Genomic DNA, 113786 nt, shown 5'->3' with positions numbered 1-113786 from the left:
GCCCACCACCACCACCACGGCCAGGCCGACCAGCCAGCCGGCCGGGCCGGACGAACGCTCCGTCATCGACGGAAAGCGCGACTCCGAGAACGAGGCCGACAAATCCTTGCGCGGCACCACCACTTCAGGGGCGGGTGGTGCCAGCGCGTCGATCATCGCGACCAGCGGGGCCGCGTCCATCTTCAGTACCTTGGCGTAGGCGCGCACAAAGCCGCGCGTGACCGCCATGTTGGGCAGCGCGGCGTAATCGCCCGCTTCCAATGCCTTCACCTGGCGCACCGCCAGCTTCAGTTGATCGGCGATCTGCTCGACCGTCAAACCCATCGCTTCGCGCTGGGCCGCCAGCAAAGCGCCTGGCGTCGCCTTGCCGGTACTGGTGCTGCCCTGCTCTTGTGGCGGCTCTGCCCACTCAGAATTCATTGGTACCCCTGTTTCACTCATCAAACGCCCCACGTTGATAAGCAGCATACTCGGTCGAGCCGGAGTGGTGACGGCGCAATTGCGTCGCCCAGCCAGCTTCCGCATCCGTATCGCCCAGCTTATGCTGCACCTTAATCGCGAGCCACAGCACATCGGCCGTCAGGCTCTCCATCTTTGCCACCTTGTTCAAGCGGGAGATAAAGAAATTGGCGCGCACATAATCGCCTTTCTCAAAATAGACCCGCGCCAGATTGGCGTTGGTGGCCGGCAGGTCGGGCGTCAACTGCAAGGCTTGCAGCAGATAACGCTCCGCGCTGGCGTAATCCTTGATCTTCAATGCGCACGACCCGGCGTTGTTCGCGGCGCTGGCCGGCGAACGGTAGGCACGGTTGGCCAGGGCCGCGTCAAACAGCGGCAGCGCTTCCTTCACGCGGCCCTCCTGGCACAGGAAGGAACCGTAGTTGTTGGCCAGCTCCGGGCTGGCGGGCGCCAGCCTGCGGGCGCGGACAAAATTGTCCTCGGCCAGCGCGCGCTCGCCCATCTGCTGGTAAATCAGGCCGCGCATGCCGTAGCCGTCGGCGTAGTTCGGATCGGCCGCCAGCGCCAGCTTGACCTCGTCCAGCGCCACCGCGTACTGGCCCTGCTCGAAGTAGCCGATGGCCAGCTGCATGCGGATATCCACCTTGCGCTGCGCCGCCGTCTGGTCCGACGCCGTGGTCAGCTCGGCCTTGCCGCTGGCGCCGGGGCCCGGCGAGGCGCAACCGGCCAGCGTCCCTGCCGCGCACAGGGCGACGAGACTGAGCCGGCTCCGCTGCGCCAGGAAGGTCATCAGGAATGGATCTCCACGATCTTGCCGAAGTTGGCGCCGAATTTTTGCTGGTACTCGGCCATTTTTTCCATGCGCTGCTGGACCCGGGTGCGGTCCTGCACTTCGCCGGCCAACTGGCCGCAGGCGGCGTCGATGTCGTCGCCGCGCGTCTTGCGGATGGTGGTGACGATGCCGGCGTCCAGCAGGATCTGCGAGAAGGCCTTGATGCGCGGGTTCTTCGAGCGCAGCAGGCCCGATTCCGGGAAGGGGTTGAACGGAATCAGGTTGAACTTGCAGTTGACGCCGTATTCAGGATGCTGCACCAGCGCCACCAGCTCGCGCGCGTGCTCGTCGCTGTCGTTGACGCCATCCAGCATGCAGTATTCGAAGGTGATGAAGTCGCGCGGCGCGAATGCCAGGTAGCGCTTGCAGGCGGCCATCAGTTCCTTCAGCGGGTACTTCTTGTTGAGCGGGATCAGGCCGTTGCGCAGCTCGTCGTTGGAGGCGTGCAGCGAGACCGCCAGCGCCACCGGCACTTCCTGCGACAGCTTGTCGATCATCGGCACCACGCCCGAGGTGGACAGCGTGACGCGGCGGCGCGACAGGCCGTAGGCGTTATCGTCCAACATCATCTTCAGCGCGGTGGCGGTCGGCTCGAAGTTCAGCAGCGGCTCGCCCATGCCCATCATCACCACGTTGGTGATCTGGCGTTCGCCCTTCGGGCCCGGCTCGATGCCCTTGGTGCGGCGCAGTTCGAATTCCGCCATCCACAGCTGGCCGATGATCTCGCCCACCGTCAGGTTGCGGCTGAAGCCCTGTTTGCCGGTCGAGCAGAAACGGCAGTTGACGGCGCAGCCGGCCTGGGTCGAGATGCACAGCGTGCCGCGCGTCTCTTCAGGGATGTACACGGTTTCGACGGCGTTGCCGTTGCCGACGTCCACCAGCCATTTGCGGGTGCCGTCGGCCGAGGTGTGGTCGCTGATGATCTGCGGCGCCACGATCTGGGCGCGGGTTTTCAGTTTGTCGCGCAGCGACTTGGCCAGGTCCGTCATGGCGTCGAAATCCGACGCGCCGAATTGATGGATCCAGCGCTGCAGTTGCTTGGCGCGGAACGGCTTCTCCCCCAACTCGGCGCAATACGCGGTAAGTTGCGCGGGATCGAAGTCCAGCAAGTTGGTCAGAGGTGCGTTCATAGTGTGGTTCAAATCAGTACGAATCATTTATCCCGTTTCCGCACCGCGGCGCGGAAACGGAATCCTTACAAATTACTTACCGAAGAAGTAAGCGATTTCAACTTGAGCGGCTTCAACAGCGTCCGAGCCGTGAACAGCGTTGGCGTCGATCGAGTCGGCGAAGTCAGCACGGATGGTGCCTTTGTCGGCCTTCTTCGGATCGGTGGCGCCCATCAGTTCACGGTTTTTCAGAACGGCGTTTTCGCCTTCCAGAACCTGGATCATGACTGGGCCCGAGACCATGAAGTCGACCAGGTCTTTGAAGAAACCGCGCTCTTTGTGAGCAGCGTAGAAACCTTCAGCATCTTCACGCGACAGTTGCTTCATCTGAGCGGCAACGATCTTCAGGCCAGCGTTCTCGAAGCGGCTGTAGATTTGGCCGATCACGTTTTTTGCAACTGCGTCTGGTTTGATGATCGACAGGGTGCGTTCGATTGCCATTTGAAAAACTCCAATAAAAAGAAAGGTTTAAAACAAGAATTGATAATCCAATCAACCTTTGATTTTACCATAGAACACCCCATATTCCGAAAGATGGCAGTAGATAAGCTTGCAATAGAGCTATAAATTGCCCGTTTTTGGTGCCGGGAAACGCTCATGAAGGCAGATTAAGCCCTATTTAAGTGCAATTAAGGCATCTTTTAAGGCAATCCCGGAATCGGCGTGCTATGCTTTTATCAAAGCAGTAAACTTTCATCCTTTAATGGAGGCACTATGAACAACATGCAAAACACCTACGACCTGGCGGGTAGCCGCCGGTTGGTGCAGCACAACGTGCTGCGCAACACCTACTGGCTGCTGGCCCTGTCGATGGTTCCGACCGTACTCGGCGCGGTGATCGGCGTGTCCCTGCACCTGCCACTGGGCGGTGGGCTGATGGCGCTGCTGTTCCTGGCCATCGCCTTCGGCTTCATCTGGGGCATCGAGAAGAACAAGGATTCCGGCGTCGGCGTGGCGCTGCTGCTGGGCTTCACCTTCTTCATGGGCCTGTGGCTGACGCCGCTGCTGTCGCGCATCCTCGGCTACTCGAATGGCGGCTTCCTGATCGCCACCGCGTTCGGCGGCACGGCGGCGGTATTCGCCACGCTGGCGTCGATCGCCACCGTGTCCAAGCGTGACTTCTCGGGCATGGGCTCGTGGCTGTTCGCGGGCGTCGTGATCCTGCTGCTGGCGTCGATCGCCAACATCTTCCTGGGCATCCCGGCACTGGCGATCGTGATCTCGGTAGTGGCCATCGCCATCTTCTCGGCCTACATCCTGTATGACGTGCAGCAGATCGTCAACGGCGGCGAGACCAACTACATCCGCGCCACGCTGAGCATCTACCTGGATGTGTACAACATCTTCGCCAACCTGCTGTCGCTGCTGGGTATCTTCGGCGGCAACCGCGACTAAGCTTCCCCACTTCCTCGAAAGCCGGCTCCTGCCGGCTTTTTTATCGTCTGGAGTTCCATGCGCTACCTTGCCCTGCCCCTGCTGTTGCTGCTCACCCCATTCGCCTTCGCCCAGGTCGATTTCAACGTCGCCACCTACAACCTGCGCTACGACAACCCCAACGACGGCAAAAACGTCTGGCCGGCGCGCCGCGACGCCATGCGCGCGCTGGTGCGCTATCACGGTTTCGACCTGTGGGGCACGCAGGAGGGACTGGAAAACCAGCTGGCCGACCTGGACGCGCTGAGCGACTACGGCCGCGTGGGCGCGGGCCGCGACGACGGCAAGCAGGCCGGCGAGCACTCGGCCATCTTCTACCGGCGCGAGCGCTTTGCGCTGGAAGACCATGGCGATTTCTGGTTCAGCGCCACGCCGGAACAGCCGAGCATGGGCTGGGACGCGCGCTGCTGCAAGCGCATCGCCACCTGGGCGCGGCTGCGCGACAAGGCCAGCGGCGAGCGGTTTGTGGTGCTGAACGCGCACTTCGACCACGAGGGCGTGGTGGCGCGGCGCGAATCGGCGCGGCTGCTGGTGGAGCGCGGCCACGCGCTGGCCGGCGCGCTGCCGCTGATCGTGCTGGGTGATCTGAACAGCACGCCGGACAGCGAGGCCTATGCCACCATCAGCGCCGCGTTGCGCGACGCGCGCGCCATCAGCCAGACGCCGGCCTACGGTCCGCTGGAGACGTTCAACGGCTTCAATATCGGCAAGCCGGCCGAGGAGCGCATTGACTACATCTTCGTCAGCCCGCAGTGGCAGGTGCTGCGCTACGCGGTGCTCACCGACTCCATCGACGCCCGCTATCCGTCCGACCATTTCCCGGTGGTGGCGCGGGTGCGCCTGCCGGCGCGTTGATGTATCAACACCTCAATGCCACTTGCGTGCGTAGCGGTCGTGGACGTGCTGCGCGATGAAGGTACTCAGGCCGCGTCCACTTTGCGCCAGGCGCTGCATGGCGGCGACGTTGTCGGCACCGGCGCTGTTGTCGCTGTAGAGGTATTTCTCGCCGCTGCGGAACTGCACCGTGATCGCGCCGGCGGCGATATCGTAGGCCACCACGCCTGAGTCGCCGTTGAGGTTTTTGTATTTCTTCATTGGCCGCGCACCATGAACTGGCTGGTGGCGACCGGCTTGTCGTCGGCGTCGACCAGCGCCAACTGGTGCTTGCCGGGCGTCGGGCGCCAGCTGTAGCTGGAGGCGGCCTGCCCGAGCGCTTCGCCATCCAGCTTCCATTGCAGCCCCTGACCGCCCTGCGCGCGGAAGAATACGCGCTGGATGGCGTCCGGGATGTCCGGGTCGAGGGCGATGATGGCGGCGTCGCCGGGGTACAGGATCTTCGGCGCGCGGTGCTGGTCCTGCACCAGGGCGATAACCGGGCTTTCGGTGCCGGCGATGAACCATTCACCTCGTGCCGTCTCCAGTGCAGGCTGATAGGCGATCTGCTGCCGCACCACGCCCGCCGGTGGCGTGGGCGCGCGGCTCGCCTGGCCGCGGTGCAGATAATCCACCACGTCGCGCCACACCGGTGCGGCGCCGCTGACGCCGGAGACGTCCCACATCGACTGGCCGTCGAAATTGCCGACCCAGACGCCAACCGTGTAGCGGTCCGTGTAGCCGACGCACCAGTTGTCGCGCATGTCCTTGCTGGTGCCGGTTTTGACGGCGGCCCAAAAGGTCGTCGCCAGCTCGTTCTTCAAGCCGAACGTGATGCTGCGCGCCGCGCGGTCGGCCAGGATATCGCCGATAATGAAGCTGGCGCGGGCGTCCAGCACGCGGCGTGGCTCCGCGCCGGCGGCGGCCGCGCTTGGAGCGGTGGCGATGGCCGCCAAGGTGCGAGGCGCCAGTGTCACGGGGTCGTAGATGCCGCCGTTGGCAAGTGTGCGGTACGCGTTGGTCAGCTCCAGCAGCGACACCTCGGCCGAGCCAAGGGCCAGCGAGTAACCGTAGTATTCTGCCGGCTGCGTCAGGCTGCTCAGGCCCACCGCGCGCAGGCGCTCATGGAAGCGCTCCATGCCCGTCATGACCAGCGTACGCACCGCCGGCACGTTCAGCGAACTGGCCAGACTGGTGCGCACGCTGACATAGCCCTTGAAGTTCTTGTCATAATTCTGCGGGATGTACATGCCGGAAGGCGTGGAGATGTCGATCGCCGTATCGTCCATCAGCGACGCCGCCGTCAACTGCCGGCGCTCCAGCGCCAGCTCGTACAGAAACGGCTTGAGCGTCGACCCAGCCTGCCGCAGCGCCGCCACACCATCCACCTCGCCACCGCCGGCATTGCCGACATACGCCAGCACTTCGCCAGACGCGTTATCCAGCACAATCACCGCGCCATCATTCACATTACGGCCCTGCAGCGCGGCCAACTGCTGGCGCAGCACGTTCTGCGCGTAACGCTGCAAGCCCGCATCCAGCGTACTGCGCACCGACTGGCCGCCGCGCGTCAGCAACTGCTGCGCCACCTGCGGCGCCGGCGGCAGGCCGGCAGCCAATTGCGGACGGCCCATCGCCACCACTATCCGCAGCTGGATCTCATTACAGGTCGACGGCAGCCGCAACTCCTGCGCTAGCGCGCAAGCCCGCTGCGACACCACCTTCTGCCCCGCCGCCGGCCCACGCAACAAGCTGGCCAAAATCACCGACTCGCTCAGATCCAGCCCGGACGGCACCTTGCCGAACATGCCGCGCGCCGCCGCGCCCACACCTTGCAGCTCGCCGCGATACGTCACCAGGTTCAGGTACGCCTCCATGATCTGCTGCTTGCTCCACTGCGCATCCAGCTCGCGCGCCGCCCTCACCTGATCCCACTTCTGGCCCCAACTGCGGCCCTTGGCGACCGGCTGCAAGGCTGGATCGAGCAACGCCGCCAACTGCATGGTGATGGTCGAGGCGCCGCGCGGCCGCGTGCGGAACAGATTATCCCACGCCGCCTTGACCGCCGCGTTCCAGTCCACGCCATCGTGCTGATAGAAGCGCTGATCCTCCGCCTGCAACACCGCCGCCGGCAAGGCCGGCGAAATGTCCTGCAGCGCCACCCATGGCAGACGCCGCGCCGCCATATCGATGCGCAGCGACTGAATCGGCTCACCGTGCCGGTCCAGCAGCTGCGCGTCCGACGAGCGATAGGCCGCCCGCACCTCCTCGAACGTCGGTGCCGCGTGCACCGCGCCGGCCAGCGCCAGGGCGGCGATGATGAAAACGGATCGCTTCATTTCACGGTCATGCTCGCATTCGGCGCGGCACCAAACATCTCGGGGCTGTACATGGCCTCGACACGGGTTGGCGGCAGGTTGAACTGGCCCGGATTATTCAGGCGCACAGTGTACTCCACACTCCACTTGCCTTTCGGGACGAACTGGTAAAACGCGCGGTAGCCCTCAAAGGTGCGCTCCTGGAAGGCCGGATACGTCCAGCCGGTGGCAGCCTCGCCGCCGGTCATCAGCGTCGAATCGCCGCCCAGACCGGAGCCCAGCACCGTGGCGCTGGCTGGAATCGGGTCGTCCACCACCACCCACGTCATGTCCGACTGCGCTTCCAGATCAAGGTGAACACGATACACATCGCCGCGCGACCAGGCGCCCTTCACCTTCTGCTCCACCGGCGTGATGGTCTTGGTGATGCGGTAGCCGCTCGACAGCGGCGTCTTGAGGGGCACCGCCGACAAGGTCTGTACCGTGGTCCACGGCTTGCCAGCGCCGGCATGATCCAGCGCCAGCTGGCCGCTGCCGCCGCGCGGCCATGGCAGCATCACCGCGCCGCCAGCCGGCTCACCGCCAAAAGCAGTGCTCTTGCTGGCGTTGCCCAGCGTGGCGGCGGCGGTGCCGGTCACCTTGTCCTTCTCAAACAGGCGCGAGAACTTGTCGATCGCCAGCACGCCCCACGCATTCGCCACCGTCGTGCCCCAGCGGCCTTTCTTCTGGCGGCCCAGCGCACCGCGCGCCAGACGGCCAATGTCATCCTTCCACGCCGGATTGTCGGCCATGACCAGCAGCAGGCGGTTGGCGTTGGCATCGGCGGACGACATCAACCACCACCAATCGTCGGTGCGCTCGGTCGAGAAAGTCATCGTCGTCCCCTGCAGGTTGAGGCGCGCGCGCAGGATCTGCTCCGCCTCCTTCAGCCGCTGCGCGCGCTGCGGCAGCTTGCCCGAACGCTGCAGGATCTGATACCAGTCGATGACGGCCGACGTCGGCCACAAATTCGGCTGCACCGTGAACGACTGCAGATCCTCGGCCAGCGCCGGCCGCGTGCGCGACAAGGCCTCCAGCGCGGCGATCTTGCGCACCGCCAGATCCGCCGTCGGCAACGCCGAGTAGCGCGTGACCTTGCCCTGCACGAAAGCCAGCAGGCCGGACTCCATGCGGCCGCGCAGATCGTCCGGAATCGGATAGCCCGCCTCCTCCGCCGCCGACAGCACATAGGCCGTCAGCGTATCGCTGCCCTGCTCCATGGTCGCGAAGTACTTGACCAGGCCATCGGCATCCAGATGGGCCGGCAGCGTGGCAAGCGCCGACTGCCACAGCGTTTTGTCATGCAGCGCAATCGAGCGCGAAGTCACCTGCTCGAAGCAGCGGTACGGATACTTCTCCATGTAAGCCCGCACCCCCGGCAGATCGCCGCCCAGCGATGGGCTGAATTGCACCTGCACACCGCCACGCCCCGGCACCGCGTCATCCGGAATGGCCACCTGCATCGACTGCTTGCGGTCCAGTTGCAGCAAGGTCGCCTGCATCACCGTTACCGGCACCGCCGGCACCACCTTCTGCTTGATCTTGATGCGGTCCGACGAAGACGACGACGCGCCGCCGCCCGCCACCGCCGCGCTGACGTCCCAGTCCAGCGTCGCCACGCCAACCGGCACCTGCACCTCCCAGCCGATCTCGCGCGCCTGCCCTGGCTCCAGCGACACGGACTGCGGCGCCAGCGTCTTGCCGCCCGCGCTGGCGTTCAGCGTGGCTTGCACCGCCGCCTCCGTGGTATTGCGCAGCGTGAAGCCGGCGCGCAGGCGGTCGCCCTCGCGCACCAGCGCTGGCAGGCCGGAAAGCAGGATCAGATCCTGCGAACTGCGCACCTCCGTGCGGCCGGTGCCGAACAAATCCGCCTGCGCGTTGGCGATGGCGACGATGCGGAACGCCGTCAGCGAATCGTTGATCGGCACCTGCACCGTGGCCTGGCCTTGCGCGTCGAGCGTCACGCGCGCCTTCCAGAACAGCAGCGTATCGAACAGCTCGCGCCCCGCGCCCTTGCCGCCGCCCCCGCCGGCCGGCACAGCCTTGCGGCCGAAGTGGCGCTTGCCGACCACCTGCATCTGCGCGGTGGCTGTGGTCACCTGCAGGCTGCGCTGACCCATCATCGCCTCCAGCAGATCCCAGCTGGTGTTGGGCATCAGCTCCAGCAGGCCGACATCGACCGCCGCCAGCGCCACCTCGGCGCCGGGCGGCGGCGCCGAGCCATCCGGCAGCGTGACCTTGACCGCCACCGTGGCCTTGTCGCGCACCTTGTACACCGGCTTGTCCGCCGTGACCTGCACCTTCAATTCATTGGCCGACCAGCCAACGCGCAGCGGTGCGATGCCCAGCTTGTAGGCCGGCTTGCCCAGGTCGACCAGCGCGGTCGGCTGCACGCTATTCACGCGCCCGCGCACCACCAGCGCGGACACATAGACATTCGGCGCATACTGCTTCTTGACCGGGATGGTGAACACCGGCTCCTTGCCGCTCAGCGGACGGATATAGGTATCGATCACGCCCTCGCGCTCCACCGTCACCAGCGCGGTCGCCTCGCGGAACGGCATGCGCACCTGGAAGCTGGCCGTCTCGCCCGGCTCGTAGCGCTTCTTCTCCGGCAGCAGATCGATGCGGTCGTTGTCGGTGGCCGAGAACCACCAGTCCTCGCCATCGGCCACCCAGGTTTCGCGATGGGCGATGGCGGCGCGCTGCTGCGCGTCCTGCGTTGTCGCGCGCAGGATCAGGTTGCCGGAGGCCGGCGCCTTCACCTGGCAGATCAACAGGCCCTTGGCGTCGGTCTTGCCCTCGCAGGCCGCGCCCAGCGGCTTCACTTCGCTGCTGTTCTCGTAAGCGTAGAAGCCGCCGATCAGACGGCGGCGGTGCGAGTACGACAGCCGCTGGAAAAAGTCCACCGCCACCGGCGCGTCCGCCACCGGCTTGCCTTGCAGGTCCAGCACCGCCACCGTGAATTTGAGCGCGTCCTTGCTGGCCACCCAGCCGTCCGGCTGGATGCCGATGACATAGGCGGACGGCCACAATGGAATGCGCGTGGCGGCGGACAGCGTTTCGCCGTTGGCGTCCTGGAAGGTCATCTCGGCCATCACCTCCTTCGGCGTTTGCACCGCGGGCAACTGGTCCAGCGTCACGCGCGCGCCGCCGGCTTTGTCCAGCGTCAGACTGCGGGTCCTGATGTTGGCCGGGCCGGCGACTTCGCCCGCCGCGCCCTCGCCCTCGAACATGCCCTCGTCGTCATCGAAAGTGCCGGCGCTTTTCTCCGGCCCCACCTTCACGTCGCCATTGCTGAAACTGAAGTCGCCGTAATCGGCAAAGCTGACGCTCTTGTCCTGCACCACGGTGCGCAGCTGCACCGGCGCGTCGCCCGCACCGCCGCCGGACAGGTAGCTGAGCTGCAGGTCCAGATCCACCGACGCGGCCTGGATGGCCGGCGCCTTCGGTCCTTGCAGCACGGCCTTCATGGTCGGCACGCGGAATTGCTCGACGCGGAAGCGGCCAGCCGCGCGGCCGCTCACCATCAACTGATACCAGCCTTGCTTCGCGTCCGCCGGAATGGTCCACGTGCTTTCCGCCGCGCCATTGACGCCCCACTTGATCGGCACCTCGTATTTCTGCTCGCTGCCCTCGTGGACGATGTGCAGCGTGCCGTCCTGCTCTTTCGGCGCCAGCACGATGCCCTGCTCCACGTGGCGGCGCAGGAAATGCTTCATGTGCACCGTCTCGCCGGCGCGCAGCAGCGTGCGGTCGAACACCGTGGTGGCGATGACGTTGTCGGCGCCGCCATAGCCGCCTGGCAGATTGAAGCGCCAGGTCTCGATGCCGCGATCCCAGTCGGACAGCGTGAAGGTCATGTCCGCGCCCAGGCGCGCGCTGACGAAGTAGCGGCCGTCGTTGTCCTTGCGGGACGTTGGCAGCTCCTTGCGGATGTGCGCCAGGCCGCCGGCGTCGGTCATACCCTGCCACAGCAGGTTGCCGTCATAGTCGCGCACCGCCACCTGCGCCTGCGGCACCGGCTGGCCCTTGTCCAGCGACGTCACCCACACCACCGACGACTCGGCGCCATGCTTGAAGTGCGCCACCATATTGGTCACCAGCGCCGCCGTGCTGACATAGGCCTGCTTGCCGACGCCCAGGCCCGCGCCCAGCCGGGGGCTGGCCAGCTCCACCACGTAAAAACCCGGCTTGCGCAGCGGGATGCCAACCACCTCCATCGCCTTGCCGCCATGCGGCTTGGGCATGGCGAAGCGTTCAACCTTGCCGGCATAGGCGGTCAGCAGCGGCTTGCCCAGGCTATTGCCCCACTGCTCCTGCGGCTGCCAGTTATAGCTGCTGCCCATGCGCTTGAGCCATCCGATCACCTGCTGATCCTGGCGCTCGGCCACGTCGCCGTCGTTGACGCGCAGCGCGGCGCCATCGACCTTGCCGCCCGCCAGCCGCGCATCTACATTGCGCACCGTGACCGGCAGCAGCTTGTCGCCCTTGGCCTCGATGATGCCGAAGCGCGCCGGGAACTTGACCAGCGGCGGCTGCGCATCGGTGCGGATGGTCATCGGGAAGCTGGACTGGTTGACCAGCGCGCGGCCGGCATCGTCCCTCAGCTTTGCCGGCAGCGACAGCGTCAGCCTGGCGCTTTCCGGGAACGGGCCGATGAAGCTTAGCCATTGCAGGTAGTCGGCCTTGTCCTCCTCCTTGCCCACGGTGGGCTTGAACACCTTGCCGCCAGGGCCGGTGATCCTGATGGCCAGCGCATCGGCGCGCGCCACCGGCGCCGAAAAATTCAGGCGCACCGGCAGGAAGGGAATGCAACCGCCATCGGCGACCAGCCTGTTGCAGCTGAAGCGCGCATTGAAGTCGGGCCGCGTGTTAAAGGCCAGCGTCTGATCCTGCGTGGTGGCGATGCCGCTGTCGGCCGCGATGCCGGCGCCCCACACCAGCGACACATGGGCCTCGGCCGGCAAGGGGCGCTGGCACTGCAGCACCACGATCGGCAACTTGTCGAGACGCTGATTATTGACCGTGGCGGCGGCGCGCCACACCACGCCGCGCGCCTTGAAGTACAGCGACAGATAACGCTCGGTGAACGCCTTGCGCAGTTCCAGCACGCGCTGGCGCTCGGCGCCCTGCAGCAGGCGCACGCCGATTTTCTCGTTGATGCCCTCGGCCTGGCACCAGGCGTGGGCGGCGATGGTCTGCTCGTTGGCCGGGGCGTCGAGGCCCAGCACGAAGATCTGCTGTTCATCGATGCCGCCGGCGCCATCACGCGGCGCGGCCTCCACCACCGCCGGCCCCCCGGTGTCGAAGGCGAACTGGCGCTCGCCGCTCAGCGGCTTGCCGTTAATGTCCTTGATGTCGTCCTTGAGCGTCAAGCGGCAAGCGATGCCGCCAGGCAGGTCGCGCACGAAATCGTAGCTCCAGTTCTGGCCATCGATCCAGCGGCCCTTGCCCTCTTCCGGACAATCGACGGTGAACGGATCGGCCAGCCGCACGTCGCCCAACGGGACCATCTGGCCGCTGAAGCGCGCGGTGACCTGGCGCACGCGCTTGACGGTGTCCTTGGGCGAAAACGCGATGACGGAAGTATCGGCCAGAACGGCCAGCGGCAGGCTGCTGAACGCAGCCAGCGCGATGAGGCGAGACAGGAGGCGCATGCCAACTCCAGGCACTGATGAACAATCAGCTCAGTGTTGCGCACGCCTCCTGCAAAGTCAATAATATTACAAAAAAAACACATCGGGGTCAGTGCCGACATTCGGACATTGGATCGTGAGCGATCCAATGTCCGAATGTCGGCACTGACCCCGGTTTGGGTTAGAGCAGGTCGAACACTGCCATCGATTCGACGTGCGAGGTGTGCGGGAACATGTTGACCACGCCGGCTTTGTCCAGCTTGTAGCCGGCCACGTTGACCAGCACGTTGGCGTCGCGCGCCAGTGTCGACGGGCTGCACGATACATACACGATGCGCTTCGGCAGGAACTCGGGATTGGTCTTGCGCAGCTCGCCCAGCGCCAGCGCCAGCGCCATGGCGCCGTCGCGCGGCGGGTCGATCAGCATGCGGTCGAATTTGCCCAGCGCGATCAGGTCTTCCGGCGTGACTTCAAACAGGTTGCGGTTGTAGAACGTGGTCTTGCCATCCAGGCCGTTGGCCTTGGCGTTGGCCAGCGAGCGCTCGGTCAGCGCCGGGCTGCCTTCGATGCCGACCACTTCGCGCGCCTGCGTCGCCAGCGGCAGCGTGAAGTTGCCGAGGCCGCAGAACAGGTCGGCCACGCGGTCCTCGGGCTGCACGTCCAGCAGGCGCAGCGCCTTGTGCACCAGCACGCGGTTGATGTGGTGGTTCACCTGCGTGAAGTCGACCGGCTTGAACGGCATGCGCACGCCGAATTCCGGCAGCAGGTAGTGCAACTGCGGCGCCAGCGGGTAGAACGGCGCCGCCGTTTCCGGGCCCTTGGTCTGCAGCCAGAACTGCACCTTGTATTGGTCGGCGAAGGCCTTGATCTTGGCCTCGTCGTCGGCGGTCAGCGCGTCCATGATGCGCAGCACCAGCGCGGTGACGTCCTCGCCGATAGCCAGTTCGATCTGCGGGATCTGGTTGTACAGCGACAGCGAACGCACCAGCGCGCGCAGCGGCATCATCATGTCCGACACGTGCTTGGGCAGGATCTGGCAGCTCTGGATGTCGGCCACGTAGATCGATTTCTTTTCCTTGAAGCCGACCAGCACCGTGCCCTTTTTCTCGACCCAGCGCACCGACAGGCGCGCGCGGTAGCGGTAGCCCCAGGTCGGGCCGTACATCGGGCGCATGATGTTGTCGGCGGTGACTTTGCCGATGTGCCACAGGTTGTCTTCCAGCACGCGCTGCTTGATGGCCACCTGCGCGCTCGGCTCGATGTGCTGCATCGAGCAGCCGCCGCAGTAGTCGAAGTGCACGCATTGGGGCGTCACCCGCATCGACGATTCGCGGTGCAGCGCGGTCATCCTGGCCGCTTCCCAGTTTTTCTTTTTCTTGAACGTTTCAAAGCTGACGCGCTCGCCCGGCAGCGCGCCTTCCACGAACACCACTTTGCCCGGCGTGCCGTCTTCATTGTCCTGCATGTGGCCGACGCCGCGGGCGTCCATGTCGAGCGATTTGATGTCGATGGTGTTTTCTTGCATAGCGTTCAATCTTGGAAAAGTGCGCGGCCGGCCCGCGTGCAGGGGCGATATGATAGCAGATTTGCCCGGTCATTCCGGCGCAGGCCGGAATGACGGGTCAGAGCAGCGAGTCGCGGACCACGCCGCGCGCCGCCATCGCCCGCTTGAGCTTGACCAGCGCTTCCTGCTGGATCTGGCGCACCCGCTCCCGCGTCACGCCCATCTCCTCGGCCAGCGTTTCCAGCGTGGCCGGGTCGTCGTTGTCGAGGCCGAAACGACGCATGATGACGATGCGCTGCTTGTCCGGCAGCTTGGTCAGCCAGTCGCGCACCAGCAGCGTCATTTCGTGGTGCTCGGCGCGGGCGTCGGGACTGTCGTCGCTGTCGCCGGGCAGCATGTCCATCAGCGATGACTGCGGATCGTTGTCCAGCGGCGCGTCCAGCGAGGTGGCGTGCTCGGACAGCGCCAGGATGTCCTGCACCTCTTCCACCGGCCGGCCGACCAGCTCGGCGATGTCCTCGGCGGTGGCGTCCTTGCCGTTGTGGTGCTGCGCTTCGAGGTGGTATTTGCCGCGCAGGATCTGGTTCAGCTCGCGCACCATGTGCACCGGCAGCCGCACCGTGCGCGCCTGGTTCATGATGGCGCGCTCGATGCTCTGGCGGATCCACCAGGTGGCGTAGGTCGAAAAACGGAAGCCGCGCTCGGGCTCGAACTTGTCGATGGCGCGCATCAGGCCGATGTTGCCCTCTTCGATCATGTCCAGCAGCACCACGCCGCGGTTGATGTAGTGCTTGGCGATCGACACCACCAGCCGCAGGTTGTGCTCGATCATGGTCTGGCGCGCGCTGAAATCGCCGGCCTTGGCCAGCGTGGCGTAGTGCACCTCCTGCTGCGCGGTCAGCAGCGGCCGCGTGCCGATCTGGTTCAGGTAGTGCTGGGTGGTGTCGGTGGACAGCTCGGCGGCCAGCACCTTTTTCAGCTCGTCGACGCTTTCCAGCACCGCGCCCGCTTCAGGCACATCGGCGTCGTCCGCACCATCGATGCTGGCATCGTCATCCCGGAAATCGTCCGGGAGCGATTCGTCATCCATCTGATCGTGCGGCGTCGAGGTCATGTCACATGGCTCAGCTAGCGGTTAGGCAGGAAGCGGGACGGATCGACCGGTTTGCCCTGCTGCCGGATTTCAAAGTGCAGCTTGACGGAGTCGGTATCGGAATCGCCCATTTCCGCGATCGGTTGGCCCTTGCTGACGGTCTGGCCCTCTTTCACCAGGATGGTCCGGTTATGGGCATAGGCCGACAGCAAGTTGGTACTGTGCTTCACAATAACGAGATTACCATATCCGCGGATGCCGCTGCCGGCATACATCACTTTTCCGGCCCCGGCAGCCACGATTTGCTGGCCGGCCTTGCCGGCGATGTCCACGCCCTTGTTCTTGCCCTCGTCAAAGACGGCGATCACCTTGCCTTCCGCCGGCCACATCCAGGTGACGCTGGCGTCGTCGGCGGCCAGCGCCGGCGCGGCCGGGGCGGCAGCCGGCGCCGCTGGCGCGGCAGCGCGCGGCGCGGCGGCGGCCGAGGCGGCCGGGGCTGGCGCCGCGGCCACGTCCTTGCCAGTGTCGGCGCGCTGCATCTCGGCCAGGTTGGCGTCCGAATACGGCTTCTTGTCGCCCTTGGGCCCGGTTTTCCGGACCACCGGCGCCGGCGGCGGCGTCTTGTCGGACGGCGGCAGGATGACAGCGGCGGTTTCCACGCCCGGGCTGTTCGGCGCGCTGTCCGGCGGCAGCACGCGCAGCACCTGGTCGACCTTGATGTCGTTCGGATTGGCCAGGTTGTTCCAGGCCACCAGGTCGCGGTAGTTCTGGCCGAACTCCAGCGCGATGCGGATCAGGGTGTCGCCCTTCTTGACGGTGTACAGGCCGCGCTCGTCGCGGGCGATCTGCGCCGTTTCGCTCGGCGTGGCGGGTTTGACTGCGGGCGGGACGGTGCGGTCGATGACCGGGGCTTTGTTGGGGGTGTTTTGGCAGGCGCTCAGTAAAACCAGCGCAAAGCTCACCAGGAGCAGATTGCTTTTATTCGTCATTCTCATCTTCGTCTAGTGTGGGGCGCGGTCTCAGACCACGCCCGGACGCAAGGGCACGAAGTGGCAGTCCTCCAGCGTTTCACTGGTCCACTCCGTCTTGCCGATGCGCGTAATCAGTTCCAAATGCTGCGTGCGGTCGCCCACCGGCGCGACCAGGCGGCCGCCGATCGCCAGCTGCTCCAGCAACGCTTGCGGCACGGCCATGCCGGCCGCGGCCAGAATGATACCGTCAAATGGCGCCGCTTGCGGCAGGCCAAGCATACCATCTCCGTAGTGCAGACGCAGGTTCGGCACGCGCAAGGGGCGCAGATTGGCCTTGGCCAGCTCGTGCAAAGGCTTGATGCGCTCGATCGAATACACCTCCTGCGCCACGCGGGCCAGCACCGCCGCCTGGTAGCCGCAGCCGGTGCCGATCTCCAGCACGCGCTGCAACTGGCCGCCGTTGCGCAGCACCTCGATCATGCGCGCCACGATGTAGGGCTGGGAAATGGTCTGGTGGTGGCCGATCGGCAGCGAGGCGTCCACGTAGGCTTGCGGCGCCAGGCCCTCGTCCATGAACAGGTGGCGCGGCACGGTGTCCATCGCGCCCAGCACCACCTGGTCCTTGACGCCCTGTTTGGCGATGCGCTGCACCATGGCGCGCCGTACGCCGTCCGACACCAGCGCGCTCTGGCGCGGCGCCGCCGCCGGCGCGGCCTGGGCCCGTTCCATCGCGTAGCTGTGCGACTTGGACGGCGCGGCCACCGGGCGCGGCGCCGGATGGGCGGGCGGCGCGTAGCGGGCGGCGTTCTGGGTGGCGGTTTGCGGGGTGGCGACCGGCTTCAATACCGTGGCCTTCCTGGCTCCCTGATCGGTTACCGAGGACAGCGGCAAAGGAAAGGTACGGTGTTTTTCAGTCATGCCAAGGCCTTTGCCAATGCATTGAGTTGAGTGGAGTGGGTCAGATCGATTTGCAGCGGGGTGATCGACGTGCGGCCATTGCTGCAGGCGTGGAAATCCGTGCCCTCGCCGGCATCCTTGCAGGCGCCCGGCGGGCCGATCCAGTAAATATCGCGGCCGCGCGGGTCCTGCGCCCGGATCACCGGCTCGGACTGGTGGCGCCGGCCCAGCCGGGTGGCGACCACTTCGTTAAGCTGGTCATAAGGACGGTTGGGTATATTCACGTTCAGCAGGTAGGGAGGCGGCAGCGTTTCATAGTAACGCTGGATAATGTCGCGCGCGTGACGGGCGGCATCATCGATATGCTCCCAGCCATGCGAGCCCTGCGAAAAGGCGATGGCCGGAATGCCGAACAGGTAGCCCTCGGTGGCGGCGGCGACGGTGCCGGAATACAGCGTGTCGTCCCCCATGTTGGGCCCGTTGTTGATGCCGGACACGACGAGGTCCGGCCGGTAGTCCAGCAGCGCGGTCAGCGCCACGTGCACGCAATCGCTGGGCGTGCCGTTGACAAAATAAAAACCGTTGGCGGCCTGCTGCACCGACAGCGGCCGGTCCAGCGTCAGCGAATTGGACGCGCCCGAGCGGTTGCTGTCCGGCGCCACCACCACGATCTCGGCGATCGGGGCGAGCGCACTGGCCAGCGCATTGATGCCGGGCGCCAGGTAGCCGTCGTCATTGCTTATCAGGATTTTCATTCAAAGGATTTTACCTGAAGCAATGGCCGCGCTGCGCATGCCCGCCCCCTCCTTTGGTATAAATTTTCGTCAGCGCGGCGGCGTGCGGCCGGCGTACAGCGGTTCGTCCAGCGCCATCAGCTCGTCCGACTGGCGCGGCCACACGCTGGCGGCGGCCGCGCCGCGCCGGCGGGGCGCGCGCACCAGCGCGTCGCCGTAGTCGTCCATGGCAGCGTCCTGATGCAACTCGGGCACCAGCGTTGCCTCGTCGGCCGGCACACCCATCTGGAGTTGCACATCAATCAACTGTTCGCGCGCCTTGCGGGTGTCCGGGTGGTCGGGCCCCAGCTGGTGCAGGCAGGCTTGCAGCACCGCGTCCAGCAGATTGCGTGCCGCGTCCAACTCTTGCATTTGAAGCAAGGTGTGCGCCAGCGCGGTTTTGCTGCGCAGCGTATCGGCATGCTCGGCGCCCAGCAAGCGCTTGCGCGCGGCCAGCACCTGCTCCTGCGCCAGGCGCGCCAGCTGCATGTCGCCGCGCTGCTGCAGCAGCTCGGCGCGGCTGGCCTTGGCCGCCAGCGTTTGCGGATGGTCGGGGCCAAGCAGGCGGGTATAAGTATCCAGTACGCTGTCCTGCAGCGCCAGACCTTCCGCCGCCCGGCCCTGCAGACCCAGCGTGGCAGCCAGGTTGGCGCGCGCGGCCAGCGTGTCCGGATGGTCGCCGCCCAGTATGCGCTCGCGCGACTCGACTATGCACTCGTCGAGGAACTGGGCTTCGTCCAGCCGGCCTTGCTGGCGCAGCGCGGCGGCCAGATTGATCTTGCTGACCAGCGTATCCGGATGGTCCTCGCCCAGCCCGCGCTGGCGCAGCGACAGGCTTTCCTCAAAACTGATCACCGCCTGCCGCAGCTTGCCCTCCTGGCTGTACAGCTCGCCAAGCAGATTCAGGTCGCGCGCCAGCGGCTGGGTGACGGCGCGCGCCGCGCCGCCGCCCTGCTCCAGCGCCCGGCGCGCCTCGCCGATCGACGCCAGCAGCTGGATTTCGCGGCTGGACTGCCAGGGCAAGTAGCCCGGCGCCAGCCATGCGAGGAAGGTTTCGAACGTGCGCAGCAGGGAAAAGCGGTCGCCGCCCTGATCCAGCCGCACCGCCACCCGTTCGCCGTACGCCAGCGCGCGCGACTGCTGCAGTTGGACCTCGTCGAAATAGCTTTCCAGCGACACCTGCTGCACGCCATAGCACTCGCGTATCAGCTCCTCGAAGGCGGGCTGGTAGCCGGGAATCTGCTGGGCGGGATCGCCGCGCCGCCACTGGCCGCGCTCGCCGCAGTCGCCGACGTCGATGCGCGAAGGCAGCGGGTAAATCAGCAGCGGGCGCTGCTCGTCCTCGTGGCTGCGGCGGTAGGTGGTGGCGCGGGTGACCAGTTCCGGCAGGCCATCCATGCTTTGCCGGCTGGGCGTGAACACCAGCACCAGCTTGCGCGGCAGCAGCGTGGTGCAGACGCCGGCGCTGTCGGTGCGGCCATTGCGCGAGTCGATCAGCACGTAGCGGAAATGGCGCGCCAGCCGGTCGGCGAAGCAGCGGTACAGCGCCGGGCAGCTGTGGAACAGTTCCTCCCATTGCATGGCGGCCAGGCGGTCGGGATAGCTGGAGTCGAAGCGGCCGGCCCGCATCAAATAGAGCTGGCTGCTCTGGTCGACCCGCGTGACGTATTGCTCCCAGCCGACCGCCGCCAGTACCTCGTGCGCCAGCGCGTCGTCATCGACGGCCACGCCGCCGACCCGGCGGCGCAGCAGCTGCTCGCGGCAGGCCTCGAAAAACTCCAGCACGCCCGGCTTGTTTTCCTGCGGCTGCTCAAAATAGTGGTGCAGGCCCGGCGCCTCCAGATCCCAGTCGATCATCAGCACCGGCGCGGTGGCGTTGTGCTGGCGCGCCAGCAGCACCGCTATATTAGACAGCGCCATCGTGCGACCCGTGCCGCCCTTATAAGAATAGAAAGTAATGACTTCGCCGGCGAGGGGGGAGCCGCTCAGCGGCGGAAGCGACAGGGAGGTGAGTTCCATGGCAAACCTTTAGCGAGGAAAATGTGGAGGAGGAATGGCGCGCCATTCCGGCGGAATATCCGGCAAGACGAAACGGCTGCAGTCATGCCCCGGCGGCGTGCTTCGTTTTAGGCAGTGGTAATGCTCGGCGATGCGGTGGACGATCTTTTCGATGTCCGGAATGAAATCGGGATTGGTTTTCAGGTCGCCGCTGGCCAGCGTGTAGCGGGAAAAGTCCACGTACATGCCGGGGCCGGTGATCTGCGGCGGCAGCCCAACCGGGTGGCGGGTCATGATGACCGGAATGATCAGGTGGCTGGGCAGCGGGTACCACTGCCGCCGCTCGTGCTCGATAAGTTGCATTGCTGCAAACTCACGCCGCGTGTAGCCGTGCGCTTCATACTTGGGTGTATAAATGACAATCATGCACACGCTCTCGCACAGCGCGCGCGCGATTTTGCCGTCGAGGTCGTCCCCGCCCCCGAGTTGCTCACTATCAACAAACAGCTCGTTTTCGTTGTCGAAGTGAGGTTCCAGATAGCACTTCAGGGCGTCCACCAGGTCGTCCTTGAATTTGCTCATGTACGCATGCTGGCCATGTGCATAGCTGAAAAAGCAGCCGTGACGGATAGTCATGATATTCCCCTTCGTTTAACCAACTCTAACAATCCTTTTTGGCGACACTTTGAGCCAGAACAAACGTACGGCAGCCCGAACTTTGCGCAAACGGCTGGCGGTTTCAGGTAAGATAAAAATATAACGAGCGTTCTTTTTTATAACCAAGGAGATCGGAATGAAAGCTGTCGTGTGCGAAACGTGGGGCCTGCCGGACTTGCTCAAAGTGAAAGACTTGCCGGACCCACAACCGGGGCCGGGGCAGGTGGTGATCGATGTCCAGGCAGCCGGGGTGAACTTTCCGGACGTGTTGATTGTGCAAGGAAAGTATCAGTTCAAGCCGGCGTTGCCATTTGTGCCAGGCGCCGAGGTGGCCGGCGTGATCCGCTCGGCAGGTGCCGACGTGACAACTTTCAAGGCCGGCGACAAGGTTATCGCGTTCACGCCGACGGGTGGTTTTGGGCAACAATTGTTAGCGCCAGTGCAAGCACTAATGCCCATGCCGCCGGCGATGGATTTTGAGACGGCGGCGGCCATCACCCTCACCTACGGCACCTCGTATCACGCGATTGTAGACCGCGCCAAGCTGGAATCTGGCGAGAATATGCTAATTCTTGGCGCGGCCGGCGGTGTGGGCCTGGCGGCGATCGAGATCGGCAAAGCCCTTGGCGCCCGCATTATTGCTTGCGCTTCGACTGATGAGAAGCTGGATGTCTGCCGCCAGCATGGCGCGGACGTGCTGATTAATTACAGCAAGGAGGATTTGCGCGAGGCGGTCAAGGCGGCGACCGGCGGCAAGGGACCGGATGTGATTTATGATCCGGTCGGCGGAGAATATGCGGAGCCGGCGTTCCGCTCGATTGCGTGGGGCGGGCGTTATCTGGTGGTGGGATTTGCCAACGGCGAAATTCCGAAGTTGCCGTTGAATTTGACCTTGCTGAAGGGGGCGTCGCTGGTGGGGGTGTTTTGGGGCGAGTTCACCAAGCGTGATCCAAAAGGCAACGTGGGGAATATGCGGCGCTTGTTGCAGTGGTTGCAGGAGGGCAAGATCAAGCCGCTGGTGTCGGCGCGCTACCCCCTGCCCCGCGCTGCCGAGGCGTTGAACGATATGGCGGCGCGCCGGGTTACTGGCAAGATCGTCGTGTTGCCGCAGATTGATCGTTGAGCATGCTTTCACCCCGCACGGCGACAGGCCGGGGTCTGACCCCGTACGGGGTCAGCCCCCTTCCGCCTCGGGTTTCTGTAACCGATAGTTACTGATCGGAATTCTTGTTGCGGAAGAATTCGATCACCACTTCCTGCTCGCGCGTGCGTTTGAACGCCGGCAAACTTTGCCAGATCCGCTTGCCATAGGGCTTGGAAATCACCCTTGGATCGCACAACATCAGCACGCCCCGGTCCTGTTCCCCGCGGATCAGGCGCCCGGCACCCTGCTTCAGATTGATGATCGCTTCCGGCAAGGTGTGGTGCATAAAGCCATTTTTACCCTGCTTTTCCATCACCTCAATGCGCGCGGCCAGCACCGGATCGTCCGGCGGCGCGAATGGCAATTTGTCAATAATTACCAGCGACAGCGCATCACCCTGCACGTCCACACCTTCCCAGAAACTCTGCGACCCGATCAGCACTCCGTTACCGGCCTTGCGGAACTGGTCCAGCAACTCGGTCCGGCCCTTGTCCCCCTGCACAAACAGCGGGAACGGCAAACCGCGCTTTTCAAACTCCTCGCGCAGACGCTCGGCGGCGCGCTTCACCGCGCGCAAAGTCGTGCATAACAGGAAAGTTTTCCCGCCAGCCGCCTCGATCACCGGCAGCGCCAGGTCCAGCACCGCGTCCGTATAGCCGAAGGAATTCGGGTCCGGCAGACCGGTCGGCACGTACAGGATGCCCTGTTCTTCGTAGTTGAACGGGCTTGGCCAGGACATCGATGGCTCGTCGCCCAGGCCCATCTGCTCGGCAAAGTGGCTGAAATCCTTCTTCACCGCCAGCGTCGCCGAGGTGAAAATCCAGCTGCGCGGCACGCCTTCGCGCTGGTTGGCGAAGATCGGTGCAATCGACAGCGGCGTCTTGTGCAACTGCAGCGACGACGCGTACGCCTCAACCCAGAACACCGCCTCCTCGCCCTTGGCGACCTTGGCCTTCGGATCGAATTTCCACGCGCCCAACCGGGCAACCAGTTCCAGACCGCGCTGGCGGCACTGTTCCAGCGTCTCGGCCCGCTCGGCCTGCTGCTCCAACACGGCCATCATGCCGTCCAGCTCATCCTTCAGCGTTTGCAGCGCCGGGAAGAAGTCACTCGACGGCGCGATCTGCGGCAGCGACAAGCGCACGATGTCCTGCGGGAAAGTCAGGCGCAGGTCGCGCGCGGCCTTTTCCACCTTGGTGACGACTTTGCCCCAGTCGGCGCCATCGCGCGCGTTCGACAGCCCCTCGGCCAGCACGTCGCGGCACAGTTCCAGTACCTGCGAGGTCGAGAACGTGTCACCGAAGAACAAGGTGGCGGTGTCCGGTAGCTGGTGCGCCTCGTCGAAGATGATGGTGTTGGCCGACGGCAGCAGCTCGGCCACGCCGGAATCCTTCAGCGCCACGTCAGCGAAGAACAGGTGGTGATTGACCACCACCACGTCCGCCTGCTGCGCCTCCTTGCGCGCCTTCATGATGAAGCAGTCCTGGTAGTACTGGCATTCCGTGCCCATGCAGTTGTCGCGGGTCGACGTCACCAGGTTCCAGATCAGCGCGTTTTCCGGCACGCGGGCCAGCTCGGCCTTGTCGCCGGTCTTGGTCATTTTGAGGAAGCGCGAGATTTCGCGCAGATGGCCGACGTCGTCGCGCGAGGTCATGCGGCCATTTTGCAGCGTGCGCTCCAGGTGGTAATGGCACAGGTAGTTGGAACGGCCCTTCAGCAACGCCACCGATACCGGCGCCTGCAGCGCGGCGCGCACGGTCGGGATGTCGCGCAGGAACAACTGGTCCTGCAGGTTCTTGGTCCCGGTCGAGACGATGGTCTTGCCGCCCCACAGCAGCGCCGGCACCAGGTAGGCGAAGGTCTTGCCCGTGCCCGTGCCGGCCTCGGCGATCAGCGTGGTCTGCGAGGCGATGGCCGACGCCACCGCCTTGGCCATCTCGGTTTGCGAGCGGCGCGGACGGAAGTCGCCCACGGCCGGCCCCAGCGGACCGCCGGCGCCGAACAGGCGTTCTACCTCGGAATCGTATTTGCCGGGAGGCTGTTCAGGCGTGGCGCCGATGACGGCGGGCGTGGCGTCGGGAGTCGGTGGGAGGTGTTCGGTCAAAATAAACTTCGTAGTGGCGTTCGGCTCAGGCCGGAACGTCCGGCACCAGTTGCATCTTCAGCAGAGTGATATGGTCTTTCAGTTGCAGCTTGCGCTTCTTGAGGCGGCGCAATTGCAGTTGATCGTGGTGTCCGTCCAGGGTGAGCATGTCAATCACCGCGTCCAGATCGCGGTGTTCGACGTCGAGTTCGATCAGTCGACGCTGGATATCTTGAACATCAGTCATATTTCTCGGCCAAATAGTTTCACTGAAACAACACCCATTTCAAACAGATTGCGCGCAAACCGCGGCACGGTGCATAGTTTAATCTACGGCGCGTCGGACGCCAACAAATGATCTCATGAGCACTTATAAAATCGAAGCCGGCACCGCCCAGCACATCGGCAACCGGCCACAGCAGAATGACCGGGTGGCGCTGTTCACCTCCGCCAACGCGCCGGGCTATGTGCTGGCGGTGCTGGCCGACGGTAACACCAGCCCGGTCGCTTCCGATCAGGCGCTGGTCACCAGCAAGCACCTGTTCGACGAGTTTCGCGCCGGCGATGCTTCCAGCCTGCCGCGCCTGCAGGAGCTGCTGCGCGCCATCGTCCAGGAGGCCCACGCTGTCATCAAGATGACTCCGATCGCCGCCAGCACCGAGCCACAGGCCGCGCTGGCGCTGGCGGTGCTGACGCCGCAGGCGCAGCTGGTGTGGGCCCATGTGGGCGACGCCCGCGTCTACCACTTTCGCAGCGAGACCTGCACCATGCGCACCAACGACAGCGACTACGTTCAGCACCTGGTCAGCCACGACAAGTTGCCGCCGGAGGCCGCCAAAAAGCATCGCGGCTCGCGTCTGTTGGCCAACGCGCTGGGCAATACGCTGAAGAATCCTTACGTTAGCGTGGGCGCGCTGGCGGATCTGCGGGCCGGCGATGCCTTGATGCTGTGCTCGGATGGCTTGTGGCAGTTGTTCCGCCACGAGGAGCTGGCGGCGGCGGTGGCGCGCCACACGCCGCGCCAGGCCGCCGAACGGCTGATCGGCAAGGCGGCCGAACGGGCGCAGGGCAAGGGCGACAACTGTTCGATGGCCATCATCAAGCTGACAGCACGCTAACGTCATTCCTGCAAAAGCAGGAATCCAGGGAACCTCCGCTCGGCAAGCTCAGCATGGATTCCCGCTTGCGCGGGAATGACGGTACGGTTTTTCGGCAGCGGCAGCGCTTGCGCGGGAACGACGGTGCGGTGTTACTGGGCCGGGGTGGCGGGCTGCTGGCGCGCCTCGGCTTTTTTCTTGTCCGCCTCGGCACGCTCGGCGGCCTCCTTGGCCTTGGCGTCGTTTTCGGCCTTCTTGCGCGCGACTTCCTGCTGGCGGCGCAGCGATTCCGCCTGCTTGCGCTCGAACGCCTCCACATTGGCCGCGCGCTTGGCCGCATTGGCGGCGTCTTCGCGTTCCTGGCGTTTCACCTTGGCGTCATGCTCGGCCTCGCGCTCCGCCAGGCTCGGGCCGGACGACGGCTTCGCCGGCGCGTGCTCCTCCTTGGCCGGCTTGGGCGGCTGGGCGGCGCGCAGCGCCTCTTCCTCGGCGTCCTTGCGGTTGCGCTCGGCCAGGTCGGCGTCGCGCCGGGCCACCGAGTCCGCGCGCTTGAAGTGCTGGGCATCGACCTCGCGCGCGCGCGCGTCGGCCAGCGCCACGCGGCGTTTTTCCTTGGCCTTGTCCAGGCAGTTGTTGACGAAGAAGCGGGTATAGCATTCGCGCTCGCTGGCGGCAAATTCGTCGTTGATGGCGGCGCGGTCCTGCGCCACCTTGGCCAGCGCGGCGTCGGCTTCGGCCACGCTCTTGACGTTCTGGGCCGAGGCGGCGCCGATCGGCGCCACCAGCATGGCCATTACAGTGATGATTGCTTTCATATTTCTGGGTCCTGTGACTTACGACAGCGAGGCGGCCGCGGCGCGCTGTTCGCGGTCCATGTATTCGCGCGACTGCATTTCGACGATGCGCGACACGGTGCGATGGAATTCATTGGCCATGGCGCCGGTGGTGTACAGCTCCTCCGGCGCCACCTCCGCCGACATCAGCAGCTTCACGCCCTGGTCGTAGAACACGTCGATCAGCCAGGTGAAGCGGCGCGCCTCCGACGACATCGCCGCCGACATCATCGGCACCCCGGACAATATCACGGTATGGAAACGGCTGGCGATTTCCAGGTAATCGTTCTGCGAGCGCGGACCGCCGCACAGCGTGTTGAAGTCGAACCAGATGATGGTGCCGGCACGGCGCAAGGCGCGGATCTCGCGCGCCTCGATGCGGATCACCGGGTCCTCGTCGGCGGTTTCGGCGATGCTGGCGTAGGCGTCGCGCAGCGCCTTGTCGGTCTGCGCGTTGAGCGGCGTGTAGTAGGCCTCGACCTGCTCCAGCGCGCGGCCGCGGTAGTCGATGCCGGCGTCGATGTTCATCACGTCCAGCTTCTCGTACAGCAGCGCGATGGTCGGCAGGATGCGGTCGCGGTGCAGGCCATCCGGGTACAGCAGGTCGGGATCGTAGTTGGAGGTCATGATGAAGGACACGCCGTTGTCGAACAGCGCCTTCAGCAGGTTGTACATGATCATGGCGTCGGCCACGTCCGAGATGTGGAACTCGTCGAAGCAGATCAGCCGGTATTTCCTGGCGACGCGCTTGGCCACCTCGTCCAGCGGGTCGGCCACGCCGCGCAGCTCGTCGAGCTGGCGGTGCACATCGCGCATGAACTCGTGGAAGTGCAGGCGCGTCTTGCGCACCAGCGGCACCACCGAGTAGAAACTGTCCATCAAAAAGGACTTGCCGCGCCCCACGCCGCCCCACATGTACACGCCCTTCGGCACCGCCGGACGGTTGATCAGGCGCTTGAAGGTGCTGGAGCGCTGCGACTTGTACTCCACCCACTCGTCATAGCATTGCTGCAGGCGGTTGATGGCGCGCAGTTGCGCCTCGTCGGGCTGGTAGCCGCGCTGCGCCAGCGCGTTGTGGTAGTACTCTTGGACGTTCATAAGTTCATTCTGCACAAACAAAAATGGCGGGCCATCGATGGCCCGCCTTTACAGCGTAGCGACTACCTCAACTTAGAAGTTCAGCGTGCGCTTGTCGATCGCCAGCGCCGCTTCCTTGGTCGCTTCCGACAGCGACGGGTGGGCGTGGCAGATGCGCGCGATGTCTTCGGCCGAAGCCTTGAACTCCATCGCCACCACGGCTTCCGAAATCAGCTCGGACGCCATCGGGCCGATGATGTGCACGCCCAGGATTTCGTCGGTGGTCGCATCGGCCAGGAACTTGACCATGCCCGAGGTGTCGCCCAGCGCGCGCGCGCGGCCGTTGGCCAGGAACGGGAAGGTACCGGCCTTGTATGCCACACCTTCCGCCTTCAACGTCTGCTCGGTCTTGCCGACCCAGGCGATTTCCGGCGAGGTGTAGATCACCCAAGGAATGGTGTTGAAGTTGGTGTGGCCGTGCTGGCCGGCGATACGCTCGGCCACCGCCACGCCCTCTTCTTCCGCCTTGTGCGCCAGCATCGGGCCGCGCACCACGTCGCCGATCGCCCATACGCCCGGCAGGTTGGTCTTGCAGTCGTCGTCGACCGCCACGAAACCGCGCTCGTCCAGCGCCAGGCCCACCTTGTCAGCAGCCAGGCCGTTGGTGTTCGGGGTGCGGCCGATCGACACGATCAGCTTGTCGAACACGGCGGTGTTGGCTTCGCCCTTGGCGTTGGCGTATTCCACGGTGACGTTGTTGTCGCCCTTGGTGACCTTGTTGATCTTGCAGCCCAGGTTGATGCTCAGGCCCTGCTTGGTGAAGTACTTGTTGGCTTCCTTGGCGATCTGCTCGTCCACGGCGCCGAGGAAGGTCGGCAGGCCTTCCAGCACGGTCACTTCCGCGCCCAGGCGGCGCCAGACCGAACCCATTTCCAGGCCGATCACGCCGGCGCCGATCACGCCCAGCTTCTTCGGCACTTCCGGAATGGCCAGCGCGCCTTCGTTCGACAGGATCAGTTTCTCGTCGAATTCCGCGCCCGGCAGCGCACGGGCGTTGGAGCCGGTGGCGATGATGATCTGCTTGCCGGTGATGCTGTCATTGGCTGGCGCGCTGATGGTCAGCGGGTAGCCTTCGGCGGTGGCGGCGCCGGCGAACGACGCGCGGCCGTGGAAGAAGGTCACCTTGTTTTTCTTGAACAGGAACAGGATGCCGTCGTTGTTCTGCTTCACGACGGTGTCCTTGCGCTTGATCATCTGGCCCAGGTTCAGCGACAGGCCGGCAACGTCGATGCCGTGGTCCTTGAACGCGTGGCCGGCGTGCTCGTAGTGTTCCGACGATTGCAGCAGCGCTTTCGATGGGATGCAGCCGACGTTGGTGCAGGTGCCGCCCGGGGCCGGGCCGCCTTTTTCATTTTCCCACGCGTCCACGCAGGCCACCGAGAAACCCAGCTGGGCGGCGCGGATAGCGGCGATGTAACCGCCAGGACCGGCGCCGATAACTACTACGTCAAATTGTTTGCTCATTTTTTAATTTCCAATCAGTTCGTCTTCTGGAACGAAGATCCATAACAGAATGTAGACCGCGAGACCAAAACCAAAGGTGCAGACGAACAGCACGAACAACAGGCGCCAGATCCACGACTCGACACCGCTGATGCGCGCCAGGCCGCCGCAGACGCCACCGAGCCAACGGTCGGTGTGCGAGCGGCGCAGGCGCCACAGGTCGCCGTTGGCGCCGGCGGCCTCGTGGTTCAGCAGGCGCGCCTTGGCGGCCGCGAACTCGTCGTCCGTCAGCGCGCCGGCCTGGTGCAGTTCATGCAAACGTTTGATTTCTTCCGCAACGCTCATTCATGCTCCCTTTTTACCCCTTTGAGGCCTGGGGTCTGACCCCGTACGGGGTCAGACCCCGGTGTGCCGGGGTCTGTGGTTTACAGGTCCAGCAGCAGGCGGGCAGGATCTTCCAGCGCTTCCTTCATGGCCACCAGGCCCAGCACGGCTTCGCGGCCGTCGATGATGCGGTGGTCGTAGGACATCGCCAGGTAGTTCATCGGACGAACCACGATCTGGCCGTTTTCCACCACGGCGCGGTCCTTGGTGGCGTGCACGCCCAGGATCGCCGATTGCGGCGGGTTGATGATCGGGGTCGACAGCATCGAGCCGAAGGTGCCGCCGTTCGAGATCGAGAAGGTGCCGCCGGTCAGGTCGTCCAGGGTCAGCTTGCCTTCCTTGGCCTTGGCGCCGAATTCGCCGATTTTCTTCTCGATTTCAGCGATCGACATCTGGTCGGCATTGCGCAGGATCGGCACCACCAGGCCGCGTGGCGAACCCACGGCGATACCGATGTCGAAGTAGCCGTGGTAGACGATGTCGTTGCCGTCGACCGAGGCGTTCAGGATCGGGTACTTCTTCAGCGCGGCAACGGCGGCCTTGACGAAGAACGACATGAAGCCCAGCTTGACGCCGTGTTCTTTCTCGAACTTGTCCTTGTACTTGGCGCGCAGGTCCATCACCGGCGCCATGTTCACCTCGTTGAAGGTGGTCAGGATGGCGTTGGTCGACTGCGACTGGATCAGACGCTCGGCGATACGGGCGCGCAGGCGGCTCATCGGCACGCGCTCTTCCGGACGGTCGCCCAGGCTGGCTGGCGCAGGCGCGGCCACCTGGGCCAGCGCTGGCTTGGCGGCTGGCGCGGCCAGCGGCGCTACGGCCGGGGTGGCTGGCGCCGACGCGGCCAGGGCGTCGCCCTTGGTCACGCGGCCATCCTTGCCCGAACCGGCGACGTCGGAGGCCGACAGGCCTTTTTCCGACAGGATCTTGGCGGCGGCCGGCATGGCCACGTCGCCTTTGGAACCGCCGGTGGCGGCTGGCGCGGCGGCCGGCGCAGCGGCCGGTGCCGGCGCCGGCGCGGCGGCGGCAGGAGCGGCAGCCACAGCGGCGCCGCCTTCGGTATCGATGATGGCGATCACTTCGTCAGCCACCACGGTGCTGCCGTCGCCCTTGATGATTTGCACCAGGGTGCCAGCGGCAGGCGCCGGCAGTTCCAGAACTACTTTGTCGGTTTCGATGTCGATCAGGTTTTCGTCGCGGCCAACGCTGTCGCCGACTTTCTTGTGCCAGGTCAGCATGGTTGCTTCAGCGACCGATTCCGACAGTTGTGGAACTTTGACTTCGATTTGTGCCATTTGTAAAACTCCGTGTATTTTGTTTTTGCGGCGCCCCGCCGCGTAGCAGCGGAGCGCTCCGTTCAATTAAGTGATGCTTATTTGGTCAGGATGAAACCTTTGAGCTTCGAGAACGCGGTTTCCAGCAGCTCTTTTTGCTGAGCGTAGTGCTTGTCGTAGTAACCGACCGCTGGCGAAGCCGAGGCCGGACGGCCGGCGTAGGCCAGGCGCTGGCCCGATTCCAGGCTCTCGAAGATGTTGTGCTGAATCTGGAACCATGGGCCCTGATTCTGCGGCTCGTCCTGCGCCCACACCACTTCGGTCGCCGCTGGGAACTTCTTCAGTTCGGCAGCGAAAGCCTTGTGCGGGAACGGATACAGCTGCTCGATACGCACGATGGCGGTATCGGTCTGGCCGCGGGTCTTGCGCGCGTTGACCAGGTCGTAGTAGACCTTGCCCGAGCAGGCGATCACGCGTTTTACTTTCTTGGCGTCGATGCTTTCGTCCACTTCGCCGATCACGGTCTGGAACGCGCCCTTGGCCAGTTCGCTCAGCGGCGAACCCGCGTCCTTGTTACGCAGCAGCGATTTCGGCGTCATGATGACCAGCGGCTTGCGGAACTGGCGCACCATCTGGCGGCGCAGCACGTGGAAGATCTGCGAGGCGGTGGTCGGCTGCACCACTTGCATGTTGTTGTCCGCGCACAGCTGCAGGAAGCGTTCCGGGCGCGCCGACGAGTGCTCCGGACCCTGGCCTTCGTAGCCGTGTGGCAGCAGCATCACCAGGCCGGAGGCGCGGCCCCACTTCACTTCGCCGGAGCTGATGAACTGGTCGATGACAACCTGGGCGCCGTTGACGAAGTCGCCGAACTGGGCTTCCCAGATGGTCAGCGTGTTCGGCTCGGCGGTCGAGTAGCCGTATTCGAAGCCCAGCACCGCCTCTTCCGACAGCACCGAGTCGATCACGGTGAATGGCGCCTGGCCTTCGGCGATGTTCTGCAGCGGCACGTAGGTGCCGGCGTCCCAACGCTCGCGGTTCTGGTCGTGCAGCACGGCGTGGCGGTGGGTGAAGGTGCCGCGGCCGGCGTCCTGGCCGGTCAGGCGGACGGCGTAACCGGACGACACCAGCGACGCAAACGCCAGGTGTTCGCCCATGCCCCAGTCCAGGTTGACTTCGCCCTTGCCCATGTTGGCGCGGTCGGCCAGCACTTTTTCCACCAGCGAGTGCACCTTGAAGCCCTCTGGGATGGTGGTGATGCGGGTGGCCAGGCGCTTCAGTTCGGTCAGCGGCACGGCGGTGTCGGCGGCGTCGGTCCACTTCTTGTTCAGGAACGGCAGCCAGTCGACCGCGAACTTGTTCTTGAAGTTGGAGATGACCGGGTCGACGGTGTGCTTGCCGGCGTCCATGGCGTCACGGTAAGCGGCTTGCATCTGCTCGCCGCCGTCGGCCGGGATCACGTTCTGGGCGGCCAGCTTGTCGGCGTACAGCTTGCGGGTGCCTGGGTGCTTGCCGATTTTCTTGTACATCAGCGGCTGGGTCAGCGCCGGCGTGTCCTGCTCGTTGTGGCCCAGTTTGCGGAAGCAGATGATGTCGACCACGATGTCCTTGCCGAACTGCGCGCGGTAGTCCATGGCGATCTGCGAGGCCAGCACGGTGGCTTCCGGATCGTCGGCGTTCACGTGCAGCACTGGCGCTTCGATCATCTTGACCACGTCCGAGCAGTAGATGGTCGAACGGGCATCGCGCGGGTCGGAGGTGGTGAAACCAATCTGGTTGTTGATGACGATGTGCACCGTGCCGCCGGTGCCGTAGCCACGGGTCTGCGCCAGGTTCAGGGTTTCCATCACCACGCCCTGGCCGGCGAAGGCGGCGTCGCCGTGCACCAGGATTGGCAGCACTTGCTTGCCGGCGTGGTCGCCGCGGCGGTCCATGCGGGCCTTGACCGAGCCTTCCACCACCGGGTTGACGATTTCCAGGTGCGACGGGTTGAACGCCAGCGACAGGTGGACCGGGCCGCCGGTGGTCGAGATGTCCGACGAGAAGCCCTGGTGGTATTTGACGTCGCCCGCTGGCAGGTCTTCGGCGTGCTTGCCTTCGAATTCTTCGAACAGGTCCTTGGGCGCCTTGCCCAGGGTGTTGACCAGCACGTTCAGACGGCCGCGGTGGGCCATGCCGATGACGATTTCCTGCACGCCTTTTTCACCGGCGCGCTGGATGATCTCGTCGATCGAGGCGATGAAGGTTTCGCCGCCTTCCAGCGAGAAGCGCTTCTGGCCGACGTACTTGGTGTGGAGGTAGCGCTCCAGGCCTTCGGCCGCGGTCAGGCGCTCCAGGATGTGTTTTTTCTTTTCCGGGGTGAAGTTCGGGGTCGAGCGGATCGACTCCAGGCGTTCCTGCAGCCAGCGCTTCTCGGCCGGGTCGGAAATGTACATGTACTCTGCGCCGATCGACCGGGTGTAGGTGTCGCGCAGGAAGTTGATCAGGTCGCGAAGGGTCGCGGTCTCTGGACCAAAGTAGGTGTTGCTGACGTTGAACACGGTGTCCATGTCGGCGTCGCTGAAGCCGTAGAAGCTGGGCTCCAGTTCAGGAATGCTTGGACGCTCCTGGCGCTGCAGCGGGTCCAGGTTGGCCCAGCGAGAGCCCAGGTAACGGTAGGCTGCGATCAGCTGGGTGACGGCAACGCGCTTACGGCCCATTTCGGCGTCGGCCGAGGCGGTAACGGTGCGGATAGGACCTTGTTTGGCGCGCTCGGCGAAGGAGGCGATGACGGAGGCGTGGGCGACGTCGGGTTTGTTGGAGCCATCGACCGCCGGCACGTGCTGCATGGCGTCGAAGTAGGCGCGCCAGTTGTCTGGCACAGAACCTGGGTTGTTCAGATACGCTTCGTACAGTTCTTCAACGTACGGGGCGTTCCCACCAAACAGGTAGGAGTTGGACGTATATTGTTGCATCATTCTTGCTCACCTTTCTTCGCGCTTCGCGAGGAATTAGCGGGTTGGTCTAACCTTCCGCGACACGGCCTGACCGGTTAGCGGATTGCACATCAAGTTGTGGGGGAAGGGCTATTGTGTTCGGTATTTCCTAAAACGGGTCCTTCAGCATAGCACCGGTATTGTAGCGCAACAACCATTTGTGCGGAAAAATACCGAGCGATCTTGCGGCATTAATTTTAACGCAATCCGCGCCGGCGCTCACTTTTGCGGCCGCGCCGCGAAGTGATACACTGCGCCGTCGTCTTCATCGCCCTATTCCATGCACACTTTGCAGCAACTGCGGGCCGGCGCGCTGGCCGGTGTCCGGCGCCTGTCCCTGCGCTGCGGGCTGACCGCATTCCCGCCCGAAATCTTCACGCTGGCCGAGACGCTGGAAATCCTCGACCTGTCCGGCAACGCGCTGTCGGCGCTGCCGGACGACCTGCACCGGCTGCACAAGCTGCGCATCCTGTTCTGCTCGGACAACCAGTTCACCGAACTGCCGGCCTGCATCGGCGCCTGCGCGGCGCTGACCATGGTCGGCTTCAAGGCCAACCGGATCCGCCACGTGCCGGCCGCCGCGCTGCCGCCGCAACTGCGCTGGCTGGTGCTGACCGATAACCAGATCGAGGAACTGCCGTCCGCGCTGGGCGAGCGCCCGCGGCTACAGAAACTGATGCTGGCCGGGAACCGCCTGCGCGCCCTGCCCGCCGCCCTGGCGCAGCTGCACCAGCTGGAACTGCTGCGCATCGCCAGCAACCAGCTGGACCGGCTGCCGGACTGGCTGCTGTCGCTGCCGCGCCTGACGTGGCTGGCCTACGCCGGCAATCCCTTCAGCGCCCGGCACGAAGACGCCCTCGCCCACACGCCCTCCGCCGCCATCAACTGGAGCGCGCTGACGCTGCGCGACAAGCTGGGCGAAGGCGCCTCCGGTGTCATCTGGCGCGCCGACTGGCAGGGCAGCGCGGCCGGCGGCGCCGGCCAGCCGGTCGCCGTCAAGCTCTTCAAGGGCGCCATGACCAGCGATGGTTCGCCGCTGAGCGAGATGGCCGCCTGCCTCGGCGCCGGCGCGCATCCGAACCTGATTCCCATCCTCGGTCACGTGGAAGGCCACCCCGACGGCGCCCACGGCCTGGTGATGTCGCTGATCCCGCCCACCTTCGGCAACCTGGCCGGCCCGCCCAGCCTGGACAGCTGCACCCGCGACATCTACGACGACGGCAAGCGCTTCCGCCTGGCCGAGGCGCTGCGCATCGCGCGCGGCATCGCCGCGGCCGCCGCGCAACTGCACGCACACGGCATCCTGCACGGCGACCTGTACGGACACAACATCCTGCACGACCAGCAAGGCGACACCCTGCTGGGCGACTTCGGCGCCGCCTCGTTCTACGACCCGGCCGGCGCGCAGGCCGGCGCGCTGCAAACGCTGGAAGTGCGCGCCTTCGGCAACCTGCTGGAAGAGCTGCTGGACCGGGCCGACAGCGCGCCGGGCGCGTTGCGAGAATTGCAAAACGCCTGCCAGCAAGGGCTGCCGCGCTTCCACGCCATCCAGGAACAGCTAGACAAGTCGTTCTAGATACTTTATTCTACATCCATGAGTGCCAAGAACCTGCCCAAACCGACCGCCGCCGAACTGGAGATGCTGCGCCTGCTGTTCGCGCTCGGCCCCGCCACGGCGCGGCAAGTGCACGAGGCCGCGGTGGAGACGCGGCCGGAAACCAGCTACGCCAACGTCCTGCGCGTGCTGCAAGTCATGCACACCAAGGGATTGCTGAAGCGCGACGAAAGCCAGCGCGCCCACATCTACGCACCGGTGCAGGAGCAGGACTCGGTGCAGACCAGTCTGCTGAAAGACCTGATCCAGAAAGCCTTCGCCGGCTCCGGCAAGGCGCTGGTGCTGGCCGCGCTGCGCGGGGGCCACGTCAGCAAGAAAGAGCGCGAAGAAATCCAGGCGCTGCTGGACCAGGAAAAGTAAGCGGGAATCGCGAAACCCGCACTGCGGCGAACGGGGGTCTGACCCCGTACGGGGTCAGACCCCGAACTTGTGGGTTGGCGCCAAAGCTCACTCCGCCGCCGCGGAATCCTGTCGCCATCATCTAAAATAGCGACTTTACCCGTCCGCTATTCCATGGAATTTTCCAACTGGCCCGACCGTGCCCATCCCGTCCTCGCCGTCCTGCTGGGCGTCGCCATCTGCGCCGTGCCGGTCGTGCTGCCGCACTTCGACCTCGCCAACCTGCCGGCCAACCTGTTCGCCTACGTGTTCTGCTGCGTGCTGGTGTATCCGTTCGCGGCGCTGCTGCGCCACCGCGTCACCAGCCTGCCGGCGATCTGGGGCGTGGCGGCGCTGTTCCTGCTGGCAGCCTGCTTCTACCATACCAACATCATGGCCGAGACGGCAAACAGCGCCTGGCCGCAGCGGCGCGACGTCACGTTCGACAAATTCCTGTTCAATTTGCCGCAACTGACGCTGGGCGTGGTGGGCTGGTGGCTGCTGGTGTTGCGCCCCGACCGCCGCGACAGCGGCGCCTGATACTTGCTTGGCGGGAGAAATTCCGCTATATTGAACGAAATTTCGTTATAACGGATTTCCAAGCGGGTCCGGTATTAACTCATCAGCATCAAGAGTCGGTTGATCCGACGCCAACCTGCCTCCCCGGGCAAGGTGGATGCCTTTACGGCGATGCGGCCTTTTAACGGCAACGAAGCGGGCGCACAGGGTTTGCTCCGAATCGGGCCAGGATTGTTGGAGCAACCATGACTACGCAGACTACCCTCTCCCAAGAAACCAGCGCACTGGACCAGCAGTTCCGCATGACGCACACGTTTCACCTGTCGCTGGGCGCCAGCCAGCCCGCCGCGGCCCAGCTCGAATCGACCTTGAAAAGCGCCAATGCCCGCGTGGACAAGTGGCTGATCACGCGCCGTGGCGGCAATTATGAGCACAGCATCACGGTCGGCGGCATCGGCGAAGCCTCGGCCCGGGCGCTGCGCAAGGCGCTGGCCAGCCTGAACCAGGAAATCAAGGTCCACGTCGAGCACATGCTGCACTTCGACCGCAGCGCCAGGGCATGAAGCGCCCGGATTGTGATACTCTTTTCACAATCCAACTCCGGTGCATCGCCATGACACAGAAAGCCCGTACCGGCCGGCGTCACGCCGTCCGCCAGCCCGCCGTCCTGACCATGACCGATGAGAGCCGCCACGAGGTCCACACGCTGGACCTGTCGCATGGCGGCATCAGCCTGCAGACCGGCAGCCAGCTCCGTCTGGCGCAGTACTGCGCAGTGTCCTTCAAGGTGAAGTTGGGCGAAACCGACCACAAGGTGCTGGCCATGGGCCAGATCGTCTATAGCGATCCGGACGCCGAGCTGGGCTTCAAAACCGGCGTCCAGTTCCTCCGCATCGATGACGACAGCCGTGCCGTCTTCCAGCAGCTTCTGCAGGAAAACAAAATCTAGCCGGGCAAAAAAAAACGGGCCGAAGCCCGTTAGCGACACCCGTCGTTCCGGCAGAAGCCGGAATCCATGGAACGCGCGCCTGGCGTGAACGCGGGCGGCGCATGGATTCCGGCGTTCGCCGAAATTGACGGCGGCGGCTGGATTAACGCTTGTCCAGCGGCGGCACGTCGCGCGTGGTGGCGCCGACGAACAGCTGGCGTGGACGGCCAATCTTCTGTTCCGGATCGGCGATCATTTCGTTCCACTGGGCGATCCAGCCGATGGTGCGCGCCATCGCGAAGATGCCGGTGAACAGCGACACTGGAATGCCCAGCGCCGACTGCACGATGCCCGAGTAGAAGTCGACGTTCGGGTACAGCTTGCGCGAGACGAAGTATTCGTCGTTCAGCGCAATCTTTTCCAGTTCCATCGCCAGCTTGAACAGCGGGTCGTCCTGCAGGCCCAGTTCGTTCAGCACTTCGTAGCAGGTTTCGCGCATCAGCTTGGCGCGCGGGTCGAAGTTCTTGTACACGCGGTGACCGAAGCCCATCAGCTTCACGCCGGAGTTCTTGTCTTTCACCTGGGCGATGAAGGCAGGAATGTTCTCGACCGAACCGATTTCTTTCAGCATGTTCAGTGCCGCTTCGTTGGCGCCGCCGTGGGCAGGACCCCACAGGCAGGCGATACCGGCAGCGATACAGGCGAACGGGTTGGCGCCCGACGAACCGGCCAGACGCACGGTCGAGGTCGACGCATTTTGTTCGTGGTCGGCGTGCAGGATCAGGATACGGTCCAGCGCGCGCACCAGCACGTCGTTGACTTTGTATTCTTCGCATGGGTTGCCGAACATCATGCGCATGAAGTTGGCCGAGTACGACAGGTCGTTGCGTGGGTACATGAACGGCTGGCCGATCGAGTACTTGTACGCCATGGCGACCAGGGTTGGCATCTTGGCGATCAGGCGGATGGCCGAGATTTCACGCTGCTTGGCGTCGTTGATGTCCAGCGAGTCGTGGTAGAACGAGGCCAGCGCGCCGACGGTACCGACCAGCACCGACATCGGGTGGGCGTCGCGACGGAAACCGCGGAAGAAGAATTGCATCTGCTCGTGCACCATGGTGTGCTTGCTGACGTTCTCGACGAACTCGGCTTTTTGCGCCGCGTTCGGCAGTTCGCCATTCAGCAGCAGGTAGCACGATTCCATGAAGTCGGCGTTGACGGCCAGCTGTTCGATCGGGTAGCCGCGGTACTGCAGTTCGCCCTTGTCGCCGTCGATGTAGGTGATCGACGAGTTGCACGCCGCGGTCGACATGAAGCCTGGATCGTAGGTGAACTTGCCGGTGCCGGCGTACAGCTTGCGAATGTCGATGACGTCAGGACCAACGGTGCCTTTGTAGATCGGGAATTCGACCGATGGGCTGCCATCGGAGAACGAGAGAGTGGCTTTGTTATCAGAGATATTCATGGACTCTTCCTTCTTGGAGAGATGATGCAAGTAAAAAGAAACTGGGTGTGTGACGACTACTACGCCAGGCGCAACCGCTGCAGCAACGCGTGAACGTGCGGCAGATCGACCTCGCCTTCCGGCTCCTTGCGGGCCAGTACCAGATCCATCAGGGCATTGTCCGACAAGTCGAGGAGCCGCGTGAGTGCGTCCACTTCCTCGTCGGTCAATTCGGTTTCATGCGCATCCAGAAAACGGGTGAGGATGAGGTCGTTTTCCAGCAGACCCCGGCGGGCGCGCCAGCGCAGGCGGGCGCGGTTGGCTGGGTCGGACTGATGCGCAGATTGGTTCGTTTCCATCATGGTTCACTACTTTACACAAAAACGGGCGACGCTGTTGACGTCGCCCGTGTGCGCTTTAGATCGCGCGGCGTACCATCAGCTCTTTGATCTTGCCGATTGCCTTGTTCGGGTTCAGACCCTTGGGGCAGACATCGACGCAGTTCATGATCGAGTGGCAGCGGAACAGGCGGTACGGGTCTTCCAGGTTGTCCAGGCGCTGGCCGGTGGCTTCGTCGCGCGAGTCGGCGATGAAGCGGTAGGCTTGCAGCAGGCCGGCCGGGCCGACGAACTTGTCCGGGTTCCACCAGAACGACGGGCACGAGGTCGAGCAGCACGCGCACAGGATGCATTCGTACAGGCCGTCCAGCTCTTCGCGCTGTTCCGGGGTTTGCAGGCGTTCTTTTTCAGGCCGGATCGAATCGTTGATCAGGTACGGCTTGATCGAATCGTACTGCTTGAAGAACTGGGTCATGTCGACGATCAGGTCGCGGATCACCGGCAGGCCTGGCAGCGGACGCAGCACGATCGGCTCGGTCAGCTCCTTCAGGTTGGTGGTGCAGGCCAGGCCGTTCTTGCCGTTGATGTTCATCGCGTCCGAACCGCACACGCCTTCGCGGCACGAGCGGCGCAGCGCCAGCGAGTCGTCGACGTCCGACTTGATGCGCTGCAGCGCGTCCAGCAGCATCTTGTCGGTGTCTTTCAGCTCGACGGTGACGTCCTGCATGTAAGGCTTGGCATCCTTGTCCGGATCGTAGCGGTAGATTTTGAGTTTGAGAGTGCGTGGCATAACAATGAGCCCTTGCTTAGAAAGTACGTGGTTTCGGTTTGAAGGTATCAACCGTCAGCGGCTTGGTGACGACAGCCTTGTAATCCAGGCGGTTGCCTTCCGAGTACCACAGGGTGTGCTTCATCCAGTTGTCGTCGTCGCGGTGCGGGAAATCGTCGTGCGCGTGGGCGCCGCGCGATTCCTTGCGGGCCGCGGCCGAGACGATGGTGGCCTTGGCGGTTTCGATCAGGTTGTCCAGCTCCAGCGCTTCCACGCGGGCGGTGTTGAACACCTTGGACTTGTCCTGGAACGACACGTGCTTGCGGCGCTCGTCCAGCTTCATGATCTCTTCCACGCCCTTCTGCAGCATGGCGTCGGTACGGAACACGCCGCAGTACTTCTGCATGGCGGCGCGGATGTCGTTGGCGACGCCCTGCACTTTTTCGCCGCCGGTCGAGGTTTCCAGCTTGTTCAGGCGGTTCAGCGCGAAGTCGGCCGCGTCTTTCGGCAGCGGCTTGTTTTCCTTCTGCTTCAGGTTGGACGCCACCACGTGGTTGCCGGCCGCGCGGCCGAACACCACCAGGTCCAGCAGCGAGTTGGTGCCCAGGCGGTTGGCGCCGTGCACCGACACGCAGGCGCATTCGCCGATCGCGTACAGGCCGTTGACCACTTTCTGGGTGCCGTCGCCGTTCGGCGTGACCACCTGGCCGTGGATGTTGGTCGGAATGCCGCCCATCTGGTAGTGGATGGTCGGCACCACCGGGATCGGTTCCTTGGTGGCGTCGACGTTGGCGAACTTGTGGCCGATTTCCAGGATCGACGGCAGGCGCTTCTCGATGGTTTCCTTGCCGATGTGGCGCAGGTCCAGCAGCACGTGGTCCTTGTTCGGACCAACGCCGCGGCCTTCCTTGATTTCCTGGTCCATCGAACGGGACACGAAGTCGCGTGGCGCCAGGTCTTTCAGGGTCGGCGCGTAACGCTCCATGAAGCGCTCGCCTTCCGAGTTGATCAGGATGCCGCCCTCGCCGCGCACGCCTTCGGTGATCAGCACGCCGGCGCCGGCCACGCCGGTCGGGTGGAACTGCCAGAATTCCATGTCCTGCAGCGGCAGGCCGGCGCGTGCCGCCATGCCCATGCCGTCGCCGGTGTTGATGAAGGCGTTGGTCGAGGCCGCGAAGATACGGCCGGCGCCGCCGGTGGCAAAGATGGTGGTCTTGGCTTCCAGCATCATGATCTCGCCGGTTTCCATTTCCAGCGCCACCACGCCCACCACGTCGCCCTCGGCGTCGCGGATCAGGTCCAGCGCCATCCACTCGACGAAGAAGTGGGTGCGGGCGCGCACGTTGCGCTGGTACAGCGTGTGCAGCAGCGCGTGGCCGGTGCGGTCGGCCGCGGCGCAGGCGCGCTGCACGGCTTTTTCACCGAAGTTGGCGGTGTGGCCGCCGAACGGACGCTGGTAGATGGTGCCGTCCGGGTTGCGGTCGAACGGCATGCCGAAGTGTTCCAGCTCGTACACGACCTTTGGCGCTTCGCGGCACATGAATTCGATGGCGTCCTGGTCGCCCAGGTAGTCGCCGCCCTTGACGGTGTCGAACATATGCCAGAACCAGTTGTCCTCGGCCATGTTGCCCAGCGAGGCGCCGATGCCGCCCTGCGCCGCCACGGTGTGCGAGCGGGTCGGGAATACCTTGGACAGCACCGCCACGTTCAGGCCGGCTTCGGCCAGTTGCAGCGAGGCGCGCATGCCGGAGCCACCGGCGCCGACGATTACCGCGTCAAAGCGGCGGCTTGGGATTGCAGATTTGATAGCTGCCACGATTACACACTCCAGATAATTTGAATCGACCACACGGCGCAGCCGAGCAGCCAGGCGATGGTGGCGATTTGCAGGAACAGGCGCAGGCCAACGGCGCGCACATAGTCCATCCAGACGTCACGCATGCCGACCCAGGCGTGGTAGAACAGGCCGAGCAGCGTGACGGCGCTGATCAGCTTGAACCACTGCTGGGCGAACAGGCCGGCCCAGCCTTCGTAGGTGAAGTTCTGGCCGGTGAGGAAGGAAATCAGCAGGATGGCGGTGTACAGCGCCATCAGGACGGCGGTGACGCGTTGCGCCAGCCAGTCGCGCACGCCGTAGTGGGCGCCCACGACGCGGCGCTTGGGACCGATACCGTTATCGTTAATCGACATAATTAGAACACTCCAAACAGTTTCAGGGCGACCAGCAGGGTCAGGACCAGGCTGATGACCAGCACGGCGGCCGACGATTTGCGCGCCGAGTGCTTGTCCAGGCCGATGTGCATGTCCATCACCAGGTGGCGGATACCGGCGCACAGGTGGTGCAGGAAGCCCCAGGTCAGGGCCAGGATGATCAGCTTGACCAGCGGGTAGGTCACGAAACCTTCGTAGTACGCGAAAGAGATCTCGGAACGCAGCGAATTCTGCAAGAGATACAGCACGAATGGCAGCAGCACGAACATCAGCACGCCGGAAATGCGGTGCAGGATGGACACGATGGCAGCCAATGGCATGCGGTAGTTGGACAGCTCGGTAACGTGAATGTTACGGAACTCCGGCCGTTCTTTTTTAGGGGCTTCCCTTACGGCTTCTGACATAACAAGACCTCCTCAGGCTAAAACAAAAATTTGGTGAGACTGCGATTTTCGCCGATTTCCACTATTACAACCAATATCTATTCTTACATATAACCAAAATACTGGCTTGGAACCCGGCGCACGGCTACTTTCCGTAGCTCAACGTATTATCAGCGCAACAATGCTACAGGCGTGTGACCACCCCGCCCCGTCTCCTTCAATTCAACTCATTGTGATAATGGTGGCGCTCGGTCAGGTACAGGCCGCGGCGCAACTCCACCGGCTTGTCGCCGTACGTGAACGAGACCCGCTCCGACGCCAGCAGCGGCGTGTTGGCGGCGATCTTCAGCAGCGCGGCGTCGCCGTCGGCGGCGCACACGGCGCGGATTTTTTCCGTGGCGCGTATCATGCGCGTGCCGAATTCCGACTCGAACAGCCCATACATCGGCCCTTTATACTCTTCCAGCCGCTCCGCCGTCAGTCCCTTGAAAGTCATACCCGGCAGCCAGATTTCCTCGACGATGGTCGGCACGCTGTCGAAATGCTGGACGCGCTTGATGAAGATGACGGCATCGCCCGACTTCAGATCCAGCAGGCGCGCCACATCGGCCGGCGCGCGCATGCGCTTGACCTCGATGAACTGGCTGACGCCCGGGTGCGGCACGCCCTCGTCCGGCATCAGCCGCAGGAAGCGGAACTGCGCGCGCTCTTCATGGTGGGTGGAAACGAAAGTGCCCTTGCCCTGCTTGCGCACGACCAGGTTCTCGGCCGCCAGCTCGTCGATCGCCTTGCGTACCGTGCCCTGGCTGACCTTGAAGCGGTTGGCCAGCTCCACTTCGCTGGGGATCAGTTCGCCCGGCTTCCATTCGCCCGATTGCAGGCTCTTGGTGATCAGCGCCTTGATCTGCTGATACAGGGGAGAAAACGTGGGGGACGCGCCGGCCGCGCCGCCGGCGTTGGCGGCAGCGGGCTGGTGGTTCGGATTTGGCGGCGCGGAACTCATAGGCCAAGATTTCACCACAAATACACAGTGCCGTCCAGAAAAAACGCCAATAACTTATCTGTCTTATATAAGACATAAGATAGGATTGACAGATAGTGGCGGCAAGCCTACACTCGCCGCCAGCGCTTATGGCTTACAGATGATTATAAGCGCCAAATTTTGCAGTATGATTACGTTTTCCCGGACCGCGCTAAGGTCCAGCTTCAAGCCGTTTTACTTACACTTTGGAGATTCATCATGGCTAAAACCCCACTGCGCGTTGCAGTTACCGGCGCCGCCGGCCAAATCGGCTACGCTCTGCTGTTCCGCATCGCCAACGGCGACATGCTCGGCAAGGACCAGCCGGTCATCCTGCAACTGCTGGAAATCCCTGACGAGAAAGCCCAGAAGGCGCTGAAGGGCGTCATGATGGAAATCGACGACTGCGCGTTCCCGCTGCTGGCCGAAATGACCGCCCACTCCGACCCGCTGACCGCGTTCAAGGACGTCGACTACGCGGTGCTGGTGGGTGCCCGTCCGCGCGGCCCGGGCATGGAGCGCAAGGACCTGCTGGAAGCCAACGCCCAGATCTTCACCGCCCAGGGCAAGGCGCTGGACCAGGTGGCATCGCGCAACGTCAAGGTGCTGGTGGTCGGCAACCCGGCCAACACCAACGCCTACATCGCCATGAAATCGGCGCCGTCGCTGCCGGCCAAGAACTTCACCGCCATGCTGCGCCTGGACCACAACCGCGCGCTGTCGCAAGTGGCCGCCAAGACCGGCACCCAGGTGAAAGACATCGAAAAGCTGACCGTGTGGGGCAACCACTCGCCAACCATGTACGCCGACTACCGTTTCGCCACCGTCAACGGCAAATCGGTCAAGGAACTGATCAACGACCAGGAATGGAACGCCAACACCTTCCTGCCGACCGTGGGCAAGCGCGGCGCCGCCATCATCGAGGCGCGCGGCCTGTCGTCGGCCGCCTCGGCCGCCAACGCCGCCATCGACCACGTGCACGACTGGCACGTCGGCACCAACGGCAAGTGGACCACCATGGGCGTGCCGTCGGACGGTTCGTACGGCATCCCTGAAGGCATCGTGTTCGGCTTCCCGGTGACCACCGAAAACGGCGAATACAAGATCGTTCAAGGCCTGGACATCGATGCCTTCTCGCAAGAGCGCATCAACCTGACCCTGAAGGAACTGACCGAAGAGCGCGAAGGCGTCAAGCACCTGCTGCCATAAGCCTCACCGCTTTACGTGGAACCGGTTAAACCGCCGATCCGCCGTACCCGCCGCGCTGCCGAGAGCAGCGCGGCGCCTGTTTTGCCAGCCGACCCAGCACGCATGCATCCATCCGAGGTTTTATTCCAGGGTAATCTCCAGCCGACTTTGCTTCCGGCCTGTGATCACTACGCCGGCTCCGAAAAGCTGATGCGCAAATCGATCGCCCTGCAACAAGAACTTGGCCCCCTGTTCGACATCACCCTCGATTGCGAGGACGGCGCCAGCGCCGGCAACGAGGAAGCCCACGCCCGCCTGGTGGTGGCGCTGCTGAGCGCCGACGACAACCGCTTCAACCGCCTCGGCGCCCGCGTGCACGATGTCCACAGCCCGTTCTTCGCGCAGGACGTCGAGATCATCTGCGCCGCCGCCCAGCGCCTGGCCTACCTGGTGCTGCCCAAGGTGCACAGCGTCGACGAGGTGGCGCGCGCCATCAAGCTGATCAACACCCACGCCGCCAAGGCCGGCCGCAAGGACCTGCCGGTGCACGTGCTGATCGAAACCCACGGCGCGCTGCGCGACGTCCACGCCATCGCCGCCCTGCCCCAGGTGCAGTGCCTGTCGTTCGGCATCATGGACTTCGTGTCGGCGCACTACGGCGCCATTCCGGCCAGCGCCATGCGCACGCCGGGCCAGTTCACGCACCCGCTGGTGGTGCGCGCCAAGCTGGAAATCGCCGCCGCCTGCCACGCCCACGGCAAGGTGCCGTCGCATAATGTCACCACCGACATCAAGGACACCGCCGTGGCCGCCAACGACGCCCAGCGCGCCGCCGCCGAATTCGGCTACACGCGCATGTGGAGCATCCACCCCAGCCAGATCAAGCCCATCGTCAAGACGTTTACGCCGCGCCTGTCCGAGGTCGGCGAGGCGGCCGCCATCCTGCACGAGGCGGCGGCGGCGCAATGGGGGCCGATCGCCCAGCATGGACGCTTGCACGACCGCGCCAGCTACCGATATTATTGGACCGTTTTACAGCGCGCCAGACTGGCCGGCCTCACGCTGCCGGAATCGGTGGCAGCGCTGTTCAACGGCACACCCACCGATCTCCCACAGGAAGCACACTGATGTCCATCTCCAAATTATTCATGGCTTGCAGCCTCGCGCTGGCCTCGCTGACCCTGGCTGCCGGCGCCCATGCCGAAGGCGACGTTCCGACCAAGAAAACCGTCAAGAAAACCGCCGCCAAGGCTGGCAAGAAGGCCGCCGCCAAGCCGGTCGAGCCGAAAGCGCCGAACGAGGAAGAAGACGAGCCGGTCGTCACCAACGACAACGTGACCGAGTTCGACTGCGAACTGGGCAACAAGATCACCATCTACACCAACGCCGGCGACGACGGCCACATCGCGCTGCGCTGGAAGAAGCGCCTGCACCGCCTGACCCGCGTCGGCACCACCACCGGCGCCAACCGCTTCGAGAACAAGCTGTACGGCCTGATCTGGATCGGCATTCCGGCCAAGGGCATGCTGCTGGACTCCAAGCTGAACCGCCAGCTGGCCAACGAGTGCCGCGACGCCGAGCAGGTCAAGTCGGCCGCCGCGGTAAGCAACGAGCCGGTCAGCAGCAAGATCACGATTCAGTAAGCACCACGTTTTACTTTAATAATAGACGCCACCCATCACTAAGGAGAGGTCATGTCACGCAACACTCTGAACACGCTGAAGGAATTCGACATCGCAGGCAAGAAAGCGAAGTTCTACTCGCTGCCGGCCCTGGAAAAGAGCCTGGGCGCAAAAATCTCCCGCCTGCCGGTCTCGATCCGCGTGGTGCTGGAGTCCGTCCTGCGTAACGTCGACGGCAAGAAAGTCACCGAAGAGCACGTCAAGCAGGTCGCCAACTGGGGCGCCACCGCCGAGCGCACCGACGAGATCCCGTTCATCGTCGCCCGCGTGGTGCTGCAGGACTTCACCGGCGTGCCGCTGCTGGCCGACCTGGCGGCGATGCGCAACGTCGCCTACAAGATGGGCAAGAACGCCAAGAAGATCGAGCCGCTGGTGCCGGTCGACCTGGTGGTCGACCACTCGGTCACCATCGACCACTTCCGCGAGCCGAAGGCGCTGGACCTGAACATGAAGCTGGAATTCCAGCGCAACAACGAGCGCTACCAGTTCATGAAGTGGGGCATGCAGGCCTTCGACACCTTTGGCGTGGTGCCGCCGGGCTTCGGCATCGTCCACCAGGTCAACCTGGAATACCTGGCGCGCGGCGTCCACAAGGACAACCACGGCGTCTACTACCCGGACTCGCTGGTCGGCACCGACTCGCACACCACCATGATCAACGGCATCGGCGTGGTCGGCTGGGGCGTGGGCGGCATCGAGGCGGAAGCCGGCATGCTGGGCCAGCCGGTCTACTTCCTGACCCCGGACGTGATCGGCGTCAACCTGACCGGCGTGCTGCGCGAAGGCTGCACCGCGACCGACCTGGTGCTGACCATCACCGAAATGCTGCGCAAGGCCAAGGTGGTCGGCAAGTTCGTCGAGTTCTTCGGCGAAGGCACCGAGACGCTGTCGGTGACCGACCGCGCCACCATCGCCAACATGGCGCCGGAATACGGCGCCACCATGGGCTTCTTCCCGGTCGACGACGCCACCATCGAGTACTTCGAGGGCACCGGCCGCACCAAGGCCGAGATCGACGCGTTTGCCGCCTACTTCAAGGCGCAGAACATGTACGGCGTGCCGAAAGCCGGCGAGATCGACTACACCCGCGTGCTGGAACTGAACCTGCGCGACGTGACCCCGTCGCTGGCCGGCCCCAAGCGTCCCCAAGACCGTATCGAAATCGGCAACGTGAAGAACAACTTCACCGAACTGTTCTCGAAACCGACCTCGGAAAACGGCTTCAACAAAAAAGCCGACGACCTGAACGCCACCTACACCACCAGCAACGGCGTCAATGTGAAAAACGGCGACGTGCTGATCGCCGCCATCACCTCGTGCACCAACACCTCCAACCCGAGCGTGATGCTGGCCGCCGGCCTGCTGGCCAAGAAAGCCGTGGAAGCCGGTCTGACCGTGGCGCCGCACATCAAGACCTCGCTGGCCCCGGGCTCGCGCGTGGTGACCGAGTACCTGACCGCCGCCGGCCTGCTGCCGTACCTGGAGCAACTGGGCTTTGGCGTCACCGCCTACGGCTGCACCACCTGCATCGGCAACGCCGGCGACCTGACGCCGGAACTGAACGCCGCCATCATCTCGAACGACATCGTGGCCTCGGCCGTGCTGTCGGGCAACCGTAACTTCGAGGCGCGCATCCACCCGAACATCCGTTCCAACTTCCTGGCCTCGCCGCCGCTGGTGGTGGCCTACGCCATCGCCGGCAACATGACGGTCGACCTGATGACCCAGCCGGTGGGCAAGGGCAAGGACGGCAAGGACGTCTACCTGGGCGACATCTGGCCGACCTCGAAAGAGATCGCCAAGCTGATGAAGTTCGCGATGAACTCGAAAGTGTTCAAGACCAACTACGCCGACGTCAAGGGCAACCCGGGCAAGCTGTGGGAGCACGTGTCGTCGACCGAGGGCCAGGTCTACAACTGGCCGGCCTCGACCTACATCGCCGAGCCGCCGTTCTTCGAGGGCTTCGAGATGACGCCGAAGGCGACCGATCCGAACATCAAGGGCGCGCGCGCGCTGGGCGTGTTCGGCGACTCGATCACCACCGACCACATCTCGCCGGCCGGCTCGATCAAGGAAGACGGCCCGGCCGGTAAGTGGCTGAAGGAAAACGGCGTGATGAAGGCCGACTTCAACTCCTACGGCTCGCGCCGCGGCAACCACGAGATCATGATGCGCGGCACCTTCGCCAACGTGCGCATCAAGAACAAGATGATCCCGCCGAAGGCCGACGGTTCGGCGGTCGAGGGCGGCATCACCATCCACCAGCCATCGGGCGAACAGCTGTCGATCTACGACGCGGCCATGAAATACGTGGCGGCCGGCACCCCGACCATGGTGTTCGGCGGCGAAGAATACGGCACCGGCTCGTCGCGCGACTGGGCGGCCAAGGGCACCCAACTGCTGGGCGTGAAGGCGGTGATCGTGCGTTCGTTCGAGCGCATCCACCGCTCCAACCTGGTGGGCATGGGCGTGCTGCCGCTGCAGTTCATCGGCAACGACTCGGTGGAATCGCTGGGCATCACCGGCAAGGAAACCTATGACCTGAAGGGCCTGGACGGCGAAATCAAGCCGCAACAGCTGGCCACGCTGGTGATCCACCGTGAAGACGGTTCCAGCCAGGAAGTGAAAGTGCTGCTGCGTATCGACACCCCGATCGAAGTCGACTACTACAAGCACGGCGGCATCCTGCCGTTCGTCCTGCGCCAGCTGCTGGCTGCGTAAAAGACGCCGACGGCACCAGTAAAACCCGCACACCGCTGCGGCCAGGGTCTGACCCCGTACGGGGTCAGACCCTTTCGTTTTGGGGGCCTTTTTTTATGCACGTTTGCCGAATCAACTACAATAGGGTCATAATCCGATTTATTCACTTTTCATGAGACTCTTCGCGCGATGCGTCGTTCCAAACAAGCTTCACCCCATAAGTTGTCCGCCGAGAGCCAACGCCTCGCCACCTATGCCCAGGCAGTCGGGCAGGCGGCCAGCCGCATCGAAGAACGTGCCTGGGAGCACGCGCTCGATGCCCAACTCCAGAAACTCCTGAAAACCGGTCACCAGGACACCATCGACTCGACCCTGAACGCGCTGTTCAAGGAAGACCTGAACGCCTACGACGTGCTGATGGACAGCGTGGAAGCGGCCAGCGAATCGGGCCACCTCACCATCGACACCGCCGACGGCGTCAGCAAGCAGTTCGACGTGCTGCTGGTGGCCGCGCCGATCCTGGCCTGGACCCGTTTCGCCATCGCCTCCGGCGCCATCCCGGCCGACATCCTGCAAACGCTGACGGCGCACTTCGCCGCCCACCTGCTGGCCGACGGCACGCAGCTGGCGGTGTCGCCCACGCTGTTCTCGATCGACCAGCTGCCGCGCAGCCACGTGGAAACCTACGGCAAGGTGCACAAGCTGGCGCAGGCCGCCCTCAAGGGCAGCACGCTCAAGCCCGACACCAAGGTGCCGGAAACCGCGCCCTTCCTGGCCGACACCCGCTACCTGCTGGTGGCCGTGGTGGCGCCAGCCGGCGCCCCGCTGTTCCGCTGGCAGATGCCGGAACACCAGGCCAACTTCGCCGCCGAGCGCAGCGCCGCGCTGGAGCAATGGCGCGCCCAGGTCACGCCGACCGTCAACCGCCTGCTGCCGGGCTGCGGCGTCGAGCTGCTGCTGCCGGAAGCGTATTACATGGCCTGCCGCGAGGCGGACAAGCTGATCCGCCCGGTGTCGATCCGCGCTGCCGTGCACTACCTGACGCACACGCTGGGCGTGGAACCGTCGGACCTGCGCGCGGTCATCGCCGGCTTCGGCGAGGAAAGCGCCGAAGCCCAGGTGGACGAATACCGTGTCGCCTTCACCCAGCGTTCATCGTCGGATGTGATCTACGGCGTGGTGTGGCCGCTGTACGGCCAGGAAGACGAAGAAGGCACGCCGCCGGAAGGCCCTGGCGCGGGCGGCTTGCAGCAGAAGCCGGTCACGCCGGTGGACGAGATCATCTCGCACCTGAACGCGGCGGGCGTCACGCAGATCAAGAAGCACAGCGAGCGCTACGTGGTCGAGTTCTGCGACGACTGCGGCGCCCCGCTGTTCGCCGACCCGCAAGGCGAACTGGCCCACGCCGAAATGCCCGAAGACGCGCCCGCCGGCAGCGAGCACTTCCACTAAGCCCACAACAACCAGCCCTGGATGAGCGGCAATGTCATCCAGTGAGCATTTGATTTGTCCTTCCGGCGCAGGCCGGAATCCATACGCCGCTTGCGTCCTGCCATGCACGCGTTCCATGGGTTCCGGCCTGCGCCGGAACGACGCCCCGCGGCGCCGGTGACCGCTGTCCGCCATCCACGCGCCGCGGCTACCAAGTGGTGAACGGCTTCTTGATCAGGTTGGAGTTGAGGTAGCGCAGGTCGCTGGTGACTTCCTCGCCGATCCAGTCCGGCTTGTCGAACTGCTGGTCTTCCGACTGCAACTCAATCTCCGCCACCACCAGCCCGGCGTTCACGCCAAGGAACTCATCCACTTCCCACACATTGCCGGCGAACGCGATCCGGCGGCGATACTTCTCGATCAGCGGCTGCTCGCACAAGCCGTCCAGCAGCTCGGCCGCGTCAGCAACCGGAATCTCGTACTCCCACTCGCCGCGCGTGGCGCCCCGGTTGGCGCCCTTGATCGTGATCACCGCCCTGTCGCCCTCGATGCGCACGCGCACCACGCGCTCCTTGTTGGACGACAGGTAGCCCTGCCTGAAGAACACCGGCTCGCCGAGCTGCATCCAGCCATCGCCGGACAGCAGGAACTTGCGCTCGATCTCGACGCCCACGATCAGTAATCGTCCAGCGACAGCAGAATCGGCTGCAGAATCGCCGCGCCCAGCGCCGCGCTGCGCGCGCCATTCCAGCCTACGTGCGGGTCCGGCAGATCGGCGTTGTCCTTGAACGGCATCTCCAGCGTCAGCGCCAGGCAGCCGAAGTGATGGCCAACGTACTTGGACGCCAGCGTCAGCATGTCTTCCTTGTACTTGCTGGCGGCGTAGCCCACCTTGTCCTGGAAGTCCGGCGACGCGTTCTTGTAACGGTCGATGAACGCCTGCTGCTTCAGGCGACGCTGCTCGGTAAAGTTCTCCAGCATCTCGTTGCCGGCCACGAAGTTGTACGGCAGCGCCTCGTCACCGTGGATATCGAAGAACATGTCGATGCCGGTTTCGTGCATCTTCTGCTTCACATACAGCACTTCCGGGCTGCGCTCGACCGATGGCGTCATCCACTCGCGATTCAGGTTGGCGCCAGCCGCGTTGGTGCGCAGGTTGCCGCGCACCGAGCCGTCCGGATTCATGTTCGGCACGATGTAGAACACGCAGCGCTGCAGCAGCTTGCGGGCGATCGGATTGGCATCGTCCAGCAGCGAATCGATCAGGCCTTCGATGAACCATTCGGCCATCGATTCGCCCGGGTGCTGGCGCGCGATGAACCAGATTTTCTTTTCCGCTTCCGGCTTGCCGATGACGACCAGGTTCATGTCGCGGCCATCGACCGTCGAGCCCAGGTCATGCACGCGCGCCAGCGGATGCTCGCCCACCTCGCCCAGCAGGCGCAGATGGCGCTCGAACGAATACGGCTCGAAGTAAGCGTAGTAGATGCTGTCGGTATCCGGCGTATGGTTGATCGTCATGACCGCGCCATCGAACTTGGTCGGCACGCGGAACCAGTTCTCGGTGTCGTAGCTGGCCACCGCCTGGTAGTCCTCGTAGCCCTTGGCGTAGGTAGCCTGGCCGGCGTTCAGGAAACGCATGGTCAGCTTCTGGCCGCGCGCGCCCTGCACGCGGAAGTGGAACCACTGGTGGATGTCAGCGTGCGAGTCCTTGCGCAGATTCAGTTCGATGGTGGACGCGCTGTCGGCGCGCAGCACGTCGATGGCGCCGGAATCGAAGTTCTGGCTGATTTTAATGGTCATGTTGATCCAATATTAAGTGAATGCGGATGACCCTTATTTTACCAGCATGCTCCCTTCGCGTTGATAGCGGGCGTGCCACGACAAGGCCTTCTCCAGCACGTGCGGCGTCTGGCCGCCGCCCAGCAGCGCCTCCTCGAAATAGGCGCGCAACTGCGGGCGATAATCGGGATGCGCGCAGTGCTCGATGATGAGGCGCGCGCGCTCGCGCGGCGCCAGTCCGCGCAGGTCGGCCAGGCCCCATTCGGTCGCCACCACGTCGACATCGTGCTCGGTATGGTCGACGTGCGCGGCAAACGGCACCACGCTGGAAATCGCCCCATCCTTGGCCACCGACTTGCTGACGAAGATCGACAGCTGGCCATTGCGCGCAAAGTCGCCCGAGCCGCCGATGCCGTTCATCATGTGCGTGCCGCCGACGTGGGTCGAATTGACGTTGCCGTAGATGTCAAACTCCAGCGCCGTGTTCAGCGCGATGATGCCCAGCCGCCGCACGATTTCCGGATGGTTGCTGATCTCCTGCGGCCGCAGCACCACGCGGTCGCGGTACTGTTCGATATTGTCGAGGAACTTCTTGTGCATGGCCGCTGACAGCGTGATCGACGACGCCGACGCCATCGTCAGCTGACCGGAATCCAGCAGCTCGATGGCGCTGTCCTGCAGCACCTCCGAGAACATCGTCATCTTGCGGAACGGCGAATCGATCAGCCCATGCAGCACCGCGTTGGCGATGGTGCCGATACCCGCCTGCAGCGGACGCAGGGACGCATCCATGCGCCCGGCCTGCACCTCGCCTTCCAGGAAGGTGATGACGTGGCGGGCGATGGCGTCGGTCTCGTCGTCCGGCGGCAGCGCGTTGGAGGGGCTGTCCGGACTGTCGGTGATGACAATCGCGGCGATGCGCTCGGGGTCCACCGCAATCGCGGTGGCGCCGATGCGCTGCCAGGGCGTCAGCAGCGGAATCGGACCGCGCTCGGGCCGCGCCTGCGGCACATAGATATCGTGCAGCCCTTCCAGCGACAGCGGCGCGCTCAGATTGATCTCGACGATCACCTTGGCCGCCTGCTGCGCGAAGTTGGCCGAGTTCCCGACCGACATGGTGGGAACGATGGCGCCCTCCGGCGTAATCGCCACCGCCTCGATCACCGCGATGTCGATGCCTTTCAGGTCGCCCGAGCGCAGCTGCTCGGCCGTCTCCGACAAGTGCTGGTCGATGAACATCACCTCGCCGGAATTGATCTTGCGGCGCAGCGCGGCGTCGGCCTGGAACGGCATGCGGCGCGCCACCACGCCGGCGTTGGCCATCATGCCGTCGCTCTCGTTGCCGAGCGAAGCGCCGGTCAGCAGCGACAGTTGCAGCGGCTGGCCTTGGCGCGCGCGCTCCACCAGCGCCGCCGGCAGCGCCTTGGCGTCGCCGGCGCGGGTAAATCCGCTCATGCCCACGGTCATGCCGTCCTTGAATAACAGGGCGGCCTGCTCGGCGCTCATCAGTTTGTTCATCAGTGCCGGGCGGCGGATGCGATCTTCATACATGGTGGTTCTCCTCATTCTTTTGTTTCAGTATAGAATCAGAAAAACTGTCGTCTTATGACTTAAATTCCCCATTTCCATTCTTTTTATTCATGGACCTGCGATCGCTGCGCTACTTCGTCGAAACCGTCCGCCTGAACAGTTTTACGCAGGCGGCCGAGTCGCTGCACGTCACCCAGTCCACCATCAGCAAGATGGTGCGGCAACTGGAAGACGAAGTCGGCGCCCAGCTGCTGCTGCGCGAAGGCCGCAGGCTGACGCTGACCGATACCGGCCAGGTGGTCTACGCCCGCGGCGTGGAAATGCTGGCGACCATGCGCAAGCTGACGGTGGAAGTGCGCGACACGCAAACGGTGGAACGCGGCCAGCTGACAGTCGGCATTCCGCCGATGATCAACCTGCTGTTCACGCCCGTGCTGAAAGCCTTCCGCGAGCGCCATCCCAACATTACGCTGTCGCTCCAGGAAGACGCCGGCCAGGCGATAGAGCGCCAGGTGGCGCACGGCGATCTGGAAATCGGCCTGACGGTGCTGCCGGCCGATCCCGCGCTGGACCTGCGCTCCGCGCCGATCGCCAGCTACCCGGTGTGGGCGCTGGCCGCGCAAGGCACCTTCCAGAAAAACCGCACCACGCTCAAGCTGAAGGCGTTGGCCAACACCCCGCTGGTGCTGCTGAAGGACGATTTCGCCATGACGCGCGCGCTGCGCGCCGCCTTTGCCGATGCCGGTTTCGAACCGCGGATCGCCGCGCAAAGCAGTCAGTGGGACTGGCTGGTGGCGATGGCCTCCGCCGGTATGGGCGTGGCGCTGCTGCCGGAGCCGTTCATCCACCGCCTGGCCATCGGCCATCTGGACGCGGTCAAGCTGGTGGATCCGGAACTGCCGTGGCAACCGGCGCACGTCTGGCGTGGCCGGTATCTGTCGCACGCGGCGCGCGCATGGCTGGCGCTGTGCGACGAACTGCTGGGGCCTAGTGCTCCGGCAGTTCGTGAATCGCGATCCCCTCGATCGGGTCGATAGGCTGCTCCCACGGCCGCAGCGCGATGAAGCGCTGGGTGTCGTCGTAACCGGCCTGCCAGCGGGCGCGGATGCCGCTGGCGCTGAAGTCGATGTCCTTGGTGTGGTCCTCGTTGCCGATGCGCGGCGCCCGCAGCGACACCACGTGCATGTCGGTGCCGCAGCCCCACGAGGCCAGCTCGCGCACCTCGGGCGACGCCGCTTCCGCGTCGGACAGGTGCTTGCTCATCTCGCGGATCACGTGGCGCAGCCGGTGCATCTTGCGCTGCTGCTCGATGTTGCTGGCGCGGCTGGCATACTGGATCTCCTTGTGTTTATCCAGCACATCGAGCACGCTTGCCGGCTCGCTGCCGTCCGGATTCCACACCTGCACCGAGAAGATCACCGAACTCCGGCGCGGCTCATCATCCAGCACCGCCTCGATTGGCGTGTTGGAGTAGATGCCGCCATCCCAGTATGGCTCGCCGTCGATGCGGATGGCGGGAAAGGCCGGCGGCAGCGCGCCGGACGCCATCACATGCTCAACGCACAGGCGCTCCCTGCGACTGTCGAAATAGCGCATCGCGCCGTTGCGCGCATTGACCGCGCCCACGGTCAGGCGCATCTCTTTCTGATCGAGATAATTGAAGTCCACCAGCGCCTCCAGCGTGCTGCGCAACGGCGCGGTCTGATAGAAAGACGCGCGCTCGACGCCCACGCGCGCCTCGGGATTCCACCACGACGCCAGGTTAGGCTCGAAGAACGCCGGTATGCCCTGCCCCACGGTAATGGCGTTGGCGATCGCGCGCGGCATGGTGGTAAAGCCGAAGGAATTGCGCTCCATGCGGTGCCAGAACTCGCGCAGCCGGTCCAGCCGCTGCTCCGGGGGATTGCCGGCGATAATGGCGCCATTGATCGCGCCGATGGACGTGCCGATCACCCAATCCGGCTCGATGCCGGCTTCGTGCAAGGCCTGGTACACGCCCAGCTGATAGGCGCCCAACGCACCACCACCCTGCAGGACCAGAACGATCTGGCCCGGCAGGGTGGGGGATGGCGGACAAGCGGATTGACGGCTCAAGCAAACCTCCACGATGCGCTGCAACATGGAGATTGTAAGCCATCTTTACGCGATGTTGACGCCCTTCGCTTTCAGCGCCGCGCGCACGCCCGCGCCGTAGGCTGGATCGGCCTTGTCGAAGTGGGCCAGCTGGCGGGCGATGATCTCGGCGCTCACCTGGCTCAGAGGACCGGCGATGTTGTTGAACAGGTTTTGCTGTTCATCGGCCGGCATCAGGCGGAACAGATTGCCGGCCTGGGTGTAATCGTCCTCCGTACCGCGTGCATCGTAGCGGGCCGCCGCGCCTTGCAGCGCCAGCGCAGGTTCGCCATTGCCCAGGCCTTGCGGATTGCTACCCTGCGCCTGCACCGGATCGTAGTTGACCGCCGCGCCGCCGTTGGCGGTGGCCATGGCGCCGTCACGCTGCTGATTGTGGAAGGGGCAGCGTGGCGCGTTCACCGGCAGGTGCTGGTGATTGGTGCCCACGCGGTACAGCTGCGCGTCGTGGTAAGCGAACAGGCGCGCCTGCAGCATCTTGTCCGGCGAGTAGCCCATGCCTGGCACCACGTTCGACGGCGACAGCGCGGCCTGCTCCACTTCCGCGTGGTAGTTGACCGGATTGCGGTTCAGTTCCAGCACGCCGACCGGCAGCAGCGGGAAGTCCGCGTGCGGCCAGACCTTGGTCAGATCGAACGGATTCCAGCCGGTGCGCGCCTCCCACGCGGCCAGTTCGGCCTCGGTGGCCACCTGCACCTTCACATCCCAGCGCGGGAAGTCGCCCTTGGCGATGGCGCTGAACAGGTCGCGCTGCGCATAGTCAGGATCGGTGCCGGCGATGCGCGTGGCTTCTTCGGCGCTCAGGTTCTTGATGCCCTGCTGCGTCAGGAAGTGCCACTTGACGTAGACCCGCTCACCGGCGGCGTTAATCAGGCTGTAGGTGTGGCTGCCGAAACCGTGCATGTGACGATAACCATCCGGCGTGCCGCGACTGGAGAACAGCGTCGTCACCTGGTGCAGGCTTTCCGGCGTGCGGCTCCAGAAATCGAACATCATGGTCGGCGACTTCAGATTGGTCTGCGGATCGCGCTTCTGCGTATGGATGAAGTCCGGGAACTTGATGCCGTCCTTGAGGAAGAACACCGGCGTGTTATTGCCAACCAGATCCCAGTTACCTTCTTCGGTATAGAAACGGACGGCAAAGCCGCGTGGATCGCGCTCGGTATCAGCGCTGCCCTTCTCTCCGCCCACGGTGGAAAAACGCAGGAACGTCTCGGTCTGCTTGCCGACTTCCGCGAACAGCTTGGCCTTGGTGAATTTGGTGATGTCGTTAGTGACGGTGAAAGTGCCATAAGCGCCCGAACCCTTGGCGTGCACCACGCGCTCTGGAATGCGTTCACGGTTAAAGTGCTGCAGCTTCTCGATCAGGTGGAAGTCCTGCAGCAACACCGGGCCGCGCGGGCCGGCGGTGATGGAGTTCTGATTGTCTGCGACGGGAATACCCGACGCGGTGGTGATAGGTGGCTGGCTCATACTATGACTCCTCGTTGTTTGATAGCGTAGAGCTATTCTAAACAACGAAAGCCATAAACAAAAACCATATATATCTATGGATTCGATAGAGAAAATTAAAACCGGGGTCAGTGCCGACATTCGGACATTGGGTCGCGCGCGACCCAATGTCCGAATGTCGGCACTGACCCCGATGTTTCAGGCTTCCTTGATGCGCTTGGCGATGTGGGCCAGCGCGTCTTCCACCTGGTCGATCAGGATCAGGCACAGGTCGCCGTCCTGCAGGCGCGCCAGCGCGGTGTCGATGGCTTTGAATTCGCCGTAGATTTCCTCGATGTGCGTGGTGCGCGGGGCGCCGTGCAGGCCGGAGCGCAGCAGCGCCACCACTTCGCCGTCCACGCGGCCGCGCTGGCAGGCGTCTTCGTACAGCAGCACGTCGTCGAACGCGCGGCCGAGGATTTCGGTCTGCTGCGTGATGTCCTGGTCGCGGCGGTCGCCGGCGCCCGAGATCACCACCACGCGGCGCTTGGCCGGCATGGTCTCCACCGCTTTCACCAGCGCCAGGATGGCGTCCGGATTGTGGCCGTAGTCGGCGATCAGCATCGCGCCCTTGTAGTCGAACACGTTGAAGCGGCCCGGCGCGTTGTCGGAATCGTTGGCGAAGGTTTTCAGGCCGAGACGAATCGCGTCCCAGCTGATGCCCACGCCCCATGCCGCCGCCACCGACGCCATCACGTTCTCCACCTGGAAGCCGATGGCGCCGTTGCGGGTGATCGGCACTTGCGACAGCGAGATGCGGTTCTGCTCACGCCCCTCTGCGGCGACAATGTGGCCATCTTCCACGTACACGGTGCGGCTGCCCTGCGCCAGGTGGGTGGCGATGACGGGATGCGTGCGGTCGGCGCCGAAGAAGATCACCTTGCCGCGGCAGTTGGCCGACATGCCAGCGACGATCGGGTCGACCGCGTTCAGCACCGCGTAGCCGCTCTCGGAGACGTTCTGCACGATCACGCGCTTCAGCACCGCCAGGTCTTCCACGGTGGTGATGTAGTTCAGGCCCAGGTGGTCGCCCATGCCGATATTGGTCACCACGGCGACCTGGCAGCGGTCGAAGGCCAGGCCTTCGCGCAGGATGCCGCCGCGCGCGGTTTCAAACACCGCCGCGTCCACGTCCGGGTGCAGCAGCACGTTGCGCGCGCTGCGCGGGCCGCTGCAATCGCCGCTGTCGGTCTGGCGGCCTTCGATGTAGACGCCGTCGGTGTTGGTCATGCCGGTGCGCAGGCCGCTGGCGGTCAGCAGGTGCGCGATCAGACGCACGGTGGTGGTCTTGCCGTTGGTGCCGGTCACCGCCACCACCGGAATGCGGCCGTTTTCGCCGGCCGGGAACATGGTGTTGACGATGGCCTCGCCCACCGCGCGGCCTTTGCCGAACGATGGCGCGATGTGCATGCGCAGGCCCGGCGCGGCGTTGACTTCCACCACGCCGCCACGCTGGTTCTCGATCGGTTCCAGCACGTTGTCGCACACCACGTCCACGCCGCACAGATCGAGGCCGATCATTTGCGCCGCTTCCACCGCGCGCGCCGCCACTTCAGGGTGGACGTCGTCGGTGACGTCGGTGGCGGTGCCGCCGGTCGACAGATTGGCGTTGTTGCGCAGGATGACGCGCTGGCCCTTGTCCGGCACCGAGTCCGCGTTCAGGCCTTGCAGCGCCAGGCGCGCAATGGCGATGTCGTCGAAGCGGATCTTGGTCAGCGAGGTGGCATGGCCGGAGCCGCGGCGCGGGTCGGCGTTGACGATGTCCACCAGCTCGCGCACGGTGTGCACGCCGTCGCCGATCACCAGCGGCGGGTCGCGCCGCGCGGCGGCCACCAGCTTGTTGCCGATGACGAGCAGGCGGTAGTCGTGGCCCGGCAGGTAGCGCTCGACCATCACGTCGTCGCGGAATTCCTTGGCGGTGCGGAAGGCTTTTTCCAGGTGGTCCTGGGTCATGATGTTGACGGTGACGCCCTTGCCCTGGTTGCCGTCCTTCGGCTTGACCACCACCGGCAGGCCGATTTCCTGGGCGGCCTTCCAGGCGTCCGCCTCGTCTTCCACCGAGCGGCCAATCGGCACCGGCACGCCGGCCGCGTGCAGCAGCTTCTTGGTCAGTTCCTTGTCCTGGGCGATGGTCTCGCCGATGGCGCCGGTGGTGTCCATTTCGGCGGCCTGGATGCGGCGCTGTTTCGAGCCCCAGCCAAACATCACCATCGAGCCTTCGGTCAGGCGGCGGAACGGTATGTCGCGCGCCACGGCGGCGTTGACGATGGCGCCGGTGCTCGGGCCCAGGCGCACGTCTTCATCGAGGTCGCGCAGTTCGGTCAGCGCGGCCTGCAGGTCGAAGGCGGTATCGGCCAGCACGGAGTTGATCAGCGCCTCGGCCAGTTCCACCGCGCGGCGGCCGACGGCTTCCTCGGTGTATTCCACCACGGTCTGGTAGATGCCGTTTTCCACGGTGGCCGTGGTGCGGCTGAAGGTGACCGGGCAGCCGGCTTGCGCCTGCAGGCTCAGTGCCGCCACTTCCAGCACGCGCGCCAGCGGCACCGCGTCCGAGGTGCCGGTGGGTTGCAGTGCGCCGATGGCGGGGAAGCGCGCGTGCAGCCGCTGCTGAAAATTCGGCAGCGCCGCGATCGATTGCTCTTCCGGCGGGCACGAGATGATGACTTCCACCGCGGTGTGGTGGCTCCAAAGATTCGGGCCGCGAAGGGCGCGGGTGCGTATGACTTCCATGACTCTTGTTGTTCTTTCCGTGATAGGGATCAGTGATGCGGGCGCTTGGGCGCGGCTTCATAGGTGCGCAGGCCGGCGCCGATCAGCTCCGGCGTCAGGCCCAGCGCCCAGCCGGCGGCAATCGCGGCCAGCACCGCTTCCGGCGGCACCAGCGGCGACAGCGGCAGGCTGGCGACGTCGGTGTGGCCGGTGGCCAGCACGATGCGGTCGGCGCGCTGGAACACCACCCGCTGGTTGTCCTGGCGGTGCGCGGCGATGGCGGCCAGGTGCTCGTCGACGCCGTAGAAAATCACTTCGCCGTCGCACAGGTCGGCCATGTCCACCACTTGCGGGTCGGCGGCGTTCAGCACCGCCGCGCCGCCTGGCAGCACCACGTCCACCTGGGTGCGCAGCACGTTATACAGTTTGTCCTCGCTGTCGATGTGGAAGTCGTTCAGCGCTTCGAAATCGGTGACGTCGGTGACCACGCCCACCGCGCACTTGTCGTAGGCCAGGCCTTCCGACAGGATCATGCGGGCGCTGTTTTCAAACACGCCGGCTTCCACGTTCTTGTTGAGCAGCAGGCGCTCGCCGGTTTCCCAGTCGCTGAAGCCATCGCGCGGCAACAGGCGGCCGTTGACGAACAGGCCTTCGGCGCAGGTCAGGCCGGTCTTCTTGCCGCTGATTTGCAGCAGCCAGGCGACCAGGCGCGCGATCATCGTGGTGCCGTGGTTGCCGGCGATGCCGACGATCGGCATGCGGCCGGTGGCCTCGCCAAACAGATGCTCGACAATCGCCTCGCCGACGTTGCGCGGCTCGCCCTCGGCCGGCTTCAGGTGGGCCAGCAGGCCCGGGCTGGCGTTGACTTCGATGATGGCGCCGCCGGTCTCCTCCAGCGGACGGGTGATGTCCGAGGTCACCAGGTCGATGCCGGCGATGTCCAGGCCGACCACGCGCGCCGCCAGCGCGGCCATCGCCGCCACCTGCGGGTGCACCTTGTCGGTGACGTCGATCGCCACGTTGCCGTTCGGCTGGATCAGCACTTTCTGGCCGTCGGCCGGCACGCTTTGGTGGGTCATGCCCTGGCGCTTCAGTTCCAGCACGATCTCGCCCGATTCATGCGGCTTGACCAGGCCCAGGGGGAATTCTTCGGTTTCGCCGCGGCGCGGATCGGTGTTGATCTGGCTGTTGCACAGTTCCAGCACGGTGGCGTTGCCGTCGCCGGTCACCCACAGCGACTCGCCGGCGGCGGCGGCCACCACGCGGCGGCCCACCACCAGCAGGCGGTGCTCGTCGCCGACGATGAAGCGCTCGACGATCACGCTGCTGCTGTCGCCTTCGATCGCGGCCAGCGCGTAGGCGGCGGCGACGTCGGCCTCGTTGCTCAGGTTGAGCGAGACGCCGCGGCCGTGGTTGCCGTCATACGGCTTGACCACCACCGGCAGGCCGATGTCCTGCGCCGCTTCCCACGCCTGGGCGGCGCTGGTGACCAGCTCCCCTTCCGGCACCGGCACGCCGCACGACGACACCAGCGTCTTGGTCAGGTCCTTGTCCGAGGCGATGCCTTCGGCGATGGCCGAGGTATGCTCGGTTTCGGCGGTCCAGATGCGGCGCTGCGCGGCGCCGTGGCCCAGCTGCACCAGGTTGCCGTCGGTCAGGCGGATGTGCGGGATCTTGCGCACGCCGGCGGCATCGACGATGTTGCCGGTGCTCGGGCCCAGGCACAGGCTCTCGACCAGGTCGGTCAGGCGGGCCACGGTGGCGTCGAGGTCGTACGGACGGTCTTCGATCATCGCCATCAGCAGGTCGCGGCCGGCGGCCAGCGCGGCGCGGCCGACTTCTTCCTGGCGGGTGCGGAAGGCCATCTTGTACAGGCCGCTGTCCGGGCTGATTTCGCGGGTCTTGCCGAAGCCGGTTTTCATGCCGGCCAGGTTTTGCAGCTCCAGCACCACGTGTTCGAGGATGTGGCCGGCATAGGTGCCGTCGCGCAGACGTTCCAGGAAGCCGCCGTGTTCGCCCACGCCGCAGCGGTGGACGATCAGGCCCGGCAGGATCGCCGTCAGGCGCTCATACAAACCGGGCAACTTATTCGAGGGGAAGTTCTCCAGCTCACCGATATCCAGCCACGCCTCGATCACCGGGCGATAGGTCCAGATGTTAGGGCCGCGCAGATAAGTCACGCGGAGAACTTCAATATCTTTCTTCTTGGTCATGTATTGATTCTTATAACTTTGTTATCGGCTGATCCAGCCCGCGCCGTATTGTAAACCCTGTACCCTTGCCCTGCTGCTGTGAGGTATACTTGCGGCAAGATTGCCGTCGCCGCAAACATCCGGTTTTATTGTGTTCTATCAAATGTTTAATCACTGACAGAATACCGTAAATAAGCCGTTACATCAGCCCTTTTCCCCCCGGAGTACGCCACACAATGACAACCCAACAACTTTCCATTGTCTCCAGCCAGAGCGAGCTGCCTGAACGCTGGCGTTCGGAGATACAGGCACAACTTTCCCAAGGGGAAAACGTTGTAAGTGCCCTGGAGGTTGACTTGGATCAGCAACTTCGTTTTTCCAAGGGGATGGTGCTGATTACGCCCCGCCGCGTGCTGGCCCGCGCGCCGGGCGCGGCCGACTGGGCATCGTGGCCGTTCGCGCCGGACCTGACGCTGAAACACCACGACCACGCCGGCGTCGGCCATCTGGAACTGGTCAACACGCAGGGGCGCCTGGCCGCCTGGCGTTTCACGCTGGGCCAGAACCTGGCGGCGATCCGCCTGGTCGAGCAGTTTGACGCCCATCTGGACAGTCACGCCACCGGCGAGCCGGTGGTGGTCGACGACAAGAACATCTGCCCGAGCTGCAAGGCGCCGATGGACCCGGACGAGGAGGAATGCCCGGTCTGCACCAAGGTGGTCTACACGCCGCCGTCGACGTGGACGCTGTTTCGCCTGTGGCGCTTCGCCCGGCCGTACAAATGGCAGCTGGTGCTGGGTTTCACCTTCATGCTGCTGTCCACCGGCGCGCACCTGATTCCGCCCTACCTCACCAGCCCGCTGATGGACAACGTGCTGATTCCTTACCAGAACGGCAAGCCGGTCGATCCGTCGCTGGTGGCCATGTACATGGCCGGCCTGGTGGGCGCGTCGGTGCTGGCGTGGATTTTCGGCTGGGGCAAGACCTACGTGCTGGCGCTGGCCTCGGAACGCATCGGCGCCGACCTGCGCACCACCACCTACGAGCATTTGCTGAAACTGTCGCTGGAATACTTCAGCGGCAAGCGCACCGGCGACCTGATGTCGCGCATCGGCTCCGAGAGTGACCGCATCTGCGTGTTCCTGTCGCTGCACCTGCTGGACTTTTTGTCCGACTGCCTGATGATCGTCATGACCGCCGTCATCCTGTTCAACCAGGACCCGTGGCTGGCCACCTGTACGCTGGCGCCGCTGCCGTTCATCGCCTGGATGATCCACCTGGTGCGCGACCGCCTGCGCACCGGCTTCGAGAAAATCGACCGTGTGTGGGGCGAAGTGACCAACGTGCTGGCCGATACCATTCCCGGCATCCGCGTGGTGAAGGCCTTTGCGCAGGAGGCGCGCGAGGCCAACCGCTTCCGCACCGCCAACAAGCATAACCTGGCCGTCAACGACCGCCTGAATCGCGTGTGGTCGCTGTTCTCGCCGACCGTGTCCTTCCTGACCGAACTCGGTCTGCTGGTGATCTGGGTGTTCGGCATCTACCAGGTCTCCAAGGGCAATATCACGGTCGGTGTGCTGACCTCCTTCGTGGCCTACGCCAGCCGCTTCTACGGCCGCCTGGATTCGATGAGCCGCATCGTGTCGGTGACGCAGAAATCGGCGTCGGCCGCCAAGCGTATCTTCGACATTCTGGACCACGTGTCGTCGGTGCCGGATCCGGCGAATCCGGTCAAGCTGGGCAAGGTAGAAGGCAACATCACCCTGCGCGAGGTGGGCTTCCGCTACGGGAACCGCGCGGTCAACCGCGGCATCAACCTGGACATCAAGGCCGGGCAGATGGTGGGCCTGGTCGGCCACTCCGGCTCCGGCAAGTCGACGCTGGTCAACCTGATCTGCCGCTTCTACGACGTGGCCGAAGGCGCCATCATGCTGGACGGCGTGGACATCCGCTCGTTCGCGGTGTCGGACTACCGCCGCAATATCGGCCTGGTGCTGCAGGAGCCGTTCCTGTTCTTCGGCACCATTGCCGAGAATCTGGCTTACGGCAAGCCGGATGCGACGCGCGAAGAAATCATCGCCGCCGCGCGCGCCGCGCATGCCCACGAATTCATTCTGCGCCTGCCGCAGGGCTACGACTCGATGGTGGGTGAGCGCGGCCAGGGCCTGTCCGGCGGCGAGCGTCAGCGCATCTCGATCGCGCGCGCGCTGCTGATCGATCCGAAGATCCTGATCCTCGACGAAGCCACCGCCTCGGTCGACTCGGAAACCGAAAAGGAAATCCAGAAAGCGCTGGACAACCTGGTGCAAGGCCGCACCACCATCGCCATCGCCCACCGCCTGTCGACGCTGCAGAAGGCCGACCGCCTGGTGGTGCTGGACCGCGGCGTGGTGGTGGAAGACGGCCCGCACGACGAACTGATGGCGCGCGAAGGCGCCTACTACCGCCTGTACCAGGCGCAGGCCCGCAACGTGGACACGGACCTGGACGACAGCGCCAGCAAGGAATAAGCAACTATGACGACGACATTTGAACTGATCCGCAATCCCTTCGGCCGTCTGGTGCTGACCACCACCGAGGGCGTGGTGCACGAAGGCGTGTCGCCGGTGCGGGCGTTCCCGGTGCAGGCGCCGGAGGACGGCATCTCGCTGCTCAACACCGACGGCAAGGAAGTCGCGTGGATCGACCGCATCAGCGACCTGCCGGCGCCGATCGGCGCGCTGGTGCAGGAAGAACTGAGCGGCCGCGAATTCATGCCCGAAATCTCGCGCATCAACAGCGTGACCAGCTTCGCCACGCCATGCACCTGGTCGGTCGTCACCGACCGCGGCGACACCGAATTCGTGCTGCGCGGCGAGGAGGATATCCGCCGCCTGACCATCGACACGCTGCTGATCTCCGACATCCACGGCATCCACTACCTGATCCGCGACCTGCGCGAGCTGGACAAGCACAGCAAAAAAATCCTCGACCGCTTCCTGTAAGCGCGCCCTCCCCGCGCCATCGGCCACCACGCCGATGGCGCCGCCTTTCCCGCTGATTCACCGCAAAGCAGCCACCGAAGAAGGGAGCTGATCATGGATGAAGACAAGGAAGAGCTCTACTTTAATTTCCGCTACGCGCAGCGCTTGTGCCAACGCACAGCCCGCTTTTACCGCCGCATTCAGACCTTGCTCACTTTTATGAGCTTGCTCGCGGGCAGTAGTGCAGTGGCGCCCCTTGCGGCACAACTACCGGCGCAATCCGCCTGGCTGCTGGCAGCCTTTGCAGTGCTGGGCTGCGTGAACCTGGCGATACGGCCAGCGGAGCGCATCGCGGCCAATGAAGCAGACGTGCGGAAGTACGGCGCACTACTGGCAAAGCTCAACCAGGTCGACGCAACGGCGCTCCAACAATTGCTTGATGAAGCGCGGCTTTCCGACGCCACCGAAGTCGAGCACCTGCGACCAGTCGCCTAGAACGACGTCGTGCTGGAAATAGATGAACCTGAGGCCGTCATTCCGCTGACCCCGATGCAGAAACTGATCGGGGCCCTGGCGTGACTACTTGAAGGCCTTCACGACTGCATCAAACTTCACCTTCAGTGATTCGTCGTGCGGCGTGATGCGCGGCACTTCCCGCCGCACCTTCAGCAGCTCGTACACCGCCATCTGCGCCGCGCGCACCGAGTATTCGACGGTGAACACCACATCATCCGGCACCTCCACGAACTGGCTGACAAACGCCAGGTTGCGCGAGCCTTCCGGCACCGGCAGCGGACGGTCGCTGTAGTGGCGCGGCATGAACATGCTGGTAATGTACGGCATGCGGCACGGGATGCAGTTCGCCGTCGACATCACCGCATCGTAGTCAAAGTTCAGATGCCCGCATAACTCGCGCAGGATTTCCTCGCCGGTGCACTCGGCCATCGGCTTGGCGACGAAATTGCCGATACGATCCGGGTGCAGCCCATACCCCCAGAACACCTGCACACCCTCCGGCTGCCCCGCAAAATGCGGCTGATGCGCCAGCACCACCGACATGAACCAGTTGGAATCCTTGAACGTGACCAGGCCGCCGGTTCCGGCAACATTGCCGGTGAATTTCTCCATGCGGTCAAAGAACGCAGTATCCTTCAGCGTGACCGTAAACGATTCCCACCACGATTCCGGAATGCTGCTGTTGAACGCCGCAGGATTGCCAAACTGCGGCCGCCCCTGCGCCAGCTTCTCCCACAACGCCCAGCCCTGGCTGTCACGCTTGTCCAGCTTGGGCGGCGCGCTATGCATGCTGCCGTAGCTGGACGCATCGGTCATCGAACCATTCTGGAAGAACACCAGATCCTCCGCCAGCACATCAAGCCGGCCGGCCGCGCCATCGCGCGTGTAGTGGATGGCGGTGACGGTCGACGCATCGTCGCTCAACGACAAATCGTTCACCCGCGTGCCAAGCAGCACCTGCACGCCCTGCTCTTGCAGCCAGCGCTGCAACGGGCGCACCAGCGAATCGTACTGGTTATAGACCGTGCGCTTGACGCCAGCCAGCGTTTCGATGCGCGAGAACTCCTTCATGAAGCGATGCAGATAGCGCTTGAACTCCACCGCGCTATGCCACGGCTGGAACGCGAACGTGGTGGCCCACATGTACCAGAATTTGGTTTCGAAGAATTCCGGCGACAGCCAGTCGGTAATGGCGCTGTCGCCCATCTCCCTCTCGTCCGCCTCCTCCAGCTTGACCAGCTCCAGCCGGTCCTGCATGGAAAAGCCCATCGACGTCACGTCCACCTTGAAGCGGTTGCGGTCCACCAGCCGCGCGCGCGAATGCGACTTGTGCAGCGCATTGAAGGCGATGGTGTCGTCGTACACCGTGCGGCCGGGATGCTCCAGCGACGGGATGCTCTTGAACAGATCCCAGGTGCACTCGTAATTATCGGTGGTGAGCATGCGGCCGCCGCGCAGCGTATAGCCGCTGTCCGGGTCGCCGCCGCCATCGAGACTGCCGCCGGCCACCGGCAGCGCCTCGAAGATGGTGATGTCGCCGCCGGCCACGCCGGCGTCACGAATCATGAATGCCGCAGCGGCCAGAGAACCAATGCCGCCGCCAATCAGATAAGCCTTCGTCATAACGCAAACTCCCGCAGTTGAGATGGGCCGATTCTAGGCAATCGGTCCAACCGGGGTCAGTGCGCACGATTAAGGAATGCCGGGATTAGAAGCGCTTTCCTAAATCCCGGCCGGTACGAACAAAAAAAGCTTATTTTTCGTTGTACATATTGGCGTACTTCAGGCCGAAGTACAGGATGAACAGGTAGCACGCCGCCGGCACGAAGAACGACAGCTGCAGGCTCAGATGGTCGGCCAGCAGGCCTTGCGCGAACGGCACCAGCGCGCCCCCCACAATCGCCATGCACAGCAGGCCCGAACCCTGGCCGGTCAGTGGACCGAGCTTGTTCAGCGCCATCGAGAAGATGGTCGGGAACATGATGGAGTTGAACAGGCCCACCGCCACGATCGCATACTTGGCCACATCGCCATGGCTGAAGATGGCCGTCAGCACCAGCGCGATCACCACCGCCGCGTTGAACGCCAGCGCCTTGCCCGGGCTGACCTTCTGCATGACCACGAAGCCGACGAAACGGCCGATCATCGCGCCCATCCAGTAGTAGCCGACGTAATGCGCCGCATCCGCCGCCGACAGGCCGGCCACGTGCGGCTCGCCCAGGAAGTTGATCAGGAAGCTGCCGATGCTGACTTCACCACCCACGTACAGGAAGATGGCCACCACGCCCAGCGCCAGGTGACGGTGCTTGAGCGCGTCGGCAAACGTGCCCTGCGCGCCGCCCTGCTCCGCATCGACGATCTTCGGCAGGCGCGCCAGCGCAAACAGGATGGCCAGCACCAGCAGCGCCGCCGCCAGCGCCAGATACGGACCTTGCACGGCCGTGGCCTGCGCGGCGTTGTAGGCCTTCAGCTGGTCGGCGCTCAGTTGCGCCAGATCCACCGAACTCAGAACGCCGCCGCCCAGGATCAGCATCCCGCCCAGGAACGGCGCCACGGTGGTGCCCAGCGAGTTGAAGGCCTGGGTCAGCGTCAGGCGGCTGGAGGCGGTGCGCGCATCGCCCAGCACCGCCACGTAGGGATTGGCCGCCACCTGCAGGATGGTGATGCCGCCCGCCAGCACGAAGAAGGCGATCAGGAACAGCGTGTAACCGCTGGTCGCCGCCGGATAGAACAGCGCGCAGCCGGCGGCCGCAATCGTCAGGCCGGCCACGGCGCCGTTCTGGTAGCCGATCTTCTTGATCAGCATCCCCGCCGGCAGCGAGACGATGAAGTAGGCGCCGAAGAAGCAGAACTGCACCAGCATCGCCTGCACGTAGGTCAGCGTGTAGACCGCCTTCAGGTGCGGAATCAGCACGTCGTTCAGGGACGTCAGCAGCCCCCACATGAAGAACAGGATGGTGACGATCACCAGGGGCGCGGTGTAACCGCCCGTCTGCGACGGCTGCCCGGATGCCACCGGGGCAGCTTGCGAATAATGTTCCATACTTTTAGTTTCTCCTCGTTTTATTTGAATTCGCCGCACGCCAGCGCATCCTTGTCCTTGGCGGCGCCGCCAACGATCTGGATGTTGGCGAAGGTCGCGGCAAACGGCGCGTCGGCGGCCACGCTGAACGGCGTGCTTAACGCCGCCAGCGGCAGGCCCTTGGCGCTGAAGCAGGCCAGCGGGATTTTAACCGTCTGCTTGCCCTTGCCCGCCAAACGCTGGAATACAGCGCTGGCGTCCAGCTCCACCGTTTCGACACCGATGTGCACTTTTCCTTGCGGCGCAGCCGACACGATAGCATCAAATTGCAGCGCGCCGTCCGCGCTGGCGTACGAAGGCAGCTTGATGGCCTTGCGCGCCTGTGCTTCCAGCCTGGCCGGACCGCTCCAGGTCAGGCGCTTGGCGTCCTGCTGCGTGTTGATCTGCGCCGTCTCCACCTTCACCGTCGGCAGGTTGAACACCGCGTTCAGGTCCGCGCCCAGGGCCACGCGCTGCCCGCCGCTGCTCACAAACAGGGCGTAGGTCGAACGGTCGGTCGGATTGTACACCGGTACCGCCAGCGACTTGCCGCAACCGCCTTCCGGATAGCTGGTGTCCAGCTGCGGCACGGTGGTCTTGCTGGCGTACGTCAGGCCATAGCCAAACTTGAACAGCGGGTCGTAATTGGCGTCGCCCACGTTCAGCGGCGACTGGCAGGCCGACTTCGGCCAGGAGAACGACAGCTTGCCGCGGAAGTCCGCATTGACCTTGCCATTCGCCTTGCGGAACAACACGTCCGACACACCCTTGCCCTCGGTGCCCGGCAGCCACGCGGCCACCACGCTGTCCGACAGGTTGATGATGTCGTTGGTGTACAGCGGACGGCCGGTCACCAGCACCGTCACCACCGGCTTGCCCTTGCCGGATACCGCCTGCAGCACCGCCAGGTCTTCCGGATAGCGGCCGGACAGGCGCAGCGTGCCCGCCGGGCCGATGTCACCGTCGCCTTCCGCGTACGGCGTTTCGCCGATCACCGCCACCACCGCGTAGAACTGGCTGATATCGACGCCGCTGGCGTTTTCGCTGAAGGTGACATGGGCCGCGCCGACAGCATCCTTGATGCCGGCCAGGATGGTGTCGCTGACCGGATAATCGCTGTTCTTGTTGTCGGTGCCCTGCCAGGTCAGCGACCAGCCGCCCGACTGGTTGGCCATGTTGTCGGCGCTCTTGCCGACCACCAGGATCTTCTTGCCACGCGCCAGCGGCAGCACGCCGCCGTTATTCTTCAGCAGCACCAGCGACTCGCGCACCGCCTGGCGCGCCAGCGCGCGGTCCTGCAACGCTTCCTGCTTGCCGGCGTAGATGTTCTGCGATGGCTTCTTGCCGTCGAACAGACCGGCGCGCATCTTCACGCGCAGGATGCGGGTCACGGCGTCGTCGATGCGCGACATCGGAATCTCGCCCTTCTCCACCTGGGCGATGGTGTTGGCGATGAAGGTCTTCCACTTCTCCGGCACCATCACCATATCCACGCCGGCGTTGATCGAGGCGGCGCAGCTGTCGTCGGTGCAGCCGGGGACTTCGGCGATCGCGTTCCAGTCGCTGACCACCAGGCCGTCGAAGCCCATCTTTTCCTTCAGCGCCACGGTCAGCAGCTCGCGGCTGCCGTGCATCTTGCCATGATCGGTCGCGCCCTTGACGTCGTTCCAGCTATTGAAGGACGCCATCACCGTCTGCACGCCGGCCGCCAGCGCCGGGTAGTAGCCGGCGGCGTGGATGTTGATCATCTCCGACATCGTGGACTGGTTGACGCCACGGTCCTTGCCCTCCGCCGTGCCGCCATCGCCGACGAAGTGCTTGGCCGTCGCCACCACGGTGTTATCGGATTTCAGATCGCCCTGCAGGCCCTTGACGTAGCCGGCCGCGTAGTCGCGCACGATGGACGGATCTTCCGAGAAGCTCTCGTAAGTGCGTCCCCAGCGATCGTCGCGCACCACGGCCAGCGTCGGCGCGAACACCCAGTCGATGCCGGTGGCGCGCACCGCCCTGGCGACCGATCTGGCCATCGACTCCACCAGCCTGGGATCGCGCGCGGCGCCAAGGCCGATGTTATGCGGGAACAGCGTGGCGCCGTACATATTCGAGTTGCCGTGCATGGCGTCGATGCCCCAGATGACCGGGATCTGCGTCTTCATGTCGGTGCTCATCGAAGCGTCATAGTAGGCGTCCGCCAGCTTGACCCAGTCGGCCGCGCTGGCGTACTTGTTCCCCTGCGGCCAGCTACCGCCGCCGTTCAGCACCGAGCCGATATAGTAGGTGCGGATGTCTTCCGGGCTGCTGAATTTGATCTCGGGCTGCGTCATCTGGCCGATCTTCTGCGCCAGCGTCATGCCGGCGACGATCTCCTTGATGCGCGCTTCCATGCGGGCATCCTGCCTGACGGCGCTGGTGACATGCGGCCAGTCGGCCAGCGGCTTGGCGGCCGGCGCTGCGATGGCATTGGCGCCCAGCGCCAGAACAGCCGCCACGACGGCGCAGCGCAGGATGTGATTATGCGAATTCATTACGTGTGTCTCCGTTGTTGGTGTTTAGTCTAGTCCGCGCACGAAGGCGCTGTACCACTGGCCGCTTTGCTTGACGATGCGGCGCTGGGTGTCGTAGTCGATGTAGGTCAGGCCGAAGCGGCGCAGATAGCCTTCCGCCCATTCAAAGTTATCCAGCAGGCTCCAGGCAAAGTAGCCCTTGATCTTGCCGCCGGCCGCAATCGCGTCGCGCATCGCCGACAGGTGGCGGATCAGGTAATCGCGGCGCGCGGTGTCGGTCACCGTGCCGTCGGCGTTCAGGTGGTCGTCGTAGGACGAGCCGTTTTCGGTCACGTACAGGTCGCCGGTCGGATAGTCGCGCGCCACGCGCTCCAGCAGCGATACCAGCCCTTCGGGCGACACTTCCCAGCCAAAGTCGGTGCGCTGACGGTCCTGCGGATGGACGATGCGGGTGCGCAGCGGGTACGCGTCAGGCGCGTCCACCACTTCTTCCGGGAAGTAGTAGTTCACGCCAAGGAAATCGCACGGCACGGCGATGGCGTCCATATCCCCCGGCTCCACCGCCGGCGCGTCCTTGCCCACCAGCGCCAGCGCCTCGGCCGGATAGCCGCGCCCATACAGCACGTCGAGGAACCAGCGGTTGCGCAGCGCGTCGTGGCGCGATACGGCGGCGATATCGGCGGCGCTGTCACTGCCGGCCTTGATCGGATGCAGGCTCAAGGCGATGCCCACTTGCGCGCCCGGGACGTTGGCGCGGATCAGCGGCACCGCGCGGCCGTGCGACACCAGCACGTTGTGGCACACCTGCAGCGCCAGCGGCAGGCTCTTGTTGCCCGGCGCGTGCATGCCGTCCCAGTTGCCGTGCATGGCCGTGCACCATGGCTCGTTGTGCGTGATCCAGTGCTTGACGCGGTCGCCGAGATGCTTGGTGACCACGTCGACGTAACGCAGATAGGCGTCGATGGTGGCGCGCTCATTCCACCCGCCGCTATCCTGCAGGTACTGCGGCAAGTCCCAGTGATACAGCGTGCACCACGGCTGCAGGCCGCGCGCCAGCATGCCGTCCACCAGCGTCGAATAGAACGCAAGGCCTTTGCCATTCGGCTCCGCGTCCACGCCGTTGAAGATGCGCGGCCAGGCGATCGAAAAGCGGTAGGCGTTGAGGCCCATGGACCGGGCCAGGTCGAGATCCTCCTCCCAGCGGTGATAGTGGTCGCAGGCCACGGCGCCGGTGGAGCCGTCGCGGATCTTGCCCGGCGTTGCGCTGAAGGTGTCCCAGATCGACGGCACGCGGCCGTCTTCGGCGGCGGCGCCCTCGATCTGATACGCCGAGGTGGAGACGCCCCACAGGAAGTCGCTGGCGAAGTCGGTACGCTTAATCATGGTCATATTATTTTTTGGCGAAAGGAGTCGGCGGAACGGGAGCGTTCATCCACTTGATGGCGGTTTGCTGCGTTTCATACGGCACGCTGCCGAAGAGACGGAAGAGGTTTTCAATCTCGGCCAGCGAGGCCCTGTTGAAATCGAGTTGCGGAATGCGGGCGCCAGGCGCGTTGGCCACCAGGCCCCAGGTGCCGATGCCCTGCCCGCCCTTGTTGGACACGCGCTTGTAGGCCCACGCGGTGCTCGGCCAGCCGTTGGCGACATAGGTGTCGTAGGTCACGCGCATGACCTGGCCGCCGTTCTCGGCGCCCATGAAGGCCCACGGCTGGAATTCGCCGACGAAGAAGGCGGTGTTGAGCCCCTCCAGCTTGGCCTTCCATTTGCAAACGTTGTCACCTTCGCCCTCGCATTGCAGCCAGGCCTTGTGCACGGCCAGTCCCGGCTTGCCCCAGCCGAAGTGGCCGGGATACGGATGCATCTCGAAGGCGACGTTGCTCATGCCGTGGTCGGACGGCTTGCCGTAGGCGTCGATGCCCTTGCTGTGCCCGGGCAGGATGATGACGTGATTCTGATCGACCTCGCGGATGCCCTTGTACAGGGTGTTCATCACCACTGCCAGATTTTCCGGCGTGGTGCCCCAAGGTTCGTTGAGGATGCTGTAGCCGGCCACCGCGCCGCGGTCCTTGTAGCGCGCGGCGATCTGCTGCCACAGCCAGATGGTGCGCTCCTGGTATTCCGGCGTGTCCCAGTACTGGTTGCGGCCGGCGCAGCCGCTGTGGTGCTCCCAACCCTGGCTGCCGACCGCGCCGTGCAGGTCGAGGATCACGTAGATGCCGCGCTTCTCGGCCTGGTCGATGGCGTTGTCGAGGTACTTCCAGGCGTCGGCGCGCAGGTGGCGCGGGTTCTTCTCGTCCTCCACCACGCTGTAGATGAAGGGCAGGCGCACCAGGTTCAGATTCAGCCTCGGCAGCATGTCCCAGTCGCGTTCCTTGATCCAGTGATCGCGGAACAGCGTGTACAGGCGCTGGCGCTCTTCGTAGCCGAAGCGCTGGTCCAGCACCGCCTCCAGCGTGCACTGGTCGTTGACCGCCTTGGTTTCCTGCCCCATCATCCAGAATTCCTGGATCAGGTAATTGCCCAGATTGACGCCGCGCAGCGCCGGCTGCCGGCCGTCCGCCGTCAGCCATGTCGTGCCTTCCGTGTGCAGCATCGGCAACGGTGCCGTCTGCGCCCGGACACCGCCGGCCAGCAGCAGCGCCGCCAGGCCAGCCCCTCCAAGTAACCGTTTTACCAGCATTTTGTCCCCTTTCGTTCCATTCAATATGGAATCGTTTCCAATATACTGTAAAAAAAGAGCATGCGGCCAGCGCGTGCTCTTTTTATTTACTTCTTTTTACCTCCGGCCGACGCCGGCGGCGCCAGCGACGCCCGTGCGGCCACGTGCAGCTTGTACTCCTTGGCCACCGGCCGCTTCAGGCCATAGCACTGGTTCAGCAGGTAATTCAGGCCGTTCATCGTCATCTCGCTCCACGGAATATGCACGCTGGTCAGCTGCGGCGCGGTGAATTCCGCGCTGTGCGTATTGTCGTAGCTGAGCACCGACACCTGCTCCGGCACGCGCACGCCCTTCTGCTGGAACAGCGACAAGGCGCCCACTGCCATTTCATCATTGGCGCAGAACACGGCGGTAAATTCCGTGCCCGACGCCAGCAGCTCGCCGGCGCGCGCGAAGCCGCCCTCCGGCGTGAACTCGCCGTCCGCCATCCACACCGCGCCGGTGTCGACGCCGGCCGCCTCCAGCTCCGCCATGAAACCGGCGATACGCTGCTGGTTGTCGGCCGCCGCCGCGCGGCCCGCGATCACGGCGATCTGGCGGTGGCCCAGTTCCAGCAAGGTGCGCGCCGCCAGCCGTCCGCCGGCCTCGTGGTCCACCGTGAAGCACTGCTGCGCCATGCCCGCCAGGTCCTGGTTGATGACCACCACGCGCGACTGGAACGGCCCCAGCGCCGCAAAGTCCTCTTCCACCATCGCGGTGCTCATGACGATCAGGCCATCGCTGCCGCGCTCAATCAAAAAGTTCAGGCCATCGATGGCCTGGTTGCGGGCGTCGCCATCGCCGACGCCGAACGCCACCACCATGTTCAGCCCCGCCTCGCGCAAGGCGGTGTAGATCGCCTGCAGGATGGGCGTGTAGAACGTGCCCGCCAGGTAGGGAATGTACACGCCGATCATCTGCGTGGTGCCGGACAGCAGCGAGCGCGCCGCGTGCGACGGCCGGAATTCCAGCTGCTCGATCGCCTTGCGCACCTTCTCCTGCGTGGATTGCGAGACCGATCCCTTGCCGCTGATGACGCGCGACGCGGTGCCCAAGCCCACACCCGCAAGCCGGGCGACGTCTTTGATGGTTGCCACGTGTTTCCCTTATTTCTTTAGCCGGCGGCAAGGATACCCCACGCCCTCCCACATGACAAGCAGGCCACATCCCTGATCAATCCTGCAACGCCGACAGGATGCCCTTCTGCGCCTTCTCCACCGGCATGCGGGTATTCCAGTAGGTGGTGAGCACATCCTGCAACGCGCCGTTCTGGTCGGGCGTCAGATACACCTCGATCATGCCGGTGGCGCGCGTCTTGTCCTTCAGGATGGCCATGCCGGCCTGCGCGCACACGTCCATGGTCGAGGTGTCGACATTGCTCAGGATCGGCACCGAGCCCTTGATCTTGTTGAACTCCAGTTGCGCGCCAGGCTGCAGCACGGTGGTGGCCAGCAGCTTCTGCGCGCGCACCGCTTCGGCGTTGCTGGTCTTGGGGAAGACGAAGGCGTCGCCCTGGATCAGGTAGGGCACATTCGGCCCCAGGCCGGGAATGCAGCCGAAGTCCTTGCCGGCGGTCTGGCGCGCGGCGGCGAATTCGCCCTTGGCCCAGTCGCCCATGATCTGCACACCGGCCTTGCCGCTGATCAGCATGGCGGTGGCGTCATTCCAGTTGCGGTTGGGCGAGCCGGCGTCCACATAGCCTTGCAGGCGCTTGAAGGCCAGCAGCACTTTCCTGAATGCGTCCGAGTTGATGGCCTTGGGCGAGCGGTCGCGCAGCACCTGCAGGTACAGCTCCTTGCCACCGACGTTGGCCAGCATGGCCTGGAACAGGATGTTCTCCTGCCACGCCTGGCCGCCGTGCGCCAGGCCGATCAGGCCGGCCGCCTTCAGCTTGTCCAGCGCGGCGAACAGTTGGTCCGGCGTGGCCGGCTCCCCGGCGATGCCGGCCTTCCTGAAGGCCGCCTTGGAATACCAGATCCAGGTCGACATGTGGATGTCCACTGGCACGGCGTAGAAATGGCCCTTGACCTTGATCACGTCCAGCACCGGCTGCGGCATCAGCTGCTCCCAGCGGTCGCGGATGGCGATGTCGTCGACGTTGTTGAGCGCGCCCTGGTCGATCAGGTCACGGAACTGCTTGGTGGTGTTGAACTGCGCGGCGGTGGGTGGATTGCCGCCGACGATGCGGTTGATGGCCACCGCCTTGGCCTGGTCGGCGCCGGCGATCGCGGTGTCGCCCCAGACGCCGCCGGCGGCGCGGTAGGCGTCGGCAAACTTGCGCACGGCGGCCGACTCGCTGCTGGAAGTCCACCAGTGCAGCACTTCCGCCCGCGGCGGCGCGGCGGCGGCGGCGTGGCTGGCGACCCAGGCCAGCGCAGCCAGCAAGGCCCATGCGCTGCGCCTGGCGCTCCTACGTTGCTTGAACATCCAGTCTCCGTGCGTTTTTTTGTGATAACCAGATACTACCCTGCTTTGGCGGCAAAAAAACCGGCGCCGCCCAAGGCGCCGGCAACTTCGCGGGGCGAAGCGACGAGGTGAGCGCCAAACCGGATTGGAAACGTTCCCAATCCAACACTGAATATAGCACCCAATGATTTTGAGTGTCAACGGAAAGCGGCGGCGCGGCGGTTTGTGCGGCGTCAAACGCCGATATTTCCTGATGGATAGAATCGAGCCGTCACGACTGCCAGGAGAAGCGCATGCAACGCATCAGCCGGCCCCGCCAGCGGGGCGTGATCGCCATCCTGTGTTGCGTCATGGCGCTGGGCATGCTGGCAATGGTGGGCATGGCGCTGGACCTGGCCATGCTGTACAACCGCAAGGCCGAGCTGCAAGCGCTGGCCGACGCCACCGCGCTGGCTGCCGCGCGCGAACTGAACGGCACCGCCGACGGCGTCGCCAACGCCGTCAGCGCCGCCGCCGACACCGCCCTCACCTTCCGCTACCAGTACAACCGCAAGGCGGTCAGCTGGAGCAGCGACGCGCTGCGCTTTGCGGCCGCCGCCAACACGCCGGACGCCAACTGGAGCGACGATGCCGCCGCCCAGGCCGCGCCGGCCGGCATGCTGTACGCCAAGGTCGACACGCGCGCGCTGCGCGGCGATCCGGGGCTGGTGGCCACCATCTTCATCCGCCTGGCCGGCGACGGCCCGCGCAGCGCCACCGCCGCCGCGCGCGCGGTGGCCGGCCGCGTGTCGACGCTGGTGACGCCGCTGGCGATCTGCGCGCAATCGGCCAGCGCCGCCGCCGCGCGCGTCAACTACAGCGGCAGCAGCAGCTACACCGAGCTGGTGGAATTCGGCTTCCGGCGCGGCGTCAGCTACGACCTGATGCGCCTGAATCCGGGCGGCGCCACGCCCGAGCACTTCCTGATCGACCCGCTGGCGCCGCCCGGCGCCAGCGGCCTGCCGGCGCACTTCGCCACCGACGTGGTCGGCCCCTTCGTGTGCGCCGGCCAGCTGCCGATGCCGAGCGTGGCCGGCGGCGCGCTGACGCTGCAACGCGGCTTTCCGCTGGCCGCGCTGTACCACCACCTGAACGCCCGCTTCGACGACTACAGCGCCCAGGCCTGCACGGCCGAAGGCGCGCCGCCGGACAGCAACATCCTGGCCTACGACAAGGCCAGCATCAAGTGGATGGCGCCGGCCGCCAGCACCCAGTCCGCCGCCAGCTGGCAGAGCGACGGCAAGCTGTGGACGCGCGCCGATCCGCTGCCGGGCGACAGCAGCAACACGGCGCCGCTGTACGGCCCGCTGTGGGCCTACGCGCGCGCGGTGCCGTGGAGCGCCTACCAGGCACAGCCGGTGGAACCGGAAGGCGGCTATGGCGGCTTTACGCCCAGCGCCTGGCAGCGGCTGTACGCGCCGGGACCGCCGTCGGCCACCAGCTACCCGTCCGGCGATACCACCTACACGCCCTACAACCAGCGCGACAGCAGCACCTTTCTCGCCCCCGCCAGCGCCGACCACCAGCCGGGCGTGACCGGACGGCGCGTGCTGCACGTGGCCTTGCTGGACTGCCCGGCGGCGGCCGGCGCCATCACCAGCGCCACGGTGCGCGGCGTCGGCCGCTTCTTCATGACGGTCCCGGCCACCAGCACCAGTCTGAGCGCGGAATTCGCCGGCGCCGTGCCGCTGTCGGCGCTGGGCGGCAGCGTGGAGCTGCTGCCATGAGGCCGGCGCGCGGCCAGCGCGGCGCGGTGGCGCTGGAACTGGCGCTGACGCTGGCCTTCCTGTTTCCGGTGATGGCGCTGCTGCTGTTCTACGGCCGCCTGCTGTACAACTACGAGGTGGCGCAGAAGGCCGCGCACGACGCCACCCGTTATCTGGCCAGCGCCAGCCGCGTCAACCTCGGCAGCACGTCGGCGGTGGCCTACGAGCTGGCGGTGGCGCAGGCCATCGTCCAGGCCGAAGTCAGCGTGCTGAGTCCGAGCGCGCTGAGCGTGACGATCTTGTGCGACAACGTCCAGTGCTCCGGCCTGGACGTGCCAGACACCGTCAGCGTCGGGGTGCAGATTCGCGTGCGCAACACGCTCCCGGGCTACGCGCCCAAGCTGACCGACCGCGTGTTCATCGCCACGCAGAGCATGCACTATGTGGGCAACTGAGCGCCAGCGCGGCGCCACCGCCGCCGAATTTGCGCTGTGCGTCGTGGTGTTCTTTGGCGCGCTGTTCTTCATCATCGAGCTGGCGCGCGCCTTGTACCTGCTGAACACCTTGCAGGAAGCCACGCGCCGCGCCGCCGCCGCCGCCGCCGTCAGCGACTTCAGCGATCCGGCGGTGATGCACCGCATCCGCCAGGCCGCCGTGCTGCGCGACACGCCGGGGACGTTGCTGCTGGGGGCGCCGGTGACCGACGCCCATCTGCGCATCGACTACCTGTCGCTGGCGCGGGCGCCGGGCGGCGCCATGACGCTGACCGAGATCCCGGCCGCCAGCCTGCCGGCCTGTCCGGCGCGCGCGCGCATCCATTGCGTGGCCAATCCCAACGGCGCCAGTTGCATCCGCTTCGTCCGCGTGCGGGTCTGCGCGCCGGGCGGCGCCGACTGCGGCGCGGTGGCCTACCAGCCGCTGTTCCCGCTGACGGCCCTCAGCTTTCCGCTGCCGCAGTCGACCACCATCGCCAAGGCGGAATCGCTGGGCTTCCAGCCGGGGAGCACGTTATGCCCATGAAATTTGACGCCGCCCAGAACTGGCGCACTGGCTGCCGTGACTGATGAAGACATTGGGCGTTTAGGCGGGCTTTTTGTCGCCCAGCATGTGGGCGATGGCATTGATCACCTCCTGCGCCTGGCTCTTGGGAATGATGACGATGCTGTCGTCATGTCCATCCATGCCTTGCTGCCGCAGCACGATTTCGCCGTTGTTGTTGGCATAAATGGCCAACGCGTCCACGCGCGGCAATACCAGCGATTCGCGCGCCGACGCGCTGTTCCAATCCCAGTCCGCCATACTCCACTCCTGATGTTGATAAAAGAAAACATCATAGCCGAAACCGGGACCTCGGCAACCAGCGGGCGCGGATTAGTGGTACTGCGGCGGCGACAGATGGGCTTTGAAAAACCGGAAGACATCGGCGCTGTCGGTCAGCGTGGTGCGGAACACGCTGCCGTTGCGGATCACCCACTCGGCGGCATAGACGCCGCCGGCATCGCCCAACGCCGCGCGGAAGGCGCAATTCTTCGCGTCGTAACAAAAACCGCCCACGCTGCCCGCCAGCTCGGGGTCGAGCAAGGGGTTGTACATGCCGCTGGTGTCCAGCTCGTAGCTGGCGCCGCCGGTCTTGACCACCAGCCTGGTGAGCGACGAGCGCGGCACGCCGGTGGCGCCATAGACGGCAAAACCGTCCACCCGGCAAACCTGGTCAGCCTGACCGCAGCCGCTGACGGCATGGCCGGCCGCGTCAAACCGCTCCTCGCGTGCCACCACCTCCACATTGCCCGGCAACTTCAACGCGTACTCATCCGCCCAAGCGCCGCCCCACACCCCAGCCAGCACCATCCCCAGCCACAGCTTCCTGACCATATGACGCTCCTTTGCATAAGCAAACACACAACGCTTATCTTATCTTATCGCCAACAGTCTGGATTACCTAACCGTAATTTGGTCCCGATTTTGCCGTGGTACTCTCAAGTTTCATCCTGAAGTGGATTTTTTTGGCCGCGCATCGACGCGGCCTTTTTTTCGGGATCAGCCCATTGCCGGACGGCCCTGGGCTGACGAAAGACGAAACTTCTGGCGCCGGTCCCCCATCAGATCCTGCAGTTCCCGCAGCTGCATGCCGGTCACCTCATGAATGCGTATCAACATCGCGCCGCTGACCGGCAGCCGCAGATGCCGTATTTTGCTGACCACCGGCGCAGCCACCTCCAGCTCGCGCGCCAAGGCCGCGTCATTCTTCAGCCCCAGCCGGGCCGAAATCATATCAAGCAGATAATTGGGATCGTAGTGCGTACGCATGACTACCTCACAAGGTCAATGAAAAACGTCGGGATAAGAATTTGACATTACTATCAGCCAGGGTCGAGTTCAAACGTGCGAGGCGTTATGACGAAACAAAGTAACATAATTGCCATCCGTCCAGGACAGGATGTTGCATTCATGCCAAAACGCAAAGATGGAAAGCACGCTAACAGCGAAGCAAGACAGGATGTAAGGTGTTGATTTTGCTGGCAGGGGCTCGCCGGCTCCGACCTCCGTTGCCCTCTGCGCGACGCGATGGACGCACGGTCGCACAAACTTCATTCTGAACAGGGACATTAAATATCAATTTTATAGTGCCGATTTTGCATGTATATTTGTCATATCGGAGACCACCTTTTTTCCACGAGGACAAATATGAAACGTTTATTTCCCAAGCTGTTACTCGCCGCCCTGCTGGCTGCGCAGCACCTGATCGCAAGCGCCGGTACCCCCTTGACGATCGACATTCCGTTCAATGTAACCTACGATCCCACCATGCCAGGGGGCAACGGTTTATTCGTAGACAAGAAGACCTTCGAGATTTTCGCGCCCGTCAATTACGCTTTGACGGGCAAAATGAACGCGACCCTGACCGCCTTGTATGATCTGGGTGACGGCGTCCAAGGCAAGGCCAACATGGACATCACCTTCGACGTTCTGCTGCCGCACTGCGCACAATGTGGCCCGAACGATGCCGACCTGGTGGGAACGAGTCGCAATGGCACGTTTACTGACAACGGTAGCGGCATGCAATATGTGGCGGATGGCTCCAGTGCGTCCGGATCGTATAACCGCCTGCTGGTCTATGAAATCGTCGTCGGGAGCCTGCCAGCCTTCTCCGGCCACATTTACTTCCAAACGCTCACGTTCACTGCCGAAACGATGGCAAGCCCGGTACCTGAACTGCCACCTGTCGCGCTGTACGGTTTCGGACTCGCCGCCATGGTCGTGGCGGCGCGCGCCAAATCCAGCAAAGGCCGCACGGGCCGTCCTGTTTAATCCAGGTGTCCACTGTCGGCCTGGCGCTCGACAGTGGAAAAGAAAAAGGCCAGCTGCGCGGCTGGCCTAAGTCCTTGACTGTGTTGGTCGGGGCGAGAGGATTCGAACCTCCGACCCCCTGCACCCCATGCAGGTACGCTACCGGGCTGCGCTACGCCCCGACGAACAGCCTATTATAGCAGCCGCTTTAAGTATTTGTCATGTTTGCTTTGCGCGGCTAATATCACGCCATGGATACCGCCGATCTTCACCATGCCGCCGCCCTCGTCCAGCAGGCTGATTTGCTGATCGCCGCCGCCGGCGCCGGCATGGGCGTCGATTCCGGCTTGCCGGATTTTCGCGGCAACGAGGGCTTCTGGAAGGCTTACCCGGCCCTCGGCCGCGCGCGCATGGAATTTACCAGCGTCGCCTCGCCCGCCACCTTCCACGAGGACCCGGCGCTGGCCTGGGGCTTTTATGGCCACCGCCTCAACCTGTACCGCGACACCGTGCCGCACGCCGGCTTCGGCCTGCTGAGGCAATGGGGCGAGCGCATGGCGCTGGGCGCCGCTGTCTTCACCAGCAATGTCGATGGTCAGTTCCAGAAGGCCGGCTTCGATCCGCAGCGCATACTGGAGTGCCACGGCTCGATCCACCACCTGCAGTGCCTGGCGCCCTGCGGCGGCCATCTGTGGCCGGCGGACGATTACACGCCGCAGGTGGACGCGGCCAGCTGCCAGTTGTTGAACGCGCCGCCCGCCTGCCCGCACTGCGGCGGCCTGGCGCGGCCGAACATCCTGATGTTTGGCGACGGCGGCTGGATCGACAGCCGCGCCAGCGCGCAGCAGGCGCGCCTGCATGCGCTGCTGCGCCAGGCCCGCCGTCCGCTGGTGGTGGAACTGGGCGCCGGCGTGGCCATACCGTCGGTGCGCCACTTCGGCCAACTGGTGATCCGCCACCACCACGGCCGCATGATCCGCATCAACCCGCGCGAGCCGCACGTGGCCAGCGCGCAGGACGTGGGACTGGCCGCCAACGCGCTGGCGGCGCTGGCCGCGATCGACGCCCTGCTATAAACGATTTATACCATTTTCACGGTAATCGGCGACAGGCCGGCAACCTTCCCTTCCAGGACGTTGCCGCGCACCACCGCGCCCACACCTTCCGGCGTGCCGCTGAAAATCAGGTCGCCCGGCGCCAGCGTGAACAGCGTCGACAGGTTGGCGATGGTTTCGCTGATCGACCAGATCAGGTGCGAGATCGCCGACGACTGCTTGGTCACGCCGTCCACCTCCAGCTGGATGGCGGCGTTGTTGATGTCGCCCGCGTCCTCGGCGCGGGTGATCAGGCCGATCGGCGCCGAGTAGTCGAACGCCTTGCCGATTTCCCACGGACGGCCGACGTCGCGCATCTTGAATTGCAGGTCGCGGCGCGTCATGTCGAAGCCGACCGCATAGCCGAAGATGTGCGCGGCCGCGTCTTCCACGGCGATGTTGGCGCCGCCCTTGCCGATGGCGACCACCAGTTCGCACTCGTAGTGCAGGTTGTTGGTCAGCGGCGGGTATGGCAGTTCCAGGATGCGGTTGGGCGCGGCAGGCACCACCGCTTGCGCGTCGCCCGGTTTGCAGAAGAAGAATGGCGGTTCGCGGTCCGGGTCGGAGCCCATCTCGCGCGCGTGGCCGGCGTAGTTGCGGCCGACGCAGTACACGCGGCGCACCGGGAACAGATCGGAGGTGCCGGCGACCGGCAGGCCGACGATGTCATGGGCGGGAATTACGTAGGAAGTCATGATGCGCCTGTAGCGGAATGGAGACATCACGCATGGTACAACAGCCCGCGCCCCGCTGCAGGGCACGAAACAATAAAAGACAAATCAGCTCAGCAGGATGGCCTTCAGGGCGAGCCGCCACCCGGCCACAAGGGAGTCGCGGTTCATGTCGGGGCGTTGTATGGCGCGGATCCGCAACCCCTGGAACAGCGACACCATGGTGTCGATGCGCCCCTCCAGCAGCGCTTCGTCCACCGCCAGCCCGCGCCGCTCGCGTTCGCGCTTGATGATGGGGCGGAAGCGTTCGCCCACCTTGCGGTCGGCGGCGCGCAGCGCCTCGGCGATCTTCGGATTGCGCGCGGCTTCGGCAAACATCTCCAGCGGCAGGTCCACCTGTTGCGGGTCGAGATGGCGGTCGATATGCTCCGGCGCGCCGTCGATCATCGACTGCAGCGGGTCGGCCTGGCTGTCCAGCTCACCGAGCTTGATCAGCACATCCTCGGCGTGCAGGTCGACAAACGCCATGATGATGGCGTCCTTGCTGTCGAAGTAGTTGTAGATATGGCCCGCGCTCATGCCGGCCTCCTTGGAGATTTCCGCCATGCTGGCGGCGTGAAAGCCGCTGCGGGCGAAGCACACGGCGGCCGCCCGCAATACCTGACTGCGGCGGTTCTGCGCGCGCTCCGGGTCTGTGCGTCGTTTGGCCGGGGTGTTCATTGCTGTCCTTGAGATGTGTTGGTGAGATTATAACGGCAGGCGCCGGAGCGGCGCCCGCCTGCGATCAGCCCTGCGGCTGCGATGGAGCTGGCAGCTCCGGCTGCCAGCCGCCGCCCAGTACCTTGTACAAGGTGACGGCGTTGCTGCTTTTTGCAAGGCGCGTGGTGATCAGGCTTTGCTGCGCCGCGTACAGCGCGCGCTGCGACACCAGCGCGTTCAGGTACGAATCCGCGCCCTGGCGGTAGCGCGCCTCGTTGATGGTGTAGCTCTTCTGCGAGGCGTCCACCAGCGCCTGCTGCGACGCCAGACGCTCATCCAGCGTGCCGCGCGTGGCCAGCGCGTCGGCCACCTCGCGGAACGCGGTCTGCACCGCCTTCTCGTACTGCGCCACCGAGATCTCGCGCGAGGCCTTGGCGATATCCAGGTTGGCGCGGTTGACGCCAGCGTCGAAGATCGGCAGGTTGATCTGCGGAGCAAAGCTCCAGGTCGACGAGCCGGCCTTGAACAGGCCGGACAAGGTGCGGCTGGCGCTGCCGCCGGATGCGGTCAGCGAGATGCTCGGGAAGAAGGCGGCGCGCGCCACGCCGATGTTGGCGTTGGCGGCGCGCAGCGCGCGCTCGGCTTCCTGCACGTCCGGCCGCGATTGCAGCAGGTCGGACGGCAGGCCGGCCGGAATCGCCGCCAGCTGCGTCACCTCTTCCAGTTCGCCGGTCGGCAGCAGGTCCTGCGGCACGCTGGCGCCCACCAGCAGCGTCAGCGCGTTCAGGTCCAGCGCCACTTGCGCCGTGTAGACGGCGGCGTCGTTGCGCGCGGTTTCCACGCTGGTCTGGGCGTCGTACATGTCGGTGCCGGACACCACGCCCGAGGCGAAGCGCTTGCGGCTCAGGTCATAGCTGGTCTGCTGGCTTTTCAGTGTTTCCTGCGCCAGCTTCAGGCGCTGCTGGTCGGCGATCAGCGTCAGGTAAGCGTTGGCCACCTCCGCCACCAGCGTGATCTGCTGGGTGCGGCGCGCCTCTTCGGTGCCGAGGTAGGTCTGCAGGCCAGCCTCGGACTGGTTGCGTACCTTGCCAAAGAAATCCAGCTCATACGAGGACATCACCAGGCCGCCGTTGTACTGGCGGTTGATGGCCGCCTCGCCGGTGCCGGTCAGGGTGCGCGGCGTGCGCGACGCGCTCTGGCTCACATTCGCCGACAGTTTGGGCAGCAGCGCCGCCGTGTCGATGTTGTACTCGGCCTTGGCCTTTTCGATGTTGAGCACCGAGACGCGCAGGTCGCGGTTGTTGGCCAGCGCCAGCTCGATCACCTGGCGCAGTTTGGCGTCGGCGAAGTATTCGCGCCACAGGATTTGCGACACCGGCTTGGCGTCGGCCGCGGCGGCCGGCACGCCCTGGTAGGCGCCGCCGGTCGGGAAGGCCGGCGCCACCGGCTGCGCCGGGCGTTCATACACCGGCGCCAGGCTGCAGCCGGCCAGCATGGCCAGCGCCGCCATCGTGATGACAGATTTTTTCATGTTAGTGCACCTCTACAGCGGTTGCCGGCGCGGCCGGCTTCTTCGGAGCGAAGTAGCCGCGCACCAGCACAAAGAACAACGGCACGAAGAAGATGCCGAGGAAGGTTGCCGTCAGCATCCCGCCCAGCACCCCGATGCCGATCGCGTTCTGGCTGCCGGAACCGGCGCCGCTGCTGGTGGCCAGCGGCAGCACGCCCAGGCCGAAGGCGATCGAGGTCATCAGGATCGGACGCAGGCGCAGCTTGACCGCGTGCAGCGTGGCCTTCTTCAGGTCCTCGCCGCCTTCCTGCAACTCCTTCGCAAACTCGACGATCAGAATCGCGTTCTTCGCCGCCAGGCCGATCACGGTCAGCAGGCCGACCTGGAAGTAAACGTCGTTGGACAGCTTGAACACATAAGTCGCCACCACCGCGCCGATCACGCCCAGCGGCACCACCAGCAGCACCGAGAACGGCACCGACCAGCTTTCATACAGCGCGGCCAGGCACAGGAACACGATCAGGATCGAGATCGCGTACAGTTGCGTGGTCTGCGAACCGGAATCGCGTTCTTCGGTCGACAGGCCGGTCCACTCGTAGCCGATGCCCGGCGGCAGTTGCGCGGCCAGTTTTTCGATTTCCTTCATCGCGGTGCCCGAGCTCTGGCCCGGCGCCGGCGCGCCGAGGATCTCGGTCGACGGCAGGCCGTTGTAGCGCTCCAGGCGCGGCGAGGCGTAAATCCACTCGCCGGTCGAGAAGGCCGAGAACGGCACCATCTGGCCGCCGTTGTTACGCACGAACCACTTGTTCAGGTCTTCCGGCACCATGCGCGCGTCGGCCGCGCCTTGCAGGTAGACCTTTTTCACGCGGCCGCGGTCGACGAAGTCGTTGACGTAGGCGCTGCCCCAGGCGGTGCTCAGCACCGAGTTCACATCGGCCACGGTCAGGCCCAGCGCAATGGCTTTCTGCTGGTCGACGGTGATCTTGTACTGCGGCGTGTCTTCCTGGCCGTTGGGACGCACGCCCACCAGCAGCTTGCTCTGCGAGGCCATGCCCAGCATCTGGTTGCGGGCCGCCATCAGCGCGTCGTGGCCGACGCCGCCGATGTCCTGCAACTGCAGGTCGAAGCCGCTGGCGTTACCCAGTTCCAGCACGGCCGGCGGCGCGAAGGCGAACACCATCGCGTCCTTGATCTGCGAGAAGGCGCCCATGGCGCGGCCGACGATGGAGCTGACGCGGTTGGCCACGCCCGGACGCTCGGCCCAGTCCTTCATCCGCACGAAGGCGATGCCGCTGTTCTGGCCATTGCCGCTAAAGCTGAAGCCGGCCACGGCGAACACCGAGGCCACGTTGTCCTTCTCGTTGGTGAGGAAGTGGTTCTCGACTTTCTCGATCACCTTCAGCGTGCGCTCCTGGGTGGCGCCGGTCGGCAACTGGATCTGCGAGAACAGCACGCCCTGGTCCTCTTCCGGCAGGAAGGAGGTCGGCAGGCGCAGGAACACGAAGCCCAGTACCAGCAGCAGCACGCCGTACAGCACCAGCGAACGGCCGCCGCGATTCAGGATCGAACCGACGATGCCCTGGTACTTGTTGGTGCCGCGCTCGAAGGTGCGGTTGAACCAGCCGAAGAAGCCCTTGTTGGTCAGGTGATGGCCCTTGTCCACCGGCTTCAGGATGGTGGCGCACAGCGCCGGCGTGAAGATCATCGCCACCAGCACCGACAGCACCATCGCCGACACGATCGTCACCGAGAACTGGCGGTAGATCACGCCGGTCGAGCCGCTGAAGAAGGCCATCGGCACGAACACCGCCGACAGCACCATGGCGATGCCGACCAGCGCGCCGCTGATCTGGCTCATCGACTTGCGCGTCGCTTCCAGCGGCGACAGGCCCTCTTCCGTCATCACCCGCTCAACGTTCTCCACCACCACGATCGCATCGTCCACCAGCAGGCCGATCGCCAGCACCACCGCGAACATGGTCAGCGTGTTGATCGAGTAGCCCAGCGCCGACAGGATGGCGAAGGTCCCCAGCAGCACCACCGGCACCGCCATGGTCGGAATCAGCGTGGCGCGGAAGTTCTGCAGGAACAGATACATCACCAGGAACACCAGCACAATCGCTTCCACCAGGGTTTTCACCACTTCCTCGATCGACAGCTTGACGAACGGCGTGGTGTCGAACGCCACCACGGCCTTCAGGCCTTTCGGGAACTGCGGCTCCATGGCCTTGATCTTGGCCTTGACCGCGTTGGCGGTATCAAGCGCGTTGGCGCCGGTAGACAGCTTGATCGCCATGCCGGTCGCCGGCTTGCCGTTGTAGCGCGCCAGGATGTTATAGGTTTCGCTGCCCAGCTCCATGCGGGCCACGTCGCGCAGGTGCACGGTGGCGCCGCTGCTGGTGGTCTTCAGCAGGATGGCGCCGAACTGCTCGGCGGTCTGCAGGCGGCTTTGCGCGGTCACGGTGGCGTTCAGTTGCTGGCCGGGCACCGACGGCAGGCCGCCCAGCTGGCCGGCCGACACCTCGGTATTCTGCGCGCTGATGGCGGCGCTGACGTCGGCGGGCGTCAGCTGGTAGCTTTGCAGCTTGGCCGCGTCCAGCCAGATGCGCATGGCGTACTGCGAACCGAAGTTGGTGACGTCGCCCACGCCTTCCACGCGCGAGATCGGATCGATCACGCTGGCGGTGACGTAGTCGCCGATGTCGGCCTGCTTCATCGAGCCGTCTTCCGACACGAAGCCGAGCACCATCAGGAAGTTCTTGGTGGCCTTGGCCACCACCAGGCCTTGCTGCTGCACGGCAGCCGGCAGCAGCGGTGTGGCCAGTTGCAGCTTGTTCTGCACCTGCACCTGCGCGATGTCCGGGTTGGTGCCGCTCTTGAAGGTCAGCGTGATGGTCACGCCGCCGGCCGAGTCGGACGACGACGACATGTAGCGCAGGCCGTCGATGCCCTTCATCTTCTGTTCGATGATCTGGGTGACGGCGTTTTCCACGGTCTTGGCCGAGGCGCCCGGGTAGGTGCCGCTGATCGAGATCGACGGCGGCGCAATGCTCGGGTACTGCGCGATCGGCAGGCCGAGAATCGCGATGATGCCGGCGAGCATAATCACGATCGCCACCACCCACGCGAAAATCGGGCGATCAATAAAGAAACGGGACATGGGCTGACTCCTTATTGCGCGCTCTTGGCGCTGGCCGGCACGGCGCCGCCGGCGGCGACGTTGGCCGCCGGCTTGGCGACGCTGGCCGGCGCGCCCGGTTTGACCTTCTGCACGCCTTCAACGATCAGCAGATCGCCTTCGTTCAGGCCCGACTTGATCAGCCACTTGTCGCCCAACGTGCCGCCGGTGGTCAGCACGCGCTGTTCGACCTTGCCTTCCTTGTTCAGCACCAGCGCGGTGGCCTCGCCTTTCGGATTGCGGGTCACGCCCTGCTGCGGCACGGCGATGGCGTGCTCATTGACGCCGGAATCGACGATGGCGCGCACAAACATGCCCGGCAGCAGATCGTGCCTGGGATTCGGGAACAGCGCGCGCAGCGTGACGTTGCCGGTGCCGGTATCCACCGTCACATCGGAGAACTGCAGCTTGCCGGTTTCCGCGTACCTGGTGCCGTCCGACAGCACCAGCGTCACCTTGGCCTGGCCATCCTTTTTCAGGCTGCCGTTTTCCAATTCACGCTTCAGGCGCAGCATGTCCTCGCTGGTCTGGGTGACGTCGACATAGATCGGGTCCAGTTGCTGCACGGTGGTCAGCGCGGTGGTCTGGTTGGCCGTGACCAGCGCCCCCGGCGTCACCGCCGAGCGGCTGATACGGCCGCTGATGGGCGCGTCGACGTGGGTGTAATCGAGGTTGATCTTGGCCTGCTCCACCGCCGCGGTGGCCGACTCCACGTCCGCCTTGGCCTGCTCGAAGGCGGCCACGGCGTCGTCATATTCCTGCTTGCTGACGCCCTCGATGGCCACCAGCTCCTTGTAGCGCGCCACCTTCGGCTGCGCCGTCAGCAGGTTGGCCTTGGCCTTGGCCAGCGCCGCCTTGGCCGAGTTGTAGGCGGCCTGATAGGTCGCCGGGTCGATCTGGTACAGCGGCACGCCGGCCTTGACGTCGGCGCCCTCGACAAACAGGCGTTTCTGGATCAGACCGCTGACCTGCGGGCGCACCTCAGCGACTTGGTAAGCGCTGGTGCGGCCCGGCAGTTCGGTCGTGATTTGCAGCGGCGCTTGCGCCACCTTGAAAACGCCCACTTCCGCCACCTGCTGCTGGTGAGGTGCTTCGGTTGTGGACTTGGAGCAGCCGGCCAGGACGGCCAGCGCGGAGAGCATGGCTGCGGCACCGGCGGTGCGCAGCATCGTTTTCTTGTTCAACAGGGCTTCCATGTATGAGCTTTCTGTATAAAAAATAAGCACAGCCTATAGAATGAACGATCATTCTAATTAAGTCAAGCCACGATATGCTGCGCTGCGGCGATACCGGAAGTCGTTCGCGTGGTGAAAGACGAAGAAATTCAGTACGCTTTTCCGGCGCGGCGTCTGGGCAATGCTACAATCAATTAATTTCTTTAAGTCATCATTTAGTACGCTCGTGCACATTTCCAAGCCGTCTATGACCGTCCGGCCCCGGCTCACGACCCTGGTAACAGCCGGTGTCAGCGCCACGGTGCTGCTGACGGTGCTGTCCCTGTTGATCCTGGTCGACCATTTTGCGCTGCACTACGCCCGCAGCGAAGCCGAGCAGCGGCTGCAACAACTGTCCTGGCAGATGCGCGACGCGCTCGACGGCGCGGTGCGCAAGGCCACCACCGACGCCCAGTTGCTGGCCTCGCTGCCGGAGCTGCGCGCCACGCCGCCCGCGCCGGCCAAGGTGCGCGCGGTGCTGGAAAGCCTGCAAAAAACCTTCCCCGACTACGCCTGGATCGGCCTCGCCCAGCCGGACGGCAAGGTGTTGAGCGCCACCCAGGGCGTGCTGGAAGGCGCCGACGTCAGCGCGCGCGACTGGTTCAAGGGCGGCCGTCAGCAGCTGTACGTGGCCGACTTCCATCCGGCCACGCTGCTCAGCAAGAAGCTGCCCGACAGCAGCGATCCGTGGCGCTTCATCGATGCCGCCGCCCCGGTGAGGGACGCCGACGGTGTGTGGCGCGGCGTGCTGTCGGTGCACATGAGCTGGGGCCGCATGCGGCGCCTGGTGCACACCATGCTGGCGCCGACCCAGCGCCAGTCCGCGGCCGAGATCTTGGTGGTGCGCGGCGACGGCACCGTCCTGCTCGGCCCGCAGGGCATGGAGGAACAGAAAATCAGCAGCGCCAGCCTGGCGCTGGCGCGCGGCGGCGCTTCCGGCGCCCTGACCGAAACCTGGGCCGACGGCCGCAGCTACCTGACCGGCTACGCCCGCAGCGGCCAGCCCGGCGATCCGGCCACGCTGACGTGGTCGATCCTGGCGCGCCAGCCGGAAGAGCAGGCGCTGGCCGGCGCGCGCGCGCTGGAGCGGCAGATCCTGCTGCTGGGCGCCATCCTCGGCGCCGCCATGGCGGTGGCGGCCGCCCTCGTCACGCGCCGCCTGACGCGGCCGCTGAACGCGCTCAGCCACACCATCGAGGCGCGGCTGGCGGCGCCGGACGCGGCGCCGGCGCTGCCGGCCATCGCGCCGGTCGACACCTTCCACGAAGCGCAAGTGCTGTCGCGGGCGCTGGCGGCCATGCTGCGCAACGAGCAGCACCACCTGGACGCGCTGCGCAGCCTGAACGAAAAGCTGGAAAGCACGGTGGCCGAGCGCACCCGCGAAATCGCCCGCAAGGCGCTGCAACTGGAGCGCGCGCTGGGCCAGGAGCAAAGCACCCAGCAGCTGCTGCAGGAGCGCGCGGCCGAGCTGCGCGCCATCCTCGACAACGCCCACGACGCCTTCATCGCCCTCGATCCGGGCGGCGTGGTGCGCGACTGGAACTTGCAGGCGGAAAGGCTGCTGGGCTGGAAGCGCTCGGAAGTGATCGGCCAGCCGCTGGCGGCCATGATGCTGCCGCTGCCGCTGCGCCGCGCCTACGAGCGCGACATGCGCACGCTGACCGGCAACGGCGACCGTGCCGCCGTGCTGAGCCGGCGCGTCGAACTGATGCTGCACAACCGCGCCGGCCAGGAACTGCCGGTCGAGGTGTCGCTGGCCTACGTGCCGCGCAGCAATGGCTACCTGTTCATTGCCTTCCTGCACGACATCAGCGAGCGCCGCCAGCTGTTCGCGTCGATGGAGGAACTGGCGCTGCGCGACACGCTCACCGGCCTGCCGAACCGGCGCGCGCTGATGACGACGCTGCCGCAGGCGCTGCAGCGCGCCAACCGCGCGGGCCAGGCCTGCGCCGTGTTCTTCCTCGACCTCGATCGCTTCAAGCAAATCAACGACCGCTATGGCCATGACGAGGGCGACGAACTGCTGCGCCAGTTCGCGCAGCGGGTGCGCGGCGCGGTGCGCAAGACCGACACCGTCGGCCGCCTGGCCGGCGACGAGTTCATCGTCATCCTCGAGATGCTGGGCGGCGAGGCCGCCGCCCAGGACGCGGCCGACAAGCTGCTGCCGGTGCTGCGCCAGCCCTTCGTGCTGAAGACCACCACCGTCACCCTCAGCGCCAGCCTGGGCATCGCCGTCCACCAGCCGGACGACCCGCAGGACAGCGCGCTGTTGCTGAGCCGCGCCGACCGCGCCATGTACCGCCATAAACAACAGGGCATTCAGCAGCGCGCTCGCCGCTAGCGATTTCTGGTAGCATTGTTATAACAACAACTACCTTGCCCGGACACGCCTCATGGAAGAACAAAACAGCCTGACGACCGACTTTTTATCCACTGGCGTAGCCGGGCTGGATGACGTGCTTACCGGCGGCCTGACGCGCGACCGCCTGTACCTGGTCGAGGGCGAGCCCGGCACCGGCAAGACCACGCTGGCGCTGCAGTTTCTACTGGAGGGGCGGCGCCGCGGCGAGCCGACGCTGTACATCACGCTGGCCGAAACCGCCATCGAGCTGCGCAGCGTGGCACAGTCGCACGGCTGGGACCTGGACGGCATCCACGTCGAGGAAATCATCCCCGACGAGTCGGCACTCGACCCGGAACAGCAGTACACCATCTTCCACCCGTCCGAAATTGAGCTGGGCAACACCACCCAGCGCATCCTGGCCGCCATCGACCAGCACCAGCCACGGCGCGCGGTGCTGGACTCGCTGTCCGAACTGCAGCTGCTGGCCGGCAATCCGCTGCGCTACCGGCGCCAGGTGCTGGCGCTCAAGCAGTACCTGAGCAGCCGCCACTGCACCACCATCTTCCTCGACGACCGCACCGCCCTGTCCACCGACCTGCAGGTGCGCAGCGTGGCGCACGCGGTGCTGACGCTGGACCTGGCCGACCAGGCCTATGGCGCCGAACGGCGCCGGCTGCGCGTGGTCAAGTACCGCGGCGTGGCCTACCGCGGCGGCGCCCACGACTACAAGATCATCAAGGGCGGGCTGTACGTCTACCCGCGGCTGGTGGCGGCCGAATCGCGCGAGAGCGGCGTCCGCCAGCAGTTGTCCAGCGGCCTGGCGGCGCTGGACGCGCTGATCGGCGGCGGCCTGGAGGAAGGCATGAGCACGCTGTTGACCGGGCCGTCCGGCACCGGCAAGTCGTCGCTGGCAGCGCAGTTCGTGCACGCCGCCACCGGGCGCGGCGAGCAGTGCGCGATGTTCCTGTTTGAGGAGGCGCGCAACAATATGCTGATCCGCAGCGCCAACCTCGGCTTCAGCTTGCGCGCCGCCATCGACAGCGGCCTGCTGCACGTGCAGCAGGTCGACCCGGCCGAACTGGCGCCGGGCGAGTTCGCCAGCGCGGTGATGCAGGCGGTCGAGCACGGCGCGCGCCTGGTCGTCATCGACAGCCTGAGCGGCTACCTGAACGCGGTGCCGGACGAGCGCTTCCTGATCGTCCATCTGCACGAACTGCTGACCTACCTCGGCCAGCGCGGCGTGGTCACCATCCTGGTCGGCGTGCAGCAGGGCATGCTGGGCGGCGGCATGAGCACGGCGGTGGACGCCAGCTATCTGGCCGACAACATCATCATGCTGCGTTACTTCGAGGCCGAGGGCGAGGTGCGCCAGGCCATCTCGGTGTTCAAGAAACGCGGCAGCGCGCACGAGCGCACGCTGCGCCGCTTCGAGCTGGGCGCCGACGGCGTGCGCGTCGGCCCGGTGCTGAAGGATTTCCACGGCGTGCTGACCGGCGTGCCGACCTATCACGGCGCGGCCGACGGCCACACGCGCGCCGGGTGAGTGCCATGGAAACCCGGATCCTGATCTACGCGCCCACCGGCCAGGACGGGCCGCTGGCGGCCAAGGTCATGGGTCTGGCCGCCATCGACAGCCACATCTGCGCCACCCTGGCCGAGCTGGACCAGGAACTGCAACGCGGCGCCGGCGCCGTGCTGACGGTGGAGGAGGCGCTGGCGCCGGGCGGCCTGCCGCTGCTGCAGGCCTGCGTCGCGCGCCAGCCCGACTGGTCCGACCTGCCGATCGTGCTGCTGACCCATAGCGGCGCCGACTCGCCGGTGGTGCGGCAGGCGGTGGCGGCGCTGGGCAACCTGAGCCTGATGGAACGGCCGGTGCGCACGCTGACGCTGATCACCGCGCTGCACGCCACGCTGCGCGCGCGCAACAAGCAGTACCAGGTGCGCGAGGCGGCGCGCCGCAAGGACGAGTTCCTGGCCAGCCTCGGCCACGAACTGCGCAACCCGCTGGCGCCGATCCGCACCTCGGTGTCGCTGCTGAGCCACCTGTACCCGGACGCGGCGCCGGTGGCGCGCATCCGCGACATGGTGGAACGCCAGGTGCGCCTGCTGACGCGCCTGGTCGACGACCTGCTCGACGTCGCGCGCATCACCAGCGGCAAGATCAAGCTGCAACGGCAGCCGGCCTCGCTGGCCTCGGTGATGGGCCACGTGGCCGAGCTGTGCCAGCAGGCCGCCGACGCCAAGCGCATCCACATCGGCTGGCAGCTGCCGCCGGGCGAGGTCATGCTCGACATCGACTACGCGCGGGTGGTGCAGATCATCGCCAACATCCTGTCCAACGCCGTCAAGTTCACGCCGCAGGACGGCCATGTGCTGGTGCGCGCGACCGCCGAGGACGGCGCGCTGCTGGTCAGCATCCGCGACGACGGCATCGGCCTGGACGCCGAGACCATCCCGCGCATCTTCGGCATGTTCGAGCAGAGCAAAACCGTCAGCGGCCAGTTTTCCAGTGGCCTGGGGATCGGCCTCAGCCTGTCGCGCCAGTTCGCCGACATGCACGGCGGCAGCGTCGACGCCTACAGCGCCGGCCCCGGCCAGGGCAGCGAATTCGTCATCCGCCTGCCGGTGCTGGCCGGCGGCGCCAGCCAGGCGCCAGCGCCGGCGCCGGCCGACGGCCATGACGCCCGGCGCCAGCGGCAGGTGCTGGTGGTGGACGACAACCAGGACGCCGCCGACTCGCTGGCCGCGCTGCTGGAAATCGAGGGCTACGCGGTGCGCGCCGTGTACGACGGCGCGGCCGCCGTGGCCGCCGTCGAACAGGCGCCGCCGGACATGATCATCATGGACCTCGGCATGCCGGGCATGGACGGTTACGAAACCGCGCGCGCCATCCGCCAGCAAGCCGGCGCCGAGCACATCCTGCTGCTGGCCCTGACCGGCTGGGGCCAGAGCGACGCCCGCCGCCGCACCACCGAGGCCGGCTTCGACCATCACCTGGTCAAGCCGGTCGAGCTGGACCAGATCATCCGCCTGGCCGGCGCGCCGCCGCCGCCCGCAACTGCGCACGCGGCGCGCTGATCACTGCGGCTTGACGTTGACCGTCGCGCCCAGCAGGAACCAGGCGTTGGTGGCCTCGAATCCGGAGTCGGCGCCCAGCACGAGCCACAGCTTGCCCTCCTTGTCGGCGGTGACCGGAATGGCGGCTGTCGACGACAGCGTGCGCTGGCCCCAGGTGCCGCCGTCACAGCTCAGGCCTTCGATGCCGATGGTGCCCAGCACCTTGCCCTGCGTGCCCTCCTCGGCGTTGTTGCCGCGGTCCAGGTTCAGGCGGTAATGGCCATCGGCCTGCCTGACCGTCTTCGGCTCGTCGCCGGAGGCCGCTACCACCATGTAGATTGCGTCGCCGCGCGCGCCGCCGGCGCCGAAGCAGCCGGTGGCGGCGTCGGTGGCATAGGTCATCGAGAACGTCAGGTTGTACCTGGCGCCCGGCACGAAACCGCCGACCTGGTGCTTGGCATAGGTCAGCACATCGTCGCTGTTGTTGTGGACGGTGAGGAAGAAGCCGCGTCCCACCAGCGGCGCCGGCAGCTTGGACCAGCCATAGCCGGTTTCGCTCGGCTCGTCATCGTCGTAGTAGTCGGCCACGCCCGGCGTCCAGCCATCAATGCCCTTGGTGAAATCGACATGGATGACCGAGGCCACCGGCATGGGGGGCGGTGGCGGTGGGGGCGGCGTGTAAGTATCATCGTAGCCGCCGCCGCAGGCGCTCAGCGCCAGCGCGGCCGCCAGCGCAACCGCGCCGCAAGCATATTTTTGCATGTATGGTTTTCTCCTGAAGTGATGCGGCGCCGCCAGGCGCCGCCGCCCCGCAGTGTAGAGAAAACCAACACAGATAAAAGCGCAATTTGTAACCTGTGGTAAGTTACATTTCCTAACCACTATGACATGGACATTTTCGCCCGGCGCTGCGCCAGGTCTGCTGGCGTCATCGGGTCACTGGTGGATGGTCCTGACGAGGCGTTGTGCGCGTTGGGATGATTGCGCATCGGCGGCGATGTTGTTCCCGCCCGCAGGCGCTGCAATGCGTCGACAAAGCTGCTGGCGACGTCGCTGGCGCTGTGCACAGCGCCAGCGCGCCCAGGCTGAAAAACTTGAATGTCACAGCTCGTTCCGTTTCACTTCCAGTCGCCGCGCAGCGTGGCCACGCGTTGTTTGAGGTCTTCCGGCGTGACGTCCTGCGGCGCCACCGGCTGGCCCACCACCAGCTCCAGGCGCGAGCGCAGGCCGCTGCGGAAGGCGCGGCCGAAGACGTTTTCGCGGTTGCGGCTCAGCAGATGGGTCCACAGGCCGCGCAGCGCCATCGGAATCACCGGCACCTTGCTGCGGTCGATGATCTTGGCGATGCCGCCCTTGAAATCGTTGATGTCGCCGGTGCGCGTCAGCTGCCCTTCCGGGAAGATGCACACCAGCTCTCCCTCATGCAGCGCCTGGGCGATGTCGACGTAGGCCTTTTCCATCAGCCACGGATCCTCCTTGGCCGGCGCGATCGGAATCGCGCGCGCGGTGCGGAAGATCCAGCCCAGCAGCGGCAGCTTGAAGATGCGGTGGTCCATGACGAAGCGGATCGGCCGCGGCGCCGCCGCGCCGATGACGATGGCGTCCACATAGGACACGTGATTACACACCAGCACCGCCGCGCCCTTATCCGGAATGCGGCTGCCATCCACGGTGTGCACCCGGTGCACGGTATGAATCAGCAGCCAGGCCAGGAAGCGCATCAGGAATTCCGGCACCAGCGAGAAGATGTAGACCGCCACCACGGCGTTCAGCAACGCCGTCACCAGGAACAGCTGCGGAATCGTCAGGCCGCGCCCCAGCAGCACGATCGCCAGGCCGGCCGCCGCCACCATGAACAGCGCGTTCAAAATGTTCATGCCGGCGATGGTGCGCGAGATGTGCTGCGGGTCGCAGCGCAGCTGGATCAGCGCGAACAGCGGCACGATGAAGAAGCCGCCGAACATGCCGATCATCAGCACGTCGAACAGTATGCGCCACATGCCATGCTGCGCCAGCAGCGCGAAGGCGTCGAGATGCGCACCGGCCGGCAGCGTCGCCGCGCCGCTGAACGCCAGGCTGGCGAAGTACAGGTCGACGCCAAACACCGTCAGGCCGATGGAGCCGAACGGCACCAGGCCGATCTCCACCTTGCGGCCGGACAGCCGTTCGCACAGCAGCGAGCCGCTGCCCACGCCCAGCGAGAAAATGGTCAGCAACAGCACGAAGGCGCCGTGGTCGCCATGCAGGTAATCCTTGGCGTACACCGGAAACTGCGCCAGCACCAGCGCGCCGTAAAACCAGAACCACGAGTTGCCCAGCATGGACAGGAACACCGTGCGGTTCTTGCGCGAGAAGTTGATGTTGCGGACCGATTCGCCGATGAAGTTCCAGCTGACTTTGAGGTCCGGCACCGGCGCCGGCGAATGCGGAATGCGGTAGGCCGCGGCCAGGCCCAGCGCCGCCACCAGCACCGTGGCAGCCGCCTCGTACAGCAGGCCTTGCGGCTGCTGCACCACCAGCACCGCGCCCAGCACCTCGCCCATCAGGATGCCGACGAAGGTGCCCATTTCGGTCACGCCATTGCCGCCGATGAGTTCCTCGGGCTTGAGCTGCTGCGGCAGGTAGGCATATTTGACGGGGCCGAACAGCGTCGAATGCACGCCCATGCCCACCACCGCCGCCACCAGCAGCCACAGGTGATGCGTCAGCCAGCCGATGCCGGCCACGGTCATGATGCCGAGTTCCAGCCACTTGACGAAGCGCGTCAGCCTGCCCTTTTCAAACTTGTCGGCCAACTGGCCGGCGGTGGCCGAGAACAGCACGTACGGCAGGATGAACAGGCCGGGGATCAGGTTGGTGATGGTGGACGGCGCCATCGTCGTCCAGCTCAACGCGTCGAAGGTGATGATGACCACCAGCGCGGTCTTGAACAGATTGTCGTTGAAGGCGCCAAGAAACTGGGTCCAGAAAAACGGCGCGAAGCGGCGTTGCTTGAGCAGGGAAAACTGATTGGGCTGGCTCATATGAGGGCGTATCCGTTCAATATGAAGTTTCCGGAAAGATTGAACGGATTATAACCGCATGCCGGGGCCGGCCAGCATGCAGAAAAGCAAGTGCCATGCGCAGGATCAATCCAGCGTGCCAGGCCGCTCCGGTCCACGCAGCGACCAGACGCTGTGTGGATCGCCGTGGCGGCCGCGCTGGAGCGCGGCGCGGGCCATCTTCCAGTACAAGGCGGCGCACAGCAGCGACACCAGGGCAACGCCGGCGACCACGCCATCGCCCTGCAACAACGCCAGCAGCGGATTGGCGCCGGTGTGCCACCAGTGCGCGAACGGCACCGCCAGCGCCAGCGCGGCGCACAGCATCAGCAACTCGTGCGCGGCGCGCGCCGGCGGCCGGGCGAAGGCCCACAGCACGCAGCCGAAGAACACCGCGTAATAGCTGCGCGCCTCCCACCACGGCAACTGCCCGGCCGGCGCCAGCTTATTCGCCAGGAACACGGCCGACACGCCGGCCACGCAGCCCAGGCACACGCCCAGCGTGGCCTGCGCCATCAGCCTCCCGCTGCGCGGCTGTACCAGCTTGTGACGCTTGCGGCGCGCTTCGATCCACAGCAGATTACCGCTGTAGAACAGGAACGCCCCGGCCATGCCCAGCACAAAATACATCCACTGCACCGCCGCCTCGCCGAAGCCGCCGAAGTGCAGCGCCTGCAAGCTGCGCAGGAAGCGTGTGCCGGGGTTGTAATGTTCCGGCACCATCACGCGTTCCACCTTGCCGCTGCTGGCGTTCAGCACCACGGCACCGATCGACGCCACGGTTTTCTGATGGATCGGTCCATAAGCCTGGACCTGGGCGTTGGCGTCGCCGGCCTGGCGGTAGACCATGGTTTCAACCGCGATGCCCGGCGCCGCCAGTTGCGCCTCGGCCAGCAGCCGCGTGGCCGGCGCCAGCGGCGCTGCCACGCCGGACGCCTTGGGTGGCGCGGCGGCGTTGATGTCCTGCCCCACCAGTTGCAGCAGCTTGCCGTCGAACACCAGGTACTGGAACGGCGCCAGCAGGATGATCCCCAGCGCCAGCACCGCGCTGCTCCACGCGTACATCAGGTGGAACGGCAGCGACAGCATGCCGATGGCGTTGTGCGCGTCCTGCCACATGCGCTTGACGTTTTTGCCGATACGTAGCGCGAACAAATCCTTGAAGAAGCTGGGTGCGTAAATGATCACGCCACTGGCCAGCGCCAGCCCATACAGGATGCACACCGCGCCCAGCACGTAAATGCCCCAGCTGTCGGGCAGGCCGGCCGTGTAGTGCAGGCGGTAGATGAAATCCACCAGTTGCGAAGGTTCGCGGAACTCTTCCAGCCTGCCGGCGGCGTCCAGTCGGAAGTGACGCTCGCCGAACGCCAGTACCAGCGCCGGCGAGGTGCTGGACGGCATGCGCAGATAGAACAGCGACCTGGCCTCGGGATGCGCCCGCAGCACGGCGTCGATCAGCGCCTGCGGATTGTGCCGGGGCGCCGCCGTTTGCGGCGGCGGCGTCTCCCACGCATGCAGCTCCTCGTGGAACAGCGTGACCGATCCGGCATAAAAAGCGATGAACAGGAAAAAGCCGGCCACCAGCCCCACCCAGGTATGCACCGCGATAAAGGTGCGCAGCGTGGCGGCCTTCATGCGGCGATCCTGACCAGGCCACTGGCCTTGAGCACATGCAGCGCGGCGTAACCGGCCAGCGTCAGCCCGCCCATCCACAACCAGGCGCGCAACCCGGTCTTGAAGAGAAAGGCGCAGGTCATCACGGCGATCCACACCAGGAAGAACAGCAGCAGCCATGGCAGCGTGGTGCTGGCCTGGTCGCCGCTCAGCAGCGCGGCGACGCCGACCAGCAGCACCGACAGCGGCAGCCCCAGAAAAGCGGCGGCAGTCGATTTACCCCACATGGCGCGCTCCCTTCCGCCGCCAGGCGTCCAGATACGGCAGCACCACCAGCGCGGCCATGAAGCCCGATAAGGCGATGCAGGCGCCACACCAACCGCCGTAGGTATCCACCGCCGCGGCGAGCGCCCCCACCGCCAGCGGCACCGACAGCCAGCGCAAAAACGCCTGCCGCCGCAGCGCCGCCGGCCACAAGGCCTGGTGCGGCGACGCCAGGTAGAGACACAGCGCGGCCAACGCCGCCACGCCCACGCAAATCCAGTTCATCGCCCGCCTCCGTTACAGTGTGCCCTGCACGCCAAAGCCAAACTGGCGCGCGTTGCCCAGCGCGACCGCATAGCGGCCGGTCACCGTCTCCAGCTTGTTGGCGGTGATGTAGGTCCGGTTGGTCAGATTGCTGCCGTAGGCGAACAGCGTCACGCCGTTGGACAACGTGTACGCGGCCTTGCCGCCCAGCGTGGTGTGGCTGTCGTTACGGTCGGTGTTTTCCGGACCGGTATAACTGCCGCCCGCGTGCTGCAGGTTGAGGTTGAGCAGCCAGCGGCCCGGCGTCCAGCTAAAGCCCACCGATTGCGTCTGGCGCGGCGAGCGCGCGAATTCATGGCCGCTGTAATCGCCGGCCGGCGCCACGAAGTTGATGAACTCCGTGCGCGCCAGCCCCAGTGCGCCAAACAGTTCGAGGTCGCGCGCCACGCGGCCATGGACTTCCGCCTCCAGCCCCTGCAGGCGCGAGCTGCCGGCGTTGACGAAGTACACATCCAGCGTGTTGCGGCCGATGTTGACCTGCTGGTCGATCCAGTTGACGCGGTAGGCATTCAGCGCCACCACCAGGCCGTTATCCAGCACGCCTTTGAGCGACGCCTCGTAGTTCTTGGTGTACTCCGGACCGTAGGCGTGCGAGCCGCGCTGATAGCTGTAATCCACGCCGCCGGTGCGGTAACCGCGCTGCGCGGTCAGGCCGGCCACCCATTCCGGCGCCAGCGCATAGCGCACGCCCAGCTTGGGCAGCCACACCGCATTGTCGGTGCCCAGGTCTTGCGTGCCGTCCGGCGTGAACGCGCCGCTCCTGATCAGTTGCGTGAAGATTTGCCGCGCCAGCGGCGAGGTGCCTTCCGTTGCCGACGACAGCAAGCGTCGCTGGCGCTCGGCGTCGTAGCGCAGGCCGGCGGTGAGCGTCAGCCGGTCGATCACGTAATCGAATTCGCCGTAGGCGGCGCGCGTCGTGCTGGCGTTGTCCTGCATCTGGCGGCGGCTGATGAAGTCCGCGCCGTAGGCGGCATCGCACGCGGCCTGCACGCGGCACTGGCCGATCAGCCCCAGCACGTAGGACACCGGCACGATGAATTTGTCGTCGCCCGCATAGTACTGGCGCGCGTAGTACAGGCCGGCCACGCCTTTCAGCTTGTGGCCGAACAGCTGCGTGTCGAAGTTGGCGCGCGCCTCCTGCTGCCATTGACGGTCGATGTTCTCGCCGGTGCGGTAGCCCTGCCGCAGCTCGGTGCCGTCGTAATCCTGTACCCGCGCATAGCGGTTGTGCGAATAAGTGGTCAGCAGCGTGACGTCGGCGCCGTAGGCGCGGAAAGTCTGCTCCAGCGCGGCGGAGCGCGTGTGGTTGCTGACGTCACGCGGCTCGTTGGACAGATTCTGGCGCGCGCCGGCCGGCACCTTCACCGCCTCCACGGTGTTATAGCCCAGCAGCTGCTTGTCGTCCACCAGCGTGACCAGCGCCTGATAACGCTCGCCCCACGGCGTGATGCGCAGCTTGCCGCGATAAGTATGGCCGTCGTCCTTGTTGGCGCGCTGGTCGTCGCGCGTGGGGTTGTACACGTCGCCGTCGCGGCGGCGCTGCTCCACCGACAGCCGGCCGGCCAGCACCTCATCGACGATGGCGCCGCCGCCGGCCATCGCCACGCGCGCCGCGTGCTGGTTGCCGGCGCTGAGGCGGTAGCTGAAATCGCGCGCGTCCTGCGGGTCGCGTGTCCTCAGCACCACCGCGCCGGCCAGCGAATTGCGGCCCTGATTGGTGGACTGCGGCCCGCGCAGCACTTCCACGCGGTCGGCGTCCCACACGCTGAGGCCACCGATATCCTGGCCAAAGCCGTCCTGCGGCACGCCGTCGACGACCATCGTGATGGTCTTGCCGCCGCCGCCGATCGGGCCATACATCTGCACACCGCGAATCGACAGATTTTCGGCCGTGCCCACGTTGGCCATCTGCGCCACCACATCTTCCATCGTGGTCATGCCGGATTCGGCGATCTGGCGGCGGTTGCGGGCGCCGACGCTGGCGCTGCTGTCGATTTCCGTACGTTTGAGCTTGTCGCCGGTGATCACCACCTGCTCCACTGGCTCCGCCTCCTCCGCGTGCACTGCCCAGCCAGCCAGCACGCCGGCCAGCGCCACCACCATCACCTTGATGCGCATTTCCCGATTTCCCCCGTTTATTGAATGAGAATTATTTACAAACAGGGATATTAAATGAGAATCGTTTACATTCAAAGCGAAAGTTTATCGAATTGGCATTGCAATGTTGATACGTGTGCCAGCAGTAAGCCCGGTATCGATGCTGACGCGGCCGTTGACGGCGTACACGCGCTCGCGCATGCCCACCAATCCGATGCCCGCGGACGCCTCGGCCGGATCGAAGCCGGCGCCATTGTCGCTGACCTGCATGCGCAGTTCGCCCTGCTCCACCGCCAGCCGCAGCGACGCATGGGTGGCTCGCGCATGCTTGACGATGTTGGACAACGCTTCCTGGACAATGCGATACGCGGAGATAGCAATGCCAGCTTCTACCCGAGAGAAGTCGCCGCTCGCCTCAAAATCGAAGCGACAGCCGCTTTGCGCGGCGTCGTAGTGGCGCACCATCTCCTCCACCGCGCCGTCCAGGCCCAGCATATCCAGCACTTCCGGCCGCAAACGGCGCACCAGCGCGCGGCCGCTGTTGTACAGCCCCAGCGCCAGCGTGATGATGGACTGGGCCTTGTCGCGCGCCTCGCCTTGCGGGCTGATGGCGGCAATCCGCTGCGCCTCCAGCCGCACCGCGATCAGCGTGGCGTTGAGTTCATCGTGGATCTCCAGCGCGATGCTCTGGCGCTCGTCCTCCACCGCCGTGTTGACCTTGCGGATCAGGCGGCGCTTCTCGTCGTCCGCCTCGCGCAGGGCGCGCATCGACGCCTGCAGCGACGCGTCCAGCCCCTTGGCCAGCTGCCACGCCAGCAGCACGCAAGCCAGCAGGCCGATGGAACCGACCAGCAGCTCCACGTAAAACCGGCGCGTCTGCTTGAGCAGCAATGCCGACGGCGACATCGTCACCCGCACATGGCCGATGGTCCCCACCGTCATGCCGCTGGCGGCCGGGCGGTCGGTCTGATAGGGCTTGCCGTCCGGGCCCAGCACCGACACCCACGTCAGGCGCTTGAGTATGGGCGCCTCGTAATAGCGCAACTCCCCGCTGGCGACGGCGCGCGCGGCCGCGTGCACCAGATCGCGCCGCTGCGCATCCAGCACGTCGATGCGCTGGATGCTGGGGTCCGCGCGCAGCAGGCCGTTGATGGTCAGCTTCAGGTCATCGTAGCGATGCGCGATCAGGCTGAATTCACTGCTGTCAGCCAGCACCTTGGCCACCAGCGGGCCGCGCTCCGCCATCTCCTCGCGCACCTCCGCCAGCCGCGATTGATACGCGTACCAGACAAAGGTGGAAAACAGATAGGCCAGCGGCAGCGCCGTTATCGCCATCAGCCGCGCGCGCACGCTCCAGTGGCGCCAGGACCAGCGGCGCATCAGGGCTCAATCAGGCCATGCTTGACCGCCAGCCGGGTGATGTAGGCCGGCCGGTGCACGCCCAGCTTCTCCTTCACCGCCTGGCTGATATTGCTGATGGTCTTGGTGGAGACGTCCAGCTTTTCGGCGATTTCCGCGTTGGTCAGCCCTTCCGCCATCAGCGTGAAGATCTCCAGCGCGCGTTCGTCCAGTTGCGACTGCGGCGAGGCGTCGCCGCGCACCGACAGATTGGCCAGCCGCTCGGCGATGTGCGGCAGGAAGTACAGCTCACCGTCGTGCGCGCGGCGCACCGCCGCCGCCAGATCGGCCGGATCGCAATCCTTGGTCATGAAGGCGCGGCCGCCGAGGCGGTAGGTTTCCTTGATCAGGCTATCCTGGTCGAACTGGCTGAGGAAGACGATGGCGGCGGACGGCGTCCGCGCCAGAATCTGTTTGGCGACATCCAGGCCGGTCATCTGTTCGCCGAAGCGGATGTCCAGCACCACCACGTCCGGCCGCAGTTGCTGGCACTGGGCCAGCGCCTCCTGCGGCGTGCGCGCCTGCGCCACCACGTCCAGGCCCTGCCCCTCCAGCGACATGGCGAAGCCCGTCATCACGATGGGGTGATCGTCCGCCAGCATCACGCGTATTTTTTTCATTTTCCACTCCGAAGCAATGCATGGGACGAAGCATAGCACATCCTCCCCGCGTAAATACCGCTTCATTTTTGCCATTACATAGAATATTATACTTCCAAGCCCTAGCAATTTAACCACCACCAAGGAGCAAGCATGAACCAGAAGAAGAATCTGACCGGCATCAGCACCGTCGTCCTGCTGCACGCTGTCCTGTTAGCGGTATTCCTGCACGGCTCCAGGCTGACCGTGTTCCACGCCGCGCCGCCGGTGATCGATGTGCTGCCGACACCGGACGTGCCGACACCGAAGCCGCTCGATCCGCCGGTGGCCTTACCCACCATGCCGCAGCCGCCCATCTTCGCGCCGGACCCGCTCCCCGATCTCCCGCCGCAGATGCAGCCCACCGTCACCACGCGTCCCCTGGCCGACCAGCCGCCGGCCACGCCGCCCACTGGCGCCGTCGGTGACAGCGGCACCCGGCCGGCGCCGTCCAGAGCCGCGCCGGTGGTGACGGCGGCGGTGGTCGACGCCCAGGCCTGCGCCAAGCCGGATTATCCGAAGAACGCGCTGCGCAACGGCGACACCGGCACCGTCCTGCTGGCCCTGCTGGTCGGCCCCGACGGCAAGGTGGCCGACTCGCGGATCGAGAAATCCAGCGGCTTCCGCGAGCTGGACCGCGCCGCCCAGGCCGGCCTGAGCCTGTGCAAATTCAAACCCGGCACGGTGGACGGCGTGCCGCAGCCGGTGTGGACCCGGATGCAATACGTGTGGAGCCTGGACTAATGCAGACGAATAAGATTTGCAGTATTGGCTATTCTTCTCTATAATATTGCCCCAGCGAAACGGAACAGCCGCATGACGCAGGCTGTTCCGTTTTGCTTTTTTAGCCATACTTTAGGAATAGCAAATGAAAAAGAATGTACTGTTCGCACTGATCGCAGCGCTGGCTGCCCCGCTGGCCGCTCACGCCGAAGGCTACTATGTCGGCGGCAACGTCGGCCGCGCCGAACAGAAAGTGGACCTGGACGGCCTGTCGTTCAAGGAACATAAAACCGCGTACAAGGTGTACGGCGGCTACAACTACACCCAGAACTTCGGCGCCGAAATCGGCTTTGCCGACCTGCGCGAGGCAGAGAAAAGCGGCAACGGCGCGCGCATCTCGTCGAAGCCACGCTCGCTGTACGTCGCCGCCGTCGGCACCCTGACGCTGAATGACCAGTTCGCGCTGATCGGCAAGGCCGGCGTGGCCTACACCCACGTGAAGGTATCGGCCTCGGTGGCCGGCATCTCGGACAGCGGCTCGGACAACCGCACCTCGCCCTACGTCAGCGTGGGCGCGGCCTACCTGCTGAACAAGAACGTCAGCGTCGTGGCGGAATACGAATACTTCGGCAAAATCGCCAAGGACGGCGACGCCAACATCAAGGCCAACCTGGTATCGGTTGGCGTGCGTTACGCCTTCTAAGCGCCAGCGCTGACGAAAAAGCCGGCTGCGCGCCGGCTTTTTTTATTCCAGGGTGATGATCTCGATTGCCGGCGGCTGCTCCAGCGGCAGTTCGCTGCACAACGCCACCGACAGTTCCGCATGCGCCAGCGCCAGGCAGTGGCCGCCGCTTGCCGCGCCCAGCTTGAAGCGCGCTTCCTTCTCGCTCCACAAGCGGTAAAAGCCCTCGACGCGGCTTGCGGCCGGCAGGCCTTGCAGGCGCTCCCACTGCGACATCTCACCGCTGTCGAAGGCCTGCGCGGCCAGCGCGTTCAGGTCGCGCGCGCCGTCCTTCATTTCGACATCCAGCCCCAGCGCCGTCTGCGCGCTGACCGCGCAAGCCACCCAGCGGCCGCTGTGGGCGAGGCTGAAGCCCGGCGGCGTTCCCCTGGCGACGGGCGCCACCAGGCGCGGCGCCTTGCCGACCTGTTCCTCCAGGCCGATCTCCTGGGGCGTGACGCCGAGCAGGCGGGCCAGCGCCATCCGCAGCAGCACGCGGCCGACCACAAACTGGCGCTGCCGCTGCGCCCGCACGAAGCGCTGATGCCGCGCCATCTCGCCCGGGGACAGCCAGCCAAGCCAGCGCTGCAGTTGGGCGTCCATTACCGCATCCGCATCGACCATCCAGAGTGAAGCCTTCGTCATCTTGAAACATTGCCAGGAACCAAAAAGGCATTATGCGAACTTTTGCCGCAGCGGGCAAGGTATACTGCGCGGTTCGCGGCTACTCTGCTGAAGACAGATACTGCGCGGGACGACGTTCTGCTACCTTACACCCCAAGATCAATCGCGCCGGACAGGATGTTGCCGGCGCAGCAAGGAATGACATGATTACCAAAGAAGAAATGGTCGCGCTGTTCGACGACATGAAGCAAAACGCCCCGTGGGACATCACCAAGCCGCTGTTATGGGGCTACTTCTTCGCCGACGCCGACAAGGCCAAGCTGGAAGCCGCGCAGGCGCCGCTCAAGGCCAAGGGCTACCAGGTCGTCGGCATCTACGACTCCAAGCCGGAAGGCGGCAACCCGGCGCTGTGGTGGCTGCACGTGGAAAAAATCGAGAAGCACACGGTCGACACGCTACACGCGCGCAACCAGGAGTTCTACAAGTTCGCCGAGGAACACCAGCTGGAATCCTACGACGGCATGGACGTCGGCCCCGCCAACTAAGTTCCCCGCCATGCCCAATCGAACGGGCTGGCGCGCGGGTTTGGCCTTATGATTCGTTCAATATGGCCATTTTCTGACCCGCGATGCTCTCGAAACTCTCGTTTCGCCAGCTGTTGCTGGGTGTCTTTTTGCTGATTGCCGTGCTGTTGAGCGCCGCCTCGCTGCACGCCCTGTGGACGCTGGACCGCCTGGCCGCCCACAGCCGCGACAGCGGACACCATGCGCTGGCGCTCACCGAAAACACCCAACAACTGGCGGAACGCAGCGTCGCCATGACGCGCAGCGCGCGCCAGTACCTGGTGCTGGACGATCCCGCTTTCCGCAAGCGCTACGCCGACGCCTGGCGCGACGCCCGCGTGGCGCTGGACGCGGTGGCGGCCGCCCTGCCCTACGCGCCGGCCGCGCTGTTCACGCGCTGGCGCCAGGCCGGCGAACAGGCCTGGGACATCCTGCAACTGCCCGCCACCCGTCCGCGCAGCAGCGCGCGCCAGCAGGCGCTGGAAAAGGCGCTCAATCCGCTGCCGGCCGTCAACGAAGAGCTGGCGGCGGAAGTCAAACAGGAGGTCGAACGCCGCAACGCCGAGCTGCTGGCCGAACTGGACCAGCGCCGTGCCGTGCTCAAGGCGCAGGTGATCGGCTCGATCCTGCTGGCGGCGCTGCTGGCGTCCGGCTTCGGCCTGTGGCTGTCGCGGCCGCTGGAACAGATCGAGGCGGCCATCGATACGCTGGGCGAGAACCGCTACGACCAGGCCATCGTGGTGCGCGGCCCGAGCGACCTGGAGCGCGTGGGCCAGCAGCTCAACTGGCTGCGCCAGCGCCTGGCCGAGCTGGAAGCCGACAAGGCGCGCTTCCTGCGCCACATCTCGCACGAGCTGAAGACGCCGCTGGCGGCGCTGCGCGAAGGCGTGGCGCTGCTGGAGGACGGCGTGGCCGGCGCGCTGTCGCCCGACCAGCGCGAGATCGCCGGCATCCTCAACCAGAACACCGCCGCGCTGCAATCACAGATCGAGGCGCTGCTGCGCTACAACGCCGCCGCCTTCGACGCCCAGCGCCTGCAACGCCAGCTGACCGACGTCGCCAGCCTGCTGACCCAGACCATCGACAGCCAGCGCCTGCAATGGCAGGCGGCGCGCCTGACCGTGGCGGCCGAGGGCAAGGCGCGGCCGATCGCCATCGACGCCGACAAGCTGGCGACGGCGGTCGGCAACCTGCTGTCCAACGCCGTGCGCTTCAGCCCGCCGGGCGGCCTGATCGCCTTCCGCGTCGGCGAGCTGGACGGCAAGCTGCTGCTCGACTGCACCGACCAGGGGCCGGGCGTGGCGCCGGACGATGCCGCCCGCATCTTCGAGCCGTTCTACCAGGGACGGCGCCAGCCGGCCGGGGCCCGCCGCGGCAACGGCATCGGCCTGTCCATCGTGCATGAATACGTGGCCGCGCATGGCGGCGTTTTAACACTGATGCCCTCGCAGCGAGGCGCACATTTCCGCATTGAACTGCCTTATGACTTATAAGCTCGCCCTGACCGTGCTGGCCTGCCTGACCCTGGCCGCCTGCACCCTGAATTCCCCGCTGCCGGCCGAGCCGGCGCCGGCGCCAGCCCCGCCACCGGTGGTGGAGGTGGTGACGCCGCCACCACCACCGCCGGACGAGGTCGGCCCGCTGCTCAGCTATCACCAGTCGCTGCGGCGCATGAGCCAGGGCGAGCTGGTCAAGGAACTGAGCGGCCTCGGCCTGCAACAGCGCAGCCCGCGCGTGGCGATCCAGATGGGCATGGCGCTGATGCTGACGCGCGGCAGCGGCGACCTGGCGCGCGCCCAGGCGCTGCTCGACAGCGTGGCCACCTCGGCCGACGTCGAGGCGGCGCCGTTCCGGCCGCTGGCGCAGCTGTTGTCCAGCAACTGCGCCGAGGCGCGCCGGCTGGCCGACCACGCCGACCGCCTGGCCGCGCAGCAAAAGGACAGCCAGCGCCGCATCGACCAGTTGAGCGAGATGCTGGAGGGCCTGAAAACCATCGAACGCACCCTGCCGGCCCGCCCGGCGACCGGACCACAGGTGACCAAATGACGACGACTCAGGGCCAGGGCGCCCACCTGCTGCTGGTGGACGACGACGACGATTTGCTGCGCCTGCTGTCGATGCGGCTGACCGCCAACGGCTACCGCGTCACCGCGGTCGGCAGCGCCGAGGCGGCGCTGGCGCGGCTGTCGATCGAGCTGCCGCGCCTGGTGATCAGCGACATCCGCCTGCCGGACCGCGACGGCATGGCGCTGTTCCAGGAAATCCGCCGCAGCTACCCGGCGCTGCCGGTGATCCTGCTGACCGCGCACGGCACCATACCGGACGCGGTCGAGGCCACCACCTTGGGCGCCTACGCCTACCTGACCAAGCCGTTCGACGCCAAGCTGCTGCTGGACCGCATCGCCCAGGCACTGAGCCTGGCGGCGCCGGCGGCCAGCGCGGCCGAGGGCGACGAGGAATGGCGCGCGGCCATCATCAGCCGCAGCCAGTGCATGGACGAGCTGCTGGCCGAGGCGCGGCTGGTGGCCGCCTCCGACGCCAGCGTGCTGATCCGGGGGGAAAGCGGCACCGGCAAGGAGCTGCTGGCGCAAGCCATCCACCGCGCCAGCCGCCGCGCGCGGGCGCCGTTCATCGCGGTCAACTGCGGCGCCATTCCCGAGGCGCTGCTGGAGTCCGAGCTGTTCGGCCACGTCAAGGGCGCCTACACCGGCGCCGTGGCCGCGCGCGAGGGCCTGCTGCAGGCGGCCGACGGCGGCACCCTGTTCCTCGACGAGATCGGCGACATGCCGCTGCTGCTGCAGGTCAAGCTGCTGCGGGTGCTGCAGGAGCGCGTGGTGCGCCAGCTGGGCTCGGACGTGGCGCGGCCGGTCGACGTGCGCATCCTGTCCGCCACCCACCGCGACCTTGACGCCGCCATGCGCGAGGGCCAGTTCCGCGAGGATTTGTACTACCGCCTCAACGTCATCACCTTGACCCTGCCGCCGCTGGCCCAGCGGCGCGAGGACGTGGCGCCAATGGCCAACCAGTTCCTGCAGACGCTGGCCGCCAAGTACGGCAAGGAAGTGCGCGGCTTCGCGCCGGACGCGCTGGAGGCGCTGACCATGTCATCCTGGCCGGGCAATGTGCGACAGTTGTACAACGTGGTCGAGCACGTGTGCGCGCTGGCCACCGCGCCGCTGATTCCGCTGTCGCTGGTGCAGCGGGCGCTGCGGGTGCCGTCGCTGGAGGTGCTGAGCTACACCGAGGCGCGCCTGCGCTTCGAGCGCAACTACCTGGTCCAGCTGCTGAAACTGGCCGACGGCAACGTGGCCGACGCCGCCCGCCTGGCCGAGCGCAACCGCACGGAATTCTACCGGCTGCTGCAAAAGCACAACCTGGACGCCAGCCTGTTCCGGGGCGATGTCGCTCCCGAGCGACAAGAATAATCGTTTAAAAATCAATGGCTTGGCGAAGACCGGCGCGATGCGGTCGCTGTTTCCCGACAAATCGGGACCGAAAATCCACGAGGTTGTGGTTTCCCATTAGAAAAACCAATCCAAGTCATTGATTTATAAGGAAAATACAAAGCTGGCACGGGGTTTGCAAAGGAGTGGGTAACGTCAACGACGTTTTATCCTCAAACTCGATAAAGGAAGCAAATCATGATGACCAACAAACTGATCGCCCGCCTGCTGGTAGCTACCGCCCTGACCGCCGCTGCTGCAACCGGTACCGCTTTCGCTGCTGGCCAGCAGGATGCGGCCATGGCCGGCGCCGCCAAAGCCGGCACCGCCACCAATGACGAGGCCATTACCAGCAAAATCAAGGCTTCCCTGTCCGATCAAAAACAGATCGGCGTGACCACCGCTGACGGCGTGGTAACCCTGTCGGGCACCGTGGCCAGCACCGATGTCGGCACCAAGGCCATCCAAACCGCCTCGGCAGTGCCAGGCGTGAAGGAAGTGAAGAGCGAACTGACCGTCGCGACGAAGTAATACTCCGTCGCCAGCTTTAAACCGTAGAAGACCCTTTGGCCGGACAGCGTGCGTAGACGCTGCCCGGTTTTTTTTATTGCCAACCCGCAGGACGGATAGCGGGGTCTGACCCCGCGGCGGGGCGCAGTGCGGGTTTAGCTTAAATTTTCCAGACGAATCTTGGTGACGCTGCCGCCCACGGTCGGCAACCCCTCCATCTTGCCGATCGCGGCGATGACGTTCTTCTCCTGCGTCTGGTGCGTCAGGAAGATGATGTCGGTGCGCGTCTCGCCCTCGGCCGGCTCCTTCTGCAGCATGGCGTCGATCGAGATGCCGGCATCGGCCAGGATGCGGGTCAGATCCGCCAGCACGCCCGGCTCATCGCTCACATTCATGCGCAGGTAGTAGCTGGTGGTCACTTCCGACATCGGCAAAATCTCGATGTTGGTCATGGCATTCGGCTGGAACGCCAGGTGCGGCACGCGGTGCTCCGGATCGGCGGTGGCCAGGCGGGTGATGTCCACCAGGTCGGCGATCACGGCCGAGGCGGTCGGCTCCGAGCCGGCGCCCTTGCCGTAGTACAGCGTGGCGCCGACGGCGTCACCCTGCACCAGCACCGCGTTCATCGCCCCTTCCACGTTGGCGATCAGGCGCTTGGACGGTATCAGCGTCGGGTGCACGCGCAGCTCCACGCCCTCCTTGCCGTTGACCTTGGCGCGCTTGGCGATGCCCAGCAGCTTGATGCGGTAGCCCAGTTGCTCGGCGTACTTGATGTCGACCGCGTTCAGCTTCGAGATGCCCTCGACGTGCGCCTTGTCGAACTGCACCGGAATGCCGAAGGCGATCGCCGACATGATGGTGGCCTTGTGCGCCGCGTCCACGCCCTCGATGTCGAAGGTCGGGTCAGCCTCGGCGTAGCCCAGTTCCTGCGCCTGCTTCAGCACGGTGGCGAAGTCCAGGCCCTTGTCCCGCATTTCGGACAGGATGAAGTTGGTGGTGCCGTTGATGATGCCGGCCAGCCAGTCGATGCGGTTGGCGGTCAGGCCCTCGCGCAGCGCCTTGATGATGGGGATGCCGCCGGCCACCGCCGCCTCGAACGCCACCATCACGCCCTTGGCTTGCGCGGCGGCAAAGATTTCGTTGCCGTGCACGGCCAGCAGCGCCTTGTTGGCGGTGACCACGTGCTTGCCGTTGTCGATGGCCTTCAGCACCAGGTCGCGCGCCTGCTCGTAGCCGCCGATCAGCTCGACGACGATGTCGATCTCGGGGTCGTTGACGATGTCGAACGGGTCGGCCACCACCGTCACCTTGCCGCCGGTGCGGGTCTTGGCGCGCTCCAGGTTGCGGGCGGACACGGCCACCACTTCGATGCTGCGGCCGGCGCGGCGGCGGATTTCTTCCTGATTGCGCGCCAGCACATCGAACGTCCCACCGCCGACATTGCCGACACCTAACAGGCCTACTTTGATTGGTTTCATATACATTCCAAAGATCTGAACCGTCATTCCGGCGTACGCCGGAATGACGCGGTTAAAAGCTGGCGCCGTGGCGCTTGCGGTAGCCTTCCATGAACTTGGCCATGCGGCCGAAGGCCTCCACCATATCGTCCGAGTTCGGCAGGAACACGACGCGGAAATGATCCGGCGCGATCCAGTTGAAGCCGCTACCCTGGACGATCAGCACTTTCGTTTCGGCCAGCAGCTCGTAAGCAAACTGCTGGTCATCCGCGATCGGATAGATCTTCGGATCAAGACGGGGGAACATGTACAGCGCCGCTTTCGGCTTGACACAAGTGACGCCCGGTATCTCGGTCAGCAGCTTGTAGGCCAGATCGCGTTGCTTCAACAGGCGCCCGCCCGGGCCCACCAGGTCGTCGATCGACTGGTAGCCGCCAAGCGCAGTCTGGATCGCAAACTGCCCCGGAGCGTTGGCGCACAAGCGCATCGAAGCCAGCATGTTGAGGCCCTCGATATAGTCTTTCGCGTGCGATTTTTCGCCCGACACCACCATCCAGCCGGAACGGTAGCCGCAGGCGCGGTAATTTTTCGACAGGCCGTTGAAGGTCACGAACAGCACGTCGTCCGCCAGCGAGGCGATCGACACGTGCTGGGCGCCGTCGTACAGTACCTTGTCGTAGATTTCATCGGCATAAATGATCAGGTCGTGCTGGCGCGCCAGCTCGATGATCTGCAACAGCAGCTCGACCGGGTACAGCGCGCCGGTCGGGTTGTTCGGATTGATGACCACGATGGCGCGCGTGTTCGGCGTGATCTTGCTGCGCATGTCCTCGATGTCCGGGAACCAGTCCTGCTGCTCGTCGCAGATATAGTGCACCGGCTTGCCGCCGGACAACGAGACGGCGGCGGTCCACAGCGGATAGTCGGGCGCCGGCACCAGCACCTCGTCGCCGTTGTTGAGCAGCGCGTTCATCGACATCACGATCAGTTCGGACGCGCCATTGCCGAGGTAGATGTCATCGATCGTCACGCCGCGGATATTCTTGCCCTGCGTGTAATGCATCACCGCCTTGCGCGGCGCGAACATGCCCTTGGAATCGGTATAGCCGGCCGCGTTGGACAGGTTCATCTTCATGTCCTGCACGATCTCGTCCGGCGGATCGAAGCCGAAAACGGCCAGGTTGCCGATATTCAACTTCGTGATCTTATGGCCTTCCTCCTCCATCTGCCGGGCTTTTTCCGGCACCGGGCCGCGGATCTCGTAGCACACTTCCGCCAGTTTGTTCGATTTTTGAATCGGTCGCAAAATAAAATCCTGTTTATGTGAGGCAAACTTCTCTGACCTGCCAAAACGCCGGCGCCGGCCCGTGCTGCATTGCAAAGAGGACCATTCTGCCGAAAGGGGGCGATTTAATCAACCTTTCAGGCCTGAGCCCTCCTGGAAAACGCTACAATGGCGCTTCTTTTTGCCGTTTACCGCCCGATTTCCGCCATGAAGCTCCACCAAAGCGATACCCAGAAATACCAGACCGTCACCGGCTACGACCAAACCGGCGTCGAAATCAACGCCGAGCGCTTTAACTACAGCCTGATCGTGCTGCCGGAAGTGCCGCCGCGCGCCTGGAACGCGCCCAGCTTCGACGCCCTGACCAAGGAGCATTTCGATCTGCTCGGCGCCGAGCATCCGGACGTCGTCATCCTCGGCACCGGCGCCCGCCAGCGCTTCATCCATCCGAAGCTGACCGCCGCGCTGACCATGCGCCGCATCGGCGTCGAATGCATGGACAGCCAGGCCGCCTGCCGCACCTACAACATCCTGATGGGCGAAGGCCGCAAAGTCGCGCTGGCCCTGGTGATCGACGCCAACGAGGGCAAAACCGCCTGATGAACGACCTCTACAATTCTAAAAAAGTCATCTGGGGACTCCTGGCCGCGTTCGCCATCGTCTGGCTGTACG

Annotated in this window: 97 protein-coding genes, 1 tRNA gene and 1 riboswitch (2 of these 99 running past the window's edge); of the genes, 35 read left to right on the top strand and 63 right to left on the bottom strand. The window is 65.1% G+C overall.

Features of this window, described 5'->3' with window-relative positions:
- The 4 genes from FHW58_RS01010 to ndk all read right to left on the bottom strand — a co-directional run.
- Nucleotides 1-420, bottom strand: partial view of a RodZ domain-containing protein gene (locus FHW58_RS01010; protein ID WP_179671238.1) — the 5' end (the start) only. It extends 600 nt beyond the left edge of the window; only the first 420 of its 1020 coding nucleotides appear in the window; the start codon lies at nt 418-420; its stop codon lies off the left edge, out of view.
- 13 nt (nt 421-433) lie between these two features.
- On the bottom strand, nt 434-1249 hold the full coding sequence (pilW, locus tag FHW58_RS01005) for a type IV pilus biogenesis/stability protein PilW (protein WP_179671237.1): 816 nt from the start codon (nt 1247-1249) through the stop codon (nt 434-436).
- The gene (rlmN, locus tag FHW58_RS01000) at nt 1249-2421 is read right to left on the bottom strand and encodes a 23S rRNA (adenine(2503)-C(2))-methyltransferase RlmN (RefSeq protein WP_179671236.1); all 1173 of its coding nucleotides are present in this window, start codon (nt 2419-2421) and stop codon (nt 1249-1251) included. Before rlmN ends, pilW begins: the two co-directional genes overlap by 1 nt.
- 72 nt (nt 2422-2493) lie before the next feature.
- Nucleotides 2494-2901: a nucleoside-diphosphate kinase gene (gene ndk / locus FHW58_RS00995; protein WP_135203096.1), complete on the bottom strand. Its 408-nt coding sequence runs from the start codon at nt 2899-2901 to the stop codon at nt 2494-2496.
- Between the two features lie 273 nt (nt 2902-3174).
- Here ndk and FHW58_RS00990 point away from each other — a divergent pair, with 273 nt between their 5' ends.
- Together FHW58_RS00990 and FHW58_RS00985 are read left to right on the top strand one after the other, a co-directional pair.
- Nucleotides 3175-3855: a Bax inhibitor-1/YccA family protein gene (locus FHW58_RS00990; protein ID WP_179671235.1), complete on the top strand. Its 681-nt coding sequence runs from the start codon at nt 3175-3177 to the stop codon at nt 3853-3855.
- Between the two features lie 57 nt (nt 3856-3912).
- Nucleotides 3913-4749, top strand: coding sequence for an endonuclease/exonuclease/phosphatase family protein (locus FHW58_RS00985; RefSeq protein ID WP_179671234.1), 837 nt, complete (start codon nt 3913-3915; stop codon nt 4747-4749).
- Between the two features lie 12 nt (nt 4750-4761).
- Here FHW58_RS00985 and FHW58_RS00980 read toward each other — a convergent pair whose 3' ends face one another.
- The 10 genes from FHW58_RS00980 to FHW58_RS00935 all read right to left on the bottom strand — a co-directional run bounded on the left by FHW58_RS00980 (nt 4762) and on the right by FHW58_RS00935 (nt 20635).
- Complete coding sequence (locus FHW58_RS00980; RefSeq protein WP_179671233.1) at nt 4762-4989, bottom strand: hypothetical protein; 228 nt, start codon at nt 4987-4989, stop codon at nt 4762-4764.
- Complete coding sequence (pbpC, locus tag FHW58_RS00975; RefSeq protein ID WP_179671232.1) at nt 4986-7106, bottom strand: penicillin-binding protein 1C; 2121 nt, start codon at nt 7104-7106, stop codon at nt 4986-4988. The genes FHW58_RS00980 and pbpC overlap by 4 nt, the downstream gene beginning before the upstream one ends.
- Nucleotides 7103-12784: an alpha-2-macroglobulin gene (locus FHW58_RS00970; protein WP_179671231.1), complete on the bottom strand. Its 5682-nt coding sequence runs from the start codon at nt 12782-12784 to the stop codon at nt 7103-7105. Before FHW58_RS00970 ends, pbpC begins: the two co-directional genes overlap by 4 nt.
- 160 nt (nt 12785-12944) lie before the next feature.
- The gene (gene rlmD, locus FHW58_RS00965) at nt 12945-14288 is read right to left on the bottom strand and encodes a 23S rRNA (uracil(1939)-C(5))-methyltransferase RlmD (protein ID WP_179671230.1); all 1344 of its coding nucleotides are present in this window, start codon (nt 14286-14288) and stop codon (nt 12945-12947) included.
- 97 nt (nt 14289-14385) lie between these two features.
- Complete coding sequence (rpoS, locus tag FHW58_RS00960) at nt 14386-15381, bottom strand: RNA polymerase sigma factor RpoS (RefSeq protein WP_179671229.1); 996 nt, start codon at nt 15379-15381, stop codon at nt 14386-14388.
- A gap of 14 nt (nt 15382-15395) precedes the next feature.
- Nucleotides 15396-16349: a peptidoglycan DD-metalloendopeptidase family protein gene (locus FHW58_RS00955; RefSeq protein ID WP_179671228.1), complete on the bottom strand. Its 954-nt coding sequence runs from the start codon at nt 16347-16349 to the stop codon at nt 15396-15398.
- Nucleotides 16350-16379: 30 nt separating this feature from the next.
- Nucleotides 16380-17249: a protein-L-isoaspartate(D-aspartate) O-methyltransferase gene (locus tag FHW58_RS00950; RefSeq protein WP_179671227.1), complete on the bottom strand. Its 870-nt coding sequence runs from the start codon at nt 17247-17249 to the stop codon at nt 16380-16382.
- Nucleotides 17246-17983 carry a 5'/3'-nucleotidase SurE gene (surE, locus tag FHW58_RS00945; RefSeq protein ID WP_179671226.1) on the bottom strand — a complete coding sequence of 246 codons (738 nt, stop codon included), beginning with the start codon at nt 17981-17983 and terminating at the stop codon, nt 17246-17248. Before surE ends, FHW58_RS00950 begins: the two co-directional genes overlap by 4 nt.
- A 69-nt stretch (nt 17984-18052) precedes the next feature.
- On the bottom strand, nt 18053-20020 hold the full coding sequence (locus FHW58_RS00940; RefSeq protein WP_179671225.1) for a tetratricopeptide repeat protein: 1968 nt from the start codon (nt 20018-20020) through the stop codon (nt 18053-18055).
- 9 nt (nt 20021-20029) lie between these two features.
- Nucleotides 20030-20635, bottom strand: coding sequence for a toll/interleukin-1 receptor domain-containing protein (locus FHW58_RS00935; RefSeq protein WP_179671224.1), 606 nt, complete (start codon nt 20633-20635; stop codon nt 20030-20032).
- A 157-nt stretch (nt 20636-20792) separates the two neighbouring features.
- On the opposite strand from FHW58_RS00935, the gene FHW58_RS00930 reads away from it, so the two are divergent.
- Nucleotides 20793-21779, top strand: a complete 987-nt coding sequence (locus FHW58_RS00930) for an NADPH:quinone oxidoreductase family protein (protein WP_179671223.1) — start codon at nt 20793-20795, stop codon at nt 21777-21779.
- Between the two features lie 88 nt (nt 21780-21867).
- Here the strand turns inward: FHW58_RS00930 and FHW58_RS00925 are convergent, their stop codons facing one another.
- Nucleotides 21868-23904 (bottom strand): ATP-dependent DNA helicase, encoded by a 2037-nt coding sequence (locus FHW58_RS00925; RefSeq protein ID WP_218892610.1) that lies wholly within the window; start codon nt 23902-23904, stop codon nt 21868-21870.
- Nucleotides 23905-23929: 25 nt separating this feature from the next.
- Nucleotides 23930-24130, bottom strand: a complete 201-nt coding sequence (locus tag FHW58_RS00920; RefSeq protein ID WP_008450659.1) for a YdcH family protein — start codon at nt 24128-24130, stop codon at nt 23930-23932.
- A gap of 115 nt (nt 24131-24245) precedes the next feature.
- Here FHW58_RS00920 and FHW58_RS00915 point away from each other — a divergent pair, with 115 nt between their 5' ends.
- Nucleotides 24246-25001, top strand: a complete 756-nt coding sequence (locus FHW58_RS00915) for a PP2C family serine/threonine-protein phosphatase (protein WP_179671222.1) — start codon at nt 24246-24248, stop codon at nt 24999-25001.
- Between the two features lie 131 nt (nt 25002-25132).
- Here FHW58_RS00915 and FHW58_RS00910 read toward each other — a convergent pair whose 3' ends face one another.
- The 6 genes from FHW58_RS00910 to FHW58_RS00885 all read right to left on the bottom strand — a co-directional run bounded on the left by FHW58_RS00910 (nt 25133) and on the right by FHW58_RS00885 (nt 33005).
- Nucleotides 25133-25795, bottom strand: coding sequence for a hypothetical protein (locus FHW58_RS00910; protein WP_179671221.1), 663 nt, complete (start codon nt 25793-25795; stop codon nt 25133-25135).
- A gap of 18 nt (nt 25796-25813) precedes the next feature.
- Entirely contained in the window at nt 25814-26911 is a 1098-nt protein-coding gene (zapE, locus tag FHW58_RS00905) for a cell division protein ZapE (protein WP_179671220.1), read from the bottom strand.
- 72 nt (nt 26912-26983) lie between these two features.
- The gene (gene lpdA / locus FHW58_RS00900) at nt 26984-28414 is read right to left on the bottom strand and encodes a dihydrolipoyl dehydrogenase (protein WP_179671219.1); all 1431 of its coding nucleotides are present in this window, start codon (nt 28412-28414) and stop codon (nt 26984-26986) included.
- A gap of 3 nt (nt 28415-28417) precedes the next feature.
- Nucleotides 28418-28738: a PspC domain-containing protein gene (locus FHW58_RS00895; protein ID WP_179671218.1), complete on the bottom strand. Its 321-nt coding sequence runs from the start codon at nt 28736-28738 to the stop codon at nt 28418-28420.
- Between the two features lie 80 nt (nt 28739-28818).
- Nucleotides 28819-30072, bottom strand: a complete 1254-nt coding sequence (odhB, locus tag FHW58_RS00890; protein ID WP_179671217.1) for a 2-oxoglutarate dehydrogenase complex dihydrolipoyllysine-residue succinyltransferase — start codon at nt 30070-30072, stop codon at nt 28819-28821.
- A 77-nt stretch (nt 30073-30149) separates the two neighbouring features.
- A complete protein-coding gene (locus FHW58_RS00885) occupies nt 30150-33005 on the bottom strand; it encodes a 2-oxoglutarate dehydrogenase E1 component (protein WP_179671216.1) in 2856 nt (951 codons plus the stop codon).
- Nucleotides 33006-33303: 298 nt separating this feature from the next.
- Here FHW58_RS00885 and FHW58_RS00880 point away from each other — a divergent pair, with 298 nt between their 5' ends.
- From FHW58_RS00880 to FHW58_RS00860, 5 genes are all read left to right on the top strand, one after another.
- Entirely contained in the window at nt 33304-34599 is a 1296-nt protein-coding gene (locus tag FHW58_RS00880) for a leucine-rich repeat-containing protein kinase family protein (RefSeq protein ID WP_179671215.1), read from the top strand.
- An 18-nt stretch (nt 34600-34617) separates the two neighbouring features.
- Nucleotides 34618-34998: a BlaI/MecI/CopY family transcriptional regulator gene (locus tag FHW58_RS00875; protein WP_179671214.1), complete on the top strand. Its 381-nt coding sequence runs from the start codon at nt 34618-34620 to the stop codon at nt 34996-34998.
- 153 nt (nt 34999-35151) lie between these two features.
- Entirely contained in the window at nt 35152-35556 is a 405-nt protein-coding gene (locus FHW58_RS00870; protein ID WP_179671213.1) for a hypothetical protein, read from the top strand.
- A gap of 80 nt (nt 35557-35636) precedes the next feature.
- Nucleotides 35637-35740, top strand: a riboswitch (SAM-I-IV-variant riboswitch).
- 40 nt (nt 35741-35780) lie between these two features.
- On the top strand, nt 35781-36098 hold the full coding sequence (locus tag FHW58_RS00865; RefSeq protein ID WP_179671212.1) for a hypothetical protein: 318 nt from the start codon (nt 35781-35783) through the stop codon (nt 36096-36098).
- 50 nt (nt 36099-36148) lie between these two features.
- A complete protein-coding gene (locus tag FHW58_RS00860; RefSeq protein ID WP_179671211.1) occupies nt 36149-36484 on the top strand; it encodes a PilZ domain-containing protein in 336 nt (111 codons plus the stop codon).
- A gap of 142 nt (nt 36485-36626) precedes the next feature.
- On the opposite strand, the gene gltA is transcribed toward FHW58_RS00860, so the two are convergent.
- The 7 genes from gltA to FHW58_RS00825 form a co-directional block, all read right to left on the bottom strand.
- Nucleotides 36627-37928, bottom strand: coding sequence for a citrate synthase (gltA, locus tag FHW58_RS00855; protein WP_179671210.1), 1302 nt, complete (start codon nt 37926-37928; stop codon nt 36627-36629).
- A 59-nt stretch (nt 37929-37987) separates the two neighbouring features.
- Nucleotides 37988-38269 (bottom strand): succinate dehydrogenase assembly factor 2, encoded by a 282-nt coding sequence (locus FHW58_RS00850; RefSeq protein ID WP_179671209.1) that lies wholly within the window; start codon nt 38267-38269, stop codon nt 37988-37990.
- A gap of 55 nt (nt 38270-38324) precedes the next feature.
- A complete protein-coding gene (locus FHW58_RS00845) occupies nt 38325-39035 on the bottom strand; it encodes a succinate dehydrogenase iron-sulfur subunit (protein WP_179671208.1) in 711 nt (236 codons plus the stop codon).
- 16 nt (nt 39036-39051) lie between these two features.
- Nucleotides 39052-40830 carry a succinate dehydrogenase flavoprotein subunit gene (sdhA, locus tag FHW58_RS00840; protein WP_179671207.1) on the bottom strand — a complete coding sequence of 593 codons (1779 nt, stop codon included), beginning with the start codon at nt 40828-40830 and terminating at the stop codon, nt 39052-39054.
- A 2-nt stretch (nt 40831-40832) separates the two neighbouring features.
- The gene (gene sdhD / locus FHW58_RS00835; RefSeq protein ID WP_179671206.1) at nt 40833-41204 is read right to left on the bottom strand and encodes a succinate dehydrogenase, hydrophobic membrane anchor protein; all 372 of its coding nucleotides are present in this window, start codon (nt 41202-41204) and stop codon (nt 40833-40835) included.
- A 2-nt stretch (nt 41205-41206) separates the two neighbouring features.
- Nucleotides 41207-41629 carry a succinate dehydrogenase, cytochrome b556 subunit gene (sdhC, locus tag FHW58_RS00830; protein WP_179671205.1) on the bottom strand — a complete coding sequence of 141 codons (423 nt, stop codon included), beginning with the start codon at nt 41627-41629 and terminating at the stop codon, nt 41207-41209.
- Between the two features lie 196 nt (nt 41630-41825).
- Nucleotides 41826-42611, bottom strand: a complete 786-nt coding sequence (locus FHW58_RS00825) for a GntR family transcriptional regulator (RefSeq protein ID WP_179671204.1) — start codon at nt 42609-42611, stop codon at nt 41826-41828.
- A 237-nt stretch (nt 42612-42848) separates the two neighbouring features.
- On the opposite strand from FHW58_RS00825, the gene FHW58_RS00820 reads away from it, so the two are divergent.
- From FHW58_RS00820 to FHW58_RS00800, 5 genes are all read left to right on the top strand, one after another.
- Nucleotides 42849-43838, top strand: a complete 990-nt coding sequence (locus FHW58_RS00820) for a malate dehydrogenase (protein ID WP_179671203.1) — start codon at nt 42849-42851, stop codon at nt 43836-43838.
- Nucleotides 43839-43940: 102 nt separating this feature from the next.
- The gene (locus FHW58_RS00815) at nt 43941-44945 is read left to right on the top strand and encodes a CoA ester lyase (protein ID WP_179671202.1); all 1005 of its coding nucleotides are present in this window, start codon (nt 43941-43943) and stop codon (nt 44943-44945) included.
- Nucleotides 44945-45460 carry a hypothetical protein gene (locus FHW58_RS00810; protein WP_179671201.1) on the top strand — a complete coding sequence of 172 codons (516 nt, stop codon included), beginning with the start codon at nt 44945-44947 and terminating at the stop codon, nt 45458-45460. The genes FHW58_RS00815 and FHW58_RS00810 overlap by 1 nt, the downstream gene beginning before the upstream one ends.
- Nucleotides 45461-45511: 51 nt before the next feature.
- A complete protein-coding gene (acnA, locus tag FHW58_RS00805) occupies nt 45512-48220 on the top strand; it encodes an aconitate hydratase AcnA (RefSeq protein ID WP_179671200.1) in 2709 nt (902 codons plus the stop codon).
- 168 nt (nt 48221-48388) lie between these two features.
- Entirely contained in the window at nt 48389-49651 is a 1263-nt protein-coding gene (locus tag FHW58_RS00800) for a DUF2863 family protein (protein WP_179671199.1), read from the top strand.
- Nucleotides 49652-49838: 187 nt separating this feature from the next.
- Here FHW58_RS00800 and FHW58_RS00795 read toward each other — a convergent pair whose 3' ends face one another.
- From FHW58_RS00795 to FHW58_RS00785, 3 genes are read right to left on the bottom strand one after another with little or no spacing between them, the layout of a single operon-like run.
- The gene (locus FHW58_RS00795; protein ID WP_179671198.1) at nt 49839-50303 is read right to left on the bottom strand and encodes a CYTH domain-containing protein; all 465 of its coding nucleotides are present in this window, start codon (nt 50301-50303) and stop codon (nt 49839-49841) included.
- 2 nt (nt 50304-50305) lie between these two features.
- Nucleotides 50306-51433: a carboxypeptidase family protein gene (locus tag FHW58_RS00790; RefSeq protein ID WP_179671197.1), complete on the bottom strand. Its 1128-nt coding sequence runs from the start codon at nt 51431-51433 to the stop codon at nt 50306-50308.
- A 33-nt stretch (nt 51434-51466) separates the two neighbouring features.
- Nucleotides 51467-52963 (bottom strand): acetyl-CoA hydrolase/transferase family protein, encoded by a 1497-nt coding sequence (locus tag FHW58_RS00785; protein ID WP_179671196.1) that lies wholly within the window; start codon nt 52961-52963, stop codon nt 51467-51469.
- A gap of 89 nt (nt 52964-53052) precedes the next feature.
- Here FHW58_RS00785 and FHW58_RS00780 point away from each other — a divergent pair, with 89 nt between their 5' ends.
- Nucleotides 53053-53979, top strand: coding sequence for a LysR substrate-binding domain-containing protein (locus FHW58_RS00780; protein ID WP_179671195.1), 927 nt, complete (start codon nt 53053-53055; stop codon nt 53977-53979).
- On the opposite strand, the gene FHW58_RS00775 is transcribed toward FHW58_RS00780, so the two are convergent.
- From FHW58_RS00775 to cphA (FHW58_RS00760), 4 genes are all read right to left on the bottom strand, one after another.
- Nucleotides 53930-55036 carry a patatin-like phospholipase family protein gene (locus FHW58_RS00775; RefSeq protein ID WP_229265006.1) on the bottom strand — a complete coding sequence of 369 codons (1107 nt, stop codon included), beginning with the start codon at nt 55034-55036 and terminating at the stop codon, nt 53930-53932. The genes FHW58_RS00780 and FHW58_RS00775 overlap by 50 nt on opposite strands.
- Nucleotides 55037-55081: 45 nt before the next feature.
- The gene (locus tag FHW58_RS00770) at nt 55082-56545 is read right to left on the bottom strand and encodes a catalase (RefSeq protein ID WP_179671193.1); all 1464 of its coding nucleotides are present in this window, start codon (nt 56543-56545) and stop codon (nt 55082-55084) included.
- A 177-nt stretch (nt 56546-56722) separates the two neighbouring features.
- Nucleotides 56723-59293 (bottom strand): cyanophycin synthetase, encoded by a 2571-nt coding sequence (gene cphA, locus FHW58_RS00765; RefSeq protein ID WP_179671192.1) that lies wholly within the window; start codon nt 59291-59293, stop codon nt 56723-56725.
- A 29-nt stretch (nt 59294-59322) separates the two neighbouring features.
- Complete coding sequence (cphA, locus tag FHW58_RS00760) at nt 59323-61485, bottom strand: cyanophycin synthetase (protein ID WP_179671191.1); 2163 nt, start codon at nt 61483-61485, stop codon at nt 59323-59325.
- Between the two features lie 215 nt (nt 61486-61700).
- On the opposite strand from cphA (FHW58_RS00760), the gene FHW58_RS00755 reads away from it, so the two are divergent.
- The 3 genes from FHW58_RS00755 (at nt 61701) to FHW58_RS00745 (ending at nt 64922) form a co-directional block, all read left to right on the top strand.
- Nucleotides 61701-63974, top strand: coding sequence for an ABC transporter ATP-binding protein (locus tag FHW58_RS00755; RefSeq protein WP_179671190.1), 2274 nt, complete (start codon nt 61701-61703; stop codon nt 63972-63974).
- Between the two features lie 6 nt (nt 63975-63980).
- Entirely contained in the window at nt 63981-64448 is a 468-nt protein-coding gene (locus FHW58_RS00750; protein ID WP_179671189.1) for a DUF1854 domain-containing protein, read from the top strand.
- Nucleotides 64449-64541: 93 nt separating this feature from the next.
- Nucleotides 64542-64922 carry a hypothetical protein gene (locus tag FHW58_RS00745; RefSeq protein ID WP_179671188.1) on the top strand — a complete coding sequence of 127 codons (381 nt, stop codon included), beginning with the start codon at nt 64542-64544 and terminating at the stop codon, nt 64920-64922.
- A gap of 84 nt (nt 64923-65006) precedes the next feature.
- On the opposite strand, the gene FHW58_RS00740 is transcribed toward FHW58_RS00745, so the two are convergent.
- From FHW58_RS00740 to FHW58_RS00710, 7 genes are all read right to left on the bottom strand, one after another.
- Entirely contained in the window at nt 65007-66566 is a 1560-nt protein-coding gene (locus FHW58_RS00740) for an oleate hydratase (protein WP_179671187.1), read from the bottom strand.
- Nucleotides 66567-66696: 130 nt separating this feature from the next.
- Nucleotides 66697-67986 (bottom strand): sugar MFS transporter, encoded by a 1290-nt coding sequence (locus FHW58_RS00735; protein WP_179671186.1) that lies wholly within the window; start codon nt 67984-67986, stop codon nt 66697-66699.
- 20 nt (nt 67987-68006) lie between these two features.
- Nucleotides 68007-70529, bottom strand: a complete 2523-nt coding sequence (locus tag FHW58_RS00730; protein WP_179671185.1) for a glycoside hydrolase family 3 protein — start codon at nt 70527-70529, stop codon at nt 68007-68009.
- A 24-nt stretch (nt 70530-70553) separates the two neighbouring features.
- Nucleotides 70554-71891: a GH1 family beta-glucosidase gene (locus FHW58_RS00725; protein WP_229265005.1), complete on the bottom strand. Its 1338-nt coding sequence runs from the start codon at nt 71889-71891 to the stop codon at nt 70554-70556.
- A gap of 7 nt (nt 71892-71898) precedes the next feature.
- Entirely contained in the window at nt 71899-73188 is a 1290-nt protein-coding gene (locus FHW58_RS00720; RefSeq protein WP_179671183.1) for a glycoside hydrolase family 5 protein, read from the bottom strand.
- An 86-nt stretch (nt 73189-73274) separates the two neighbouring features.
- Entirely contained in the window at nt 73275-74303 is a 1029-nt protein-coding gene (locus FHW58_RS00715) for a LacI family DNA-binding transcriptional regulator (protein ID WP_179671182.1), read from the bottom strand.
- A 76-nt stretch (nt 74304-74379) separates the two neighbouring features.
- A complete protein-coding gene (locus FHW58_RS00710) occupies nt 74380-75633 on the bottom strand; it encodes an ABC transporter substrate-binding protein (protein WP_179671181.1) in 1254 nt (417 codons plus the stop codon).
- Between the two features lie 272 nt (nt 75634-75905).
- On the opposite strand from FHW58_RS00710, the gene FHW58_RS00705 reads away from it, so the two are divergent.
- The 3 genes from FHW58_RS00705 to FHW58_RS00695 are packed head-to-tail and all read left to right on the top strand — an operon-like array spanning nt 75906 to nt 78377.
- Nucleotides 75906-77378: a pilus assembly protein TadG-related protein gene (locus FHW58_RS00705; protein ID WP_179671180.1), complete on the top strand. Its 1473-nt coding sequence runs from the start codon at nt 75906-75908 to the stop codon at nt 77376-77378.
- On the top strand, nt 77375-77812 hold the full coding sequence (locus tag FHW58_RS00700; RefSeq protein WP_179671179.1) for a TadE/TadG family type IV pilus assembly protein: 438 nt from the start codon (nt 77375-77377) through the stop codon (nt 77810-77812). Before FHW58_RS00705 ends, FHW58_RS00700 begins: the two co-directional genes overlap by 4 nt.
- Nucleotides 77799-78377 (top strand): TadE/TadG family type IV pilus assembly protein, encoded by a 579-nt coding sequence (locus FHW58_RS00695; protein ID WP_179671178.1) that lies wholly within the window; start codon nt 77799-77801, stop codon nt 78375-78377. The genes FHW58_RS00700 and FHW58_RS00695 overlap by 14 nt, the downstream gene beginning before the upstream one ends.
- 60 nt (nt 78378-78437) lie before the next feature.
- Here the strand turns inward: FHW58_RS00695 and FHW58_RS00690 are convergent, their stop codons facing one another.
- The 3 genes from FHW58_RS00690 to FHW58_RS00680 form a co-directional block, all read right to left on the bottom strand.
- On the bottom strand, nt 78438-78656 hold the full coding sequence (locus FHW58_RS00690) for a hypothetical protein (RefSeq protein ID WP_179671177.1): 219 nt from the start codon (nt 78654-78656) through the stop codon (nt 78438-78440).
- 72 nt (nt 78657-78728) lie between these two features.
- A complete protein-coding gene (locus FHW58_RS00685; protein ID WP_179671176.1) occupies nt 78729-79229 on the bottom strand; it encodes a hypothetical protein in 501 nt (166 codons plus the stop codon).
- A gap of 165 nt (nt 79230-79394) precedes the next feature.
- The gene (locus tag FHW58_RS00680) at nt 79395-79664 is read right to left on the bottom strand and encodes a helix-turn-helix domain-containing protein (RefSeq protein WP_179671175.1); all 270 of its coding nucleotides are present in this window, start codon (nt 79662-79664) and stop codon (nt 79395-79397) included.
- A 378-nt stretch (nt 79665-80042) separates the two neighbouring features.
- Between FHW58_RS00680 and FHW58_RS00675 the strand changes: the two genes are divergently transcribed.
- On the top strand, nt 80043-80666 hold the full coding sequence (locus FHW58_RS00675; protein ID WP_179671174.1) for a hypothetical protein: 624 nt from the start codon (nt 80043-80045) through the stop codon (nt 80664-80666).
- Nucleotides 80667-80750: 84 nt separating this feature from the next.
- Here FHW58_RS00675 and FHW58_RS00670 read toward each other — a convergent pair.
- Nucleotides 80751-80827, bottom strand: a tRNA-Pro gene (locus tag FHW58_RS00670).
- 69 nt (nt 80828-80896) lie between these two features.
- Here FHW58_RS00670 and FHW58_RS00665 point away from each other — a divergent pair.
- Entirely contained in the window at nt 80897-81721 is an 825-nt protein-coding gene (locus FHW58_RS00665) for a Sir2 family NAD-dependent protein deacetylase (RefSeq protein ID WP_179671173.1), read from the top strand.
- Between the two features lie 5 nt (nt 81722-81726).
- On the opposite strand, the gene FHW58_RS00660 is transcribed toward FHW58_RS00665, so the two are convergent.
- From FHW58_RS00660 to FHW58_RS00640, 5 genes are all read right to left on the bottom strand, one after another.
- Complete coding sequence (locus FHW58_RS00660) at nt 81727-82434, bottom strand: fumarylacetoacetate hydrolase family protein (protein WP_179671172.1); 708 nt, start codon at nt 82432-82434, stop codon at nt 81727-81729.
- Between the two features lie 84 nt (nt 82435-82518).
- The gene (locus FHW58_RS00655) at nt 82519-83130 is read right to left on the bottom strand and encodes a TetR/AcrR family transcriptional regulator (RefSeq protein ID WP_179671171.1); all 612 of its coding nucleotides are present in this window, start codon (nt 83128-83130) and stop codon (nt 82519-82521) included.
- Nucleotides 83131-83194: 64 nt separating this feature from the next.
- Nucleotides 83195-84640 (bottom strand): AdeC/AdeK/OprM family multidrug efflux complex outer membrane factor, encoded by a 1446-nt coding sequence (gene adeC / locus FHW58_RS00650; protein WP_179671170.1) that lies wholly within the window; start codon nt 84638-84640, stop codon nt 83195-83197.
- 1 nt (nt 84641) lies between these two features.
- Nucleotides 84642-87779, bottom strand: a complete 3138-nt coding sequence (locus FHW58_RS00645; protein ID WP_179671169.1) for an efflux RND transporter permease subunit — start codon at nt 87777-87779, stop codon at nt 84642-84644.
- 11 nt (nt 87780-87790) lie between these two features.
- Nucleotides 87791-88993 carry an efflux RND transporter periplasmic adaptor subunit gene (locus FHW58_RS00640; RefSeq protein WP_304506244.1) on the bottom strand — a complete coding sequence of 401 codons (1203 nt, stop codon included), beginning with the start codon at nt 88991-88993 and terminating at the stop codon, nt 87791-87793.
- Between the two features lie 226 nt (nt 88994-89219).
- Here FHW58_RS00640 and FHW58_RS00635 point away from each other — a divergent pair, with 226 nt between their 5' ends.
- Genes FHW58_RS00635 through FHW58_RS00625 form a run of 3 tightly spaced genes read left to right on the top strand, consistent with a single transcriptional unit; the run spans nt 89220 to nt 94433 of the window.
- A complete protein-coding gene (locus FHW58_RS00635; protein ID WP_179671168.1) occupies nt 89220-91352 on the top strand; it encodes a diguanylate cyclase domain-containing protein in 2133 nt (710 codons plus the stop codon).
- A 52-nt stretch (nt 91353-91404) separates the two neighbouring features.
- Entirely contained in the window at nt 91405-92898 is a 1494-nt protein-coding gene (locus FHW58_RS00630; RefSeq protein WP_179671167.1) for an ATPase domain-containing protein, read from the top strand.
- Nucleotides 92899-92903: 5 nt separating this feature from the next.
- On the top strand, nt 92904-94433 hold the full coding sequence (locus FHW58_RS00625; protein WP_179671166.1) for a response regulator: 1530 nt from the start codon (nt 92904-92906) through the stop codon (nt 94431-94433).
- Here FHW58_RS00625 and FHW58_RS00620 read toward each other — a convergent pair whose 3' ends face one another.
- From FHW58_RS00620 to FHW58_RS00585, 8 genes are all read right to left on the bottom strand, one after another.
- Nucleotides 94434-95174, bottom strand: coding sequence for a hypothetical protein (locus tag FHW58_RS00620; RefSeq protein WP_229265004.1), 741 nt, complete (start codon nt 95172-95174; stop codon nt 94434-94436).
- 356 nt (nt 95175-95530) lie between these two features.
- Nucleotides 95531-97435, bottom strand: coding sequence for an MFS transporter (locus FHW58_RS00615; RefSeq protein WP_179671165.1), 1905 nt, complete (start codon nt 97433-97435; stop codon nt 95531-95533).
- Between the two features lie 105 nt (nt 97436-97540).
- Nucleotides 97541-99088: a PepSY domain-containing protein gene (locus tag FHW58_RS00610; protein WP_179671164.1), complete on the bottom strand. Its 1548-nt coding sequence runs from the start codon at nt 99086-99088 to the stop codon at nt 97541-97543.
- Entirely contained in the window at nt 99085-99354 is a 270-nt protein-coding gene (locus tag FHW58_RS00605) for a hypothetical protein (RefSeq protein WP_179671163.1), read from the bottom strand. The genes FHW58_RS00610 and FHW58_RS00605 overlap by 4 nt, the downstream gene beginning before the upstream one ends.
- Nucleotides 99344-99616 (bottom strand): hypothetical protein, encoded by a 273-nt coding sequence (locus tag FHW58_RS00600; RefSeq protein WP_179671162.1) that lies wholly within the window; start codon nt 99614-99616, stop codon nt 99344-99346. The genes FHW58_RS00605 and FHW58_RS00600 overlap by 11 nt, the downstream gene beginning before the upstream one ends.
- 12 nt (nt 99617-99628) lie before the next feature.
- Entirely contained in the window at nt 99629-101773 is a 2145-nt protein-coding gene (locus tag FHW58_RS00595) for a TonB-dependent receptor (RefSeq protein ID WP_179671161.1), read from the bottom strand.
- 84 nt (nt 101774-101857) lie between these two features.
- The gene (locus FHW58_RS00590; protein WP_179671160.1) at nt 101858-103132 is read right to left on the bottom strand and encodes a sensor histidine kinase; all 1275 of its coding nucleotides are present in this window, start codon (nt 103130-103132) and stop codon (nt 101858-101860) included.
- A complete protein-coding gene (locus FHW58_RS00585) occupies nt 103132-103770 on the bottom strand; it encodes a response regulator transcription factor (RefSeq protein WP_179671159.1) in 639 nt (212 codons plus the stop codon). The genes FHW58_RS00590 and FHW58_RS00585 overlap by 1 nt, the downstream gene beginning before the upstream one ends.
- Nucleotides 103771-103902: 132 nt before the next feature.
- On the opposite strand from FHW58_RS00585, the gene FHW58_RS00580 reads away from it, so the two are divergent.
- Both FHW58_RS00580 and FHW58_RS00575 read left to right on the top strand, forming a co-directional pair.
- Nucleotides 103903-104532 (top strand): energy transducer TonB, encoded by a 630-nt coding sequence (locus FHW58_RS00580; protein ID WP_179671158.1) that lies wholly within the window; start codon nt 103903-103905, stop codon nt 104530-104532.
- A 124-nt stretch (nt 104533-104656) separates the two neighbouring features.
- Nucleotides 104657-105214, top strand: a complete 558-nt coding sequence (locus FHW58_RS00575) for an outer membrane protein (protein ID WP_179671157.1) — start codon at nt 104657-104659, stop codon at nt 105212-105214.
- A 42-nt stretch (nt 105215-105256) separates the two neighbouring features.
- On the opposite strand, the gene FHW58_RS00570 is transcribed toward FHW58_RS00575, so the two are convergent.
- Complete coding sequence (locus FHW58_RS00570) at nt 105257-105835, bottom strand: 4'-phosphopantetheinyl transferase superfamily protein (RefSeq protein ID WP_229265003.1); 579 nt, start codon at nt 105833-105835, stop codon at nt 105257-105259.
- A 224-nt stretch (nt 105836-106059) separates the two neighbouring features.
- Here FHW58_RS00570 and FHW58_RS00565 point away from each other — a divergent pair, with 224 nt between their 5' ends.
- The 5 genes from FHW58_RS00565 to FHW58_RS00545 all read left to right on the top strand — a co-directional run bounded on the left by FHW58_RS00565 (nt 106060) and on the right by FHW58_RS00545 (nt 110393).
- Nucleotides 106060-106401: a ribonuclease E inhibitor RraB gene (locus FHW58_RS00565; RefSeq protein ID WP_179671155.1), complete on the top strand. Its 342-nt coding sequence runs from the start codon at nt 106060-106062 to the stop codon at nt 106399-106401.
- Nucleotides 106402-106484: 83 nt separating this feature from the next.
- Nucleotides 106485-107912: a sensor histidine kinase KdpD gene (locus FHW58_RS00560; RefSeq protein WP_179671154.1), complete on the top strand. Its 1428-nt coding sequence runs from the start codon at nt 106485-106487 to the stop codon at nt 107910-107912.
- Nucleotides 107902-108465 carry a hypothetical protein gene (locus FHW58_RS00555; RefSeq protein WP_179671153.1) on the top strand — a complete coding sequence of 188 codons (564 nt, stop codon included), beginning with the start codon at nt 107902-107904 and terminating at the stop codon, nt 108463-108465. Before FHW58_RS00560 ends, FHW58_RS00555 begins: the two co-directional genes overlap by 11 nt.
- Complete coding sequence (locus FHW58_RS00550; protein WP_179671152.1) at nt 108462-109844, top strand: sigma 54-interacting transcriptional regulator; 1383 nt, start codon at nt 108462-108464, stop codon at nt 109842-109844. The genes FHW58_RS00555 and FHW58_RS00550 overlap by 4 nt, the downstream gene beginning before the upstream one ends.
- 216 nt (nt 109845-110060) lie before the next feature.
- A complete protein-coding gene (locus FHW58_RS00545; protein ID WP_179671151.1) occupies nt 110061-110393 on the top strand; it encodes a BON domain-containing protein in 333 nt (110 codons plus the stop codon).
- Between the two features lie 134 nt (nt 110394-110527).
- Here FHW58_RS00545 and FHW58_RS00540 read toward each other — a convergent pair whose 3' ends face one another.
- Both FHW58_RS00540 and FHW58_RS00535 read right to left on the bottom strand, forming a co-directional pair.
- Nucleotides 110528-111850 carry a homoserine dehydrogenase gene (locus FHW58_RS00540; protein ID WP_179671150.1) on the bottom strand — a complete coding sequence of 441 codons (1323 nt, stop codon included), beginning with the start codon at nt 111848-111850 and terminating at the stop codon, nt 110528-110530.
- Between the two features lie 52 nt (nt 111851-111902).
- Nucleotides 111903-113135: a pyridoxal phosphate-dependent aminotransferase gene (locus tag FHW58_RS00535; RefSeq protein WP_179671149.1), complete on the bottom strand. Its 1233-nt coding sequence runs from the start codon at nt 113133-113135 to the stop codon at nt 111903-111905.
- Nucleotides 113136-113321: 186 nt separating this feature from the next.
- On the opposite strand from FHW58_RS00535, the gene FHW58_RS00530 reads away from it, so the two are divergent.
- Together FHW58_RS00530 and FHW58_RS00525 are read left to right on the top strand one after the other, a co-directional pair.
- A complete protein-coding gene (locus tag FHW58_RS00530; RefSeq protein ID WP_179671148.1) occupies nt 113322-113714 on the top strand; it encodes an Mth938-like domain-containing protein in 393 nt (130 codons plus the stop codon).
- Nucleotides 113714-113786, top strand: partial view of a glycosyltransferase family 39 protein gene (locus FHW58_RS00525; protein ID WP_179671147.1) — the beginning only. The gene runs 1586 nt beyond the window's last position; only the first 73 of its 1659 coding nucleotides appear in the window; the start codon lies at nt 113714-113716; the stop codon falls past the right edge of the window. The genes FHW58_RS00530 and FHW58_RS00525 overlap by 1 nt, the downstream gene beginning before the upstream one ends.

This window comes from Duganella sp. 1224 (genome assembly GCF_013408245.1).
GTDB lineage: Bacteria > Pseudomonadota > Gammaproteobacteria > Burkholderiales > Burkholderiaceae_D > Rugamonas.
Note: the sequence above shows the minus strand (reverse complement) of the source record. Positions and strands in the feature narration are given on the sequence as shown.

Excerpts from the sequence above, each read along its gene's own strand:
- pilW (WP_179671237.1), bottom strand. The coding sequence starts at position 1,249 with ATGACCTTCCTGGCGCAGCGGAGCCGGCTCAGTCTCGTCGCCCTGTGC.
- rlmN (WP_179671236.1), bottom strand. The coding sequence starts at position 2,421 with ATGAACGCACCTCTGACCAACTTGCTGGACTTCGATCCCGCGCAACTT.
- ndk (WP_135203096.1), bottom strand. The coding sequence starts at position 2,901 with ATGGCAATCGAACGCACCCTGTCGATCATCAAACCAGACGCAGTTGCA.
- FHW58_RS00990 (WP_179671235.1), top strand. The coding sequence starts at position 3,175 with ATGAACAACATGCAAAACACCTACGACCTGGCGGGTAGCCGCCGGTTG.
- FHW58_RS00985 (WP_179671234.1), top strand. The coding sequence starts at position 3,913 with ATGCGCTACCTTGCCCTGCCCCTGCTGTTGCTGCTCACCCCATTCGCC.
- FHW58_RS00980 (WP_179671233.1), bottom strand. The coding sequence starts at position 4,989 with ATGAAGAAATACAAAAACCTCAACGGCGACTCAGGCGTGGTGGCCTAC.
- pbpC (WP_179671232.1), bottom strand. The coding sequence starts at position 7,106 with ATGAAGCGATCCGTTTTCATCATCGCCGCCCTGGCGCTGGCCGGCGCG.
- FHW58_RS00970 (WP_179671231.1), bottom strand. The coding sequence starts at position 12,784 with ATGCGCCTCCTGTCTCGCCTCATCGCGCTGGCTGCGTTCAGCAGCCTG.
- rlmD (WP_179671230.1), bottom strand. The coding sequence starts at position 14,288 with ATGCAAGAAAACACCATCGACATCAAATCGCTCGACATGGACGCCCGC.
- rpoS (WP_179671229.1), bottom strand. The coding sequence starts at position 15,381 with ATGACCTCGACGCCGCACGATCAGATGGATGACGAATCGCTCCCGGAC.
- FHW58_RS00955 (WP_179671228.1), bottom strand. The coding sequence starts at position 16,349 with ATGACGAATAAAAGCAATCTGCTCCTGGTGAGCTTTGCGCTGGTTTTA.
- FHW58_RS00950 (WP_179671227.1), bottom strand. The coding sequence starts at position 17,249 with ATGACTGAAAAACACCGTACCTTTCCTTTGCCGCTGTCCTCGGTAACC.
- surE (WP_179671226.1), bottom strand. The coding sequence starts at position 17,983 with ATGAAAATCCTGATAAGCAATGACGACGGCTACCTGGCGCCCGGCATC.
- FHW58_RS00940 (WP_179671225.1), bottom strand. The coding sequence starts at position 20,020 with ATGGAACTCACCTCCCTGTCGCTTCCGCCGCTGAGCGGCTCCCCCCTC.
- FHW58_RS00935 (WP_179671224.1), bottom strand. The coding sequence starts at position 20,635 with ATGACTATCCGTCACGGCTGCTTTTTCAGCTATGCACATGGCCAGCAT.
- FHW58_RS00930 (WP_179671223.1), top strand. The coding sequence starts at position 20,793 with ATGAAAGCTGTCGTGTGCGAAACGTGGGGCCTGCCGGACTTGCTCAAA.
- FHW58_RS00920 (WP_008450659.1), bottom strand. The coding sequence starts at position 24,130 with ATGACTGATGTTCAAGATATCCAGCGTCGACTGATCGAACTCGACGTC.
- FHW58_RS00915 (WP_179671222.1), top strand. The coding sequence starts at position 24,246 with ATGAGCACTTATAAAATCGAAGCCGGCACCGCCCAGCACATCGGCAAC.
- FHW58_RS00910 (WP_179671221.1), bottom strand. The coding sequence starts at position 25,795 with ATGAAAGCAATCATCACTGTAATGGCCATGCTGGTGGCGCCGATCGGC.
- zapE (WP_179671220.1), bottom strand. The coding sequence starts at position 26,911 with ATGAACGTCCAAGAGTACTACCACAACGCGCTGGCGCAGCGCGGCTAC.
- lpdA (WP_179671219.1), bottom strand. The coding sequence starts at position 28,414 with ATGAGCAAACAATTTGACGTAGTAGTTATCGGCGCCGGTCCTGGCGGT.
- FHW58_RS00895 (WP_179671218.1), bottom strand. The coding sequence starts at position 28,738 with ATGAGCGTTGCGGAAGAAATCAAACGTTTGCATGAACTGCACCAGGCC.
- odhB (WP_179671217.1), bottom strand. The coding sequence starts at position 30,072 with ATGGCACAAATCGAAGTCAAAGTTCCACAACTGTCGGAATCGGTCGCT.
- FHW58_RS00885 (WP_179671216.1), bottom strand. The coding sequence starts at position 33,005 with ATGATGCAACAATATACGTCCAACTCCTACCTGTTTGGTGGGAACGCC.
- FHW58_RS00880 (WP_179671215.1), top strand. The coding sequence starts at position 33,304 with ATGCACACTTTGCAGCAACTGCGGGCCGGCGCGCTGGCCGGTGTCCGG.
- FHW58_RS00875 (WP_179671214.1), top strand. The coding sequence starts at position 34,618 with ATGAGTGCCAAGAACCTGCCCAAACCGACCGCCGCCGAACTGGAGATG.
- FHW58_RS00870 (WP_179671213.1), top strand. The coding sequence starts at position 35,152 with ATGGAATTTTCCAACTGGCCCGACCGTGCCCATCCCGTCCTCGCCGTC.
- FHW58_RS00865 (WP_179671212.1), top strand. The coding sequence starts at position 35,781 with ATGACTACGCAGACTACCCTCTCCCAAGAAACCAGCGCACTGGACCAG.
- FHW58_RS00860 (WP_179671211.1), top strand. The coding sequence starts at position 36,149 with ATGACACAGAAAGCCCGTACCGGCCGGCGTCACGCCGTCCGCCAGCCC.
- gltA (WP_179671210.1), bottom strand. The coding sequence starts at position 37,928 with ATGAATATCTCTGATAACAAAGCCACTCTCTCGTTCTCCGATGGCAGC.
- FHW58_RS00850 (WP_179671209.1), bottom strand. The coding sequence starts at position 38,269 with ATGATGGAAACGAACCAATCTGCGCATCAGTCCGACCCAGCCAACCGC.
- FHW58_RS00845 (WP_179671208.1), bottom strand. The coding sequence starts at position 39,035 with ATGCCACGCACTCTCAAACTCAAAATCTACCGCTACGATCCGGACAAG.
- sdhD (WP_179671206.1), bottom strand. The coding sequence starts at position 41,204 with ATGTCGATTAACGATAACGGTATCGGTCCCAAGCGCCGCGTCGTGGGC.
- sdhC (WP_179671205.1), bottom strand. The coding sequence starts at position 41,629 with ATGTCAGAAGCCGTAAGGGAAGCCCCTAAAAAAGAACGGCCGGAGTTC.
- FHW58_RS00825 (WP_179671204.1), bottom strand. The coding sequence starts at position 42,611 with ATGAGTTCCGCGCCGCCAAATCCGAACCACCAGCCCGCTGCCGCCAAC.
- FHW58_RS00820 (WP_179671203.1), top strand. The coding sequence starts at position 42,849 with ATGGCTAAAACCCCACTGCGCGTTGCAGTTACCGGCGCCGCCGGCCAA.
- FHW58_RS00815 (WP_179671202.1), top strand. The coding sequence starts at position 43,941 with ATGCATCCATCCGAGGTTTTATTCCAGGGTAATCTCCAGCCGACTTTG.
- FHW58_RS00810 (WP_179671201.1), top strand. The coding sequence starts at position 44,945 with ATGTCCATCTCCAAATTATTCATGGCTTGCAGCCTCGCGCTGGCCTCG.
- acnA (WP_179671200.1), top strand. The coding sequence starts at position 45,512 with ATGTCACGCAACACTCTGAACACGCTGAAGGAATTCGACATCGCAGGC.
- FHW58_RS00800 (WP_179671199.1), top strand. The coding sequence starts at position 48,389 with ATGCGTCGTTCCAAACAAGCTTCACCCCATAAGTTGTCCGCCGAGAGC.
- FHW58_RS00790 (WP_179671197.1), bottom strand. The coding sequence starts at position 51,433 with ATGACCATTAAAATCAGCCAGAACTTCGATTCCGGCGCCATCGACGTG.
- FHW58_RS00785 (WP_179671196.1), bottom strand. The coding sequence starts at position 52,963 with ATGTATGAAGATCGCATCCGCCGCCCGGCACTGATGAACAAACTGATG.
- FHW58_RS00780 (WP_179671195.1), top strand. The coding sequence starts at position 53,053 with ATGGACCTGCGATCGCTGCGCTACTTCGTCGAAACCGTCCGCCTGAAC.
- FHW58_RS00770 (WP_179671193.1), bottom strand. The coding sequence starts at position 56,545 with ATGAGCCAGCCACCTATCACCACCGCGTCGGGTATTCCCGTCGCAGAC.
- cphA (WP_179671192.1), bottom strand. The coding sequence starts at position 59,293 with ATGGAAGTCATACGCACCCGCGCCCTTCGCGGCCCGAATCTTTGGAGC.
- cphA (WP_179671191.1), bottom strand. The coding sequence starts at position 61,485 with ATGACCAAGAAGAAAGATATTGAAGTTCTCCGCGTGACTTATCTGCGC.
- FHW58_RS00755 (WP_179671190.1), top strand. The coding sequence starts at position 61,701 with ATGACAACCCAACAACTTTCCATTGTCTCCAGCCAGAGCGAGCTGCCT.
- FHW58_RS00750 (WP_179671189.1), top strand. The coding sequence starts at position 63,981 with ATGACGACGACATTTGAACTGATCCGCAATCCCTTCGGCCGTCTGGTG.
- FHW58_RS00745 (WP_179671188.1), top strand. The coding sequence starts at position 64,542 with ATGGATGAAGACAAGGAAGAGCTCTACTTTAATTTCCGCTACGCGCAG.
- FHW58_RS00740 (WP_179671187.1), bottom strand. The coding sequence starts at position 66,566 with ATGACGAAGGCTTATCTGATTGGCGGCGGCATTGGTTCTCTGGCCGCT.
- FHW58_RS00735 (WP_179671186.1), bottom strand. The coding sequence starts at position 67,986 with ATGGAACATTATTCGCAAGCTGCCCCGGTGGCATCCGGGCAGCCGTCG.
- FHW58_RS00730 (WP_179671185.1), bottom strand. The coding sequence starts at position 70,529 with ATGAATTCGCATAATCACATCCTGCGCTGCGCCGTCGTGGCGGCTGTT.
- FHW58_RS00725 (WP_229265005.1), bottom strand. The coding sequence starts at position 71,891 with ATGATTAAGCGTACCGACTTCGCCAGCGACTTCCTGTGGGGCGTCTCC.
- FHW58_RS00720 (WP_179671183.1), bottom strand. The coding sequence starts at position 73,188 with ATGCTGGTAAAACGGTTACTTGGAGGGGCTGGCCTGGCGGCGCTGCTG.
- FHW58_RS00710 (WP_179671181.1), bottom strand. The coding sequence starts at position 75,633 with ATGTTCAAGCAACGTAGGAGCGCCAGGCGCAGCGCATGGGCCTTGCTG.
- FHW58_RS00705 (WP_179671180.1), top strand. The coding sequence starts at position 75,906 with ATGCAACGCATCAGCCGGCCCCGCCAGCGGGGCGTGATCGCCATCCTG.
- FHW58_RS00700 (WP_179671179.1), top strand. The coding sequence starts at position 77,375 with ATGAGGCCGGCGCGCGGCCAGCGCGGCGCGGTGGCGCTGGAACTGGCG.
- FHW58_RS00695 (WP_179671178.1), top strand. The coding sequence starts at position 77,799 with ATGTGGGCAACTGAGCGCCAGCGCGGCGCCACCGCCGCCGAATTTGCG.
- FHW58_RS00690 (WP_179671177.1), bottom strand. The coding sequence starts at position 78,656 with ATGGCGGACTGGGATTGGAACAGCGCGTCGGCGCGCGAATCGCTGGTA.
- FHW58_RS00685 (WP_179671176.1), bottom strand. The coding sequence starts at position 79,229 with ATGGTCAGGAAGCTGTGGCTGGGGATGGTGCTGGCTGGGGTGTGGGGC.
- FHW58_RS00680 (WP_179671175.1), bottom strand. The coding sequence starts at position 79,664 with ATGCGTACGCACTACGATCCCAATTATCTGCTTGATATGATTTCGGCC.
- FHW58_RS00675 (WP_179671174.1), top strand. The coding sequence starts at position 80,043 with ATGAAACGTTTATTTCCCAAGCTGTTACTCGCCGCCCTGCTGGCTGCG.
- FHW58_RS00665 (WP_179671173.1), top strand. The coding sequence starts at position 80,897 with ATGGATACCGCCGATCTTCACCATGCCGCCGCCCTCGTCCAGCAGGCT.
- FHW58_RS00660 (WP_179671172.1), bottom strand. The coding sequence starts at position 82,434 with ATGACTTCCTACGTAATTCCCGCCCATGACATCGTCGGCCTGCCGGTC.
- FHW58_RS00655 (WP_179671171.1), bottom strand. The coding sequence starts at position 83,130 with ATGAACACCCCGGCCAAACGACGCACAGACCCGGAGCGCGCGCAGAAC.
- adeC (WP_179671170.1), bottom strand. The coding sequence starts at position 84,640 with ATGAAAAAATCTGTCATCACGATGGCGGCGCTGGCCATGCTGGCCGGC.
- FHW58_RS00645 (WP_179671169.1), bottom strand. The coding sequence starts at position 87,779 with ATGTCCCGTTTCTTTATTGATCGCCCGATTTTCGCGTGGGTGGTGGCG.
- FHW58_RS00640 (WP_304506244.1), bottom strand. The coding sequence starts at position 88,993 with ATGGAAGCCCTGTTGAACAAGAAAACGATGCTGCGCACCGCCGGTGCC.
- FHW58_RS00635 (WP_179671168.1), top strand. The coding sequence starts at position 89,220 with ATGACCGTCCGGCCCCGGCTCACGACCCTGGTAACAGCCGGTGTCAGC.
- FHW58_RS00630 (WP_179671167.1), top strand. The coding sequence starts at position 91,405 with ATGGAAGAACAAAACAGCCTGACGACCGACTTTTTATCCACTGGCGTA.
- FHW58_RS00625 (WP_179671166.1), top strand. The coding sequence starts at position 92,904 with ATGGAAACCCGGATCCTGATCTACGCGCCCACCGGCCAGGACGGGCCG.
- FHW58_RS00620 (WP_229265004.1), bottom strand. The coding sequence starts at position 95,174 with ATGCAAAAATATGCTTGCGGCGCGGTTGCGCTGGCGGCCGCGCTGGCG.
- FHW58_RS00615 (WP_179671165.1), bottom strand. The coding sequence starts at position 97,435 with ATGAGCCAGCCCAATCAGTTTTCCCTGCTCAAGCAACGCCGCTTCGCG.
- FHW58_RS00610 (WP_179671164.1), bottom strand. The coding sequence starts at position 99,088 with ATGAAGGCCGCCACGCTGCGCACCTTTATCGCGGTGCATACCTGGGTG.
- FHW58_RS00605 (WP_179671163.1), bottom strand. The coding sequence starts at position 99,354 with ATGTGGGGTAAATCGACTGCCGCCGCTTTTCTGGGGCTGCCGCTGTCG.
- FHW58_RS00600 (WP_179671162.1), bottom strand. The coding sequence starts at position 99,616 with ATGAACTGGATTTGCGTGGGCGTGGCGGCGTTGGCCGCGCTGTGTCTC.
- FHW58_RS00595 (WP_179671161.1), bottom strand. The coding sequence starts at position 101,773 with ATGCGCATCAAGGTGATGGTGGTGGCGCTGGCCGGCGTGCTGGCTGGC.
- FHW58_RS00590 (WP_179671160.1), bottom strand. The coding sequence starts at position 103,132 with ATGCGCCGCTGGTCCTGGCGCCACTGGAGCGTGCGCGCGCGGCTGATG.
- FHW58_RS00585 (WP_179671159.1), bottom strand. The coding sequence starts at position 103,770 with ATGAAAAAAATACGCGTGATGCTGGCGGACGATCACCCCATCGTGATG.
- FHW58_RS00580 (WP_179671158.1), top strand. The coding sequence starts at position 103,903 with ATGAACCAGAAGAAGAATCTGACCGGCATCAGCACCGTCGTCCTGCTG.
- FHW58_RS00575 (WP_179671157.1), top strand. The coding sequence starts at position 104,657 with ATGAAAAAGAATGTACTGTTCGCACTGATCGCAGCGCTGGCTGCCCCG.
- FHW58_RS00570 (WP_229265003.1), bottom strand. The coding sequence starts at position 105,835 with ATGGACGCCCAACTGCAGCGCTGGCTTGGCTGGCTGTCCCCGGGCGAG.
- FHW58_RS00565 (WP_179671155.1), top strand. The coding sequence starts at position 106,060 with ATGATTACCAAAGAAGAAATGGTCGCGCTGTTCGACGACATGAAGCAA.
- FHW58_RS00560 (WP_179671154.1), top strand. The coding sequence starts at position 106,485 with ATGCTCTCGAAACTCTCGTTTCGCCAGCTGTTGCTGGGTGTCTTTTTG.
- FHW58_RS00555 (WP_179671153.1), top strand. The coding sequence starts at position 107,902 with ATGACTTATAAGCTCGCCCTGACCGTGCTGGCCTGCCTGACCCTGGCC.
- FHW58_RS00550 (WP_179671152.1), top strand. The coding sequence starts at position 108,462 with ATGACGACGACTCAGGGCCAGGGCGCCCACCTGCTGCTGGTGGACGAC.
- FHW58_RS00545 (WP_179671151.1), top strand. The coding sequence starts at position 110,061 with ATGATGACCAACAAACTGATCGCCCGCCTGCTGGTAGCTACCGCCCTG.
- FHW58_RS00540 (WP_179671150.1), bottom strand. The coding sequence starts at position 111,850 with ATGAAACCAATCAAAGTAGGCCTGTTAGGTGTCGGCAATGTCGGCGGT.
- FHW58_RS00530 (WP_179671148.1), top strand. The coding sequence starts at position 113,322 with ATGAAGCTCCACCAAAGCGATACCCAGAAATACCAGACCGTCACCGGC.